At 73.2% G+C, this 111819-nt stretch carries 117 protein-coding genes and 2 tRNA genes (1 of these 119 only partly in view); 47 read left to right on the top strand and 72 right to left on the bottom strand.

Translation table 11 applies throughout. The features are described from left to right. The 5 genes from ACI79K_RS03785 to paaI all read left to right on the top strand — a co-directional run. Positions 1-206, top strand: the 3' end of a protein-coding gene (locus tag ACI79K_RS03785) for an ANTAR domain-containing protein (RefSeq protein WP_456587562.1). 595 nt of this gene lie to the left of the window's left edge; the window shows 206 of its 801 coding nt (coding positions 596-801); its start codon lies off the left edge, out of view; the stop codon is at positions 204-206. A gap of 302 nt (positions 207-508) precedes the next feature. Then, complete coding sequence (locus ACI79K_RS03780) at positions 509-1855, top strand: MFS transporter (protein ID WP_456587561.1); 1347 nt, start codon at positions 509-511, stop codon at positions 1853-1855. Between the two features lie 378 nt (positions 1856-2233). Then, on the top strand, positions 2234-2359 hold the full coding sequence (locus ACI79K_RS03775; protein WP_456599012.1) for a hypothetical protein: 126 nt from the start codon (positions 2234-2236) through the stop codon (positions 2357-2359). Then, positions 2356-3213 (top strand): 3-hydroxyacyl-CoA dehydrogenase family protein, encoded by an 858-nt coding sequence (locus tag ACI79K_RS03770; RefSeq protein WP_456599011.1) that lies wholly within the window; start codon positions 2356-2358, stop codon positions 3211-3213. Before ACI79K_RS03775 ends, ACI79K_RS03770 begins: the two co-directional genes overlap by 4 nt. Before the next feature lie 15 nt (positions 3214-3228). Further along, positions 3229-3669, top strand: coding sequence for a hydroxyphenylacetyl-CoA thioesterase PaaI (paaI, locus tag ACI79K_RS03765; RefSeq protein WP_456587559.1), 441 nt, complete (start codon positions 3229-3231; stop codon positions 3667-3669). 25 nt (positions 3670-3694) lie between these two features. On the opposite strand, the gene ACI79K_RS03760 is transcribed toward paaI, so the two are convergent. Together ACI79K_RS03760 and paaK are read right to left on the bottom strand one after the other, a co-directional pair. Further along, positions 3695-4324 (bottom strand): TetR/AcrR family transcriptional regulator, encoded by a 630-nt coding sequence (locus tag ACI79K_RS03760; RefSeq protein WP_456587558.1) that lies wholly within the window; start codon positions 4322-4324, stop codon positions 3695-3697. After that, entirely contained in the window at positions 4321-5661 is a 1341-nt protein-coding gene (gene paaK / locus ACI79K_RS03755; protein ID WP_456599010.1) for a phenylacetate--CoA ligase PaaK, read from the bottom strand. The genes ACI79K_RS03760 and paaK overlap by 4 nt, the downstream gene beginning before the upstream one ends. Positions 5662-5857: 196 nt before the next feature. Between paaK and paaA the strand changes: the two genes are divergently transcribed. From paaA to ACI79K_RS03725, 6 genes are all read left to right on the top strand, one after another. Next, on the top strand, positions 5858-6853 hold the full coding sequence (paaA, locus tag ACI79K_RS03750) for a 1,2-phenylacetyl-CoA epoxidase subunit PaaA (protein ID WP_456599009.1): 996 nt from the start codon (positions 5858-5860) through the stop codon (positions 6851-6853). Continuing rightward, positions 6850-7218 carry a 1,2-phenylacetyl-CoA epoxidase subunit PaaB gene (gene paaB / locus ACI79K_RS03745; RefSeq protein ID WP_456587555.1) on the top strand — a complete coding sequence of 123 codons (369 nt, stop codon included), beginning with the start codon at positions 6850-6852 and terminating at the stop codon, positions 7216-7218. The genes paaA and paaB overlap by 4 nt, the downstream gene beginning before the upstream one ends. Before the next feature lie 80 nt (positions 7219-7298). Further along, positions 7299-8207 carry a 1,2-phenylacetyl-CoA epoxidase subunit PaaC gene (gene paaC / locus ACI79K_RS03740; protein WP_456587554.1) on the top strand — a complete coding sequence of 303 codons (909 nt, stop codon included), beginning with the start codon at positions 7299-7301 and terminating at the stop codon, positions 8205-8207. Then, positions 8204-8707: a 1,2-phenylacetyl-CoA epoxidase subunit PaaD gene (paaD, locus tag ACI79K_RS03735; RefSeq protein WP_456587553.1), complete on the top strand. Its 504-nt coding sequence runs from the start codon at positions 8204-8206 to the stop codon at positions 8705-8707. Before paaC ends, paaD begins: the two co-directional genes overlap by 4 nt. Further along, on the top strand, positions 8707-9813 hold the full coding sequence (paaE, locus tag ACI79K_RS03730) for a 1,2-phenylacetyl-CoA epoxidase subunit PaaE (protein WP_456599008.1): 1107 nt from the start codon (positions 8707-8709) through the stop codon (positions 9811-9813). The genes paaD and paaE overlap by 1 nt, the downstream gene beginning before the upstream one ends. An 85-nt stretch (positions 9814-9898) precedes the next feature. Then, the gene (locus tag ACI79K_RS03725; RefSeq protein WP_456599007.1) at positions 9899-10330 is read left to right on the top strand and encodes a thioesterase family protein; all 432 of its coding nucleotides are present in this window, start codon (positions 9899-9901) and stop codon (positions 10328-10330) included. A 181-nt stretch (positions 10331-10511) separates the two neighbouring features. Here the strand turns inward: ACI79K_RS03725 and pgi are convergent, their stop codons facing one another. Continuing rightward, the gene (gene pgi, locus ACI79K_RS03720; protein ID WP_456599006.1) at positions 10512-12143 is read right to left on the bottom strand and encodes a glucose-6-phosphate isomerase; all 1632 of its coding nucleotides are present in this window, start codon (positions 12141-12143) and stop codon (positions 10512-10514) included. Between the two features lie 322 nt (positions 12144-12465). Here pgi and ACI79K_RS03715 point away from each other — a divergent pair, with 322 nt between their 5' ends. The 4 genes from ACI79K_RS03715 (at position 12466) to ACI79K_RS03700 (ending at position 17225) form a co-directional block, all read left to right on the top strand. Next, entirely contained in the window at positions 12466-13956 is a 1491-nt protein-coding gene (locus ACI79K_RS03715) for a SulP family inorganic anion transporter (protein WP_456587549.1), read from the top strand. Positions 13957-14003: 47 nt separating this feature from the next. After that, positions 14004-14402 carry a MerR family transcriptional regulator gene (locus ACI79K_RS03710; RefSeq protein WP_456587548.1) on the top strand — a complete coding sequence of 133 codons (399 nt, stop codon included), beginning with the start codon at positions 14004-14006 and terminating at the stop codon, positions 14400-14402. Between the two features lie 201 nt (positions 14403-14603). Next, complete coding sequence (locus ACI79K_RS03705; RefSeq protein WP_456587547.1) at positions 14604-15617, top strand: aldo/keto reductase family protein; 1014 nt, start codon at positions 14604-14606, stop codon at positions 15615-15617. Positions 15618-15737: 120 nt separating this feature from the next. Next, on the top strand, positions 15738-17225 hold the full coding sequence (locus ACI79K_RS03700) for a mannitol dehydrogenase family protein (RefSeq protein WP_456599005.1): 1488 nt from the start codon (positions 15738-15740) through the stop codon (positions 17223-17225). A gap of 66 nt (positions 17226-17291) precedes the next feature. On the opposite strand, the gene ACI79K_RS03695 is transcribed toward ACI79K_RS03700, so the two are convergent. Then, positions 17292-17447, bottom strand: a complete 156-nt coding sequence (locus ACI79K_RS03695) for a hypothetical protein (protein WP_236829151.1) — start codon at positions 17445-17447, stop codon at positions 17292-17294. A 222-nt stretch (positions 17448-17669) separates the two neighbouring features. Here ACI79K_RS03695 and ACI79K_RS03690 point away from each other — a divergent pair, with 222 nt between their 5' ends. The 3 genes from ACI79K_RS03690 to ACI79K_RS03680 all read left to right on the top strand — a co-directional run bounded on the left by ACI79K_RS03690 (position 17670) and on the right by ACI79K_RS03680 (position 20953). Then, positions 17670-18914, top strand: coding sequence for an AI-2E family transporter (locus ACI79K_RS03690; RefSeq protein ID WP_456587545.1), 1245 nt, complete (start codon positions 17670-17672; stop codon positions 18912-18914). A 93-nt stretch (positions 18915-19007) separates the two neighbouring features. Beyond that, on the top strand, positions 19008-19445 hold the full coding sequence (locus ACI79K_RS03685; protein ID WP_456587544.1) for a universal stress protein: 438 nt from the start codon (positions 19008-19010) through the stop codon (positions 19443-19445). Continuing rightward, positions 19445-20953, top strand: coding sequence for an alanine/glycine:cation symporter family protein (locus ACI79K_RS03680; protein WP_456587543.1), 1509 nt, complete (start codon positions 19445-19447; stop codon positions 20951-20953). The genes ACI79K_RS03685 and ACI79K_RS03680 overlap by 1 nt, the downstream gene beginning before the upstream one ends. A 63-nt stretch (positions 20954-21016) precedes the next feature. Here ACI79K_RS03680 and ACI79K_RS03675 read toward each other — a convergent pair whose 3' ends face one another. The 7 genes from ACI79K_RS03675 to ACI79K_RS03645 form a co-directional block, all read right to left on the bottom strand. Beyond that, positions 21017-21256 (bottom strand): hypothetical protein, encoded by a 240-nt coding sequence (locus ACI79K_RS03675; RefSeq protein ID WP_456599004.1) that lies wholly within the window; start codon positions 21254-21256, stop codon positions 21017-21019. Between the two features lie 204 nt (positions 21257-21460). Next, complete coding sequence (locus ACI79K_RS03670) at positions 21461-22777, bottom strand: methyl-accepting chemotaxis protein (protein ID WP_456599003.1); 1317 nt, start codon at positions 22775-22777, stop codon at positions 21461-21463. Positions 22778-22896: 119 nt separating this feature from the next. Next, positions 22897-23532 (bottom strand): trimeric intracellular cation channel family protein, encoded by a 636-nt coding sequence (locus tag ACI79K_RS03665; RefSeq protein ID WP_456598238.1) that lies wholly within the window; start codon positions 23530-23532, stop codon positions 22897-22899. Between the two features lie 86 nt (positions 23533-23618). After that, a complete protein-coding gene (locus ACI79K_RS03660) occupies positions 23619-24239 on the bottom strand; it encodes a TetR/AcrR family transcriptional regulator (protein WP_456598237.1) in 621 nt (206 codons plus the stop codon). 94 nt (positions 24240-24333) lie between these two features. Then, positions 24334-26484: a 3-hydroxyacyl-CoA dehydrogenase NAD-binding domain-containing protein gene (locus ACI79K_RS03655; RefSeq protein WP_456599002.1), complete on the bottom strand. Its 2151-nt coding sequence runs from the start codon at positions 26482-26484 to the stop codon at positions 24334-24336. 13 nt (positions 26485-26497) lie between these two features. Further along, on the bottom strand, positions 26498-27712 hold the full coding sequence (locus ACI79K_RS03650) for an acetyl-CoA C-acetyltransferase (protein ID WP_456587537.1): 1215 nt from the start codon (positions 27710-27712) through the stop codon (positions 26498-26500). Between the two features lie 53 nt (positions 27713-27765). Next, complete coding sequence (locus ACI79K_RS03645) at positions 27766-28908, bottom strand: acyl-CoA dehydrogenase family protein (protein WP_456599001.1); 1143 nt, start codon at positions 28906-28908, stop codon at positions 27766-27768. A 128-nt stretch (positions 28909-29036) separates the two neighbouring features. Between ACI79K_RS03645 and ACI79K_RS03640 the strand changes: the two genes are divergently transcribed. Both ACI79K_RS03640 and ACI79K_RS03635 read left to right on the top strand, forming a co-directional pair. Further along, a complete protein-coding gene (locus tag ACI79K_RS03640; protein WP_456599000.1) occupies positions 29037-30827 on the top strand; it encodes an AMP-dependent synthetase/ligase in 1791 nt (596 codons plus the stop codon). A 176-nt stretch (positions 30828-31003) separates the two neighbouring features. Next, a complete protein-coding gene (locus tag ACI79K_RS03635) occupies positions 31004-31246 on the top strand; it encodes a hypothetical protein (RefSeq protein WP_456587534.1) in 243 nt (80 codons plus the stop codon). A gap of 54 nt (positions 31247-31300) precedes the next feature. Here ACI79K_RS03635 and ACI79K_RS03630 read toward each other — a convergent pair whose 3' ends face one another. The 4 genes from ACI79K_RS03630 to ACI79K_RS03615 all read right to left on the bottom strand — a co-directional run bounded on the left by ACI79K_RS03630 (position 31301) and on the right by ACI79K_RS03615 (position 34392). Next, positions 31301-31597, bottom strand: a complete 297-nt coding sequence (locus ACI79K_RS03630) for a ubiquitin-like small modifier protein 1 (RefSeq protein ID WP_456598999.1) — start codon at positions 31595-31597, stop codon at positions 31301-31303. 11 nt (positions 31598-31608) lie between these two features. Then, the gene (locus ACI79K_RS03625; RefSeq protein ID WP_456598998.1) at positions 31609-32682 is read right to left on the bottom strand and encodes an exo-alpha-sialidase; all 1074 of its coding nucleotides are present in this window, start codon (positions 32680-32682) and stop codon (positions 31609-31611) included. A gap of 69 nt (positions 32683-32751) precedes the next feature. Next, positions 32752-33153: a hypothetical protein gene (locus tag ACI79K_RS03620; RefSeq protein ID WP_456587531.1), complete on the bottom strand. Its 402-nt coding sequence runs from the start codon at positions 33151-33153 to the stop codon at positions 32752-32754. 66 nt (positions 33154-33219) lie between these two features. Then, positions 33220-34392: a L,D-transpeptidase gene (locus tag ACI79K_RS03615; RefSeq protein WP_456598997.1), complete on the bottom strand. Its 1173-nt coding sequence runs from the start codon at positions 34390-34392 to the stop codon at positions 33220-33222. A gap of 184 nt (positions 34393-34576) precedes the next feature. Here ACI79K_RS03615 and ACI79K_RS03610 point away from each other — a divergent pair. Then, positions 34577-34649: transfer RNA gene (locus ACI79K_RS03610), tRNA-Lys, on the top strand. A 140-nt stretch (positions 34650-34789) separates the two neighbouring features. Here ACI79K_RS03610 and ACI79K_RS03605 read toward each other — a convergent pair. Then, the gene (locus ACI79K_RS03605; protein ID WP_456598996.1) at positions 34790-36940 is read right to left on the bottom strand and encodes an acyltransferase family protein; all 2151 of its coding nucleotides are present in this window, start codon (positions 36938-36940) and stop codon (positions 34790-34792) included. Between the two features lie 159 nt (positions 36941-37099). Here ACI79K_RS03605 and ACI79K_RS03600 point away from each other — a divergent pair, with 159 nt between their 5' ends. Further along, on the top strand, positions 37100-38257 hold the full coding sequence (locus tag ACI79K_RS03600; protein ID WP_456587528.1) for an MFS transporter: 1158 nt from the start codon (positions 37100-37102) through the stop codon (positions 38255-38257). Positions 38258-38311: 54 nt separating this feature from the next. Here the strand turns inward: ACI79K_RS03600 and ACI79K_RS03595 are convergent, their stop codons facing one another. The 6 genes from ACI79K_RS03595 to ACI79K_RS03570 all read right to left on the bottom strand — a co-directional run bounded on the left by ACI79K_RS03595 (position 38312) and on the right by ACI79K_RS03570 (position 44973). Beyond that, positions 38312-39559 carry an ABC transporter substrate-binding protein gene (locus ACI79K_RS03595; RefSeq protein ID WP_456587527.1) on the bottom strand — a complete coding sequence of 416 codons (1248 nt, stop codon included), beginning with the start codon at positions 39557-39559 and terminating at the stop codon, positions 38312-38314. Further along, on the bottom strand, positions 39556-40794 hold the full coding sequence (locus tag ACI79K_RS03590; RefSeq protein WP_456598995.1) for a branched-chain amino acid ABC transporter permease: 1239 nt from the start codon (positions 40792-40794) through the stop codon (positions 39556-39558). The genes ACI79K_RS03595 and ACI79K_RS03590 overlap by 4 nt, the downstream gene beginning before the upstream one ends. After that, positions 40787-41677 (bottom strand): branched-chain amino acid ABC transporter permease, encoded by an 891-nt coding sequence (locus tag ACI79K_RS03585; protein ID WP_456587525.1) that lies wholly within the window; start codon positions 41675-41677, stop codon positions 40787-40789. The genes ACI79K_RS03590 and ACI79K_RS03585 overlap by 8 nt, the downstream gene beginning before the upstream one ends. Next, positions 41674-42543, bottom strand: coding sequence for an ABC transporter ATP-binding protein (locus ACI79K_RS03580; RefSeq protein ID WP_456587566.1), 870 nt, complete (start codon positions 42541-42543; stop codon positions 41674-41676). The genes ACI79K_RS03585 and ACI79K_RS03580 overlap by 4 nt, the downstream gene beginning before the upstream one ends. Next, positions 42540-43334, bottom strand: coding sequence for an ABC transporter ATP-binding protein (locus tag ACI79K_RS03575; protein WP_456587524.1), 795 nt, complete (start codon positions 43332-43334; stop codon positions 42540-42542). Before ACI79K_RS03575 ends, ACI79K_RS03580 begins: the two co-directional genes overlap by 4 nt. A 334-nt stretch (positions 43335-43668) precedes the next feature. Continuing rightward, complete coding sequence (locus tag ACI79K_RS03570; protein ID WP_456598994.1) at positions 43669-44973, bottom strand: hypothetical protein; 1305 nt, start codon at positions 44971-44973, stop codon at positions 43669-43671. Between the two features lie 141 nt (positions 44974-45114). Here ACI79K_RS03570 and ACI79K_RS03565 point away from each other — a divergent pair, with 141 nt between their 5' ends. The 4 genes from ACI79K_RS03565 (at position 45115) to ACI79K_RS03550 (ending at position 48576) form a co-directional block, all read left to right on the top strand. After that, positions 45115-46224: an NAD(P)-binding domain-containing protein gene (locus ACI79K_RS03565; protein WP_456598993.1), complete on the top strand. Its 1110-nt coding sequence runs from the start codon at positions 45115-45117 to the stop codon at positions 46222-46224. A 111-nt stretch (positions 46225-46335) separates the two neighbouring features. After that, on the top strand, positions 46336-47262 hold the full coding sequence (locus tag ACI79K_RS03560; RefSeq protein ID WP_456587521.1) for an ABC transporter ATP-binding protein: 927 nt from the start codon (positions 46336-46338) through the stop codon (positions 47260-47262). Further along, positions 47259-48101 (top strand): ABC transporter permease, encoded by an 843-nt coding sequence (locus ACI79K_RS03555; protein ID WP_456598992.1) that lies wholly within the window; start codon positions 47259-47261, stop codon positions 48099-48101. The genes ACI79K_RS03560 and ACI79K_RS03555 overlap by 4 nt, the downstream gene beginning before the upstream one ends. Positions 48102-48234: 133 nt before the next feature. Beyond that, positions 48235-48576, top strand: a complete 342-nt coding sequence (locus ACI79K_RS03550) for a hypothetical protein (RefSeq protein ID WP_456598991.1) — start codon at positions 48235-48237, stop codon at positions 48574-48576. A 105-nt stretch (positions 48577-48681) separates the two neighbouring features. Here the strand turns inward: ACI79K_RS03550 and ACI79K_RS03545 are convergent, their stop codons facing one another. From ACI79K_RS03545 to ACI79K_RS03520, 6 genes are all read right to left on the bottom strand, one after another. Then, entirely contained in the window at positions 48682-49971 is a 1290-nt protein-coding gene (locus ACI79K_RS03545) for a TRAP transporter large permease (RefSeq protein WP_456598223.1), read from the bottom strand. Between the two features lie 31 nt (positions 49972-50002). Then, positions 50003-50590, bottom strand: a complete 588-nt coding sequence (locus ACI79K_RS03540; protein WP_456598990.1) for a TRAP transporter small permease — start codon at positions 50588-50590, stop codon at positions 50003-50005. Between the two features lie 2 nt (positions 50591-50592). Next, on the bottom strand, positions 50593-51651 hold the full coding sequence (locus ACI79K_RS03535) for a TRAP transporter substrate-binding protein (RefSeq protein WP_456598989.1): 1059 nt from the start codon (positions 51649-51651) through the stop codon (positions 50593-50595). A 266-nt stretch (positions 51652-51917) separates the two neighbouring features. Continuing rightward, on the bottom strand, positions 51918-52469 hold the full coding sequence (locus ACI79K_RS03530; RefSeq protein WP_456598988.1) for an amino acid synthesis family protein: 552 nt from the start codon (positions 52467-52469) through the stop codon (positions 51918-51920). Between the two features lie 68 nt (positions 52470-52537). Further along, positions 52538-54031: an NAD-dependent succinate-semialdehyde dehydrogenase gene (locus tag ACI79K_RS03525; RefSeq protein WP_456598987.1), complete on the bottom strand. Its 1494-nt coding sequence runs from the start codon at positions 54029-54031 to the stop codon at positions 52538-52540. Positions 54032-54232: 201 nt separating this feature from the next. Next, positions 54233-55396, bottom strand: coding sequence for an NAD(P)/FAD-dependent oxidoreductase (locus ACI79K_RS03520; protein WP_456598986.1), 1164 nt, complete (start codon positions 55394-55396; stop codon positions 54233-54235). Between the two features lie 317 nt (positions 55397-55713). Here ACI79K_RS03520 and ACI79K_RS03515 point away from each other — a divergent pair, with 317 nt between their 5' ends. After that, on the top strand, positions 55714-56775 hold the full coding sequence (locus ACI79K_RS03515; protein WP_456598985.1) for a LuxR C-terminal-related transcriptional regulator: 1062 nt from the start codon (positions 55714-55716) through the stop codon (positions 56773-56775). A gap of 6 nt (positions 56776-56781) precedes the next feature. Here the strand turns inward: ACI79K_RS03515 and ACI79K_RS03510 are convergent, their stop codons facing one another. From ACI79K_RS03510 to ACI79K_RS03445, 14 genes are all read right to left on the bottom strand, one after another. After that, on the bottom strand, positions 56782-57987 hold the full coding sequence (locus ACI79K_RS03510; protein ID WP_456598984.1) for an MFS transporter: 1206 nt from the start codon (positions 57985-57987) through the stop codon (positions 56782-56784). 110 nt (positions 57988-58097) lie between these two features. Next, entirely contained in the window at positions 58098-59726 is a 1629-nt protein-coding gene (locus tag ACI79K_RS03505) for a thiamine pyrophosphate-binding protein (RefSeq protein ID WP_456598983.1), read from the bottom strand. Positions 59727-59785: 59 nt separating this feature from the next. Next, complete coding sequence (locus tag ACI79K_RS03500; RefSeq protein ID WP_456598982.1) at positions 59786-60565, bottom strand: SDR family NAD(P)-dependent oxidoreductase; 780 nt, start codon at positions 60563-60565, stop codon at positions 59786-59788. Beyond that, positions 60562-60837: a hypothetical protein gene (locus ACI79K_RS03495; RefSeq protein ID WP_456596704.1), complete on the bottom strand. Its 276-nt coding sequence runs from the start codon at positions 60835-60837 to the stop codon at positions 60562-60564. Before ACI79K_RS03495 ends, ACI79K_RS03500 begins: the two co-directional genes overlap by 4 nt. Positions 60838-60865: 28 nt before the next feature. Next, complete coding sequence (locus ACI79K_RS03490) at positions 60866-61390, bottom strand: 3-phenylpropionate/cinnamic acid dioxygenase subunit beta (RefSeq protein WP_456596705.1); 525 nt, start codon at positions 61388-61390, stop codon at positions 60866-60868. Next, positions 61387-62709, bottom strand: coding sequence for an aromatic ring-hydroxylating oxygenase subunit alpha (locus ACI79K_RS03485; protein WP_456596706.1), 1323 nt, complete (start codon positions 62707-62709; stop codon positions 61387-61389). The genes ACI79K_RS03490 and ACI79K_RS03485 overlap by 4 nt, the downstream gene beginning before the upstream one ends. Positions 62710-62711: 2 nt before the next feature. Further along, a complete protein-coding gene (locus ACI79K_RS03480) occupies positions 62712-63749 on the bottom strand; it encodes a dihydrodipicolinate synthase family protein (protein WP_456596707.1) in 1038 nt (345 codons plus the stop codon). Between the two features lie 74 nt (positions 63750-63823). Then, positions 63824-64666: a DODA-type extradiol aromatic ring-opening family dioxygenase gene (locus ACI79K_RS03475; RefSeq protein WP_456598981.1), complete on the bottom strand. Its 843-nt coding sequence runs from the start codon at positions 64664-64666 to the stop codon at positions 63824-63826. A 1-nt stretch (position 64667) separates the two neighbouring features. Then, positions 64668-64919: a hypothetical protein gene (locus ACI79K_RS03470; RefSeq protein WP_456596709.1), complete on the bottom strand. Its 252-nt coding sequence runs from the start codon at positions 64917-64919 to the stop codon at positions 64668-64670. 199 nt (positions 64920-65118) lie between these two features. Beyond that, positions 65119-66264: an alpha/beta hydrolase family protein gene (locus tag ACI79K_RS03465; protein ID WP_456596710.1), complete on the bottom strand. Its 1146-nt coding sequence runs from the start codon at positions 66262-66264 to the stop codon at positions 65119-65121. Positions 66265-66267: 3 nt separating this feature from the next. After that, complete coding sequence (locus ACI79K_RS03460; protein ID WP_456598980.1) at positions 66268-67527, bottom strand: NAD(P)/FAD-dependent oxidoreductase; 1260 nt, start codon at positions 67525-67527, stop codon at positions 66268-66270. Then, on the bottom strand, positions 67524-67733 hold the full coding sequence (locus ACI79K_RS03455; protein ID WP_456596712.1) for a ferredoxin: 210 nt from the start codon (positions 67731-67733) through the stop codon (positions 67524-67526). The genes ACI79K_RS03460 and ACI79K_RS03455 overlap by 4 nt, the downstream gene beginning before the upstream one ends. A 42-nt stretch (positions 67734-67775) precedes the next feature. Continuing rightward, positions 67776-68978: an amidohydrolase family protein gene (locus ACI79K_RS03450; protein ID WP_456596713.1), complete on the bottom strand. Its 1203-nt coding sequence runs from the start codon at positions 68976-68978 to the stop codon at positions 67776-67778. Then, positions 68975-69562 carry an amino acid synthesis family protein gene (locus tag ACI79K_RS03445; protein WP_456598979.1) on the bottom strand — a complete coding sequence of 196 codons (588 nt, stop codon included), beginning with the start codon at positions 69560-69562 and terminating at the stop codon, positions 68975-68977. The genes ACI79K_RS03450 and ACI79K_RS03445 overlap by 4 nt, the downstream gene beginning before the upstream one ends. A 264-nt stretch (positions 69563-69826) precedes the next feature. Here ACI79K_RS03445 and ACI79K_RS03440 point away from each other — a divergent pair, with 264 nt between their 5' ends. Then, on the top strand, positions 69827-70423 hold the full coding sequence (locus ACI79K_RS03440; RefSeq protein WP_456598978.1) for an NADPH-dependent FMN reductase: 597 nt from the start codon (positions 69827-69829) through the stop codon (positions 70421-70423). Here the strand turns inward: ACI79K_RS03440 and ACI79K_RS03435 are convergent. Continuing rightward, a complete protein-coding gene (locus tag ACI79K_RS03435; RefSeq protein ID WP_456598977.1) occupies positions 70365-71549 on the bottom strand; it encodes an MFS transporter in 1185 nt (394 codons plus the stop codon). The genes ACI79K_RS03440 and ACI79K_RS03435 overlap by 59 nt on opposite strands. Before the next feature lie 103 nt (positions 71550-71652). On the opposite strand from ACI79K_RS03435, the gene ACI79K_RS03430 reads away from it, so the two are divergent. Together ACI79K_RS03430 and ACI79K_RS03425 are read left to right on the top strand one after the other, a co-directional pair. Beyond that, complete coding sequence (locus ACI79K_RS03430; protein WP_456598976.1) at positions 71653-72201, top strand: DUF488 domain-containing protein; 549 nt, start codon at positions 71653-71655, stop codon at positions 72199-72201. Positions 72202-72327: 126 nt separating this feature from the next. Further along, entirely contained in the window at positions 72328-73329 is a 1002-nt protein-coding gene (locus ACI79K_RS03425) for a hypothetical protein (RefSeq protein ID WP_456598975.1), read from the top strand. A gap of 95 nt (positions 73330-73424) precedes the next feature. Here the strand turns inward: ACI79K_RS03425 and pruA are convergent, their stop codons facing one another. Both pruA and ACI79K_RS03415 read right to left on the bottom strand, forming a co-directional pair. Beyond that, complete coding sequence (gene pruA / locus ACI79K_RS03420) at positions 73425-75050, bottom strand: L-glutamate gamma-semialdehyde dehydrogenase (RefSeq protein WP_456598974.1); 1626 nt, start codon at positions 75048-75050, stop codon at positions 73425-73427. A gap of 43 nt (positions 75051-75093) precedes the next feature. Then, positions 75094-76023: a proline dehydrogenase family protein gene (locus ACI79K_RS03415; protein ID WP_456598973.1), complete on the bottom strand. Its 930-nt coding sequence runs from the start codon at positions 76021-76023 to the stop codon at positions 75094-75096. A 131-nt stretch (positions 76024-76154) separates the two neighbouring features. Here ACI79K_RS03415 and ACI79K_RS03410 point away from each other — a divergent pair, with 131 nt between their 5' ends. From ACI79K_RS03410 to ACI79K_RS03400, 3 genes are read left to right on the top strand one after another with little or no spacing between them, the layout of a single operon-like run. After that, the gene (locus ACI79K_RS03410) at positions 76155-77285 is read left to right on the top strand and encodes a PucR family transcriptional regulator (protein ID WP_456598972.1); all 1131 of its coding nucleotides are present in this window, start codon (positions 76155-76157) and stop codon (positions 77283-77285) included. A gap of 28 nt (positions 77286-77313) precedes the next feature. Continuing rightward, positions 77314-77949 (top strand): biliverdin-producing heme oxygenase, encoded by a 636-nt coding sequence (locus ACI79K_RS03405; RefSeq protein WP_456587513.1) that lies wholly within the window; start codon positions 77314-77316, stop codon positions 77947-77949. Further along, positions 77946-80312: a SpoIIE family protein phosphatase gene (locus ACI79K_RS03400; protein ID WP_456598971.1), complete on the top strand. Its 2367-nt coding sequence runs from the start codon at positions 77946-77948 to the stop codon at positions 80310-80312. Before ACI79K_RS03405 ends, ACI79K_RS03400 begins: the two co-directional genes overlap by 4 nt. A 9-nt stretch (positions 80313-80321) precedes the next feature. On the opposite strand, the gene ACI79K_RS03395 is transcribed toward ACI79K_RS03400, so the two are convergent. From ACI79K_RS03395 to idi, 3 genes are all read right to left on the bottom strand, one after another. Continuing rightward, positions 80322-80585 (bottom strand): hypothetical protein, encoded by a 264-nt coding sequence (locus ACI79K_RS03395; RefSeq protein ID WP_456596723.1) that lies wholly within the window; start codon positions 80583-80585, stop codon positions 80322-80324. A gap of 21 nt (positions 80586-80606) precedes the next feature. Next, positions 80607-81380, bottom strand: a complete 774-nt coding sequence (locus ACI79K_RS03390) for an SDR family NAD(P)-dependent oxidoreductase (protein ID WP_456587510.1) — start codon at positions 81378-81380, stop codon at positions 80607-80609. Positions 81381-81493: 113 nt separating this feature from the next. Beyond that, positions 81494-82033, bottom strand: coding sequence for an isopentenyl-diphosphate Delta-isomerase (gene idi / locus ACI79K_RS03385; RefSeq protein ID WP_456598970.1), 540 nt, complete (start codon positions 82031-82033; stop codon positions 81494-81496). 84 nt (positions 82034-82117) lie between these two features. Here idi and ACI79K_RS03380 point away from each other — a divergent pair, with 84 nt between their 5' ends. The 4 genes from ACI79K_RS03380 (at position 82118) to ACI79K_RS03365 (ending at position 85934) form a co-directional block, all read left to right on the top strand. Continuing rightward, positions 82118-82945: an alpha/beta fold hydrolase gene (locus ACI79K_RS03380; RefSeq protein WP_456598969.1), complete on the top strand. Its 828-nt coding sequence runs from the start codon at positions 82118-82120 to the stop codon at positions 82943-82945. Positions 82946-83074: 129 nt separating this feature from the next. Then, entirely contained in the window at positions 83075-83311 is a 237-nt protein-coding gene (locus tag ACI79K_RS03375) for a hypothetical protein (RefSeq protein WP_456587507.1), read from the top strand. 91 nt (positions 83312-83402) lie between these two features. Further along, positions 83403-84767 carry an MFS transporter gene (locus tag ACI79K_RS03370; protein WP_456587506.1) on the top strand — a complete coding sequence of 455 codons (1365 nt, stop codon included), beginning with the start codon at positions 83403-83405 and terminating at the stop codon, positions 84765-84767. A 48-nt stretch (positions 84768-84815) separates the two neighbouring features. Continuing rightward, positions 84816-85934: an NAD-dependent epimerase/dehydratase family protein gene (locus ACI79K_RS03365; RefSeq protein WP_456598968.1), complete on the top strand. Its 1119-nt coding sequence runs from the start codon at positions 84816-84818 to the stop codon at positions 85932-85934. 1 nt (position 85935) lies between these two features. Here ACI79K_RS03365 and ACI79K_RS03360 read toward each other — a convergent pair whose 3' ends face one another. The 4 genes from ACI79K_RS03360 to ACI79K_RS03345 form a co-directional block, all read right to left on the bottom strand. Then, complete coding sequence (locus ACI79K_RS03360) at positions 85936-87411, bottom strand: AAA family ATPase (protein WP_456598967.1); 1476 nt, start codon at positions 87409-87411, stop codon at positions 85936-85938. A 65-nt stretch (positions 87412-87476) separates the two neighbouring features. Beyond that, positions 87477-88160 carry a PaaI family thioesterase gene (locus tag ACI79K_RS03355; RefSeq protein ID WP_456598966.1) on the bottom strand — a complete coding sequence of 228 codons (684 nt, stop codon included), beginning with the start codon at positions 88158-88160 and terminating at the stop codon, positions 87477-87479. Continuing rightward, entirely contained in the window at positions 88153-89316 is a 1164-nt protein-coding gene (locus ACI79K_RS03350) for an acyl-CoA dehydrogenase family protein (protein WP_456598965.1), read from the bottom strand. Before ACI79K_RS03350 ends, ACI79K_RS03355 begins: the two co-directional genes overlap by 8 nt. Positions 89317-89444: 128 nt before the next feature. Continuing rightward, on the bottom strand, positions 89445-90299 hold the full coding sequence (locus ACI79K_RS03345) for an aldo/keto reductase (RefSeq protein ID WP_456587501.1): 855 nt from the start codon (positions 90297-90299) through the stop codon (positions 89445-89447). Between the two features lie 61 nt (positions 90300-90360). On the opposite strand from ACI79K_RS03345, the gene ACI79K_RS03340 reads away from it, so the two are divergent. Continuing rightward, positions 90361-90966: a histidine phosphatase family protein gene (locus tag ACI79K_RS03340; RefSeq protein WP_456598964.1), complete on the top strand. Its 606-nt coding sequence runs from the start codon at positions 90361-90363 to the stop codon at positions 90964-90966. Positions 90967-90978: 12 nt separating this feature from the next. Here ACI79K_RS03340 and ACI79K_RS03335 read toward each other — a convergent pair whose 3' ends face one another. Beyond that, positions 90979-92088 (bottom strand): EAL domain-containing protein, encoded by a 1110-nt coding sequence (locus tag ACI79K_RS03335; RefSeq protein ID WP_456587499.1) that lies wholly within the window; start codon positions 92086-92088, stop codon positions 90979-90981. Positions 92089-92215: 127 nt separating this feature from the next. Here ACI79K_RS03335 and ACI79K_RS03330 point away from each other — a divergent pair, with 127 nt between their 5' ends. Then, positions 92216-92839 carry a TetR/AcrR family transcriptional regulator gene (locus ACI79K_RS03330; RefSeq protein ID WP_456587498.1) on the top strand — a complete coding sequence of 208 codons (624 nt, stop codon included), beginning with the start codon at positions 92216-92218 and terminating at the stop codon, positions 92837-92839. Between the two features lie 78 nt (positions 92840-92917). On the opposite strand, the gene ACI79K_RS03325 is transcribed toward ACI79K_RS03330, so the two are convergent. Then, a complete protein-coding gene (locus ACI79K_RS03325) occupies positions 92918-93211 on the bottom strand; it encodes a DUF3618 domain-containing protein (protein WP_456587497.1) in 294 nt (97 codons plus the stop codon). A gap of 88 nt (positions 93212-93299) precedes the next feature. Between ACI79K_RS03325 and ACI79K_RS03320 the strand changes: the two genes are divergently transcribed. Together ACI79K_RS03320 and ACI79K_RS03315 are read left to right on the top strand one after the other, a co-directional pair. Continuing rightward, positions 93300-93380: transfer RNA gene (locus ACI79K_RS03320), tRNA-Leu, on the top strand. A 99-nt stretch (positions 93381-93479) separates the two neighbouring features. After that, positions 93480-94019: a GIY-YIG nuclease family protein gene (locus ACI79K_RS03315; RefSeq protein ID WP_456598963.1), complete on the top strand. Its 540-nt coding sequence runs from the start codon at positions 93480-93482 to the stop codon at positions 94017-94019. A gap of 257 nt (positions 94020-94276) precedes the next feature. Here ACI79K_RS03315 and ACI79K_RS03310 read toward each other — a convergent pair whose 3' ends face one another. The 3 genes from ACI79K_RS03310 to ACI79K_RS03300 are packed head-to-tail and all read right to left on the bottom strand — an operon-like array spanning position 94277 to position 96183. Then, complete coding sequence (locus tag ACI79K_RS03310) at positions 94277-95197, bottom strand: DUF6910 family protein (protein WP_456598962.1); 921 nt, start codon at positions 95195-95197, stop codon at positions 94277-94279. 41 nt (positions 95198-95238) lie between these two features. Continuing rightward, a complete protein-coding gene (locus ACI79K_RS03305) occupies positions 95239-95754 on the bottom strand; it encodes a DinB family protein (protein ID WP_456598961.1) in 516 nt (171 codons plus the stop codon). Between the two features lie 54 nt (positions 95755-95808). Further along, the gene (locus tag ACI79K_RS03300) at positions 95809-96183 is read right to left on the bottom strand and encodes a hypothetical protein (protein WP_456587493.1); all 375 of its coding nucleotides are present in this window, start codon (positions 96181-96183) and stop codon (positions 95809-95811) included. A gap of 126 nt (positions 96184-96309) precedes the next feature. Between ACI79K_RS03300 and ACI79K_RS03295 the strand changes: the two genes are divergently transcribed. Next, a complete protein-coding gene (locus ACI79K_RS03295) occupies positions 96310-96540 on the top strand; it encodes a hypothetical protein (protein ID WP_456598960.1) in 231 nt (76 codons plus the stop codon). A 12-nt stretch (positions 96541-96552) separates the two neighbouring features. Here the strand turns inward: ACI79K_RS03295 and rdgB are convergent, their stop codons facing one another. Both rdgB and rph read right to left on the bottom strand, forming a co-directional pair. Further along, on the bottom strand, positions 96553-97164 hold the full coding sequence (gene rdgB / locus ACI79K_RS03290) for an RdgB/HAM1 family non-canonical purine NTP pyrophosphatase (protein ID WP_456598959.1): 612 nt from the start codon (positions 97162-97164) through the stop codon (positions 96553-96555). Beyond that, positions 97161-97898, bottom strand: a complete 738-nt coding sequence (rph, locus tag ACI79K_RS03285) for a ribonuclease PH (RefSeq protein ID WP_456587490.1) — start codon at positions 97896-97898, stop codon at positions 97161-97163. Before rph ends, rdgB begins: the two co-directional genes overlap by 4 nt. Positions 97899-97974: 76 nt before the next feature. On the opposite strand from rph, the gene ACI79K_RS03280 reads away from it, so the two are divergent. The 3 genes from ACI79K_RS03280 to bcp are packed head-to-tail and all read left to right on the top strand — an operon-like array spanning position 97975 to position 99738. Further along, complete coding sequence (locus ACI79K_RS03280; RefSeq protein WP_456598958.1) at positions 97975-98796, top strand: potassium channel family protein; 822 nt, start codon at positions 97975-97977, stop codon at positions 98794-98796. Beyond that, complete coding sequence (locus ACI79K_RS03275; protein ID WP_456587488.1) at positions 98793-99197, top strand: YjbQ family protein; 405 nt, start codon at positions 98793-98795, stop codon at positions 99195-99197. Before ACI79K_RS03280 ends, ACI79K_RS03275 begins: the two co-directional genes overlap by 4 nt. Positions 99198-99249: 52 nt before the next feature. Next, complete coding sequence (bcp, locus tag ACI79K_RS03270; RefSeq protein ID WP_456587487.1) at positions 99250-99738, top strand: thioredoxin-dependent thiol peroxidase; 489 nt, start codon at positions 99250-99252, stop codon at positions 99736-99738. Positions 99739-99808: 70 nt separating this feature from the next. Here the strand turns inward: bcp and ACI79K_RS03265 are convergent, their stop codons facing one another. From ACI79K_RS03265 to ACI79K_RS03215, 11 genes are all read right to left on the bottom strand, one after another. Beyond that, positions 99809-100291: a DUF4262 domain-containing protein gene (locus tag ACI79K_RS03265; RefSeq protein ID WP_456587486.1), complete on the bottom strand. Its 483-nt coding sequence runs from the start codon at positions 100289-100291 to the stop codon at positions 99809-99811. Between the two features lie 87 nt (positions 100292-100378). Next, positions 100379-100969, bottom strand: coding sequence for a QsdR family transcriptional regulator (locus tag ACI79K_RS03260; protein WP_456587485.1), 591 nt, complete (start codon positions 100967-100969; stop codon positions 100379-100381). A gap of 71 nt (positions 100970-101040) precedes the next feature. Continuing rightward, positions 101041-101916 (bottom strand): poly(ethylene terephthalate) hydrolase family protein, encoded by an 876-nt coding sequence (locus tag ACI79K_RS03255; RefSeq protein ID WP_456587484.1) that lies wholly within the window; start codon positions 101914-101916, stop codon positions 101041-101043. A 338-nt stretch (positions 101917-102254) separates the two neighbouring features. Then, positions 102255-103703, bottom strand: coding sequence for an alpha/beta hydrolase domain-containing protein (locus ACI79K_RS03250; RefSeq protein ID WP_456598957.1), 1449 nt, complete (start codon positions 103701-103703; stop codon positions 102255-102257). A 221-nt stretch (positions 103704-103924) separates the two neighbouring features. Continuing rightward, the gene (locus tag ACI79K_RS03245) at positions 103925-104866 is read right to left on the bottom strand and encodes a DNA polymerase domain-containing protein (RefSeq protein WP_456598956.1); all 942 of its coding nucleotides are present in this window, start codon (positions 104864-104866) and stop codon (positions 103925-103927) included. 96 nt (positions 104867-104962) lie between these two features. Further along, a complete protein-coding gene (locus ACI79K_RS03240; RefSeq protein WP_456587481.1) occupies positions 104963-105706 on the bottom strand; it encodes an MBL fold metallo-hydrolase in 744 nt (247 codons plus the stop codon). Next, positions 105703-106527, bottom strand: coding sequence for a glutamate racemase (gene murI, locus ACI79K_RS03235; protein ID WP_456587480.1), 825 nt, complete (start codon positions 106525-106527; stop codon positions 105703-105705). The genes ACI79K_RS03240 and murI overlap by 4 nt, the downstream gene beginning before the upstream one ends. Positions 106528-106540: 13 nt before the next feature. Continuing rightward, on the bottom strand, positions 106541-107281 hold the full coding sequence (locus tag ACI79K_RS03230; RefSeq protein ID WP_456596749.1) for a 3-keto-5-aminohexanoate cleavage protein: 741 nt from the start codon (positions 107279-107281) through the stop codon (positions 106541-106543). Between the two features lie 86 nt (positions 107282-107367). After that, positions 107368-108318, bottom strand: coding sequence for a PLP-dependent cysteine synthase family protein (locus ACI79K_RS03225; protein WP_456587478.1), 951 nt, complete (start codon positions 108316-108318; stop codon positions 107368-107370). Positions 108319-108364: 46 nt separating this feature from the next. Beyond that, a complete protein-coding gene (locus ACI79K_RS03220) occupies positions 108365-108643 on the bottom strand; it encodes a MoaD/ThiS family protein (RefSeq protein ID WP_456587477.1) in 279 nt (92 codons plus the stop codon). Positions 108644-108799: 156 nt separating this feature from the next. Continuing rightward, positions 108800-109285 carry a Mov34/MPN/PAD-1 family protein gene (locus tag ACI79K_RS03215; protein ID WP_456587476.1) on the bottom strand — a complete coding sequence of 162 codons (486 nt, stop codon included), beginning with the start codon at positions 109283-109285 and terminating at the stop codon, positions 108800-108802. 102 nt (positions 109286-109387) lie between these two features. On the opposite strand from ACI79K_RS03215, the gene ACI79K_RS03210 reads away from it, so the two are divergent. After that, on the top strand, positions 109388-109741 hold the full coding sequence (locus ACI79K_RS03210; protein WP_456587475.1) for a hypothetical protein: 354 nt from the start codon (positions 109388-109390) through the stop codon (positions 109739-109741). Here the strand turns inward: ACI79K_RS03210 and ACI79K_RS03205 are convergent. Both ACI79K_RS03205 and clpS read right to left on the bottom strand, forming a co-directional pair. Further along, positions 109680-110177, bottom strand: coding sequence for a DUF2017 family protein (locus ACI79K_RS03205; RefSeq protein ID WP_456587474.1), 498 nt, complete (start codon positions 110175-110177; stop codon positions 109680-109682). The genes ACI79K_RS03210 and ACI79K_RS03205 overlap by 62 nt on opposite strands. Then, positions 110174-110470, bottom strand: a complete 297-nt coding sequence (clpS, locus tag ACI79K_RS03200; protein ID WP_456587473.1) for an ATP-dependent Clp protease adapter ClpS — start codon at positions 110468-110470, stop codon at positions 110174-110176. The genes ACI79K_RS03205 and clpS overlap by 4 nt, the downstream gene beginning before the upstream one ends. 60 nt (positions 110471-110530) lie before the next feature. Between clpS and ACI79K_RS03195 the strand changes: the two genes are divergently transcribed. Continuing rightward, positions 110531-111814, top strand: a complete 1284-nt coding sequence (locus ACI79K_RS03195; protein ID WP_456598955.1) for a nicotinate phosphoribosyltransferase — start codon at positions 110531-110533, stop codon at positions 111812-111814. The last annotated feature ends 5 nt before the right edge of the window (positions 111815-111819 follow it).

Raw genomic sequence — 111819 nt, 5'->3', positions numbered from 1 at the left:
TGGAGCGGCACAAGCTCACCCCGGACCAGGCCTTCCGACTGCTGGCCGACGCCTCGATGCACACCAACCGCAAGGTCCGCGACCTGGCCGAGCAGCTCGTGCTCACCGGCGAGCTCACCCCTGATCCCACCCCAGCCGGCCGGCACGTCGCCCACCGCCTGCCGCACGCAGCCCCGACATCCACCGCCGGACGGGAACACCGATGACCGATCCCACCGCACCGGGGAACGTCACCGCTGACGGCATGGCGAGGACCGTGCCGAGCAGGTGCCCGGCCGTGGCCACCCACGACCGTCGGCGACTCGGCCGGTGGTCGCCTGGCCGCCGCGCAACCTCCCCCACCTGACCGAACGGTCGGGAACGAGGACGACCCCATTGTGGCCCAGAGCACATTGAGCTACCGTCCCGCACCGGACTGACCGTCCGGTCAGTAAATGCACACCCACCGAGCGACGGCGGAGCTGCCATGCCCCTCTCCACAGATGCCCCCTCTCGCGAGCGCCACCGGATGACCACCGAGGAGCGCAAGGTCCTCGCGGGCACCCTCGCCGGCACCACGATCGAGTGGTACGACTTCTTCATCTACGCCCAGGCGGCGAGCCTGGTGCTGGCCCCGCTCTTCCTCTCCCCGCTCAGCGAGGACTCCCCCGGGCTGGCCACCGTGCTGTCGCTGGCCACCATCGGCATCAGCTTCCTGTTCCGCCCGCTCGGGGCCATCGTGGCCGGGCGCTTCGGCGACCGGCTCGGCCGCAAGCGGATGCTGGTCTTCACCCTGCTGCTGATGGGGACGGCCACCGCACTCATCGGGCTGCTGCCGACGTACGAGCAGATCGGGTTCGCCGCGCCGGCCATCCTGATCCTGCTGCGAATCCTGCAGGGCTTCTCCGCAGGCGGCGAGTGGGGCGGCGCGGCGCTCATGTCGGTGGAGCACGCCCCGGTGGCGCGGCGCGGCCTGTTCGGCGCCTACCCGCAGGTGGGCGTGCCGGTCGGCATGATCCTCGCGACGGGCGTGCTGTGGCTGCTGTCGACGCTGACCACGCCCGAGCAGTTCCAGTCCTGGGGCTGGCGCATCCCCTTCCTGCTGTCGGTCGTGCTGATCGTCATCGGCTACCTGATCCGCCGCGCCGTGGAGGAGAGCCCGGTCTTCAAGGAGATGCAGCTGCGGAAGAAGGAGTCGTCCGCCCCGCTGCGCGACCTCTTCCGCCGCAACACCCGGCAGGTGGTGCTCAGCGCACTGATCTTCATCGCCAACAACGCCGCCGGTTACCTGCTCATCGCCTTCTTCATCGCCTACGCCAGCACCACCTTGGACATGCCGCGCGAATCCGTCCTGCTGGCCACCACCCTGGCGTCCTTCGGCTGGCTCGCCTTCACGATGTACGGCGGCATCCTGTCCGACCGGATCGGCCGGGTGCGCACGTTCCAGATCGGCTACGCCCTGGTCTTCCTCTGGATGATCCCGATGTTCCTGCTCATCGACACGGGGAACATCTGGCTCTACGGCGTCGCGCTGTTCCTGCTGACCATCGGGCTCGGGCTGTCGTACGGGCCGATGTCGGCGATGTACGCCGAGATGTTCCCGGTCGCGGTCCGCTACTCCGGTGTCTCGATCGGCTACGCCCTGGGAGCGATCCTCGGAGGCGCCTTCGCCCCGATGATCGCCGAGCTGCTCCTGCAGTCGACCGGGTGGTCGGGCTCGGTCGGCATCTACATCATGGTGCTCTGCGTCATCTCCTTCACCGCGGTGACGGTCGCCGGGGAGACGAAGGGCGCGAGCCTGCGGGTGGCCGAGGCCCACGAGGAGTACCTGCGCGCGCACCCCGAGGAGGCCGAGGCCCTCGGCTTCCGGCCCTGACCGGCGAGCGGGGGCACCTCCGGGCCTGACGGAGCGGGACCGGCGGCGCCGGGTGGGGGGCGCGGGCGCCGCGCGGCCGCCCCCCCCCCCCCGCCTCCCCCCGCCCCCCGCCCCAGCGGGCCCCCCCGCGCCCCCCCCCCCCCCCCCCCCCCCCCCCCCCCCCCCCCCCCCCCCCCCCCCCCCCCCCCCCACCCCGGCGGGGCCCCCGGCGCCGTGGTGGCCGCGGCCGTCGACCCTGGTCGCGACGGCGGCAGGCGTCGCCGGCGATTGCTTCCCGGAGACGCCGCCACCACAGTGGGGCCACCACCTCCGGACCGGACGGTCGGCCCTCCCCCACCCCCCGGGACCCGCCGGGTCCGGCGAATTCCAGGAGCGACGATGCAGGAGCACACCGAGATCCGCCAGGTCGGCCGACGGGTCGCACGCGGGCGCGGTCGCCCCGGCGACCCCGCCGCGCGGGTGCGCGTCGACCGGGACACCACGACGAACGCGGAGACGGCGTGAGCGCCCCGGTCCCCGCCCGCGTCGCCGTCATCGGCGGCGGGCGCATGGGCGCCGGCATCGCCCAGGCCTTCCTGACCGCCGGCGCCCGCGTCGAGGTCGTGGAGGCCGGCGCAGAGGCTGCCGACGCCGCCCACGGCCGGGTGGCCGAGGGGCTGGCGGAGGCCGCCCGCCGCGGAAAGCTCGACGGCGACGTCGCCGCCGCGCTGGACCGGCTGACCCTGGTGGACTCCCCCGCCGCGCTGGACCGGGAGAACGGGCTGGTCGTCGAGGCCGTCCCCGAGCGGGCCGACCTCAAGGCGGAGGTGCTGGGCGCCGCGGAGTCCGCCGTCGGCCCGGACGCGGTGCTCGCCACGAACACCAGCTCCCTCTCGGTCACCGAGCTCGCCGCGGCGCTGGAGCGCCCGGCCCGGTTCCTCGGCCTGCACTTCTTCAACCCCGTGCCGGCGTCCAAGCTCGTGGAGGTGGTGGTCGCCCGCGAGACCGCGGCCGAGCTCGTCGGGATCGCCTCCGGCTGGGTGCGCGCACTCGGCAAGACCGACGTCGTGGTGAAGGACTCCCCCGGCTTCGCCTCCTCCCGGCTCGGGGTGCTGCTGGGGCTGGAGGCGATCCGGATGCTCGAGGAGGGGGTCGCCGACGCCGAGGCCATCGACGCCGCCATGGAGCTGGGCTACCGGCACCCGATGGGGCCCCTGCGCTCCACCGACTTCGTGGGCCTCGACGTGCGGCTGGCGATCGCCGAGTACCTCCACCGGACCCTCGGCGAGCGGTTTGCCCCACCGCAACTGCTCCGCGACAAGGTCGCGGCGGGCGAGCTCGGCCGCACCACCGGTCGCGGATTCCACACCTACGACTGACCCGAGGCGGCCCCGATGACCAGCCCTGCCCCGCAGCGCCTCGCCGAGGAGACCGTCCGCCGCTACCTGGCGGAGGATTCCGCGGCGCGGGCACTCGGCGTCACCGTCAGCTCCGTGGCGCCGGGTTCGGTCACGGCGCACATGATCATCCGGCCCCAGATGCTCAACGGGCACGGCACCGCGCACGGCGCTGCACTGTTCGCCGTCGCCGACATCGCCTTCGCGATGGCCTGCAACTCGCACGGACAGCCGGCGGTGGGGCGGTCGTGCAGCATCGAGTACCTCGCGCCGGCCCGCGCCGGCGACACCGTCACCGCCACCGCGGTGGAACGATCGCTCGTGGGGCGGGGCGGGATCTACGACGTCGCGGTGACCCGCGACGCGGACGGGCTACTCCTCGCCGAGATGCGGGGACACAGCCGCCAGGTGCCCCCCGCCCCGCCCGGACGCGCCTGACGGTCCGAGGGCCGGCCGGCCCGGGTCAGGACGCCGGTGGCGCCGGGGCGCGGGTCCGCAGGCCCCGGAAGGTCGTGGTCACGAGGGCGTCGGCGAGGTCGTCCGCGGACAGGCCGCCGCCGGGCCGGTACCACTCGGTCAGCGAGTTGACGGTGCCGAAGAGCAGGCGGCTGGTGACGGCGGGATCGACGTCGGGGCGCACGTCGCCCTCGTCCTCGGCGGCGCGCACCAGGTCGGTGACGACCCGGTCGAACTCCCGTCGCCGCTGCAGCGCCGCCTGCTCGACCGGGGAGTTGCCCCGGACCCGGAGCAGGAGCGTCACGAAGGGCAGCTCGGCCGCGAGCACGCGGACCGACCCGCGGACGACGTGCTCCAGCCGGTCGATCGCCGGGCCGGTGGTGCCGCCGGGCTCATCGGTGACGGCGAACAACGCGTCCAGCGCACGGTCGAGCGCCAGCCGCAGCAGCTCCACCTTGCTGGGCACGTGGTGGTAGATCGCCGACTTGGTGACGCCGAGCCGGGTGGCCAGCTCCTCCATGCTGGTGGCGTCGTAGCCGCGCTCGTTGAAGACCTCGACGGCGACGTCGAGCAGCGAGTCCAGCGAGTGCCCCGGGCGGCCGCGTCGGGCCGGGGGCGCGTCGGCGGTCGACGTCATGCACGGTTCCGGTTGTCGGTCATGCGCTTGAGTTTGCCAACCGATCGGGGCAGCGTCTCGGGGTCCACCACGAGCACCTCGATGCTGGACCCGACGACGTCCTTGACGCCCGTGCGCACCGCGGCCGCCGCGGCAGATCTCGCCTCCGCCGGGCAGTCCGACCGCGCCTCGACGCGGCAGATCAGGTGGTCCATCCGCTCCCGGGTGACGAGCTCGAGGGCGAAGTGCGGGGAGAGCCCCGGCGTCCGCAGCACGATCTCCTCGATCTGGGTGGGGAACAGGTTCACCCCCCGCAGGATGATCATGTCGTCGGTGCGGCCGGTGATCTTCTGCATCCGCCGGAACGCCGGGCGCGCGGTGCCGGGCAGCAGCCGGGTGAGGTCGCGGGTCCGGTAGCGGACGACCGGCATCGCCTCCTTGGTCAGCGAGGTGAAGACGAGCTCCCCCTCCTCGCCGTCGGGCAGCACCTCACCGGTGAGCGGGTCGATGACCTCCGGGTAGAAGTGGTCCTCCCAGACGTGCAGCCCGTCCTTGGTCTCCACGCACTCCTGGGCGACGCCGGGGCCCATCACCTCGGACAGGCCGTAGATGTCCACGGCGTGGATGCCGGCCCGCTCCTCCATCTCGCGGCGCATCTGCTCGGTCCAGGGCTCGGCGCCGAAGATGCCGATCTCGAGGCTGCTCTCCCGCGGGTCCACGCCCTGCTTCTCGAACTCGTCGATGACGGTGAGCATGTAGGAGGGCGTGACCATGATGATCCGCGGCTCGAAGTCGCGGATCAGCTGCACCTGCCGCGGCGTCATGCCACCGGACACGGGGACGACGGTGCACCCCAGCTTCTCGGCTCCGTAGTGGGCGCCCAGGCCGCCGGTGAACAGGCCGTAGCCGTAGGCGTTGTGCAGCGTGTCCCCCGGCCGGCCCCCCGCGGCGCGGATGGAGCGGGCCATGACCGTCGCCCAGGTGTCGAGGTCGCGCTCGGTGTAGCCGACGACGGTCGGCTTGCCGGTGGTGCCGGAGGAGGCGTGCACGCGGCGCACCTGGTCCTTCGGGACCGCGAACATCCCGAAGGGGTAGTTCTCGCGCAGGTCGGCCTTGCTGGTCGTCGGGAACTTCGCGAGGTCGGCGAGCTCCCGGCAGTCGTCGGGGTGCACGCCGGCCGCGTCGAAGGCCCGGCGGTAGTGCGGCACGTTGTCGTAGGCGTGCCGCAGCGACCACTGGAGCCGCTCCAGCTGCTGCGCGCGCAGCTCATCGACGCCCAGGCGCTCGGCGGGGTCCAGCAGCGCCGGGTCGGGCGCCTCCCCCGGGCGCCCGTTCGTCTCCGTGGTCGCAACCGTCATGGCAGTGGCCTCCGATGTCCTGAGCGTCGTCACCGGGCGGTCGGCGCGCGAGCTCGGCTCCGAATTACCGACCGGGCGGTCAGGTAAGCATCCCCTCCTCTCGACCGCTGTCAAGACCCGCCCGGGGAGCGCCGCGGACAGGGTTGTGCGGCGGCCTCCGCTCGTGCACACTGATTACCGACCGTCCGGTCAGTAAATGACCCGAGACGCACCCGAGGGGAACGAGATGTCCGCACCCACCCTGGACCGGCCCGCGCCCGACGAGACCGCGCTGCAGGACCAGTTCGACGCCACCATCGCGGCCGGCCATCGCATCGAGCCGCGGGACTGGATGCCCGAGGGGTACCGGAAGACGCTCATCCGCCAGGTCGCGCAGCACGCGCACTCGGAGATCATCGGCATGCAGCCCGAGGGCGACTGGCTGCTCGCCGCGCCCAGCCTGCGGCGCAAGGCCGTCCTGCTGGCCAAGGTGCAGGACGAGGCCGGTCACGGCCTGTACCTGTACTCCGCGGCCGAGACGCTCGGCGCCGACCGCGCCGACCTCACCGACAAGCTGATCGAGGGCAGGCAGAAGTACAGCTCGATCTTCAACTACCCGACGCTCACCTACGCCGACGTCGGCGTCATCGGCTGGCTGGTCGACGGCGCGGCCATCTGCAACCAGGTGCCGCTGTGCCGCTCCTCCTACGGGCCCTACGCCCGGGCGATGATCCGGGTCTGCAAGGAGGAGTCGTTCCACCAGCGGCAGGGCTACGAGCTGCTGATGACGATGATGCGCGGCACCGACGAACAGCGCGCCATGGTGCAGGACGCCGTCGACCGCTGGTGGTGGCCCTCGCTCATGATGTTCGGCCCGCCCGACGACGACAGCCCCAACACCGCGCAGTCGATGGCCTGGGGCATCAAGCGGCACACCAACGACGAGCTGCGCCAGCGGTTCGTGGACATGTCCGTGCCGCAGGCCGAGGTCCTCGGTGTCACGCTCCCCGACCCCGACCTCTCCTACGACCCCGAGACCGGCCACTACCGGTTCGGCCGGATCGACTGGGACGAGTTCAAGCGGGTCATCTCCGGCGAGGGCCCGATGAACGCCGTGCGCGTCGCCCGCCGCCGCGCGGCCCGGGACGACAACGCCTGGGTCACCGAGGCGGCCACGGCCTACGCCCGCAAGCACGAGGGGGCGGCCGCGTGAGCGGCGAGGTCACCGCCGAGGGCGGGCACGGCGCGGTCCCGACCGGGCCGGAGGTGCCGGTGCAGGCCCAGCGGCCGGCCGTGCGCCGGGACTGGCCGCTGTACGAGGTCTTCGTCCGCGGCAAGCGCGGGCTCAACCACGTGCACGTCGGCTCGCTGCACGCACCCGACGACGAGATGGCCGTGCACGCCGCCCGCGACCTCTACACCCGGCGCAACGAGGGCGTGAGCATCTGGGTGGTCAAGGCCGCCGACATCACCGCGTCCAGCCCCGACGAGAAGGACCCGATGTTCGCCCCCAGCGGCGACAAGGTCTACCGCCACCCGACGTTCTACGAGATCCCCGAGAACGTCCCCCACATGTGAGGCGAGATCTGCACAGTGGCCCGCATCGGCTCCCCGACGGCGGCCACTGTGCAGATCTCGCCGGAGTCAGGAGCGAGGCCATGCACGAGGAGACGGTGTACGACGCGCTGGCCAATGCGCACGACGACGCGGGGCACTGGGCCTTCGGCACCGGCTTCGACGACCCGCTGGCCGGCGTCGACACCACGGTGCCCCACGGCGTCGACGCCGCCGACCTCGGCACCTACTGCCTGATGCTCGGCGACGACGCGCTCGTGCTCGCCCAGCGGCTCACCCAGTGGATGACCAACGCGCCGGAGCTCGAGGAGGAGGTGGCGCTGGGCAACATCGGCCTGGACCTCCTCGGCCAGGCCCGGCTCCTGCTCGCCCGCGCCGGGGCGGCCGGGGTGCTCGGCCGCTCGCGGGAGCTCGCCGCGGAGACCATCCCCGACGAGGACGCCCTGGCCTACTTCCGGGACGCCGACGAGTTCCGCTGCACCGGCCTGGTCGAGGCGGAGAACGGCGACTTCGCGCAGACGATGGTCCGCCTGCTCGTCGCCTCGACGGTGCGGCTGGCGGCCTTCGCCCGGCTGCGGGAGTCCCGCGACCCGGTGCTCGCCGCCATCGCCGCGAAGGGCGTGCACGAGCTCGCCTACCACCGCGACCACGCCGCCCGCTGGGTGCTGCGCCTGGGCGACGGCACCGAGGAGTCGCACCGGCGGGCCCAGGACGGCGTCGCCGCGGTATGGCCGCTGCTGGCCGACCTGTTCACCGCCACGGATGTCGAGGCCCGGCTGGTCGCCGCCGGGGTCGCCGTCGACCCGGCCGACGTCCGCGACGAGGTGCGCGACGTCCTCACCACCGTGCTGGAGCGCGCCACGCTGCCGGTGCCCGCCTGGCCGGCCGACGCCGCCCCGCGCGGCCGGATCGGGCAGCACGGCGCGGAGCTGACCGAGCTGCTGGCCACCCTGCAGGGCCTGGCCCGCCGGCACCCGGCGGCGACCTGGTGAGCGCCGTGCTGACCGACCCCCGCTCGGTGGCGGAGACGGTCACCGACCCGGAGCTGCCGATGCTGACCCTCGCGGATCTCGGCGTGCTCCGCGAGGTGCGTGTCGAGCAGGGCACCGTCGTCGTCGAGATCACGCCGACCTACTCCGGCTGCCCCGCGATGGGCGTCATGCGGGCGGACCTCGTGCATGCCCTGCACCGGGCGGGCTTCGCCGACGTCGACGTCCGCACCGTGCTCTCGCCCGCCTGGTCCTCCGACTGGATCAGCGAGGAGGGCCGGCGCAAGCTCGCCGCGGCCGGCATCGCCCCGCCCGGGACGGCACCGGTCCGGTCCCCCGGCCCCGTCCCGCTCCAGCTGGGGCCGACGCGGCGGACGGCCGGCTGCCCCCAGTGCGGGTCGGCCGACACCGTCGAGCAGAGCGAGTTCGGCGCCACGGCCTGCAAGGCCCTGCGCCGCTGCCGCAGCTGCGGCGAGCCGTTCGAGCACTTCAAGGAGATCTGATGACGGCGACCGTTCCCGCCGCCGGTTCCGCCCCCACCCGTCCGCGGCGGCGGCCGCAGTTCCACCCGCTCCGGGTGGCCGCGGTCGAGCGGCTCACCGACGACTCCGTCGCGGTCACCTTCGACGTCCCCGCCGAGCTCGCCGAGGAGTACCGCTTCCGGCCCGGCCAGGCCCTCACCCTCCGCCGGGTCGACGGCGACCGGGACGAGCGCCGCTCCTACTCCATCTGCGCACCGATGGGCGCCGCTCCGCGGGTCGGCGTCCGCGAGGTCCCCGGCGGGTTCTTCTCCAGCTACCTGGTGCACGAGGTGCGCCCGGGCGACGAGATCGAGGTGCTCCCGCCCTCGGGCACCTTCACCGCTGACCTGTCGCAGCCCGCCGACCACGTCTTCGTCGTCGCCGGCTCGGGCATCACCCCGGCACTGAGCCTGGCCGCCACCGTGCTGCGCGACGGCGAGTCGACGGTCACCGTCTTCTACGGCAACCGCCGCACCAACACGGTGATGTTCGCCGACGAGCTCGCCGACCTGAAGGACGCCTACGGCACCCGGCTGCAGCTGGTGCACGTCCTCTCCCGCGAGCCCCGCGACGCCGACCTGACCAGCGGTCGACTCGACGGCGAGCGGCTGCGCAGCCTCGTGCAGAACCTCGTCGAGGTCGAGCGCGTCGACCACTGGTGGCTGTGCGGTCCGCACGGGATGGTGACCGACGCCCGCGCCCTGCTCGCCGAGCTCGGCGTCCCCGCGGGGAAGGTCCACCAGGAGCTGTTCTTCGTCGACGACGTCCCGCCCCAGCCGGTGCGCGGCGACGAGCAGACCGTCACCGGGCCCAGCAGCCAGGTGACCGTCGTCCTCGACGGCCGCTCGACCACGCTGGCGCTGCCGAAGGACCAGAGCGTGCTGGACTCCGCGCAGCGCGTCCGCTCCGACCTGCCCTTCGCGTGCAAGGGCGGGGTGTGCGGCACCTGCCGGGCGCGGGTGACCGACGGCGAGGTGGCGATGCGGCGCAACTACGCGCTCGAGGCCCAGGAGGTCGAGGCCGGCTACGTGCTCACCTGCCAGTCGCTGCCCGTCTCCGACGCCGTCACCGTCGACTACGACGCCTGACCCCGGTGGGCGACGCGGTGCCACGGGCGGCGCACCCGCACGGCGCCTCCCGGTGCGCGGCACGGACCGCTCGCGGGGTGCGCGCATGAGGCCCGTGCCCGTCGGCGAGTCCGCCGTCCTCGACGTCGTGGTGACCCCGGAGATGACCGTCCGCTTCGACGAGCTCGGCCCGGTGCACCCGGTGTACGCCACCTACTCGATGGCCAAGCACTTCGAGGAGGCCGGCCGGAAGCTGCTGCTGCGCCACCTCGAGCCCGGCGAGGCCGGGATCGGCAGCGCCCTGTCGGTGGAGCACCTGGCCCCGGCCTGGGTCGGCGACGCCATCCGGGTGACGGCCCGGTGCGCCGAGGTGCGCGGCAACCGCCTGACCTGCGACTGCAGCGCCGTCGATGCCGAGGGGCGGCTGCTGGGCCGTGGGACGACCGTCCAGGCAGTGCTGAGCGAGGAGGCGGTGCAGGCCCGGGTCACCCGCCCGCGGCGGACACGTCCGGGGGGCGCGCCGCCGGACGCCGGCTGACCCGAGGGCTCCAGGTCACGCGGGTTGCGGGAGAACCGGCCGCAGCCGACGCTGGAACCACTGGCGGCCGCGCCTGGGGCGCCGCCCCCGACCGCGCCACCGAACTCCCGGGGCGGTCGCTGCGACGGCGCGCGGCCGCCCCGGGGTCCGCCTCCCGAGGCGTCACCCCGGGGAGCGCGCGTCAGGTCGCCCGGCCCCGCATCCGCCGGTACTCGGCCACCACCGCCGTCGTGGCGGCATCCTGGTCCAGCGCCACGGGCTCCGGGCTGGTGAGCGCCGGCGCCAGCTCGCGCGCCATCACCTTGCCCAGCTCGACACCCCACTGGTCGAACGAGTCGATCTGCCAGATCACGCCCTGGGTGAAGACGACGTGCTCGTAGAGCGCCACCAGCTGCCCGAGCGTCCCCGGCGTCAGCCGCGGCGCGAGGATCACCGTGCTCGGCCGGTTCCCGGGCATGACCTTGTGCGGCACGAGGGCCGGGGGTGTGCCGTCGGCCGCCACCTCCTCGGCGGTGCGGCCGAAGGCCAGGACGGCCGCCTGGGCGAACATGTTGGCCATCAGCAGGTCGTGCATCTCACCGATGTCGTGGCTCGGCTCGCCGAAGCCGATGAAGTCGGCTGGGACCAGCGAGGTCCCCTGGTGCAGCAGCTGGTGGAAGGCGTGCTGGCCGTTCGTGCCGGGCTCCCCCCAGAACACCTCGCCCGTCGCCGTGGTGACCGGCTGCCCGTCCGTGCGCACCGACTTGCCGTTGCTCTCCATCGTCAGCTGCTGCAGGTAGGCCGGCAGCCGGGAGAGGTACTGGCTGTAGGGCAGGACGGCGTGGGTCTGGGCGTCGAAGAAGTTGCGGTACCAGACACCCAGCAGGCCCAGCAGCACCGGGACGTTGCGCTCGAGCGGGGTGGTGCGGAGGTGCTCGTCGACGGCGTGGAAGCCGGCGAGCATCTCGTCGTAGGCGTCCGGGCCGATCGCCACCATCAGCGAGAGCCCGATGGCGGAGGTGAAGGAGTACCGGCCCCCGACCCAGTCCCAGAACTCGAACATGTTCTGCGGATCGATGCCGAACGCGCGCACGGCGTCGGTGTTGGTGGACACCGCGGCGAAGTGCTTCGCCACGGCGGACTCGTCGGCCCCCAGCCCGCGCAGCAGCCAGTCCCGGGCGACGCCGGCGTTGGTGAGCGTCTCCAGCGTGGTGAAGGTCTTGGAGCTGACGACGAAGAGCGTCTCGGCGGGGTCGAGGTCGCGGGTGGCCTCGGCGAAGTCGGTGGGGTCGATGTTGGAGACGAACCGCAGGGTGAGGTTCCGGTCGGCGTGGTGCCGCAGGGCGGTGTACGCCATCGCGGGGCCCAGGTCGGAGCCGCCGATGCCGATGTTGACCACCGCCCGGATCGGCTTCCCCGTGTGCCCGCGCCATTCCCCCGAGCGCACCTGCTCGGCGAAACGGCGCATCCGCCCCAGCACCTCGTGCACGTCGCGGACCACGTGCTGGCCGTCCACCACGAGCTCCTCGCCCGGCGGCATGCGCAGCGCGACGTGCAGGACGGCGCGGTCCTCGGTGGTGTTGATGTGCTCGCCGCGGAACATCGCCTGGATGCGGTCGGGCAGACCCGCACGCTCGGCGAGGGCGACCAGCAGCCGCAGCGTCTCGTCGGTCACGCGGTGCCGGGACCAGTCGACGTGCAGCTCACCGACCTGCCCGGTCAGCCGCTCCGCGCGCTCGGGATCGCCGTCGAAGAGGTCCCGCAGGTGCGTGTCCCCGAGGGTGCGGCGGTGCTCGTCGAGCGCGCGCCACTCCGTGGTGTCCGTGATGTCCATGCTGGCTCCGTCCAGGTGCGGTCCGACGTCTGGGTCGATCCTGGCGCTGCTGGTCCTCCCCCGCTCACGGGGGTCCGAACGTGACGAACGGCTCACCACCCAACACTGACGTGAAGGACGAGTTCCCGGCAGACTGTCGATGACACCGGCGACGCCGCCGATGCGCACCGATGCTCCCGGCTCGGCGACCCCGACCGACATCGTCGCCACGGAACACGAGCTCCGCCGCTCCGGGTGCACCGCCGCACCGCCCTCAGAGACCTGGCACCGCCTCCGGTGCTGCCGCCCGCGCCGACGCCTGCGCACCGAACGAGACGGAACCATGTCCTCAGCCCTGCCTGCACTGCCCAAGCCCAGACTGTCGCGCCCCGCCTGGCTCTCGCCGAAGGTCGCCCGCACCGAGGTGCTCGCCGGCCTCGTCGTCGCCCTGGCGCTGATCCCCGAGGCGATCAGCTTCTCCATCCTCGCCGGCGTCGACCCCCGCGTCGGGCTGTTCTCCTCGTTCGTGATGGCCGTGGTCATCGCCTTCACCGGCGGCCGGCCGGCGATGATCACCGCTGCCACCGGCGCCATCGCCCTCGTCGTGGCCCCGCTGACGCTCGAGTACGGCGTCCAGTACCTGTTCGCCGCGGTGATCCTCGGCGGCATCTTCCAGATCGTGCTGGCCGCCACGGGCTTCGCCCGGCTGATGCGGTTCATCCCGCGCAGCGTCATGGTGGGCTTCGTCAACGCGCTGGCGATCCTCATCTTCACCGCGCAGCTGCCGCAGCTGACCGACGTGCCGTGGCTGGTCTACCCGATGGTGGCCGCCGGGCTGGCGATCATCTTCCTGCTCCCCCGGCTGACGACGGCGATCCCCGCACCCCTGGTCGCGATCGTCGTGCTGACGGCCCTGGCGGTGACAGCCGGCTGGGAGATCCCCGACGTCGGCGGCGAGGGCGACCTGCCCGACAGCCTGCCGTTCTTCCTGCTGCCCGACGTGCCGTTCACCGTCGAGACGCTGACCATCATCGCCCCCTACGCCCTCGGCGTGGCCTTCGTCGGGCTGATGGAGTCGCTGATGACGGCGAAGCTGGTCGACGACATCACCGACACCCACTCCGACAAGACCCGCGAGTCCTGGGGTCAGGGCGTGGCGAACATGGCCTCCGGCTTCTTCGGCGGCATGGGCGGCTGCGCCATGATCGGCCAGACGATGATCAACGTGAAGGCGTCGGGAGCCCGTACGCGGCTGTCCACATTCCTGTCCGGGGTGTTCCTGCTGATCCTCGTGGTCGCCCTCGGCGACATCGTGGCGACCATCCCGATGGCCGCCCTGGTCGCGGTGATGATCTTCGTGTCGATCGCCACCTTCGACTGGCACAGCCTGCGCACCATCCACCGGATGCCCAAGAGCGAGACCGCCGTCATGCTCACGACCGTCGCCGGCACGCTCTTCACCCACAACCTCGCCGTCGGCGTCGGCGCCGGCGTCCTCGCGGCCTGCGTGCTCTTCGCCCGCCGGGTCGCCCACCTGGCCGAGGTCACCAGCGTCACGGACGACGAAGGCACCCGGATCTACTCGGTGACGGGGGCGCTGTTCTTCGCCTCCAGCAACGACCTCTACACCCAGTTCGACTACGCCGGCGACCCCGGGAACGTGGTGATCGACCTGACCGACGCCCACATCTGGGACGCCTCGACCGTGGCTGCCCTCGACGCGATCACCCACAAGTACGAGACCCGCGGCAAGAACGTCCAGATCGTCGGGCTGACCGGGCACTCCGCCGACCGCTTCGACCGGCACACCGGCCAGCTCACCGGAGCGCACTGATGCCCGCTGCGGCAGCGCGCGCCGGGCGCGTGGCCTATGAAGGGGGCGTGACCGGAACGCCCCGCGAGCAGCTCATGCAGATCGGTCAGGTCGCCGAGCGCACCGGTCTGAGCCTGCGCACGATCCGCTTCTACGAGGAGAACGGGCTGGTCATCCCCACCGCCCGCTCCGAGGGCGGGTTCCGGCTGTACAGCTCCGAGGACGTCGCCCGCCTCGAGGTCGTAAAGCGGATGAAGCCCCTGGGGTTCACCCTCGAGGAGATGCAGGAGCTGCTCACCCTGCTGGCCGACCTGGACTCCGGCAGCGGCGACCGGGCGCAGCTGGTGGATCGGCTGCGCATGTTCCACGAGGCGGCCACGGCTCGGGTCACCGCGCTGAAGGAGCAGCTCGCCGTCGCCGAAGGGTTCGCCGACACCCTCGCGGAGCGGCTGGAAACGAGCCGCTGACCTGCGGTCGACGGACTCGTCCAGGTCCTCGCCGGTGACCACGGCGATCCTGACCGACCCCGGTTCGAGCGGTGGTGGCGCGAGGTACCGCGCCACCACCGCGCCGTCGTCCGGCCTCGACAAGGCCCGGTGGGTGGCTGCGCGCCACTGCTCCACACCCCCGCCGGGCCACGGCGCACTCCCGGCACTACGGTCGTCGAGGTGGAATTCCGTCGACTGGGCCGGTCCGGCCTCAACGTCTCGCAGATCGCCTTCGGCAACTGGCTGACGCACGGCAGCCAGGTCGAGGAGGACGCCGCCGTGTCGTGCGTGCACGCCGCGCTCGACGTCGGGATCACCACGTTCGACACCGCTGACGTCTACGCCGGCACCGCCGCCGAGTCGGTGCTGGGCCGCGCCCTGGGCGGTCAGCGCCGCGAGGGCCTGGAGATCGCCACGAAGGTGTACTGGCCGACGGGTCCCGGGCCGAACGACCGCGGGCTCTCCCGCAAGCACGTCGTCGAGAGCTGCCACGCCTCCCTCCGGCGACTCGGCACCGACTACATCGACCTGTACCAGGCGCACCGCTACGACCCGACGGTGCCGCTGGAGGAGACCATGACCGCCTTCGCCGACCTGGTGCGGGCCGGCAAGGTGCTCTACCTGGGCGTCTCCGAGTGGCAGCCCGACCAGATCGCCGCGGCGGCGGCGCTCGCCCGCGAGCTGAACGTCCAGCTGGTCAGCAACCAGCCCCAGTACTCGATGCTCTGGCGGGTCATCGAGGGCGAGGTCGTGCCGACGTGCGAGCGGGAGGGCCTGTCGCAGATCGTCTGGTCCCCGCTGGCCCAGGGCGTGCTCACCGGCAAGTACCGGCCCGGCGAGCAGCCGCCGACCGGTAGCCGCGCGGGCCACTCGGCCGTCGGTTTCCAGATCGAGGGGTTCCTCGCCGACGAGGTGCTGGCCAAGGTGCAGGGGCTGCGCCCGGTCGCCGACGACCTCGGGCTGACGATGGCGCAGCTCGCGCTGGCCTGGGTGCTGCAGAACCCGAACGTGGCCGCCGCGATCATCGGCGCCAGCCGACCGGAGCAGGTCCGTGACAACGTCAAGGCGGTCGGCGTGCGGCTCGACGCCGACGTCATGGCCCGTGTCGACGAGGTGCTCGACGGTGTGGTCGAGCGTGATCCCGCCAAGGTCTTCCTGCCCGCGGACAAGGCGGCGAGGGGTACCGCCGCGTAGCGGACCGGCTCCGGCCGCCCGTCACTCCCCCGCGCGCCAGGGTCGGCACGACAGGGCTCTACCCTTACGTTAGGGTAGGGAGTGCTCACTCGCTCCGCCCCGCCCGGAACCGAACGAATCGTGCGCGTCCACGCCGGCGCCCTGCCCCCCCTCGCCGAGCGGGTGGAGGTGCCGCGCTACGACCGCCGGCGGATCCGCACCGGCATCGTGCACATCGGGGTCGGCGGCTTCCACCGTGCGCACCAGGCCATGTACCTCGACCGGCTCATGGACGGCGGGCTGGCTCCGGAGTGGGGGATCTGCGGAGTCGGCGTCCTCCCGTCCGACCACCGCATGCAGGAGGTCATGGCTGCCCAGGACGGCCTGTACACCCTCGTCGTCAAGCACCCGGACGGCGCCTTCGAGCCCCGGGTCGTCGGATCGATCGTCGACTACCTCCTCGCGCCCGACGACCCGGAGGCGGTGGTCGAGCGGATGGCGGACCCCGACACGCGGATCGTGTCGCTGACCATCACCGAGCGCGGGTACAACACCGACCCCGTGACCGGAGCCTTCGACGTCGACGCCCCGGGAATCCGGGACGACCTCCGGCCTGACGCCGCCCTGCGCACCACGTTCGGGCTCGTGACCGAGGCGCTGGCCCGCCGTCGCGAGCGGGGGCTGACACCGTTCACCGTGCTCTCCTGCGACAACCTGCAGAACAACGGCGACGTCGCGAGGCGCGCGTTCAGTGCGTTCGCGACGATGCGGGACGCCGATCTCGGGGACTGGGTCGGCCGCGAGGTGTCGTTCCCCAACAGCATGGTCGACCGGATCACCCCGCTGACCACCGCCGCGGACATCGCGGGTCTCCGTGAGCGCTTCGGGGTGGAGGACGCGTGGCCGGTCGTGTGCGAACCGTTCGCCCAGTGGGTGGTCGAGGATCGCTTCCCCGCCGGCCGCCCACCGTGGGAGGAGGCCGGTGTCCAGTTCGTGCAGGACGTCGCCCCCTACGAGGCGATGAAGCTGCGGTTGCTCAACGGCAGCCACCAGGCGCTGGCCCACTTCGCCCGGCTGGCGGGCTACGAGCACGTCCACGACGCCTGCCGGGACCCGCTTTGGACCGCCTTCCTGCGGGATTACATGGATCGCGAGGTGTCCCCCACGCTCGCGGACGTGCCCGGGATCGACCTGGACGACTACAAGCGGACACTCCTCGCCCGTTTCGCGAGCCCCTCCGTGGGCGACACCGTGGCCCGGCTCTGCGCGCAGACCTCGGCGCTGATCCCCAAGTACGTGCTGCCCGTCGTGCGCGACGGCCTGGCCAGGGGCGGAGACGTGCGCCGCGCAGCCGCTGTCGTCGCCAGCTGGGCCCGGTCCGCGGAGGGCCGGGACGACGCCGGGCGCCCCCTGCCGCTGGTCGACCGGCAGGCCGACCGGGTACGCGCCAACGCGAGCCGGCTCGACGAGGACCCGGTCGCCTTCATCGCGGACCGCAGCATCTTCGGGGACCTGGTGGGCGACGAGCGCTTCGTGGCGGCCTACCGCCGGGCCCTCTCTCTCTTGCGCGAGCGCGGCGCCCGCGCCACCTTGGCGGCGCTCGTCGACGCGCCGAACGCATCGGCTTGAGAACCGCCGGCGGGCGGTGACGCCGTCACCGCACACCGGCCGCACCGGGCCGGCCCGCAGGGAACGTCAGACCCGGGTGTTGCGCTTCGTCCAGCCCCAGGCTGCGGTGGCCAGGAAGAGCACCACACCGATGATCAGCAGCCAGAAGAGCCCCTCGACCACCGCGCCGACGACGGCGAGCACCAGCCAGACGACCAGCAGCAGTCCGATGAGTCCGAGCACGGGTTCCTCCTCTGTCCGCGCACGGGCGCTCCGGCCCGCGCGCACCTCGATGTGACCTTGATCGGAATCGCTACCCGATCGCCGGGTCGGTCACGCCTCGACGGGACGGTCGTGCGACCGTTCCACGCACACGGGTGACGGACACGCCAGGATGAGCGCGCGACGAGGAGTCCCGGGCCGGGCGGCAGCGGCCACCGGTGAACGCTGCGAGGGGAGGTGCGCATGACCGAGCCGACGTCGGCCCTCCCCCGGGACCGCCCCTCCCCCGGGCCCGGCCCCGCGCCGGCGACCGCGCCCGGCGCGCACGCCGCGACCCCGCCCCCGGCGGTCGGCCGCGCGTCGCTGCTGCAGCGCGAGGCGGTGATCGCCGGGCGGTTCCTGGTCATCGGGCTGGCCGTGCTGGGCGCCGTCTGGCTGGTGCTGCAGGTCCAGTTCGTCGCGGCCGCGGCGATGCTCGGGCTGGCGCAGGTCGCGATGCTCTGGCCCATCGCCCGGTGGCTGCGGGGGCAAGGGGTCCCGGCCGCGCTGGCCGCGATCCTCTGCGTCGTCGCCTACCTGGCCTTCTTCGTGAGCGTCCTGACCTTCCTCGTGCTCCAGATCATCGGCGCCTGGCCCGGCCTGATCGCCGCGGGCACCGATGCCGTGGAGGCGACCAGCACCTGGGTCCAGGACCGGACCGACGACCTGAACAACGCCGGGCTGAACCAGGTCATCGACCAGCTGGAGACCTCGGTCGGCTCCGCGATGAGCGGGTTGGGCAACGCGGCCGCGCAGGGGCTGAACGCGGCGGGCAACGTCGCCACCGTCCTGATCATCGCCCTGTTCTTCACCCTGTTCGCGCTGACCAGCGGCGACCGGCTGTGGCGGCAGTTCCTCGGGGTCCTGCCCGTGGTGGACCGAGCCCCGACCGACGCCGCCTTCCGCGCCGGGATGCGCACCGCCGGCGCGTGGTTCTACGCGGCCACCGCGACCGGGCTGATCGACGGCATCCTCATCGGTCTCGGGCTGTGGCTGCTCGACGTCCCGCTGGCCCTGCCCATCGGCGCGCTGACCTTCCTGCTCGGCTACGTGCCGCTGGTGGGCGCGACGATCGCGGGAGCGGTCGCGGTCGCGGTCGCCGGCGTCACCAACGGCTGGACCACCGCGCTGTGGGCACTCCTCGTCGTCATCGTGGTGCAGCAGATCGAGGGGAACGTCCTGGCCCCCCTGCTCCTGTCCCGCGCGATCAGCTTCCACCCCCTGGTCATCCTGCTGCTCACGACCGGGGCTGCCTCCGCCTTCGGCCTCCTGGGCCTGTTCGTGGCGGTGCCGGTCGCCGGTGTGCTCGCCGCCGCGGTCCAGGGCTGGCGGCGGGCGGTGCGCCGCTCCGTGGAGGGGCAGGCGGGCAGCCCCGCCACGGAAGACCCGGAGGACGCCGAGGACGACGGCCACGCACCGCGGGCGCACGCCGGCGCCCCTCCGGCCTGACCGGCGCTCCCCCGCCCCGCCACCGCTCGACCTGACGAGCGGTGTGATCCCGGTTACGGTTCGGCCCACGTCGTCTCCGCCGGAGGTGTGCCCGTGCCCGAGTCCATCGTCGTGGGTCTCGACGGGAGCGAGTCGAGCAACCGCGCCGCGGACGCAGCCGCCGACGCCGCCCGCCACCACGGTCTGCGCCTGGTCCTCGCCTGCGTCGTCCCCTGGTCGCCCTACTCCTTCACCACCGCGGAGGAGAACGAACGCCGCTCCGTGGAGAAGGCGCGGGAGGCCGCGGCCGCCCGCGAGCGCGTGCTGGACCCGGTCGTCGCGCGGCTCTCCGAGCCCGGGGACCTCGTGGTCGAGGGGGTCGTCCGGCACGGGCACCCCGCCGAGACGCTGGTGCGCCTGGCCCGCGAGCACGATGCCGCCTGGATCACCGTCGGCCGCATCGGGCAGAGCCGGGTGCGCACCCTGCTCTTCGGGTCGACGCCGAGCAGCCTCATCCAGCTCTCCCCCGTCCCCGTCCTGGTGGTGCCGTGATGCCCTCGCCGTCCGACTCCCTGCTGGCCGCCACGTTCGACGAACAGGTCGACGGCTTCTTCGCACCGGTCTCCGAGTGGATCACCACGGTCGTCTTCTTCGCCGTGCCCCTGGACTTCATCGACGAGGGCGTCGAGCTGCCGCTCATCGTCGTCTGGCTCGTCATCGCCGGCGTCTTCTTCACCATCTACCTGCGGGGGTTCCAGTTCCGGGCGTTCAAGCACGCCATCCAGCTGGCGCGCGGGGACTACAACGATCCGCGAGATGCCGGCGAGGTGACCCACTTCCAGGCGCTGGCGACCGCCGTGTCGGGCACGGTCGGACTCGGGAACATCGCCGGGGTCGCGGTGGCGATCTCGCTGGGCGGGCCGGGTGCCACGCTGTGGATGATCATCGCCGGGCTGGTCGGCATGTGCACCAAGGGCGTGGAGTGCACGCTCGGCGTGAAGTACCGCAACGTCTACGCCGACGGCCGGGTCTCGGGCGGCCCGATGTACTACCTGACCAAGGGGCTGAAGGAGAAGAGCCCGAGGCTGGGCACGCTCGGCAAGGTCCTCGCCGTCCTCTTCTGCATCTTCACGCTCGGTGGCGCCGTGGGTGGCGGCAACATGTTCCAGGCCAACCAGGCGTTCAGCCAGGCGCAGTCGGTCACCGGCGGGGCGGACGGGCCCCTCGGCGGCGGCGCCGCGGGCGCGATCTTCGGTCTCGTGCTCGCCCTGTTCGTCGGCGCGGTCATCATCGGCGGGATCCGCAGCATCGCCCGGGTCACCGACAAGCTCGTGCCGTTCATGGCCGTCTTCTACGTCATCGCCTGCCTCACCGTGCTGTTCGCCAACCTCACGGAGATCCCCGAGGCGATGTGGGCGATCGTGTCGCAGGCGTTCAGCCCCGAGGCCGGGTTCGGCGGCATCGTCGGCGTCCTCATCCAGGGCTTCCGGCGAGCGGCCTTCAGCAACGAGGCGGGGCTGGGCTCGGCGGCGATCGCGCACTCGGCGGTCAAGACGAACGAGCCGGCGACCGAGGGGCACGTCGCCGTCCTCGAGCCGTTCATCGACACCGTCGTCATCTGCACCATGACGGCGCTCGCCATCGTCATCACCGGCACCTACGCCGACGACGCCAGCGACGCCGGCGTGCAGACGACGTCGGCCGCCTTCGGGTCGGTGGTCGGCTGGTTCCCGATCGTGCTAGCGGTCGCGGTCGTCCTGTTCGCCTACTCGACGATGCTGGCCTGGAGCTACTACGGGCTGAAGGCGGCGACCTACCTCTTCGGCGAGTCGATGATCGTCGACCGCACCTGGAAGCTCATCTTCTGCATCTTCGTGGTCATCGGCGCCTCGTCGACGCTGGAGGCGGTCATCGGCTTCTCCGACAGCATGATCTTCCTGATGTCCCTGCCCAACATCATCGGGCTCTACGTCCTGTCCCGCGTGGTCAAGGGGGAGATCGAGGGTTACCGCACCCGCCTGGCCAGCGGCGAGATCCGCCCCGTCGCCGACCGCGGCTGAGCCGGCCCGCAGCGGGGCGGGCCGGCTGCGCGGGCGGTCCAGCGGCGCCGGGTCGCCCGGCGATCAGGTGCGGGGGGCCAGCTCGTAGGTGGGGCCGAGATCGGTGGCGCTGGTGTCGGGCACCTCGTGCACGAGCTTCGGGTCCGCCTGCTGCAGCCGGTGGACCGCGGCCCGGGTCCGCTCGAGGTCCAGCCCGGTCTGCCGCGCCAGGTCCTGCAGGTGCGGCGCGCCGTCGGTCCCCTCCCGCTCGGCCACCGCCCGGTACACCGCTGCGTCGTCCCCGGACAGATCCTCCACGCGCATGTGCTGTTCCTCCTCGAGGTCGGCACGGACATCGTCGGACGCGACCGGCCGGTGCAGGTCACCCGGTGGCCACGGCGTCCCCCTACCCGCTGGCGCACCGTCCACGCGAGCGGCGGGCGCACCTGTGGGACCACCGGGTACCCAGGGAGGCGGCTCCGGGGGCCGTCCGAGCAGCGCGGGGGGAGGAGCCACCCGGCCGGGCGGCTACATGCCGCTGACGATGCGCCGCAGGTCGTCGGCCACCCGCGTCGCCTCCCGGGAGGCGCCCGCGATGGCGTCCTGGGCCTGGGCCGTCGACGCGTTCTGCTCCTCGACCGCCGCGGCGATCGTGGTCTGCGCCTCCACGACGCCCCGGATGACCTCCTGGACGTTGCCGAGTGCGGCGCCCGCGGCTTCGACGTCACCGCGGACCGCCTCGACCACGCCCCGGATCCGCTCGGTGGCCCTCGCCGTCTCCGAGGCCAGGTCCTTGACCTCCCCGGCGACGACGGCGAACCCCTTGCCCGCCTCCCCGGCGCGGGCCGACTCGATGGTCGCGTTGAGCGCCAGCAGGTTGGTCTGGTCGGCGATGGCCGAGATGCTGCCGGCGATCTGGTCGATCTCGGCCATGGTCGCGGCCAGGCGCGCCACGGTCTCGGCGCTCTCCCGCGACCCGTCGCTGGCCTGGGTGGCCGTGGTGGTGGCGTGGCTGGCCGCCGCCGCGATCTCGGCGATGGCCGAGCGCAGCCCGGTCATGACGTCGGTCGCCGTGCCCACGTTCTCGTCCAGCCGCTGACCCGCCTGCACCAGCTCGGCGAGCTGCTCCTCCAGGCCGCTCGCCCGGAGCTCGCGCTGGGCCAGGGCAGCGGCCGCCTCCTCCGCGGCCCGCGCCCGCTCGGCGGCGAGCTCGGTCTGCGCCTGGGCCTGGGCGACCGCCTGGGCCTCGGCCCGGCGGGTCTCGGCCCGGCGACCGCGCTCGGCCTCCTCGGTGAACTTCCACGTGTAGGCGAGGAAGAACGCCTCGGCCAGCAGGAAGACCGCGTGCAGCAACGCGAACAGGAGCGGGTTCTCCTGCGCCTGCTCGGTCGAGTACACCGCCTCGGGCGCGACGAGGCTGGTCAGCGCGTGGTGGACCGCGACGAAGACGACGGCCAGCAGGAACGGCGTCCACAGCTGGTAGAGCGCGACCAGCGCCAGCAGGACGTAGAACCAGATGTGCAGGTCGGTGAGGCCGCCGCCGACGTGCACCAGCAGGTCGGCGCCGAACATCAGCCCGACGCTGGCCGCGCCGGCCCGCGCGAGCATGCCGCGCAGCACCAGGGCGGCGGCGAGCATGGTGACGAGCGCGGCCAGCTGCCCCCAGAGCGCCCAGCCGGTCACGTCGCGCACGAGCGCGATGGCCACCAGCGCGGGCGGGTGGAGGGCCAGGACCCAGCAGATGATGCGGTGCCGCCGGAGGAAGCCGGCCTCGTCCAGGCGCGCACCGCGCGGGATGGCTGCGCAGAGCCCGTTGCGGCGCGGGACATCGGTGAGGGTGGTCACGACGCGACTATCGGCAGGTGCAGCCACAATATCGAGCACAATAAGAACGGACCCTGCGGTTTTGGCGCCGAGCCGGCTCCACGCCCGGACGCCGGATCGACTGCCCCCGGCGGAGGCGGTCACTCCTCCGCGCTGCCGCGGGTACCCGGGGGGACGGGTGCGTTGACGTCGAAGAGGACACCGACCATGCGGATCGTGAAGCACACCGCGGCGGCGACGATCGAGGCGGCGGCGTTCCGGACGTCGAGCAGCTCGGCGACGACGACCGCGGTGGCGCCGACCAGCGCCGGTACGGCGTAGAGCCCGCTGCTGAGCACCGTGGGCACCTGCCGGACGAGGACGTCGCGAAGCGTGCCGCCCCCCACTCCGGTGAGCACGCCCACGATGACGGCTTGCGCGGGACCGAACCCGAGGTCGACCGCCTTGAGCGCCCCGGTGACGGCGAAGAGGCTCAGCCCGGCAGCGTCCAGGACGTTGATCGTCCCGTTGATCCGATCCAGGTGGGACCAGGAGAAGAAGGCGATCAGTCCGCCCCCGGCCGCCACGGCCAGGTAGCGCCAGTCGAGGAAGGTCGCCGGCGGCAGGGCGTCGAGGAAGACGTCGCGGATGGTGCCGCCACCCAGGGCGGTGATCATGCCGAGGGTCACCACGCCGACGATGTCCAACCGGGTCGCGCGCAGGGCGGTCAGGGCGCCGTTGAGCGCGAAGGCGAACGTGCCGACGAGGTCGAGCACGAGCAGCGCCGTGGTCGCCATGGGATGTCCTGCTCCTCACTGCGGGGCTCACCGACCGGCGTGACCGGGACGGCGGCTCCTGCCCGCCGTCCCGGCACCGTGCCGGGTCAGTCTCCCCGGCGGGTGAAGGCCTCGATGATCGACTGCCAGTGCTCGACGTGCGGGCCGGTGCGCGGCGCGTCGGGCTGCAGCGCGTAGGTGAGCGCCTGCCCGCGCATCGAGGTGAGCAGCACCTGGTAGACGGCCTCGGCCTGGGGGTGCCGCGCCACCCGTTCGCCGAACACCTCCATCGTCAGCGACCGCAGCTGCACGCCCAGCCGCCGCTCGTGCGGGAGCAGCGCGGCCCGCAGCTCGGCGTCCGTGCGGGCGGCGCCCCACAGCTCCATCGCGGCGACGAACAGCTCGCCGTGGAACCGCTCCCAGATCAGCTCCACGCCGAGCCGGGCGCGCGCGGTGGGGTCCGCCGGCAGGTCGGCGGCGGCCTGGCGGACGCTGGCGCTGAACTCCTCGTAGAGGTGGTCGACCGCGGCCAGCACGAGGTCGGCCTTGGCCGTGAACTGGTGGGTCAGGGCCCCTCGGGAGACCCCGGCCCGGCGCTGCACCTCCTGGGTGGTGGTCCGGGCGTAGCCGAGCTCGACCAGCGACTCCACGGTGGCCCGCACCAGCGCCGCGCGGGTGCTGGCCCGCCGTTCGGCCTGGGTGCGTCGCACGCTCGGGGCGGCGGTCACCTCGGCATGCTCGCTCCCCCGCGCCACGCGCTGATCCTAGGAAGGACGCCGGGGAACGGGGCGCCGCCTTGCGGCGACGCCCCGCTACCGGTGCTCAGGCCGCGGCGGCGGCCCGCAGGCTACCCGCCGGGACGGCCCGCTCCAGCAGGATCGCCGGTGGCCGGAACCGCTCGCCGTAGCGGTCGGCCAGCTCGTCGGCCCGGGCCACGAAGCCGGCCACCCCGCCGGCGTACTGGTCGACGTACTGCAGGACGCCGCCGTAGAGCGGCGGGAAGCCGATCCCCATGATCGACCCGATGTTGGCGTCCTCGACGGTGCGCAGCACCTGCTCCTCGAGGCAGCGCGCCGTCTCGACGGCCATGGCGAACAGCAGGCGCTCCTGGGCGTCGCGGAAGGACACCCCGTCGCTCGCCGGGAAGAGCTCGGCCAGCCCGGGCCACACCCGCTTCTCCGGCTGCCAGTCGAAGAACCCGGCGCCCGCGGCCTTGCCCGTGCGGCCGTGCTCGACCATCGTCCGCAGGACGGCCACGCCCGGGTGGTCGTCGGCGGCCCCGGCCTTCGCCGCCTCGTCGCGGATCTTCAGCGGCAGGGTCAGGGTGACCTCGTCGAGCAGGGTGAGCGGCCCGGCGGGGAAGCCGGCCTGCAGGGCGGCGCGCTCGACGCTCATCGGCGCCAGCCCCTCGGCCAGCAGCGCCGCGCCCTCCATGACCAGGGTGCCGAACACCCGGCTGGTGAAGAACCCCCGGCTGTCGGCGACGACGATCGGGGTCTTGCCGATCTGCCGGACGACGTCGTAGGCCCGCGCCAGCGCCTCGTCGGAGGTCCGCTCCCCCACGATCAGCTCGACCAGCGGCATCTTGTCCACCGGCGAGAAGAAGTGCATGCCGACCACGTCGGCCTGCCGCTGCACGCCCTCGGCCAGCCCGGTGATCGGCAGGGTCGAGGTGTTGGAGGCCAGCAGCGCACCCGGCGCGGCGTTCGCCTCCGCCTCGCTCAGCACCCGGTGCTTGAGCGCGGTGTCCTCGAAGACCGCCTCCACGATCACGTCACAGCCGGCCAGGTCCGCCGCGTCGCCGGTCGGGGTGATCCGGGCGAGGAACGCGTCGGCCTTCGCCTGGCTCATGCGCCCGCGCGACACCTGCTTCCCGACCAGCCCGGCGACGTGCGCCTTCCCCTTGTCGGCGGCCTCCGCGCTGACGTCCTTGAGGACGACGTCGACGCCCACCTTGGCGAACGCGTGCGCGATGCCGGCACCCATCATCCCGGCGCCCAGGACGCCGACCTTCGACGCCGAGAACGTCTGCTCGACCGACGGCCGCGAGCCCCCGCCGTTGATCCGGTTCAGGTCGAACCACAGCGCCTGGATCATGTTGGTCGAGATCTGGCCGACGACCAGGTCGACGAAGTACCGGCCCTCCACGGTGAACGCGGTGTCGACGTCCACCTGCAGGCTCTCCACCGCCGCCGACAGGATGGCGTAGGGCGCCGGGTAGGGCGCGCCCTTGAGCTGCTTGGTCAGGTTCGCCGGGAACGCCGGCAAGTTGGCGGCCAGCGACGGCGACGACGGGGTCCCGCCGGGCACCTTGTAGCCCTTGGTGTCCCACGGCTGCGCGGCACCGGGATTCGCCAGCACCCAGGCGCGGGCCTTGGCGAGCAGCTCGTCGCGGTCGGTAGCCGTCTCGTGGACCAGCCCCAGCTCCAGCGCCTTCTGGGGACGGACCTGCTGGCCCTGGAGCAGCAGCTCGAGCAGCGCCGTCGTCAGGCCGAGCAGGCGGACCGAGCGGACGATGCCGCCGCCGCCGGGCAGCAGGCCGAGCGTGACCTCGGGGAAGCCGAGCTTGACCTTCGGGTCGTCGAGGACGACGCGGTGGTGGGTGGCCAGGGCGATCTCCAGCCCGCCACCCAGCGCGGCGCCGTTGATCGCCGACGCGACCGGGATGCCGAGCGTCTCCAGCCGGCGCAGCTGGCCCTTCACCAGCGTCACCTGAGCCAGGACGGCGTCCTTGCTCTCGGGCGTGGCCTGGATCAGGCTGCCCAGGTTGCCGCCGGCGAAGAAGGTCTTCTTCGCGCTGGTCAGGACGACGCCCCGGATCGAGTCCTTCTCGGCCTCGAGCCGGTCGATCGTCTCGCCCATCGAGGCCACGTACGCGTCGTTCATGGTGTTCGCCGACGACGACGGGTCGTCGAGGGTGAGGACGACGACGCCGTCGGCGTCGGACTCCCAGCGGATGGTGCTCTCACTCATCGGGTGTCGCTCCTCAGACTCGCTCGACGACGGTGGCGATGCCCATCCCGCCGCCGACGCACAGGGTGGCCAGGCCGTAGCGCAGGTCGCGCCGCTCGAGCTCGTCGACGAGCGAGCCCAGGATCATCGCGCCGGTCGCGCCCAGCGGGTGCCCCATCGAGATGGCGCCACCGTTGACGTTGACCTGCTCGTGGGCGAAGCCGGTGTCGGCCATGAACCGCAGCACGACGGCGGCGAACGCCTCGTTCATCTCGACCAGATCGATGTCGTCGACGGTGAGACCCGCCTTGGCCAGCGCCTTGTGCGTGGCCGGCGCCGGACCGGTCAGCATGATCACCGGGTCGGCACCGGAGACGGCGGTGCTCACGATGCGGGCGCGCGGGGTCAGTCCGTTGCGGCTGCCCGCCTCCTCGGTGCCGACGACGACCAGCGCGGCGCCGTCGACGATGCCGCTGGAGTTGCCGGCGGTGTGCACGTGGTCGATCCGCTCGACCCAGTGGTACTTGTTCAGCGCGACGGCGTCGAAGCCGCCCAGGTCGCCGATGCCGGCGAACGCCGAGGGCAGCGCGGCCAGCGACTCGACGGTGGTGCCGGGTCGCACCAGCTCGTCGGCGTCGAGGACGACGGTGCCGTTCTTGTCCGTCACCGGGACGACGGACCGCTCGAAGTACCCGTTGGACCACGCCTTGGCCGCGCGGGCGTGGGACTCGGCGGCGTAGGCGTCGACGTCCTCCCGGCTCCAGCCGGCGAGGGTCGCGATCAGGTCGGCACCGATGCCCTGCGGCACGAAGCCGGTGCGCGCGGCGGTCTCGGGGTCCATGGGCCAGGCGCCGCCGTCGGAGCCCATGGGCACCCGCGACATCGACTCGACACCGCCGGCGAGCACCAGGTCCTCGAAGCCGGACCGGACCTTCTGCGCGGCCAGGTTGACCGCCTCCAGGCCGCTGGCGCAGAACCTGTTGATCTGGACGCCGGCCACGGTGTCGGGCAGCCCGGCCGCCAGCGCCGCCGTCCGGGCGATCACCGCACCCTGCTCCCCCACCGGGGAGACGACGCCGAGCACGATGTCGTCGACCAGCGCCGGGTCGAGCCCGGGGTTGCGGTCGCGGACCGCGTCGATGAGACCGGTGGTCAGGCTGATCGGCTTGACCGAGTGCAGCCCGCCGGTCTTCTTGCCCTTGCCGCGCGGGGTGCGCACGGCGTCGTAGATGAACGCCTCGGTGCTCATGCTCGTGCCTCGGTGGCCATGCGAGTCCTCTCGGGTGCGTACGGGGAACGGGTTCAGACGCCGAGGGAGCGGCCGACGATCTCCTTCATGATCTCGGTCGTCCCGCCGTAGATGGTCTGGATGCGGCTGTCGAGGTAGGCCTTCGCGACCGGGTACTCGAGCATGTAGCCGTAGCCGCCGTGCAGCTGCAGGCACCGGTCGATCACCCGCTTCTGCAGCTCGGTGGTCCACCACTTGGCCATGGCCGCGTCCTCGGCGGTGAACCGGCCGGCGTTGTGCTCGAGGACGGCCTTCTCGAGGTAGGTCTCGGCGACCGAGACCTCGGTGTGCATCTCGGCGAGCTCGAAGCGGGTGTTCTGGAACGCCCCGATCGGTCTGCCGAAGGCGGTGCGGTCCTTGCAGTACTGGACGGTCAGGTCGAGCACGATGCGGGCGGAGGCGACGGCGCCGGCGGCGATCGACAGGCGCTCCTGCGGCAGGTTCGCCATGAGGTGGAAGAAGCCGTGCCCCTCGGTGCCGAGCAGGTTGGCGGCCGGCACCCGCACGTCCTCGAAGAACAGCTCGGCCGTGTCCTGCGCCTTGAGGCCGACCTTGTCCAGGTTCCGCCCGCGCTCGAAGCCCGGCATGCCGCGCTCGACGACCAGCAGCGAGAACCCGCGGGCACCGGCCTCCGGGTCGGTGCGGGCGACCACGATGACCAGGTCGGCGTTGATGCCGTTGGTGATGAACGTCTTGCTCCCGTTGAGCACCCACTCGTCGCCGTCCCGGCGGGCCGTGGTCCGCAGGCCCTGCAGGTCGGAGCCGGCGCCCGGCTCGGTCATGGCGATCGCGGTGATGATCTCCCCGCTGACGACACCGGGCAGCCAGCGCCGCTTCTGCTCCTCGGTGGCGAGCCCGGTCAGGTACGGCGCGACGACGTCGTTCTGCAAGGTGAAGCCCAGGCCGCTGGCCCCCACCCGGCTGACCTCGGCGGAGAGGATGGCGTTGTAGCGGAAGTCCCGGACCCCGCCGCCGCCGTACTCCTCGGGCACGTCCATGCCGAGCAGGCCCTGCTCGCCGGCGCGGAGCCACACCGCGCGGTCGACGACGCCGGCCTTCTCCCACTCGTCGTGGTGGGGGACGACCTCCTTGGCCAGGAAGTCCCGCACCATCGCGCGGAACGACTCGTGCTCGGCCTCGTAGAGAGCGGACTGCACAGCAACCTCCGGGACGTTCGCCGACCACCGGCGATCACCGCGCCGGGAACCCGAACATACAGACCACCCGTTCTGTATCTTCGCGGTCCACGTCACAGCGTCGTGTCGTCGTCCCGAGGAGCCCACCCGTGCAGGAGTACGCCAGCCCCAGCACCTTCGAGATCCCCGCCACCGCCGCGCTGCCCGATGCGGTGGCCACCCACGCGCGCGAGGACCCGGACCGCATCGCGCTGAGCCGCAACGTGGGCGGCAGCTGGGTGCCGGTTACCAGCCGCGAGTTCGCCCAGCAGGTGTCTGCCCTGGCGCGCGGCATGATCGCGGCCGGGGTCGGGCCGGGCGACCGGGTCGGGATCCTGGGCCGGACCAGCTACGAGTGGACCCTGGCCGACTACGCCATCTGGACCGCCGGCGGCGTGGGCGTACCCATCTACGAGACCTCGTCGGCCGAGCAGGCGCAGTGGATCCTGGCGGACTCCGGCGCGGTCGCCGTCGTGGTGGAGACCGCCGCGCACCGGACCCTGGTCGAGTCGGTGCGCAGCGACCTGCACGAGCTCCGCGAGGTCTGGACTGTCGAGACCGGGGACCTGGACGCCGTGGCCGCGCGGGCCGGGGAGGTGCCGGAGGAGGAGCTGGCGGCGCGTCGGGCCGGCCTGACCACCGACTCGCTCGCCACGATCATCTACACCTCGGGGACCACCGGGCGCCCCAAGGGCTGCGAGCTGACGCACGGGAACCTGCTCTACGTCGCCGAACTCGCACCGGCGGTCATCCCGGCGATGGCGGCCGAGAACGCCAGCTCGTTGCTCTTCCTGCCGCTGGCGCACGTCTTCGCCCGGATCATCGAGGTCGGCTGCATCCAGCACGGCGCCCGGCTGGGCCACACTCCCGACCTCGCCTCGCTGCTGGCCGACCTCGGCACGTTCCAGCCGACGTTCCTCGTCGCGGTGCCCCGAGTGTTCGAGAAGGTCTACAACGGTGCGCGGCAGAAGGCCCACGCCGGCGGCAAGGGCGCGATCTTCGACCGCGCCGAGCGGGTCGCCGTCGCCTGGTCGAAGGGTCAGGACACCGGGGGCCCCGCCCTCGCGGTCAGGCTCCAGCACGCACTGTTCGACCGGCTGGTCTACGGCAAGCTGCGGGCGGCGATGGGCGGCCAGGTGGAGTACGCCCTCTCCGGCGGCGCCCCGCTGGGCGAACGCCTCGGCCACTTCTTCCGGGGCATCGGCGTCACCATCCTCGAGGGCTACGGCCTCACCGAGACCACCGGCCCGGCGACCGTCAGCGGCCCGGACACCCTCAAGGTCGGCACCGTCGGCCGGCCGGCCCCCGGCACGGCGGTGCGCATCGACGACCTCGGCGAGATCCTCGTCCGCGGGCCGCAGGTGTTCCGCGGCTACTGGCACAACCCGGAGGCGACGGCCGAGGCGATGCGCGACGGCTGGTTCCGCACCGGCGACATCGGGGTGCTCGACCCCGAGGGGTACGTGACGATCACCGGACGGATCAAGGAGCTGATCGTGACCTCGGCCGGGAAGAACGTCTCCCCCGCCGTCCTCGAGGACAAGATCCGCGCGCACCCGCTGGTCAGCCAGTGCATCGTCGTCGGCGACAACCGGCCGTTCATCGGCTGCCTGATCACGCTGGACGCCGAGGCGCTGCCCGGGTGGCTGGAGAGCAAGGGCCGCCCCGGCGGCACCCCGCTGGCCGAGCTGGTCGACGACCCGGAGGTCCGGGCGGAGCTCCAGGCCGCCGTGGACGCCGCCAACAGGCAGGTGTCGAAGGCCGAGTCGATCCGCTCGTTCGCCGTCCTCCCCGTGGAGTGGACGGTGGAGGGCGGCCAGCTGACCCCCTCGCTGAAGCTCAAGCGCTCGGTGGTCATGCAGGAGAACGCCGACGAGATCGAGAGGATCTACGCCTCCTGAGCCGGCCGCCCGCGTGCCCCCGGTCGGGCGGTCCGGGGGCACGCGCGCACCTCCGGCGGGCCGGCCGGACCGGCCGCGCCGCTGAATCCGGAACGGATGGGACCGGTGTGACGCGTGCGGCCGACACGTGCCCGGCGGTGGTGGCGCAACGGGCGGCGGGCTCGGACTCTGGGCGCATGACGAGCGTCTACGCGTACGGCACGGCACACGCGGTCGTCATGGTCGGCTCCTTCGGCGCCGAAGGGCTCACCCCGCGGCAGATCGGCCCGGCGCACGCGACCATCGGCCGGGTCAGCGGGCAGAGCCGCAAGGCCCTCTGCGGCGCCTACGTCTCCATCGACGAGCAGCTGCCCTGGCCACCCGAGGGGTACGAGGAAACGCAGCTCTGCCCGAACTGCGCCGCCCTCGCCGCCCTCTGAGGCCCCCTGCAGGGTCCCGCCACGAGCTTGCGAGTGGTGGGGGCAGGGGGTCCTTCAACAGCCGCCCGCGACCGACGGCAGCACCTGCACGACCGCGCCGTCGCCGACCGCCGCCGCCAGGCCGCCCTGCCAGCGCACGTCCTCGCCGTCGACGTAGACGTTGACGAACCGCCGCAGCGCCCCGGCCTCGTCCCGGATCCGCCGGCCGAGCACCGGGTGACGCGCCGCCAGCGCGTCGAGCACCGCCCGCAGCGTGGTGCCGTCCGCACCGCCACCCGGATCGACCGTCACGTGCCGCGTCCCCCCGGCGAGGTCGGCCAGCGACCCGGGCAGCACCACCTCCACGCGCACGCCGCCTCCCGTCACGGCAGCCGGGCCGCCCGCACGACGAGCACGTCGGGCAGGTGCTCGGCCACCAGGGAGAAGGTGTCCCCCTCGTCGCTGCTGGCGTACACGCAGCCGTCGCGCGTGCCCAGGTAGAGGCCGCCCGGGTCGTCGGTGCAGAAGGCGTCGCGCAGCACCGCGGTCCAGGCGCCCTCGGGGAGCCCGGCGCCGACCTCGGTCCAGCTCGCGCCGGCGTCCCGGGTGCGGTGCACCCGCAGCCGGCCGTCCGGCGGCACGCGCTGCACGTCGGCCACCAGCGGGACGACCCAGGCGGTGCCGGGCACGGTGGGCGAGGCGGCGATCGGGAAGCCGAAGTCGGCCGGCAGGCCCTCGGCGATGGAGGTCCACGACCCGCCGCCGTCGTCGGTGCGGAACACCCCGAAGTGGTTCTGCGCGTACATCCGCGCCGGGCTCCCGGCGTCGAGCGCCACCTTGTGCACGCACTGGCCGTACTCGGGTGGCTCGGGCAGGAAGACCGCGCTGATCCCCCAGTTGCGCGGCGTCCACCCGGTCGCGCCGTCGTCGCTGACGTACACCCCGCCGGTGCTCATGGCGACGGTCACCCGGTCGGTTCCCGGGTCCGGCAGGACCGTGTGCACCGCGCCGCCGCCCGCCCCGGGTTCCCAGGTGGGCCGGTGCGGGTGGTCCCACAGCCCGCGCACCAGCGAGAAGCTGCAGCCGCCGTCGTCGCTGCGCCACAACGAATGCGGCTCGCAGCCGGCCCAGACGACGTCGGGGCGGGCGGCGGAGTCGGGCCGCAGCTGCCACACCCGGCCGAGCGCGGCGCCGGCGTCGCCCGGGAACCGGATGGCCCCGTGCTCGGTCTCCTGCCAGCTGCCCCCCAGGTCGTCCGACCAGGTGACGGTGGGGCCCCAGTGGCCGTACTGGACCCCCGCCAGCAGCCGCGGCGCCGGGCGGCGGATGTCCACGGACACCGCCGCCACCTCCTGGGCCAGCAGGTGTGGCCCGTCCAGGCTCCACGTCCGCCGGTCGTCGTCACTGCGGGCCAGCCACAGCCCCTTGCGCGTTCCGATGGCCAGCAGGTCGGTCATGGCGCCCCTCCGGTTCGACGGTCCTCGGAGGATGGACCGCCGACGGGGCGGGAACTGAGCGGCCGGCGCTCAGCGGCGCGTGGCGCCGCCCTCGGGGTGTCGCTGCTGCCCGTCGGAGACGACGTCGGGCGAGAGGCGCTGCGCCTGCGCGCGCAGCTGCTCGGCGGCGGCCCGGTCCTCGTCGGCGCGGGCCGCCCGCTGCCGGGCCTCCTGCTCGGCGAGCGCGGCCCGCTCCTGCACCTCGGCGAGCTCCCGGCGGGCGCGGGCCGCCTGCTCCTCGGCCAGCGCCTGCTCCTTCTCGGCGCGGGCGCCGCGGATCTCGGCCTCCCGCAGGTGGTCGCGGGCCTCCTCGCGCTGCTCCGCCCGCTTGCGCGCCCCGGTGGTCCGCGACCGCCGGGTGAACGCGAACGCCACCAGCGCCAGCACCAGCAGCACGACGACGACCAGCACCACGATCTGCCACGGCTCCACGACGATCCCCTCCTCGGACGCGCCGTCCTCGTGCCCCCGGCGGGTGTGGGGGAAACGCGGTGGCCGCTACTTCAGCGCGCTACCGGCCCGCCACTCCTCCCAGGGGATGGCCCAGTCGTAGATGGCGCCGTCGGCGGCCGAGAGCGTGGGGCCGATCGAGTTCCTGATCTCCACGACGTCGCCGGGCTGGGAGAAGTGGAAGAACCACGCGGCGCGCTCGGTGGAGAGGTTGATGCACCCGTGCGAGACGTTCTCCCGCCCCTGCTGGGCCACCGACCAGGGCGCCGCGTGCACGAACTCCCCGTTGTCCGAGAGCCGGACCGCGTACTCCACGGGCGTCCGGTAGCCGTCCGGGCTGTCGACCGGCGTGCCGTACGTGCTGGAGTCCATGACCCGGTTCCGGTTGAGCTCGGTGACCACGTGCGGCCCGTTGCGGCTCGGGAAGCCCGGGCCCCCGGCGCTCATCGGGAAGGTCTGCACCAGCTGGTCGCCGTCGTAGACCTCCATCGTGTGCGTCGCGGCGTCGGCGACCGAGACGTGCCGCTCGCCGATGGAGAAGCTGATGCTGCGGTCCTTCTCCCCCCAGACGCCGTCGCCGAAGTCGACGCCGTACAGGTTCGCGTCGAGGGTGACCTCGATGTTCTCGGGCCAGTAGGTGGACGGGCGAAAGTGCACCTCGCTGTCACCGAACCAGCTCCACACGCCGTCGGTGGGCGTCGTGCTCGTGACCACCAGGTTGCGCTCGACGGCGGCCTTGTCGGTCACCGGCTCGGAGAAGTACACGCGGATCGGCATGCCGACGCCGACGGTCTGGCCGTCCAGCGGGCCGATCCCCGGCGTCACGACCGCCTGCGGGTCCACGGTGGTGAACGTCGACGTCGCCCGCGTCGGTTCCTCGTCGGCGTTGGTGGCCGTCGCGGTCAGCGTGTAGGCGGTGTCGTAGGCCAGCGGCGTCGCCGGCTCCCAGACGGCGGTGCCGTCCTCCTCCTCGGCGACGACGCCCGGCACGGGTGCCCCGGTCGCGTCGGTGACGGCGACCTCGGCGAGCTCGCCACCGCTCACCGAGATCTCGAGCGGGACCACGGGCGAGAGGTCCACGGCCCCGTCGGCGACCGCGAGCTCGACCGTCGCCGGCTCGGCCGCGGCGGTCGGCTCACCGGCAGCGCCGGCGTCCGACCCGCTGCACCCGGCCAGGGCGACCAGCGCCCCAGCGGCGATCATCGTGGCTGTCCGTCGCACCCGTCCCGGCTCCTCTCGCCCTCCCACCCGGTCCGGACGGGAGCAATCCCCTCCAGTGTCCACGGCGGGACGACAGCGGAGCGTGGTGTCGGACACGGGCGTGGCGAAGAGCACCTGCCCCCACCACCGGGCGACCGCCCGGCGCTGGTATCGTTCTCTCTCGTGCCCGCCGGCCGGGCGCACCGCGCCATTAGCTCAATTGGCAGAGCAGCTGACTCTTAATCAGCGGGTTCGGGGTTCGAGTCCCTGATGGCGCACCGCAACCCTCTCCGACCTGTGCCCGTGTCGGAGGGGGTTTCGTGCGTGGTGGCTGATCCACCACGCACTCACTCCGATGCGTCGGTCGGTCACCTGCCTGTCGATCTCGGGCTATCACTCCCGTCCGGCGGCCTCGCGATCACGACAGCACCTCGGACGGCACCTGCTCCCGCACGGCGGCGGCCAGCATGTCCGCGGCTGCCGCCGTCAGGTGGGTCTCGTCCGTGCGCAGCAGCACGTCGCCGGCGAAGGCGGGGCAGCGGCCGTCCGCGCAGAACATCTCCTGGGTGTCCACGTAGGTCACGTCCGCGCCGGCCGCCTGCTGCGCGTCGACCGCGGCCCGCTCGGCCTCGGTCTTGTCCAGGAAGCCGCGGCTGATCGGCCTGACGCAGTCCTCGGGACCGCTCAGGCGCCCCCCGCACTCGCGGGGATCGGCGCCCAGCGGCGGGTTGCCCAGGACCACGACGGAGCCGACGAACGGCGCCACCGCCTCGAGGGTCGACTCCAGGCCGCGCTGCCACTCGTCGATGGCGGCGCCGCTGTCGCCCTCGCTGCCGGCCCCGCTGACGAAGTTGCCGAAGTACCCCTGGCCGGCCGAGAGGACCAGCACGTCGGGTGCCGTCTCCTCGATGAACCGCAGCGTGCGCTCGCGCGCGGCCGCGCACTCCTCCGGGAAACCGGGTGGCTCGGCCGGCGGCGCCACGGCGACGTCGACGAACGGGCAGGAGGCGTAACCCAGCGCGAGCACCTGCCAGTCGTCGCCCTCGAAGACCCCGTTGACCGTGGGCCCCCAGCTCATCGCGACCGAATCGCCGACCAGGAGCGCCGTCCTGGGCGCATCCGCGGGCCCGTGCCGGCAGACCAGCGGGTCATCTCCGGCGGCCACCGTGTTGCGGCACCCCGGAGCGGTGGTGCCCATCTCCACCGGCTGGTGCTCGGGCCCGAGCCCGTCGAGGGAGGGCGTCAGGTCGGCCGGCCAGGACTCGGCGGACAGGGCGGCCTCCACCTGGTCCGCGAGCTCGGCCGCCGACGGCCGCTCGTCACCGGTGGATCGTGCCGCGCCCCCGCTGTCCGGGTCGGCGACCCCCCTCCACCCGGGCACCAGGAACTGGGCTGCGCCCACCACGAGCAGCACGGCGGCCACGGTGACGGGGAGCCCGACCCCCTCGCGGCGGCGTCGCTCCCAGCCGGAGACGTAGCGGGGACGGGGACGGATGGCCAGCACGGGTTGCTCGATCCACCGGTACGAGGCGGCCGACAGGAGCACCGTGAGGGCCACGAGGGCCAGCTGCACCGCGACGGAGCTCCCGAAGGCGCCGACCCCGAACACCACCACCGGGAAGTGCCACAGGTAGATCGAGTACGACCACTGCCCGAGCCGTCGCGCCACCGGGTTGGTCAGCACGGCGGTGGCCGCGGACGGGGGCGGGTCGGCCAGGAGCACCAGCGCCGCGCCGAGCACCGGCGCCAGCACCCACGGGAAGGGGAACGGCGACGACGGCGAGATGACCACGGCGGAGCCGAGGATGACTCCCAGCCCGCCCAGGCTCAGCGCCGCGCGGAACCGGTCGGCGAGAACCAGCCGACCGCCGACGACGGCGACGAGCGCTCCGGCCAGCAACTCGCACGCACGCGCGAGGGTGTCGAAGTAGGCGGCCGTGGGAGCGGTGCTCGTCCGGTAGGCCGCCCAGGCCAGGGAGAGGGCGATCCCCGCGGTGAGGAACCACACCAGCCGCCCCGGTCGGCGCCGGAGGTCGAACAGCGCGAAGCCACCGAGCAGGAGCAGCGGCCAGAGCGCGTAGAACTGCTCCTCGATCGACAGCGACCAGTAGTGCTGCACCGGCGACACCGGCCCCTGCGCCTGCAGGTAGTCGGCCCCGACGGCCACCAGGTGCCAGTTCTCGACGAAGAAGGCCGCGGCCAACGCGTCGAGCGCGGTCTGGTTCGCCCGCGGCAGGAACCAGACGATGTACCCGACGGCCACGGTCACCGCCAGCACGGCCATGGCCGCCGGCAGGATCCGCTTGGCGCGCCGGAGGTAGAAGGCCCGGAAGGAGACGGTGCCCGTCGAGGCGAGCTCGCGGAGGAGCAGCGCGGTGATCAGGTACCCGGAGATGACGAAGAAGACGTCGACGCCGACGAAGCCACCGTGGGGCCAGCCGAGGATGTGGTCGGCGACGACCAGCGCCACCGCCACGGCGCGCAGACCCTGGATGTCCGCACGGAAGCGCAGCGGACCGCCGGGCGGCCGCGGCGTGGTCCGGATTGCCGCCTGATCTCCCGCGGTCATGGGCACGAACGTACTGGCGCCGCCGGGTTCCTGGCGTCACCACGTTGCGCGACTCCCCCGGTTGGGCAGGGTCCCGGCGGCGTAGCGGCAGCAGACAGCGACCGGTACCCGAGCCGGACGTGGGACGGCGGGGCCTCGAGCGGGTCGTAGGGTCGCCCGGTGATCTGGAAGCGCGCCGTCTTCGCGCTCTTCGCCGTGGCCGCGGGCACGAACGTCCCCACCCCGCTGCTGCTGGTCTACCAGGAGCGGCTCGGCCTCTCGGCCGAGGTCCTCACCGCGCTGTTCGGCTGCTACGCGGCCGGGCTCGTTCCCGCCCTCCTGCTGGCCGGGCCGCTGTCGGACCGGCTGGGCCGCCGCCGGGTCGCGATCCCCGGCATCGTGCTCTCCGCGCTGGCGTCGCTCGCCTTCGCCGCGGCGGGCGACTCGCTGGCGCTGCTGTTCGGCGCCCGCTTCCTCCAGGGCGTCGTCAGCGGCATCGTCTTCAGCGTCGGCAGCGCGTGGGTGGGCGAGCTCTCGCTCGCCTCGGGTGAGGGAGCCGGCGGACGGCGGGCCGCCTTCGCCATGACCGCCGGGTTCTCGCTGGGCCCGCTGACCAGCGGGCTGCTCGGCCAGTACGCCCCGGCGCCGACAGTGCTGCCGTACCTCCTGCACACCGTGCTCGTCGCGGTGGGCCTGGCGTTCGCCCTCCGGCTGCCGGAGACGGTCGAGCTGCACGACGCTCGCCCCACCGGATCCGGCTCGGCGCCGGCCGCGCCGCTGATCCGGCCGGGAGACGGCGCCCTGGTGGCGACCGTGCTGGCCCCGGTAGCGGTCTGCGTCTACGCGTTCCCCTCCACGGTCATCAACGCCGTCCCGCTGCTGGTGGAGCTGCCCTACGGCGGCGTCGCGGTCACCGGCGTGCTGGCGGGCGTGACGCTGGGCGCCGGCACGGTCGTCGCCGGGCTGCAACGCCGGCTGGGGCGGTGGACGGCCGTCGTCGGCACGGCGCTCGGCACGCTCGGGTTCGGCTGCGCCGCGTCGTTCGCCGGGACGGGCGCGCTGCCCTGGCTGGTCGCCGCCGCCCCGCTGCTGGGCGCGGGTGGTGGGCTGTGCCTCGCCGCCGGTCTGACACTGACCGCGCGGCTGGCCCCACCGGCCCGCCTCGGCGCCTTGACGTCGCTGTTCCTGGCCTGCGCCTACGTCGGGTTCGCCGCGCCGTTCGTCATGGCCGTGGCCGCGCGGGCGACGTCGGCGGTGCTGCCGCTGACCGTGGCGGCCGCGATCACCGCGCTGCTCGCCCTCCGCCTCCTCCCGGTGGCCCGAGCGCGACGGCTGTGAGCGCGCGACGGCGCCCCCTCCGCGAGGGAGGGGGCGCCGCCGGGAGTGCGAGGGTCAGCCGGCGATACCCGCCGCGAACTCGCCCTCGAAGGCCTCCTCCAGGACGGTGGCGCCACCCGGCACGTCGGCCGGCTGCAGGATGAAGCTCTGCAGGCTCGGGGACTGGCCGACCTCGAAGCCGCGGATCGGGACGACGAGGCCGCCGGTGTCGACCTCCTCCAGCTCGTTGAACGCGTTGAGCACGCCCTCACGGGTGAGGTCGCCGTCCTCGCAGGCCTGGTCGAGCACCTGCTTCATGATCTCGCTCATGCCGAAGCCGACGACCACACCGAGGCTCGGCACGGCGTCGGGGTAGGCCTCCTGGTACTGCTGGAGCAGCTCCGGGTGGGCGTCGAAGGAGGACACCGGCGAGGCCACGTAGAGGTGGGTCTTCAGCCACTCGGCGGCCGGGCCCTGGAGCAGTCCCGGCGCGAAGACGGGGTTGCTGCCCAGGATCGGGACGTCCAGCCCCTGCGCCGCGGCGACCGTCGCGACCGAGGCCGTCTGCCCCGGGGCCACGGTGAGCGCGATCAGGTCGACCCCGGCGGACCGGAACTGGGTGATCTGTGCGCTCATGTCCTGGTCGGTCGCCTTGATCTGCGCCTCGATCACCTCCAGGCCCTTCTCCTCGGCGACGGCCCGGGTGCCCTCGAGCCCGTTGGCGCCGTACTCGCCCTCGAAGTAGATGTGGCCGACCGTGTCGCCCTCGTTCAGCAGGCCCTCGCGGAACAGGTAGTCGTAGCCGTTGGCGAGCTCGACGTCGTAGGTGGCGCCCACCACGCCGGTGCCCGGGATCTCGGTCAGCGTCTTCGACCAGGCCGAGGGGAAGTTCACGATCTGGTCCGACTCGTACTCCGGTGCCAGCGCGGTGTTGATCGGCGACCCGATCGTCTGCTGCATCGCCAGGATGTTGTCCTGCATCCCGCTGTAGAGCGCGACGCCCTGCTGCGGGACGTACCCGGTGTCCTGGATGTCGAGCTGGACGTCGTAGGTGTCGCAGACCTGGTTGTTCTCCCAGAACAGGGAGTTGGCGTTGGTGATGTCGTTGCCCAGCGCGGCGAAGACACCGGTCAGGTCGGTGAGCACACCGAGGTTGATCGTCTCGCCCTCGATCCCGACGTCGGTGGCGACGTCGCCGGCGGCCGCTCCTCCCCCGCCGCCGCCACCCGAGGCCTCCGGCGCCTTGGTGCTGCAGCCGGTGGCGGCCAGGACGACGGTGGCGGCCAGCATCGTGGCGCCGGTCGAACGCTTGCTGAGTCTCACGTGGTGCTCCCTTGGGCTGGTGGGTCGGAGGGGGTGGGCTCGCTGGAACGGGTGGGCGTGTCGGGTGGGTGCTGGGTGATCCGTCCGCCCGGTCTGCGGCGGGCCCGGCCGGAGATGCGGCGGGCGATACCGGCGAGGCCGGCGGGCTCGAAGAGGATCACCAGGACGATGGCCGCGCCGAACAGGAACCGGGCCGCCTCACCGGCAGCCAGCCCCTCGTCCCGGCCCACGAAGGGGATCAGGTCGGCGTACCGCTGGAAGACCAGCGGCAGCGCGCTCACGAAGATCGCCCCGAGCACGGCTCCGTTCACCGAGCCGAGCCCGCCCAGCACGATCATGGCGAGGTAGAGGATGGACAGCTCCAGGCCGAAGGACTCCGGCGCGATGCTGCCGATGGAGAGCGCGTACATCACCCCAGCGAGGCCGGCGTACATCGAGCTGACCAGGAAGATCCGCGCCTTGTAGCCCTGCACGTTGACGCCCATCACCGACGCGGCGACCTCGCTGTCCCGCAGGGTCTGCAGGGCCCGGCCCGGCCGGCTGCGCAGCAGGTTGCGGGCGAAGAGGTAGGCCCCGAGGGCCAGGACGAGCCCCAGGTACCACAGCCGCTCGGACTCCCGGAACGGCACGCCGAGCACGTACAGCTCCGGGTCCCGGTTGGCGAAGGTGAAGCCGAACAGCGAGAAGTCCGGTGCCGCCCGGCCGTTGAAGCCGCCGGTGACCTCGGTCCAGCTGTTGAGCACGTGGACGCCGATGAACACCAGCGCCAGCGACGCGACCCCGAGGTAGATCCCGCGCAGCCGGGCCGCGAGCGGGCTGAAGATCAGCCCGGCGAGCCCCGCGAGGAGCACGCCCACGATCATCCCGACGATCGGGGGGAGCCCGAGCCCGCCGAGCTCGGCCACCCCGAGCCCGCCCGACTCCCCCGAGACGTAGACGTAGCTGACCGCCCCCACCGCCAGGAAGAAGGCGTGGGCGAGGGAGAGCTGGCCGCTGTTGCCGACGAGCAGGTTCAGGCCGATCGCGCCCACGATCGCGCCGAAGGCGGCGAACCCGGTGCGCAGCCAGAACTCCTCGACGTACAGCGGCAGCGCCAACATCACCAGCAGGAAGGCGACCAGGAGCAGAGGGCGCAGCCAGGACCGCAGTCCGGACCGGCCGGAACCGGCCCGCTCCGCCGGGCCGGCCCCCGACGGGTGGGCCCCCGTCGCCGCCGTCATCGTCGCCTCAGACACGGGTCAGCTCCTTCGTCCCGAACAGGCCGGACGGACGGAACATGAGGACCGCGATCATCACGATGAAGGGGACGACGGCGCTGAACCCGCGGCCGAGGAAGAGCAGCTGGTCCTGGTAGCCCGCGGCCATCGCCTCGGCGATGCCGATCAGCAGGCCCCCGACGAGGGCGCCGCCGGTCGAGTCCAGGCCGCCGAGGATCGCCGCCGGGAAGGCCCGCAGCGCGACGGCGTAGGCCGTCGGGGTGACGCCCGGCGTCGGTGATCCGACCAGGAACAGCGCCGCGACGGCGGCGAGCACCCCGGCGACCACCCAGGCGAGCGCGGAGACCCGACCCTGCCGGATGCCCATCAGGGCCGCCGTCTCGCCGTCCTCCGCCGAGGCCCGCATCGCGATGCCCCAGTTCGAGTACTTGAACGCAACGAAGAAGAGCGCGATGAGGACGGCGGCCACGAGGAACGCGATCAGCCGGTTCTGCGCGAGCCCGACGTCGCCGATCCGGAACGACTGCCCGCCCCACGGGTGCGGCACGTTGAGGATGTCGGAGCCGAGCCGGCGGATGAGCTCGGTGAGCAGGATGATGTCGACGCCGATCGTCACGATGGCCAGGCTGATCACCGCGGCGCCGCGCAACCGGTTGATGATCAGGCGCTCGATGACGAACGCCGCCGCGGCCGTGATCAGGATTCCCACGAGCACGGCCGGCAGGAAGCCGATCGTGTCCGACAGCCGCGCGATGGAGTAGGCGCCCAGCAGCAGCAGGGACCCGTGGGTGAAGCTCACGACCTCGCTCGCCTTGAAGATGATCACGAAGCCGAGGGCGATGAGGGCGTACAGGGCGCCCAGGGAGATCCCGTTGAGGAGCAGGGAGAGGAACTGGGTCACGAGGTCGCCCCAGGGTTGTCGGAGGAGTGGTGGTGGGCGGCGGCTTCCGAGGGGCTCTCCTCGTCGCCGGAGCCGAGATAGGCACGGATGACCTCGGGGTCGGTCTGCACCTGCGCCGGTGTGCCGTCGGCGATGCGCCGGCCGAAGTCGAGCACGGTGACGCGGTCGGCCAGGGACATGACCATCCCCATGTCGTGCTCGACCAGGACGACGGAGATGCCCAGCGCCGACCGGATCTCGAGGATCGCCTCCGCCATGCGGTCGGTCTCCTCGGCGTTCATGCCGGCGACCGGCTCGTCCAGGAGCAGCAGCCGCGGCTCGGTGCACAGGGCCCGGGCCACCTCCACCCGCTTCTGGTCGCCGTAGGAGAGCACCCCGACGGGCGTGTGCAGCTTCTCGCCGAGATCCATGAACTCGGCGATCTCGGCGACGCGCGCGCCGTGCACCTTGCCCTCCCGCGTGGCCCGCGGGAGCCGCAGGCCGGCCGAGAGGAAGCCGGCCTTGGTCAGGTGGTGGCGGCCCAGCATGAGGTTCTCCGCCACCGACTGGGTGCCCGACAGCGCGATGTTCTGGAACGCGCGGGCCACCCCGATGCCGGCGATCTTGTACGGCCGCATCTGGTCCAGCCGGTGCTCACCGAACCGGACCTGGCCCTCGTTGGCCCGGTAGACGCCGGACAGGACGTTGAACATCGTCGACTTGCCCGCACCGTTGGGCCCGATGATCGCGTGGATCGTGCCGGGAGCGACCGTGAACGAGACGTCCGACAGGGCGTTGATCGCCCCGAAGCGGACGCTGACGCCGTCGACCTCGACCGTCGGGATGTCCGACCGCGTCCCCGACCCGACGTCGGGCGCCGCGGTCATGCCGTCCACCGGGAGAGCTTCTTGCCCGAGCTCACGCGCCGGGTCGGGGCCGCGCCGTCGCCGCCCCCGTCGTGGCCGAGGTACAGCCGCTGCACCTCGTCGGTCTGGGCGAGCTGCCGCGCGTCACCGGAGAGCGAGACCTCACCGACGTCGAGCACGTAGGCGAGATCGGCGACCCCGAGCGCCATCGTGGCGTTCTGCTCGACCAGCAGCACGGAGGTCCCCTGGCGGTTGATCTCGCCGATGACCTCGCCGATCTGGCCGATGATGCGCGGCGCCAGCCCGAGCGACGGCTCGTCGAGCAGGAGCAGCTTCGGGCTGGCCATCAACGCGCGCCCGATGGCCAGCATCTGCTGCTCGCCGCCGGAGAGCAGCGCGCCCCGCTGGGAGCTGCGCTCCTTGAGCACCGGGAACAGGTCGTAGACGCGGTCCTGGGCCTGGGCCTTGGCCGCCTTGTCCCGGTTCCCCATGCCGCCGGCACGCAGGTTCTCCTCGACCGTCAGCCGGCCGAAGATGCGCCGCCCCTCGGGCACCTGCACGAGCCCGAGCCGGACGGCCTGGGCCGGGTCCTTCGACACGAGGTCGGTCCCGTCGAAGGTCACCGACCCGGAGTCGACCCGGCCGCGGTGCAGCCGCAGCGTGCCCGAGATGGTCCGCAGCAACGTCGTCTTCCCGGCGCCGTTGCTGCCCAGGACGGCGACGACCCTGCCGTCGGGGACCTCCATGGAGACCCCCCGCACGGCCTGGACGGCTCCGCCGTAGGTGACGTGCAGGGCGTCGATGCTCAGCACGGGCGGCTCCCTGCCGTGGCCCGGCCGGGCGGGATCGGGCGGGGGCGGCCGAGCGGCGGGCGGGTGGCCGTCACCGGGCCGCCTGTTCGGGAGCGCGACCGCAGGAGGTCAGGCGCGGAGAAGTGATCTGGCACACAGGCCGGGACTCTAGGCAGGCAATGGTCTGTGACGGGCGCCACAAAGGTCACGGATTGATCACGTGTTGCCGGGCTCCACCCAGGCATCCGTGCCCCTGATCCACAGCACGCTCCGTACGGCGCCGTCCGGAAAGCCGGAGCCCGCCGCCGGAGCCCGCCGACCGGCCGGGCGGGGGCGGTCGATGCGGAGGGCCCGGCTAGACCGGCTGCAGCTCCTCGATCTCCACGCGGATCGCGTCCAGCGCGGCCGCCGCCCGGCGGCGGGACTGCTCGGGGGTGTCCCCGACGGTCACGACGTGGCCGAGGTGCGCCTGGCCGCAGGTCGCGGGCTCCGCCGCGCCACCCACGTCGGCGAACACCTCCGCGACGACGAGCCCCGGGATGCAGCCGACGTCCCGCAGGCCGGACACCGCCCGCACCCGCCCGGTGGCGTGCGAGCCGAGGAAGAACTGGGTGCTGGCCGCGACCGCCCGCCGGCGCCCCGGCCCGGGCCGGCCGAGCAGGCCGGCGACCACGAGGTCCGCGGCGTCGATCCCGCTCACCTGGTCCACGCAGGCGTGGGCCCCCGCGTCGGCGAGCCGCGGGACCAGGCCGGCCAGCCGCGGCCCCGCCGGGCCCAGCACGAACTCCAGGTGGAAGGGGCCGAGGTCGTAACCGGCCGCGGCGAGCACGGCGCCGACGAAGCCGGCGGCCTCCGCCGTCGGCGGCTGCGCGGTCGCGGTGAGCAGCAGGCCGGCGGAGTGCGGCGGGGGCGTGGTGAGCACCTCGCTCCACGCGTGCACGGTCGGGACGCCGCGGTCCACGTGCCCGTCGGCGGCGTACCGGTCCCCCGCCACGTGCTCACCGATCACCAGCCGGGGCGCCGACCGCCCACCGCGCCGGCAGCAGGCGCGAGCGGCGAGCACCCGCAGCTCGCCGTCGTCCTGCACCGGACCGAGCCGCGCACCGGCGCCGTCCACCGGCTCCACCGTGCACGGGTATCCCACCGGTGACGTGAGCTCCGGGTCGCCGGTGCGGACCTCCGCCCACCGCCCGTCGGCGACGCCCGCCGCGGCGAGGGCCGCGCGCAGGGCCACCGCGTCACCGGTCACCACGGGCGACGCGGGGTCCGGACCCCGCAGCCCCAGCGCACGGGCGGCGACGGCCGCCGGCAGGACGGCGCCGGGCGCCGAGCCGGTGACGACGGCGGCCTCTCCGGGCAGCGAGCGCACCGCGGCCGCGACCGCAACTGCGTCACCGGTGTCGCAGTCGATCCAGCGGTCCACCAGCCAGTCGAGCTCCTCCCCGTAGGAGCACCGGTCCGCCGTCAGCACCGCCGTCCGCAGGCCCCGGAACCGCGCCCGCTCGAGCAGGGCCACGCCCGCCGCGTCCAACCGCTCCCCGGCCGCGAACTCCGGCCGGGCGGCCGACGGCCGCACCTGGACCTCGACGGAGACGAACCACGGCTCCGGATCACCGGCCGGTGCACCGGAGGAACGGTCGCCTGCCACGGGCGTGGGCATGTGCACTCTCCCGTCGTGGGTGGGTGTGAGCAGGCGCACCATACCGGCCGGTCGGTTTACGCGGAACGGATACCGGCGGGTGCCGTTGGCCGGTGTGCCGGGGGCGGGAAGCAGCAGCGAGGGCGGCCGGTTGCCATGCGTGTGACCACTGCCCACCTCCGGGGCGACGTCGACGTCGTCGTGATCGGCGCGGGGCAGGCCGGGCTCTCCACCGCCTGGGCGCTGGCCCGCCAGGGCTTCGAGCGGCGCACCGGGTTCGTGGTGCTCGACGGCGAGCCGGGCCCCGGCGGCGCCTGGCGGCACCGCTGGCCGTCGCTCACCCTGGGCACGACGCACCGGGTGCACGACCTGCCCGGTCTGCCGTTCCGCCCGGTGGACGAGCGCACTCCCGCCGTCGAGTCGGTGCCCGCCTACTTCGCGGAGTACGAGCGCCGGTTCGACCTGCCCGTGGTGCGGCCGGTGCGCGTGACCGCCGTCCGCCGGCGCGACGACGGCCGTTTCTCCGTGGAGACCGACCGGGGCACCTGGACCGCGCGCGCCGTCGTCAACGCCACCGGCACCTGGACCCGGCCGTTCGTCCCCCGTTACCCGGGGCAGGAGACCTTCCGAGGGCGTCAGCTGCACACCGTCGACTACCGCAGCCCCGAGGAGTTCCGCGGGCAGCACGTCGTGGTGGTCGGCGGCGGCGCCTCGGCCACCCAGCTGCTGGTCGAGATCTCCCGGGTCACCTCCACGACCTGGGTCACCCGCCGCCCGCCCGTGTGGCGCGAGGGGCCGTTCGACGAGGACCTGGGCCGCGAAGTGGTCGCGAAGGTCGAGGAGGCGGTGCGCGAGGGACGCCGCCCCGGGAGCGTGGTCGGCCTCACCGGGCTGGTGACCTCCACCCCCTACATCCGCGACGGGCTGGAGCGGGGCGTGCTCGACCGGCTGCCGGTGTTCGACCGGATCACCCCCGAAGGGGTGGCCTGGGACCCGGTCGACGGGCGACCGGGCCGGCTGGTCCGCGCCGACGTCATCCTGTGGGCCACCGGTTTCCGCGCGGCCGTCGGGCACCTGGCGCCCCTGCAGCTCCGTGGCCCCGGAGAGGGCTTCCGGCTGGACGGCACCCAGGTCGTCGGCGAGCCGCGGGTGCACCTGGTCGGCTACGGCCCCTCGGCGAGCACGATCGGCGCGAACCGCGCGGGCCAGGCCGCCGCCCGGGCCCTGCGCCGCGAGCTGCGCCCCGGGAGCACCCTGTCCCGCTCGGCCTGACCAGCTCGGGGACCGTTCAGGGTCGGATCAGGGCGCTCCCCGATGTTCCCGGGACGGCCCCGCCGACAAGCTCCAGGGCATGACTTCCCGATCGCTCCCCGGAGGCCCGCGATGATCGAGGCGCGGGGTCTGACCAAGAAGTACGGCGACCGCACCGCCGTCGACGGCATCTCCTTCACCGTGCACCCGGGCCGGGTCACCGGCTTCCTGGGCCCCAACGGTGCCGGCAAGTCCACGACCATGCGCATGCTGCTGGGCCTGGACCGGCCCACCGCCGGCAGCATCACCGTGCACGGCCGCAGTTACGCCGACTTCCCCGCGCCCCTGCGCCAGGTCGGCGCGCTGCTGGAGGCTCGCGCGCTGCACCCGGGGCGCTCCGCGCGCGACCACCTGCGCTGGATGGCGGCGAGCAACGGGCTGCCGGTGCGTCGCGTGGACGAGGTGCTCGACCTCGTCGGGCTCGCCGACGTCGCCGGGCAGCGGGTCGGCCGCTTCTCCCTCGGCATGGGCCAGCGCCTCGGCATCGCCGTCGCCCTGCTGGGCGACCCGCCGGTGGTGGTGCTCGACGAGCCGGTCAACGGCCTGGACCCCGAGGGCATCCGCTGGGTGCGCACGCTGACCCGGCAGCTGGCCGCCGAGGGCCGCACCGTCTTCCTCTCCAGCCACCTGATGAGCGAGATGGCGCTGACCGCCGACCACCTCGTGGTCATCGGGCGCGGCCGGGTGCTGGCCGACTGCTCGATGCCCGACTTCATCGCCGAGCACGCGGCCTCCTACGTGCGGGTGCGCACCCCCCAGCGGGCCGAGGTGGCCGAGCTGCTGCGCCGCGACGGCCTGGACGTCGACGTCGTCGACGACGAGCTGCGGGTGCAAGGGCGCGACGCCGCCGCCATCGGGGAGCTGGTCGGCCGGCAGGGGCTCTTCCTGCACGAGCTCACCCTGGTCCGCTCCTCGCTGGAGGACGCGTTCATGACCCTCACCGCCTCGAGCGTGGAGTACTCCGCGCGGGAGCAGACCCCGGCCGGAGCCCCCCGATGACCCAGACCGCGAGTGCCCCGATGACCGACACCGTCGTCCTCGACCCCAACCGGCACGTCCCCGGGGTGCGCCGGCCCGGCTTGGCAGACACCCTGCGGGCGGAGTGGATCAAGTTCTGGTCGGTGCGCTCGACACCGTGGTCGATCGCCGCGCTGGTCACCCTCGGCGCCGGGCTGACCGTCCTGGTCTGTGCCGTCAGCGCCGCAGACCTCGCCGACGGGACGGCGGGCGAGTCCGCCGGTGCGTTCATCACCTGGGGCATGACCGTCGCCCAGATCACCGCCATCGTGCTCGGCGCGCTGGTGGTGACGAGCGAGTACGGCACCGGGATGATCCGCGCGACGCTGACCGCGACGCCGCGCCGCGGCCGGGTGCTGGCGGCCAAGGCGGTCGTGCTCACCACGACGCTGTTCGTCGTCGGCACCGTCACCGCCGCCCTCGGCTACCTCGGCGGCAACTGGTTCCTCGAGCGCGAGGGCGTCGGCCTGGCGCTCAGCGACGACGGCGTGCTCCGCTCGCTGCTGGGCAGCGGCCTCTACATGGCCGGCATCGGGCTGTTCGCCGCCGCGGTCGGGCTGCTCGTGCGGCACACCGCCGCGGCGCTGTCGATCGTGCTGGCCCTGCTGCTGGTCGTCGGCAACATGGTGGTGCTCCTCCCGGGCGCCTGGGGCGAGTGGGCGACCAAGCTGATGCCGGGCAACGCCGGCTCCGTCGTCGCCACGCCGGTGTCGTTCAACCCGAACCTGCTCGAGCCCTGGACCGGGTTCGCCGTGTTCTGCGCCGAGGTGGCCGCCGTGCTGCTGGCCGGCTACCTGGTGCTGCGCCGCCGCGACGCCTGAGAAAGGACCCCCTTCCCCCCACCCCTCGCAGGCTCGGGGCGGTACCCGGAAGGGGGCCCCAGGCATCCGGACACGGGGCAGTCGTCCACGCCCCGCTGTGCCCCGGCCCGCCCGGCCGGGGCACAGTGGTGCCGTGACCACGCCCGACCCGGCCGCCGAGGGCCGCCGCCGCGCCGACGAACTGCTGACCGCTCTGACCGCGGGCGACGACGCCGCCGCCGAGCGGCTGCTCGCCGAGCTGACCGAGGTCCGCGACCTGGTCTTCGTGGGGGCGGGGCTCACCGCGGTCGCCCGCGCCGAGGGTCGCGCGCTGCCCACGGCGCAGCGCGCGCAGGCCAGCACCCGCCAGGTGCGGCTCGGCCAGATCCGCGACGCGAACCGCGACGACCCCGATGGTCTGCGCACCTGGCTGCGGCGCTCGGCCGAGGAGATCCTCTTCATCCGCTCGCTGCACGCCGCCGCCCGGCAGCGCTGACCCTCGCAACACGTCACGCCGGGAGCGCCCCACGCAGAGGGCGCCCCGCGCAGATGACTGCGCGGGGCGCCCACGGCGCGGACCAGTGCGAGGCGACGACCCCGCTCAGCCCCCGGTGACGATGATCCCGGGGAACACGATGAACAGCGCGATCGACAACGCGTAGGGCACGTAGTAGACCATCGTGCCCTTGAACGTCTGGACGACGTCGAGGGCGCGGTCCAGGGCGCTCACGATGTACACGTTGACGCCGACGGGAGGTGTCACGGCACCCAGCGTGGTCACGAGCGTGATGATGATCGTGAACCAGACCGGGTCGTACCCGAGAGCCAGGATCAGCGGGAAGAAGATCGGGATGCTGATGACCAGGAACCCGAGCGCGTCCATGAGCGCACCGCCCACGAGGTAGACGAACAGGATCAGCAGCAGGATCACGGTGGTCGGCACCGCCAGTCCGCTGATCGCGTCGGCCAGGTCGAACGGCAGCCGCGTCAGGCTCAGGAAGCGCCCGAACACCACCGCACCGGCGACCAGGAGCACGACCATCGCCGAGATGCGAAGGCTCTCGAGGACGGCCGTCCACAGGCTCGGGAGGGTCAACTGCCTCCGGAGCAACGCGATCACGATGGCACCGAACGCGCCCACCGCGCCCGCCTCGGTCGGCGAGAACCAGCCGACGTACATGCCGCCGATCACGAGCGCGAACAGGACGATCGCCTCGGACACGCCTCCCAGGGCCCGGAACTTCTCCCCCCACGGCACCTTCGGCCCAGGAGGCCCGAGGTCCGGCCGGAGCCGACAGAGGATCAGCACGGTCGCGAGCAGCAGCCCGCCCACGACGAGACCCGGGACGAGCGCCGCGACGAACAGCCGGGTGATCGACTGCTCCGACTGGATCGCGATGATGATCAGCGCGGTCGAGGGCGGGATGAGCACACCGAGCGTGCCGCCGATGGCGACGCTGCCGCCGGAGAGCGCCGGGTTGTACCCGTACTTCCGCATCTCCGGGAGCGCGACCGCACCCATCGTCGCCGTCGTCGCCGAGTTGGACCCCGACACGGTGGAGAAGCCGATGCTGGCCAGGATGGTCGTCGCCGCCACCCCGCCCGGCAGGGAGCCGATCCACTTGTAGGACGCCGCGTACAGCCGTTCGCTGATCCCCGCCCTGAATGCGACCTGCCCCATGAGGACGAACAGTGGGATCACCGACAGGCCGTACGAGGTGAACTGGCGGAACAGGTCCGCCGACAACAGCTGGAGCGCGGCCGACGGGGTCAGCATGTACGCGGCGCCCACGAAGCCGGTCAGCATCAGGGCGAACGCCACGGGCATGCGCAGCAGCAGGAGGACGAGCATCGCTGCGATCGCGACCAGCGCGACGGCTACCGGGCTCACGTCCTCGTCCTTCCGACGATCCCGACGGCGCTCACCAGATGCTCTCCGGGACGCTCGACCGGAGGTTCCGGCCTACTTGGACGACATCGCTGACGAGAGCCAGCACCAGTCCCCCGACCCCGACCGCGAGGACGAGCGAGAAGGGCCAGAACGGCAGCCGGAGCGAATCGGTCAGGGCACCCTGGTTCCGCAGGTTCATCCCGTAGGCGACGAGCTGCTGGGCCAGCAGCACGAAGAGGGCGATCGAGACGACGGTGATCAGCCCGCCCACGATCAGCTGCACCCGCACCGGCGTCTTGTTCATGAACAGGTCGATCGCGATGTGCGAGCGGCCCCGCTGCGCATCGGCGAGCGCCAGGCCGTTCACGATCACGGCGAGCAGCGAGACGAGCTCGAACGTGCCGTACCAGGGGGTGGCCACCAGCCGCAGGCCGATGTTGCCCACCGTCAGGATCATCATCACGAGGAGGACCGCCGCAGCGATGACGGCGAGCCCCCTGGAGACCCCGTCCAGCGCCTTCGTGGTCTTGTTGCCGGAAGTCTTCCCGCTGTCGGGCCCCTCGTCCACGGGCACCCCGTCGCCGGGCACCCCGTCGACGGGCTTCTGGGAGCTCGCCACGATCAGCCCTCCGCGCTGTACTGCTCGCGAAGCTCCTGCATCCGGTCGAAGACCTCCTGCGGGTCGAAGTCGCCTCGGGTGTCGGAGATCCACGAGTCGACGAGCTGGGACAGCGTCCGGTCCCACTCCTCCCGCTCCGCCGGCGCGAGCTCGACGGTCTCGAGACCGTGCTCGGCCGCCGCCCACTCCAGCGCGGCCTGGACGTTCTCCTGGTCGTGGTACTGAGAGGCGAACTCGGCCATCTCCGGCCGGAGGTCGCGGATGCACTCCTGCACGTTCTCCGGGAGCTCGGCGAAACGGTCGCTGTCCATCACCGCGACGAAGCTGTTCGAGACGCCGAAGGCGTAGTCGGTCACGTAGCCCACCTGCTCGGCCAGGCCGAAGTCCTGGAGCACCTCGCGCGAGGACATGTAGCCGCTGATGACCCCCGTCTGCAGCCCCTCCGCGACGTTGGGCATCGGCATGCCGACCGGGGAGGCCCCGAGACTCTGCAGCGCCGGGACGCCCGCGCCCGCGGCCCGCAGCTCCCGACCGGAGAGGTCGGACTTGCTGGCGACCGGCTGCTGGGTCTGGAGGTGGGCCGGCTCCGTGGTGAAGGCCGTGACGATCTCGTAGCCGTCGTACTCGGCCGGCTCGTACTCCGTGATGAGGTCCAGGAACGTCTTGCTGGGGGCCTCGGCGTTGGCGAAGCCGACCGGCAGCGCGATCACCGAGCTCAGGGGGAAGCGGCCCACGTCGTAGGCCGGGGAGTCCATGCCGATGTCCACCACGCCCTGGGAGACGCCGTCGAAGATGTCCCCGGAGCCGAGCAGCGTCCCGCCGGGGTAGAAGTCCACCGCGACCTGGCCGTCGGTGCACTCGTCCATGCGCGAGGCCCACTCCTCCATCTGGACCCCGGGGAAGGAAGCCTGGGGAGCGAAGAACGCGTAGCTCAGCGTGATCTGCTCGCCGCCCTCACCGCCCCCGGCGCTGCTACCGGCAGCGCCCCCGCACGCGGCCAGCGCGGTCACCGCCGCGAGAGCACAGCCGGCCTTGAGCCCGTTCCTTGGACGCTGTCCCATGTCCCGTACCTCCGTCGATGCAGTGGTGAGCCGAGCAGTGGTCCCAGACGCTACGAATCACCGGGGGGCCCCGCTGTCACCCAACCGGGGTCAAACACGCATCCCGGGATCACGGTTCGACCACGGGCTCCGACGCACGCAGCGCCGCGCCTGCCGTAGCCGTGATCGACCCCCCTCGGCCGGTCGACCGCGCTGATCGGCGCACGCCCCTGGGACGGGTGGCGGGCACGTCCGCCCACCGCGGCCACCTGCCGGGCGACCGGACTTCAGCGCTCGGTCGACAGCGGCGCCAACCGCTGCTGGGGACGGCCCTGGGCGGCCGCAGCGAGGGCGATGACCAGTTCGTCGGGATGCGGCGCGTCGGGGAGGCGTACCTCGACGGTCTGGTGGTGGGACCGGATCGTGGCGTCCCTGAGGTGCTTCAGCGGGATGTCGAACGCGACGCCGGCCGGGCCACGCTTCTCCACCGCGGGCAGCAGCGTCGTCCCGCCCACTGCCGAGCGCAGGTGCTCGCCGAAACGAAGCGTGTGGATCAGTGCCGACCCGTGCTCGATCTCGCCGTCCAGGCCGACGATCGCGGCTTTGCCGTAGGCCTCCACCGGCGCGCCCAGAGCAGCCACGACCCGAGGAGCCAGGAGCGCGCCGAGCCGGGACGCATGAGCCTCGATGCCCGGTCCGAGGTCGTCGACGAACTCCTGTCCCGCCCAGGGGTTCGCCACCACGGCGGCGACCACCGCCGTGCGCGCGGCCGGCGCCACCTCACGGCCCCCTTCCGACAGCACCTCCTCGATCACTGTCACGATCCTGCGCACGGACACGGCTCCTCCTCGGCTCACCTGCTGTCGTCGCCGCCCCGCCGACGGGGACCGCACCCCGCTGCCGGCCGTCACGGCCAGCCGACGCTGAAGTACTGCGTCTCCTGGAACTCGCGCAGCCCTTCGCGCGCACCTTCCCGGCCCAGCCCGCTCTGCTTGACACCGCCGAAGGGCGCGGAGGGATCGGAGACGACCCCGCGGTTCACGCCGACCATGCCTGCGTCGAGGACCTCGCTGAACCGCAGGGCCCGCTCGAGGTCGGTGGAGTAGACGTACGCGGCGAGGCCGTACTCGGACTCGTTGAGGCGGTCGAGCAGCAGCCGCTCGTCCGACCACGCGACGATGGTGACCACCGGGCCGAAGATCTCCGTTGCGAGGATGTCCGCTCCGTCGGGCACGTCGGTCAGCACGGTCGGGGGGAAGAAGTAGCCGCCCGGTGATGGGTCGAGCTCCTGCTGGAACGCCACCCGGGCGCCGGCCTGCACCGCGGAGTCGACGAGCGCACGCACGTCGGCGACGGCCCGGGGCGTGATCAGCGGGCCGATCCGGTTCCCCTCGTCCGCCGGCCCGACAGTCAGACCGGCCACCTCGTGCGCGAAGCGGGCGGTGAACTCCTCGACCACCGACGTGTGCACGTAGAAGCGATTCGCCGCCGTGCACGCCTGACCCCCGTTGCGGAATTTCGCCGTCATCGCGCCCTCCACCGCCGCAGGGAGGTGGGCGTCGTCCATGACGACGAAGGGCGCGTTCCCACCGAGTTCCATGGAGGTGTTGAGGACCCGGTCCGCTGCCTGCCGCAGGAGGAGCCTCCCCACCCCCGTCGATCCCGTGAACGACAGCTTCCGCACCCGCGGGTCCTCGAGCCAGGTGGAGACGACGGCCGCAGGGTCCGACGTGGGGACGACGTTGACCACCCCGTCCGGGACGCCGGCGCGGGTGAGGAGGCGGGCGACGGCCAGCGCGGTCAGCGGCGTCTCGGCCGCCGGCTTCAGCACGACCGTGCATCCGGCGGCGAGAGCCGGGGCGATCTTCCGCGTCGCCATGGCGGCCGGGAAGTTCCACGGCGTCACCAGGGCGGCGACGCCCACCGGCCGGTGCGTGACGATGGTCCGGGCGCCGCCCGCCGGGGACGTCCCGTACGCACCCTCGGTGCGCACCGCCTCCTCGGCGAACCACCGGAAGAAGTCGGCGGCGTAGGCCACCTCGCCCTGCGCGTCGGCGGTCGACTTGCCGTTCTCGAGGGAGACCAGGCGAGCGAGTTCGTCGCGCTCCTCCATGATCATCTCGAACGCGCGGCGCAGGATCTCGGACCGCTCGCGCGGCGCGGTGGCCGCCCACCCGGGAAGGGCCGCCGCCGCCGCGTCCACGGCCGACGTCGCCTGGGCGGCACGGGCATCGGCGACGCGGGCCACCACCCGGTCCCTGGCCGGGTCCCGGACCTCGGTGCAGGCACCGTCCGCCGCGGCCCGCCCGGCACCGGCGATCCAGATGCCCTCCCGCGGACGGAGCGCCTCGACGTAGGCGTCGACGTCGGCGCCGGGGGTGCTCGCGGCGGTTTCCTGCATGGTGGTCGGACTCCTCTGGTCGGGACGGCCGGCCCGCCGGAGCCCGCGCCGAGGCCGGCCTCCCGGGCCCGCACCACACCACGAGGCGGTGGTCCGGGCGCCGCCGACCGCCTCAGCGCCTGTCCTCCTCAACCGGATCGGCTCGATCCTCGCCGGATCAGGAGGAGCGGACAGTCCCCGAAGGGGTGGATCCCGGCACCCTCAGTGCGCGACCGCTTCGGAGTACGCGCGGCGCCGCGCGATGGCCGCCCGGTGGTCCGGCAGCCGGGCCGGGGCGTTGATGCACAGCGCGCCCACCTGGACGCCGTGGCGGCCGAATACCGCGACCAGGGAGTCCTCCGAGAGCGACTCCACGTGTACCTGCTCCGCCCCGTTCGTGCGGCCGACGAACCTCATCTTCGCGTCGAACTGGTCGGACCAGAAGTACGGAACGGGTGCGTAGGCGTCGTCCCCCCCGAGCAGCACGCCGGCGGCGTGCCGGCCCTGCTCGACGGCGTTGGTCCACTGCTCCACCCGCATGTCCTCGTCGAACAGTGGGTTGTACCAGCGGGCGACGTCACCGGCGGCCACCACGCCAGGGGCCGACGTGCGCAGGCTGCGGTCGCAGAGCACGCCGTCGGAGAGGGCGATACCGCTGGTGCGCAGCCAGTCGACGTCGGGCGCCGCGCCCAGCGCACCGATCACCAGATCCGCCTGGACTGCCTCGTCTCCCCCGAGATCCACGAGGTAGCCGGACGGCGCCCGTTCGACCGACAGCGCGTACGCGCCGCACCGGATGGAGACGCCCCGGCGGGCGTGGAGCTCCCGGAACCAGGCCCCCATCTCGTCGCCCAGCACCCGGGCCAGCGGCACGGGGGCCACTTCCACGACCGTGACGCGGCGGCCGAGCTCGGCGATCGTCGCGGCCACCTCGAGACCGATGAAGCCCGCGCCGATGATGGCGACGTGCTCGGCGTCGCGGAGCCGTTCGTGCAACGCCACGGCGTCGTCGATGGACCGGAGGAAGGAGACGTGCTCGTTGCCCGCGGGCAACGAGCGGACGCGGGAACCCGTGGCGACGACCAGGCCGTCGTAGGGGATCTCGGCGCCACCGTCGAGGACCACCGAGCAGAGGTCGGCGCGGAGTTCGACGGCACGTCGGCCGAGGAGCAGGGTCACGCCCTGGTCCTCGTACCACCTGGGCTCGCGGAGCAGCGCCGGCTCCGGCCGGTACCGCAGCGCCTCCTTCGACAGGGGCGGCCGGTCGTAGGGCAGACGCGGCTCGGCGCCGACGAGCGCGATCTCGCCCTGGAACCCGTCATCGCGCAGCCGCTCGATGGCGTGCACCGCGGCCAGCGAGGCACCCACCAGGACGACCCTGTTCATGCGCACACCTCTCGGACCGACCCACCTAGGCCACTCGGGACGACCCTAGGACAACGCCACTACCCGGGTTCGGAACGGGGTGGTGTCGCTGGCGCGGCGGCACGAGGAGGCGCGGGAGGGGTTACATCGCATCGACGTCGACGACACAGTTCGGAAACCGAAAGGGATGAAGATCACCCCCGTGATCCGGATCCGGTGGCGGGCGACGTTACAGTGCGGTGCATCACATCGCTCGTCGTCCGCCAGCTCTGCCGTGCACTCGGTCTGCAGACGCGGCGACGAGCGGACGGGCTTGAGGACCTGAGGGGTGCGCGAGGGTGTCCAGGGCACGGGTAGAGCAGGAACGTCACCGATTCGCCGGCGCGCTGCAGGCCGCGCTGACGAAGGAGGACGTCGCCGAGGCGTACCTCGGGTCCGTCGGCCGGGTGATCGAGGCCCAAGGCCTGGGGCTGTACGAGCTCGATCCCGAGCGCGGAGCCGTCGTGGACGTCCGCGCCACCGTGGACGGCGAAGTCCTCGAGCACTACGAGGAGTTCGGCCGCGCGGACGACCCGGTACTGCGCTTCGTCGCCCTGCAGCGCCGGCCCATCGATTCCTCCCGGGTCACGAGCCGGAAGGAGTGGGACGGCTGCGGGGCTCGGCATGCGCTGGGGCTCGGAGGCTTCGGGCACTCCCTCGAGGCCCCGGTCATGGTCTCCGGTGTCATGCTCGGCACGATCAACTTCGCCCGCCCAGTGCACCAGCCTGCCTTCAGCGACACGGACCTGGTTTCTGCCCGCCTGGTCAGCGAGCAGCTCGGGCTCGCGACCGAGCGCGCGCTGCGGTTCGAGCTGGCCGGGCACCGGACGAACGCGCTGGAGCACGCGCTCGACCGGCTGCCGCAGGCGGTGGTCGTCACCGACCTCGACGCGAACGTGATCTACCAGAACCGGACGGCGCGCAACGACCTCGGGCTCTGGGACGCCCCCGTCCCTGTGTCCGACCCCGTCCGGTCGTGCATCGAGCAGGCCATGACCGAGTTCCGGGCCGAGGGGAAGCGGGTGTCCACCAGGAGCATCCGCGAGGCCGCGACGGGCAAGCAGTCGATCGTCAAGTCCTACCGGCTGTCCGAGCGCGAGCGGACGGCCGTCACGGTCGTCTTCCCGTGCCCCGACGAGAAGACGGCGAAGCAGCTGCCGGCGTGGGACGTGCTCACCAAGCGTGAGCAGGAGATCGCCCAGCTGGTCAGCGAGGGGCTCACGACGAAGCAGATCGCGGCCAAGGCGTTCATCAGCGAGAACACCGTCAAGCAGCACCTCAAGCGAGTTTTCGCCAAGACCGACGTCAGCAACCGGGCCGAGCTCGTCCAGCTGATCTGGACGGCGAGCAACGCCTCCTGAGGGGGCTCAGGCAGGAATCTGGCCGGGCCGCCCGACCCGGGTGCCCAGCACCAGCTGACCCACAGCCAGCAGCAGCACGTACACCAGCAGGTGCTGTCCGGGGCCGAACAGCTCCCGGATCCCTCCGGCCACGAGCAGACCGAGCGCCACGCCCCCGTAGGCGGAAGCCTGCGCCATGGAGGACAGCCGGCTCGCGGTCCGGTCACCCCCGGCACGGAGGCTGATCAGCGACAACGCGACCACCATGGAGGCGCCGAGGGCGAGCCCGCTCAGGGCTACCCAGACGACGACCAGCCCCGGCGCCAGCAGCATCCCGGCCATCGCGACGACGATCCCGACCGGGACCAGGGCAGCGGTGATCCGCTGGTCGCCCCGGATCGTGAGCACGCGTGGCACCGCCAGGTTGCTGATGATCCCCACCACGAGGAAGACCGAGAGGTGGAATCCCGCGGCACCCGGGCGGACACCCATGTCCTGTTCGACCGTGGGCAGCCAGCTGAGCAGGACGTAGAACGCCGTCGACTGCAGGCCGAAGTAGCCGGCCACCTGCCAGGCCAGGGGCGACCGCCACATCGAGACGGCGCCCAGGGCGGGGGCAGGGAGGTCCCTCTGCTGCGGGGGAGGCGGCCCGGCGGTGCGGACCCGCGGCAGCCAGACGAGGAGGCCGACGACGATCGAGCCGCCCCAGACCGCGAGCGCCGTCCGCCAGGACCCGGTGGCCTCGGCCACCGGCACCGCGAGCCCCGACGCCGCCCCGGCCACCATGCTCTGCACCGCGATGTAGTAGCCGGTGATCCTCGGGACCAGTGCGGGGAAGTCACGCCGCGTGACCACCGGGAGCAGCACGTTGCCCACCGCGACGGCTGCGCCGATGACCACCGTGCCGAGCAGCAGCGTCCATGCGGGCGCAGGCTCGGGGAGCGAGCGGATCACGGTCCCCGCGCCGAGCACGAGCATCGATCCGAAGAGGGTCCGGTCGACGCCGAAGCGCGATGCCAGCGCGTGCACCAGCGGTGACACCACCGCGAACGCCGCGACCGGGGCGGCCGCCAGGACGCCGAGCTGCACCGGCGACATCCCGGTGTCCTCACCGATGAACGGCAGGACCGGTCCGACCGCCGAGATGAGGGCCCGGAGATTGATGGCCACCGCGAGGACACCGACCAGCAGCAGCGCGTAGGACGGGATTGCCGCCCGCTGCCCGTGGCTCACCTCGCGTCCGATCCCAGGAAGCGCGTCACGGGCCAGGCCTCACTCTCGTCGGCGACGTGGTGGCCCCGGGTGGCCGAGCGATGCCGGGGAGGTGACCGGACGCGCGGTCGTCAGTGCAAGCCCGGGTCCGGGATCGTGGCGGCATCGAGGATCACCTCGGCGAGGACGGGGCCACACCCCGGGCGAACCAGCTCCTCGAGCCGCCGGAAGTCCGACCACCCCTCGATCCGCACGGCGGTTCCCCCGAGCGAGGAGGCCACCGTGGTGAAGGCCGGCCAGTCGAACGTGGTGAGCTCGGGATCGAGCTGCTGATCGACGAATCGGTAGTACTCGGCACCGTAGGCGCTGTCGTTCAGCAGGATCACGACGACGTCCAGACCGTTGCGCACGGCGGTGTTGAACTCGGCGAGGCCACCCAGCATGAAACCGCCGTCCCCGGCGACGACCAGCGCCGGGACCTCGGGCCGGCCGACAGCTGCACCGATGCCGTAGCCGACGCTCATGCCGATGTGCCCGACGTTGAGGCAGTGCGCGTAGTCCCACGGATGGTCGACGTCGAGGATCCGCAGCGCCTCGTGGGAGAAGCGCCCGCCGTCGATGGTGAGGGTGCGGCGTCGCGGCAGGATCTCGTTGACCCGGTGCAGAACGCCGGTGAGCGTGAGCGGGCCGTCGGCCTGCACCGCACCGCGGTCCTCCTCGTGCCAGGCGGCGATGCGCCGGGCGAGGTCGTCACTGCGGAAGCCTGCGGCCGGCGCCTCTGCCTCCTCGACGAGGGCGAGCAGGCCGCGCGCGGTCGTCGAGACGTCGCCGGCGATCGCCACGTCGACCGGGAAGTAGCGCCCCAGGGCCGCGGGGTCGGTGTCGACCTGGACGACGCGCTTGCCGTCGAGCAGTTCACCCTTCAGCGTCGTGAGGGCGCTGAGGGCGGCACCGAAGACCACGAGGCAGTCGGCCCGGGCGATCACCTCGGAGGCCACGGGGTGGGAGAGCGTCCCGACGACGCCGATGTTGCACGGATCGTCGGCGAACAGGCCCTTGCCGCGGAGCGTGGTGGCCACCGGCGCTCCGATGCGCACCGCGAGCTCGCGGAGGGCGTCCGCGGCTCCGAGGCCGCCGGCGCCGCGGCCGCCGATGACGAGCGGACGACTGGAGCCGATGATCACGCCGGCCGCGTCCTCGAGATCCTCGGGCGCCGGCGTCAGCACCCCCGTCGTCAGCCGACCCCGACGAGCGGCGCGGGGCTCGGCCGGCGCCTGCTGGAAGTCGGCCGGCACTTCGAGGACGACCGGACGACGCTCGAACACGGCCTGGCTCACCGCGGCCGCCAGGTCCTCGGCCGCGGTGTGCACCGAGCGGACCTGCCGGTAGCCGGCCCCCGTGGGGACGACCACCTCCCGCTGCGGGATGTTCTGCAGGTGGAAGGCCTCGCTGCGCGTCGTGTCGCCGGCCACGACGACCAGCGGATAGTGCCCGCGGGCCGCATCGAACAGTGCACTCACGCAGTTGGCGATCGCGCCGTGGGTGACGGTGGCGACGCCGACGCGACCGGTGACGGCGGCGTACCCGGCCGCCATGAGGACCGCACCGCCCTCGTTCGCCGCCGCGACGAACCTGCCCCCCTCGTTGCGGTGGAACGAGTCGACGACGTACATGTTCGCGTCGCCCATCACGCCGAACATGACCTCGACGTCCAGGCCGGCCAGTGCCTGGGCGAGGACGTCGTTGAAGCGCTTGACCATCTCTCAGCCTCCGCTGTCGCGTGGGTCGGACCTGTGAGCGCGACCGGAGGACCGGCAGGTCATGGCCGCCGTCCTCCGTCCGTGTTGAGAACGGCCGCGGTCACGATGCCCGCCGCAGCCCGGTCCGCGAGGTAGAGGTACGCACCGGCGTGGTCCTCGGGACGCGGAGCGACCCCGAGCAGGGTCCCTGCGGCGATGCGCTCGTCACGGCCCTCGACGCGGTCGGCCGTCTGGGTCTGACCCAGCGCGGACAGTCCGCCGAAGCGCGTGCCGGTCGTTCCTCCGGGCGCCACCCCGTTGACCCGCACCTCGGGCGCGAGATCGGCCGCGAGGTGCGCGACGACCCCGCGCAGCGCCCACTTGGAACTCCCGTAGAGCACTCCCCCGCCGACCGGGTGGAAGGCCGACTCCGACAGGGTCAAGGTGACCGAGCCGCGCGCACGCTGCAGCGAAGGCAGGGCGGCGTGGACCGCCGACAGCGTGCCCAGGACGTTGACGCGGAACACCTCGTCGGCGGCGGCGAGCAGCTCCGCCGCCGACAGGGTGCGGAGGCTCGCGTAGTAGTCGAACACCCCCACGCAGCTGGTGAGGTTGTCCAGCCCCTCGGCGGCGGACGCCCGCTCCACGGCTTCGGCGAGGCGATCGGGATCGGTCGCGTCGCCCACCATCACGTCGAGCGCCGGTCCGCCGAGCTCGGCCAGCTCCCGGGCGCGGCCGGCGGAGCGTTCCAGGACAGTGACCGACGCTCCCTCGGCCGCATAGCGCAGCGCCACGGCACGGCCGATGCCCGACCCGCCACCGGTCAGGAGGATCCGCTGCCCGTCGAGGCGCCCGGTCACTGCCCGGGGTTTCGCGCGATCAGCTGGCTGATGAGCTCCGGCTCCTGGTAGCTGAGGCAGTCCAGCGCCACCGCGTCGAGCAGGACCCTGCTGCCCCGCCGGGGGGACCAGATGTCCAGTCGCATGCCGTTGCGGGTCTCCACCTTGCGGATCACCACGTCCGCGAACTCGTTGGCGATGACGATCGGGCCGTCATTGCCCCCGTCGACGGGGTACTCGGAAACCTCGCCGATCTCCGGACGCTCCACGCCAGGGTCGTTCTGCTCCGCCACGATGTCGCCTTCCTGTCGGGATAGCTGCTCAGATGAAGATGGACATGTTGTGCGCGTTGATCAGCGACTGGTCCAGGGCCGCCCACCGGCGCGCGAGCTCCCACCAGTCCGCCGTGCGCCGGACCGTGTCCTTGCGGAAGAGCGAGTAGAGGCTCGGGTTCGGGTCGTCGCCGCGGCTGCGGTAGATGAAGACGTTGGACGACACGAGGAACTCGTCGGCCTTCTCCGTCCGGTCCACCACCACGTTGGTCACGAAGTGACGCGTGCGGGACGGCGGCTGCTCGGCCCACGCGAAGTCGGTCTCGAGGCGTCGCACCCGCACCTCGAGGGTGCCCTTCGTGTCGTCGAAGATCCGGGACGTCGGCGCCAGCTCCCAGTCCGCGAGCCCCTCACGGGTCACGCGGACCGGCACCTCGTAACGGATGTCGTCGGCCAGGAACTCCAGCCAGTCGCGGAAACGCCGCTCGTCGAGTGCGAGCGCCTCCCGGTAGAGGAACTCGGTGATGTCGAGGACCGTCTCGCGATCCACCCGCGGCTGCTGCGTCGCCGTCACGACCCGACCTCCCCCACCAGGTAGTCGCCCCACCGGCTCCAGAGGTTCCTGAAGTTGGTGTCGTTGACGTAGGGCTTGACCACGTGGCCGGGGCCGGGGAACTCCGGGTCCCGCTCGCTGTCCATGCCCATGATGTAGGGGAAGTCGACGTCCTTGACCAGCGTCGACTTCGCCGACCGCGTGACCTTCGTCCAGTTCTCGAAGTCGTCCTGCTCGAAGGTGCCGGCCTGGCCGAAGGCCAGGGTGTACGCCTTGTACGCCTCGTCCTTGTAGGCCTGGGATGCGCCCTTGGGGACGAGACACCACGAGTACATCTCCATCCGCCCCGGCCCGATCGGGTGGTATAGCCGCATGGTCACGAACCGGACACCCGGCTCACCGGGCACCAGGCTGAAGGGCTGCATCAGGAAGGAGAGGTTCGGGAAGACCGTCCCCACCGCGGTCCGGACCTTCGAGAAGACCTCGATCTGCGCCGGGGACAGCGTCCGCCTCATCTCCGCGGCCAGTTCCTCGGGGAACCCGCCGAACGGGGGGAAGGTGGGGCTGTGGCCGAGCCCGATGCCGTGCCCGCGGCCCGGGATGCTGGCCGCCCACCCCTGGCTGTGCGTCGACCCCGATGACGGGAAGTACCCGAGGTTGAAGCCGAACTGGTGGGCGACCGGGGTGTGGTAACCGTCTCCGGCGAAGTTCTCGGCGCAGATCTTCCAGTCGGTGTCGGCGACCCAGTGGTCCGGCGGGCCGTGCACCTCGCTGCCCGCCTCGCCTTGCTTGAGGTACAGATCGAGGTAGAACTGGAACCCGTCCAGGTACTCCTCCAGGCTCGGCGCGCCCGGATCGAGGCAGCCGAAGACCAACCCGGCGTAGGTGTCGACGCGGACCCGCACCAATGGCCAGTCCTTGCGCTTGAGCCGACCCTGGTAGCCCTCCTTCATGTAGGGCACGCCGACCAGTTCCCCGGAGTTCTTGTAGGTCCACCCGTGGTAGGAGCAACGGAAGTGGGAGGCGTTGCCCATCTCCGACTTGCACATGACGTTGCCGCGGTGGCGGCACATGTTCAGGTTGGCGTGGATCTGCCCGTGCTCGTCCCGCGCGACGATGATGTTGTTGTTCCCGATGTACCGCGTGACGTAGTCACCAGGTGCCGGGATCTCCGACTCGTGCGCGAGGAAGCACCACGCACGTGAGAACAGGCGCTGCTGCTCGAGGTCGTAGATCTGCTGGTCGTTGAAGGCCCTCGCCGGGAACCGGCCCTCGCCGATCCCCTTGCGGATGTCCTGCAGCGATGCCTCGATGTCGCCGTTGACCGCCCAAGCCGTCACGACTACACCTGCTCGGTCTTCTTGCGCGGGCCGAACTTCTTCTCGATCTCCGCGGAGATCTGCTTGTACCGGTCGACGTGCTCGATCGTCGACGTCACGTGCTGCTCCGGCACGAGGTCCTCGGTGTACGGCGGACGGCACTTGCCGACGTTGATGTAGCCGGCCTCGTTGATGCGGATCTTCTCCAGCGGGATGTTGTACTTCGCGAACTCCATGAAGTCCTGCCCGACGAGGAACGGCTCGTGCGCCCAGCGAAGACGCTCGGTCAGCCAGCGGGCGTCCTCGGTGCGGCCCTGCTGCAGCGCGTCCCGCAACTCCAGGACCGGGCCCGGGCCCATGGCCGTGGTGGAGGACCACGCCATCCCGACGAGCTCCTCGCCGTACATCTCCCACGCAGGGAACCAGTCGGTCTCGATCGGCATCAGCGGGAAGCTCGTCCCGGTGTGCGCCATGTCGTTGTGGTACCGGAAGCCCACCGAGGCACCGCCGGCGTACTTCACCGCGACCACCTGCGGCAGCTCGATCAGCGTCTTGTAGACCGAGCGCGGGATGATGCCGCGGAAGGCGGCGGTGTTGTCGTAGACGACGATGGCCATCTCCGGGACGGCGGTCGCGACGTCGCGGTAGAAGCGCTCCATGACCGGCGCCACCATCTCCCCCCACATCGGCCGGCCCAGCAGCGTGCCGGTGATGCCGAGGTCGGCGAGGAACTGCATCCGGCTGACGGTGTCGCGGGTGTTGAGCGTCGTGGTGCCGATGAACACGGGGAAGTCCGGGTTCACGTCGCGGACCGTCTCGGCCACGCAGCCGGCGAAGGCCTTCCACTCCTCGAAGGTGAGGGTCGCCATCTCACCGAGGGTGCCGTTCAGCGCGATGGCGTCGACGCCGTCGGCGATGAGCGCACGGATCATCCGCTCGGTCTCCTGCAGGTCGACGGTGTCCACCGCGTCGACCCGCTCGGCGCCCGGAAGCGCCGGGGTGGGCGGGTAGGCCATCACGCCACGCATGTCACGGCCGGTCACCTTGGGCAGCTTGCTCATCTGGTCTCCTCTGACTGGCGCAGCCGACGCTGCGCAGACGGTGTGCGGTGGTGCTCGTCTGGTGGATGGATGGGTCAGAGCCGCGCGGCCGCGACCGCGGTGCCGGTCAGCCACTCGGGCACCGGCTCGTAGGCGAGGACCTCGAACGGCGTGCCGGCGGCCCCTGCGGCCACCAGCCATGTGCGGATCTCGTGGGCTCCGTTGCCGGCCCTGTCGATCTCGTCCTGGGAGTAGTCGGTGAGCCGCTCGCGGTCACCGGACTCCAGGCGGGCGAGGAAGTCCCGGTCGAACTCGGTGTTGATGTCCCCGGACTCGGGAAGGCCGACCCAGTGGGAGAGACCGCCGGTGCCGATGACCACGACCCGCTGCGCGGCGGTCTGGGCCTCGACCGCCCGCCGGATCATGACGCCGAAGTCGTAGCACCGCTTGGGCGTGGGCCACGGCGGGTTGACACCGTTGACGATGACGGGGACGAGGGGGTACTTCGACTCCGGGTCCAGGAGCTTGAGCGGGACGCAGAAGTTCTCGTCGAAGTCCAGGCCTCCCTCCACCAGCGACGGGTCGAACTCCGACGCGAGCGCGAAGTCGTAGAGATGACGGCCCAGCTCGGCGTCGCCGGGGTACTGGTGCTGCTCCACCCGGAGGAAGGCGCCCATCTCGGCGGTCACCGGCCCCAGGTAGGAGTCGCCGGTCGCGATGGCGAACGCCGGCAGGTTGCCGAGGTGGAAGTTGGTGAAGTGCTCCACCGAGACGGCGACCACCGCGTCCGGCTGCAGGGCGTCGAGCCGGCGGCGCGCCTCCGCGTACGCCTGCTCCACGACCTCGCGCTGGCCGGGCTGGGCCCTTTCCGGCCAGCCGGTGATCCCCGGCGAGTGGGAAGCCATGAAGGCGCCGACCACCGTGCCCGTCTTCGACATCTCAGCTCACCTCTCCTCGGATGCGCGCGTAGTACTCGGCGCGGTCGACCTGCAGCTGGATGGCGCAGAAGTAGAGGAGGTAGGGGTTGATGCCCCGCTCGTACAACGCCTTGAAGTCCAGCGCCTTCATGGACTGCCGCCACTCGCCCTCGATGCCGTACTCGTCCAGCACCACATCGGGGTCCGCGAGGTACCGCTCCTTCAGCGCTCCGTCGCGGCGGATGTCCCACAACAGCTTGTGCAGGCTGTACACGCCCTCACCTCTCCGTGTGCTGTCGGTGCGTCGTCGGTCGCCGCTCTGACCTGGCGGCACCGGAATCTCCCGACCGGATGACTCGACCCTAGGGACGGTGGGGAGCCGCTCGTACTACCCGTCCGGGTCCATTCGGCGGTGGGGTGACCCCCTGTTCTCGCGGGGGTTCCGGCGGGAGCCACCCCACCGCCGGCGGGTCTCAGATCTTGTGCGCGAACCAGTCCGAGAGCCGCGACGTGGCGACGGTGAAGTAGTCGTAGCTGCAGTGCAGCGACCCGGCCCCGTCGTAGATGTCCACCGTGACGTCATCGGTCGTGAGCGCCTCGACGAAGCGGTGAGCACCCTTGATGTCCATGATGATGTCGCGGGTGCCGTGCATGACGTAGACGGGGATCCGGAGCTTGTCCGCGACGCCGTCGAGCGTGAACTCGGCCAGCTTCTTCCGGGCCTCCGCGTCGTCCTTCGAGCCGCTGAGCCACTGCAGCTGCTCCTGGAGCGGCGGGTAGAACTCGTAGAAGTCGGTGAGGATGCTCCACGTCCCGCACCACGCGGCTACAGCCTTCACCCGGGGCTCGAACGCGGCCGCACGCGGCGCGTAGTAGCCGCCGAAGCTCACGCCAGCGAGGCCGAACCGGTCGGCGTCCACGTCGGAGCGCTGCTCGAGGAAGTCGAAGATGGCCTTGACCGGCACCTCGTAGTCGGGCCGGCTGTACATCTCCTTGAACCGCAGGCTGCTCCCCCGGCCGGGCGTGTCGACCATGACCACGTTCATGCCGCGGGCCGGGAACTCGGTGCCGCCCAGGAAGTAGAGCTCCTCGGCCCAGGAGTCGGCGCCACCGAGGAAGAGCACGGTCGGGCGGGCCTGGCCGGAGTTGTCCGGCCGGACGATGTAGCCCTCCATGGTCTTGCCCTCGAAGGGCACCTCGATCTGCTCGATGAGACCGTCGCTCAGCGACGCCGCCTGCCGGAAGTTGCCCCGGCCGTTGTTGTAGGCCTCGGCCCGGCGCGGGTCGTGCGAGCGCAGGAAGAACTCCGAGTGGCGGTAGTAGCTGCACGAGCGGAAGAGCGCGCGCCGCGCCGTGGTGATGTCGCCCCGCTCGAGGGCGGCGCGGCCCTGCGCGGCGACCTCCTCGGCCGTCCGGTTCCACTCGCGGTACCAGACCTCGCCGTCGGTGGTCGTGTCCCCGATGCGGGCCGCGGTGCGGGCGCACTCGAACAGGTCCGCACCCCCGACCGCGACCTGCGCGAGGAGCCGCATGGTCTGCAGCGACCAGTCCTCGTCCTGGGGGAAGAGCTCGATGATCGACAGCGCGTCTTCGTTCGACACGGACGTCGTCTCGGTCATGGACTACACCTCCTGTACGCCTGGCTGGATTCCAGGACTTCTCGTGGCTGGGCTTCTCGTGGGCCTGGTGGCGGTGCCGCCGGTGATCCGGTCGGCGACCTCCGCCCACGGAGTGCGGTTGCGGATCGCTTCGCGGTACTCCGCGAGGCGCCGTGGCGTGGCCACGCAGACGGCCCCCCGGAGGACGCCGCCTCTCCCGTAGAGCGCGACCAGGGCGTTGGGCTTGGGTTCCTCGAGGACGATGTCGTCACCGGCGTCGGCCCGGCCGACGAAGCGGATCTTGGCCTCGTGCTGGTCGCTCCAGAAGTACGGCACCGCCCGGTAGTCCTCCCGCTCGCCGAGCAGGGTCCCCGCGGCGTGGCGTCCCTGCTCCACGGCGTTGGTCCAGTGCTCGACGCGCATGTCCTCGCCGAACAGGGAGTTGTGCCACTGCGCGACGTCGCCGGCTGCGACGACCCGGGGCATCCCCGTGCTCAGGTCCGGCGCGCACCGGACGCCGTTCGCCAGCGCGAGGCCGCTGTCGGCCAGCCAGTCGGTCTGCGGAACGGCCCCGACCCCGGCCAGGACGACGTCGGCGGAGAGCGTCGGCCCCTCGGCGAACTCCACGGTGAAACCGCCGTGGGCCGGGGTGATCTGCCGGAGGGCGACGGCGCACCGCACATCGACCCCGTTGCGTTCGTGCAGCCGGCGGATCCACTCACCGACCTGAGGCCCGAATGCGCGGTTCAGCGGCGTCGCCGCGGTCTCGACCACGGTGACGTCGACGCCGAGCTGCCGAGCGGTCGCCGCGACCTCCAGTCCGATGAACCCGGCGCCGACGACGACGAGGTGCCGACCCGGCACGAGGTCCGCCCGGAGCCGCCGGCTGTCCTCCCAGGTCCGGAGGCGGTGGATGCGGGACGGCTCACCGCACGGGACGGGGAGCTCGCGCGCCGCGGATCCGGTCGCGATGACCAGCCCGTCGAACCCGAGCTCGCTGCCACCGTCGAGCTGGAGCGACCGGCTCGACCCGTCCATCGACAGGACGCGGCGCCCCAGTCGCAGACCGATGCCCCGTTCGTCGTACCAGGACTCCGGGTGCAGCGGCAGCTCGCCGTCGGCGCTCGAGTCGAGCAGGGCCTTCTTCGACAGGGGTGGCTTGTCGTACGGGAGCCCCGCCTCCCCGTCGACCACGGTGATGTCCCCGTCGAACCCCCGGTCGCGCAGCCCCTCGGCCGCACTCACGCCGGCGAGCGAGGCGCCGACGATCGCGATACGTCTCACTCGGGGACGCTCTCGACGGTGATCGCGTGGGCCGGGCAGCCCCGCGCCGAGGCGTCCGCCTTCGCGCGGAGCTCGTCACCCGGCATCTCCTGGCGGAGAACGGCGATGTCCTCGTCCTCGTCGAAGTCCCAGATCTCCGGCGCTTCGATGAGGCAGTTGGCGTATCCCTGGCACTTGGTGCGGTCGAAGACCATCCGATAGCCCATGGGTGGGTCCTCCGAACTCGAGAGGTGGCGTGGACGGGCGGCTCAGTGGCCGGCGGCGCTCAGGTGCGGCATGTCGGGGGTCACCGACGCCAGACGTGCCGCGCGGGGGGTGTTCCGGCTGGTCAGGTTGCGCAGCTCGCCTCCGGTGACCACCGCGGTGATGCCCGGGATGTCACCCACCGCGAGGGCCCCGAGCGCGTCGTCGCGGGTGGAGCCCCACGGGGCGTCGAGGACGACCAGGTCGGCAGCCCGCCCGACCTCGATGAACCCGGCCGGCAGGTCCCACACCCGCGCGTTGTTCCCCGTGGCGGCGGCCCAGATCATCGCCGGGTCCAGGCCCGAGAACGAGGACAGCTCCGCGACCGTCTTGATGACCCCGAGGGGCATCACGCCGGTACCGGTCGGCGTGTCCGAACCGATCACCACCCGCGCGAACTGCCCGTCATCGACGGCCTTGCGCAGGATCCGCAGGGACGACTGGAGGTTGCCCGCCTGCACCAGCTGGAGCGCCATCGAGGTCTCCTCGATGATGCGGTCCACGCCCGCGGCGGGCAGAGAGGTGGGCCCACCGTTGATGTGCCCGCAGACGTCGGGCGCCAGGTGCAGCAGGTGGTCGGGCGTGATCGGCTTGCTGCCGGGGATGCTGGCACCGCCCGAGTGGCACATGACCGTGATGCCGTGCGCCTGCGCGCCGCGCACCTGGTCGTAACCGTCGGCCGGGTCCTCGTAGAGGCCGAAACCGAACTTGGCGAGGCGGACACCGGCCGCCTGGAGCTCGGCGAAGTCGCTGTCCCGCAGCGTCGGCTCGAGCACCACGGCGCCCGCATGGACCGTCATCCCGCCCGGGTGGAAGTTCTCGAAGCAGGTCCTGGCCGCGATCGCGAGCGCCTTGACCCCCGCCGCGCTGTGCGGGCGACCCTGCGCGTGGATCTCCCCGGGGGAGACCACGCTGGTGATCCCTCCGTGCACGTAGCTGGCGAGGAAGTCCACCGTCTTCTGGCGCGGGGTGTAGTCGCCGAGCACGACGTGGCAGTGGGAGTCGATGAGTCCTGGCGCGATGGTCGCGCCGTTCGCGTCGACGACGACGTCGGACGACGCCACCTCGCTCGCCAGGTCCTGGCGCCGACCGATGTGGGCGATCTTCCCGCCGCGGCTGATGACCGTGTCGACGCCGTCGAGCACCGGGGCCTGGAAGTCGCCGGAGACGACGGTGCCGGCCCCGACGACGGCGATGTCGCCGTTCACTGGGCGGCCCCGTGCCGGGCCTCGTCGACGGTCATCCCGCCGACCCGCGCGTTGATCCGGCCCCGGTTGGCGACGGCCGCGATCACGACGATCTCGTCCGGGTGCGGAGCGTCCGGGATGCGCACCTCGAGGGCGTCGTAGTGGCTGCGCACCCAGATCTCGTCCTTGTAGGCCAGGGGGACGTCGATGACCGCACCGGCGGTGGCCGCCTTGGTGACCGAGGTGATCCAGGCCTTGCCCCCGCCGATGGCGCTTCGGAAGGCGTCCCCGAACACCGACGTCACCGCCGCGTTGACGTGCTCCTGCTCGCCGTCGGTGCCGACCAGCCCTGCCTTCCCGTAGCTCTCGACGGGGTCGCCCAGCAGCCGGGCAGCCTCCTCGCCCAGCATGGTCCCGATGAACCCGGAGGACTCGACCAGCTCGCTGAGGTCCTCGACGTAGCCCTTGCCGGCGAAGGGGTTCTCCATCACGGCGCAAACGGCTACCCGGCGCAGCGGACCACGTTCGTCGGCTCGACCAGCAGCCGAGTGCACGACCTCCACCTGCGAGAAGACCTTGCGGATGGCGGGTTGAGTACTGGCCACGGTCTCTCCTTCGCTAGCGAACAAACGGCCACGTCAAGGGCCGACCAGGACACTAGGTTTGGCGAGAGCCCGGCTTGTCCCCCGGTTGGGTCAAATCGTGCGCTCGGCCGAGAGGCTCCGGATGTGCGATCTAGGTTGGTAGTGCAAGACCGCTATGCCCTCTGCCCCGCACGGTTCTCCACACACCGGCCGCGGCAGGAACTTCCTCTTTCGGCGATCGCGGTTCGGCACGTCGGCGCCATCGCCGACCAGGACCATCATTCCGTGGACGACGCACATCTACTGGAGCAGGACGTGAAGCTGAAGGTCGGCTATTTCGTCGGAAGCCTTTCGAGCCAGTCGATCAACCGAAGACTGGCCACGGCGTTGATCCGGCTCGCACCGAGCGATCTGTTGCTGGTGGAGGTCCCGATCGGGCGCTTACCCCTGTACAACCGAGACCTCGATCGGGACTTCCCACCGGAGGCTCGTGAGCTGAAGCGAGCCGTGGAGTCCGTCGATGGACTGCTCTTCGTCACCCCTGAATACAACCGATCCATCCCGGGGGCGTTGAAGAACGCCATCGACTGGGGCAGCAGGCCGTGGGGGGACAACTCTTTCGCGCGCAAGCCCTCGGCAATGATCGGCGCTTCGCCCGGGGCGATCGGAACCGCCGTGGCCCAGCAATCGCTCAAGAGCATCCTCAGCTACTGCAATTCGCCACAATTCAACGCGACCGAGGCGTACATCCAGTTCCGACCGGAGCTCTTCAGCGACGACGGCGAAGTCCTGGACGACAGCACCCGAGTCTTCCTATCGACATTCATGGCCGAGTTCCGCGACTTCGTCGTCCGCGTGCGGACGGTCCTTCCCCAGGAGTGACCCGGTCGTAGCGCTCGGCTCGCGGCCGCGCCGCGACGACCGCCAGGGGCCAGAGCACGGCCAGGACCAGGCCCACGGCCGCGTAGGTCCAGTCCAGTCCGATGCCGGCGGCCACCAGTCCGATGACGAGCGCCCCGCTCGCAGTCCCACCGTCGAACGACGCGTTCCACATGGCGCTGGCGGCCGTCGTCCCGCCCTCGCCGGCGCGCCGGAACGCGGCCAGCAGAGTGAGGTTCTGCACGGCGCCGAAGCCGGCGCCGCAGATGCCTGCCCCCATCAGGACCCACGCCGGGCCACTGCCCAGGCCGAGTGCGGTGACCAGCATCCCGGCTGCCGCAGTCCCCAACGACAGCGGCAGCAGCATCCGGCTGTGCATCCGATCGGCCAGCAGGCCCGCTCCCCAGCGCGTGACCGCTGCGGTGAGCCCGAAGACGAGCAACGCGACGGTCGCCAGCACCCCGTCCGGGAGTTCGATGGGCAGGAAGGTGACCAGACCACCCCCGGCCATGGTGACCACGAACAGCACGACCGACGGCGCCAAGGCCGCCCGGGCTGCCGCGAAACCCGTTCCTGCCGGTCCCGGTGGTGCTTCCGGCCCGATCGACCGGACGAGCATCGGTACGAACAGCACCCCCAACACCGGTGCCGCCGACAACCACGCCAACCACCCGATGTGCCCGTTCAGGACCAGCGCCACCCCGGCCGGGATGGCGACGAGGTTCGGGATCGCGATCGCCAGGCCGTAGACACCCACGGACTCCCCGCGCCGCTCCGGCGGGGCCACGCGCGTCGCGGACGTCGCCCCGAGCACGGTCAGGACGGCGAACCCGGCGCCCCGCACGGCGGAGATCGCGGAGATCCAGAGCACGCTGTCGTCGAACACGTACAGGGGCGCGGGGAGCCCCATCGCCAGCAGACCGGCGACCAGCACCGGCCCGGTGCCGAACCTCGCCGTCAGGGCCGGGACGACCGTCTGCGTGAGGATGGTGACCAGCAGGAAGACCGCGGTGACCACACCGGCGGAACCCTCCGTGGCGCCACCGGCGACCGCGTAGCTCGGGAGGGACGCCAGGGTGAGGCAGTAGCTGACGAAGCCCAGCAGCGTGACACCTATCAGGCCCTGCATCCCCCGTCCGCGCCACAAGGCCGTCCGCGCCCCCGCGAGTCCATGCACCGCTCGAGCATGACCTGGGAGACGCGGCCGCCCGCGCCCGGGTAGGCAGGAGGTCATGCCGCTGCTGACCGTGGGCCACGGATCCGACGACCGCACCGCGCTGGCGGCCCGGCTCGGCGGCGCGGGCGTGGAGCTGCTCGTCGACGTGCGCCGGTTCCCCGGCAGCCGCACCAACCCCGACGTGCGGCAGGAGGCCCTGGCGGAGTGGCTGCCCGCGGCGGGGATCGGCTACCGCTGGGAGGAGCGCCTCGGCGGACGTCGCCGGCTGCCGCCCGGCGAGCCGGTCGCCGACGACTGGTGGACGGTCGCGCAGTTCGCCGCCTACGCGGCCCACACCCGCACGCCGGACTTCGCCGCCGCGATGGACGAGGTCCTGGCCGCAGCCGCCGACCGCACGGTGGCGGTCATGTGCAGCGAGTTCGTGTGGTGGCGCTGCCACCGGCGGCTGGTCGCCGACGTCGCCGTCCTCGCCCGGTCGACGCCGGTGCATCACCTCATGCCCGACGGCCGGCAGAGTCCGCACCGCCCCTCCGACGGCGCGGTCCTCGGCGACGACGGCCGCGTCCACTGGCCCGCCGCCCGCGATGTTGATCAGGTGACCTGATCGTTAGGGGTCCTGGCTCAGCGTCGACCGTGAGCCAGGACCCCACGAGGTGAGCCAGGACGGCGACTGTCCACAGGCTGCCCCGTTCCCGGCCCAGCGACCTCGCGGAATGGTGAGACTCCCCCGGTGCACCCGCTGCTGCAGTGCCGCGCGGACCGGCGTCTCGGAGTCTTCACGAGCCAGGAGGCGTTGGCGGCCGGCTACTCAGTCGATGACATCAAGACGGAGCTGCGCACCCGCCGGTGGACGCGGCTGCGCAAGGGCGTCTACGTCGAGTCCGCACGCCGGGGATCGGCGGACGCTGACGACCGCCATCTCATGGCAGGCATCGCCGTCCTGATGAGCCTCGCGCCCGGCCCGGTGCTCAGTCACGCGTCGGCCGCTCGCCGTCACGGGCTGCTCGTGCCTGCGTCCGCGGGTGGAGACGTGCGGGTCACCGCGGTCGACCAGTGGCGCGCCGGCCGGGGGTACCGCGTCGCCCGGGCCAGGCTCCCCGAGGCGGACGTCGTCCCCTGGATCGAGCCGTTCGCGACCACCTCCGTCCCCCGGACGCTGGTCGACTGCGGTCGGGAGTGGTCCCTGGTGGACACGGTGATCGCTCTGGACGCCGCTCTGCACAAGGGCCGCGTCCTCCGTTCGGAGTTGCAGCTCGCCGTGCACTCCGCCCGGCACCGGACCGGGGCTTCCCAGGCGGCCCGGGCGGTCGGTCTCAGCGACGGACGGGCGGAGTCGCCCCTGGAGAGCGAAGGCCGGCTCGCGCTGCTGGCCGCCGGGCTCCCCCGACCCGAACTGCAGGTCGATCTGCACGACGAGCGCGGGTTCATCGCCCGCATCGACGCCTGGTACGAGGAGGCGGCCGTGGCGATCGAGTTCGACGGCCAGGTGAAGTACAGCGATCCGTACGGGGGCCGATCACCGCACGACGTCCTCTGGGAGGAGAAACGCCGGGAGGACCGCGTCCGCCGCCTCGACGTCCGCGTGGTGCGCATCGCCAAGGCCGACCTGGGCGCTCCTTGGCCGCGGGTGACCGCCGACCTGCGGCGGATACTGGCGACGCCGCCCGCGAGGCCGCGGCGCTTCACCGTCATCCGTCGTCCGGAGCCGGGGTCGGAGCTCGACGTCGCCTGAGCCCGCTGTCCTGGCTCACCGTATGGGGTCCTGGCTCACGGTCGACGCTGAGCCAGGACCCCTGACGATCAGGTCACCTGATCAACATGCACGGGTCAGCCCATGTACGGGTAGCGGTGGTCGGTCGGGGGCGCGAACGTCTCCTTGATCGACCGGCTGCTGGTCCAGCGCATGAGGTTCTGCTTGGCACCCGCCTTGTCGTTGGTGCCCGACGCCCGCCCCCCGCCGAAGGGCTGCTGCCCGACGACGGCGCCGGTGGGCTTGTCGTTGACGTAGAAGTTGCCCGCCGCGTGCCGCAGGAACTTCTGCGCGTGCGCGATCGCCACCCGGTCCTGCGCGATGACCGCACCGGTGAGCGCGTAGGGCGCGACCGACTCCATCTGGGTCAGCACGGCGTCGTAGTCGGCGTCGTCGTAGACGTGCACCGCCAGCACCGGCCCGAAGTACTCGGTGGTGAACACCTCGTGGCCCGGGTCGGTGCCCTCGATGATCGTCGGCCGGACGAAGAAGCCCTCGGCGTCGTCGGCGGTGCCCCCGGCCACGATCGACAGCGCCGGGTCGTCGTCCACCCGGTCCAGCACGCCGGAGAGCTTCGAGAACGACTTCCGGTCGATGACCGCGCCCATGAAGTTCGAGAAGTCGGTGACGTCGCCCATCGGCAGCGACTCGGTGGTGGCCACGAGGTCGTCCTTCAGCCGCGCCCACACCGAGCGGGGCACGTAGGCCCGGGACGCCGCCGAGCACTTCTGCCCCTGGTACTCGAACGCGCCGCGGACCAGTGCGGTGCGCAGCACGTCGACGTCGGCCGACGGGTGGGCGACGACGAAGTCCTTGCCCCCGGTCTCCCCCACGATCCGCGGGTAGCCGCGGTAGCCCGCGATGTTCTCCCCGACCGTGCGCCACAGGTGCTGGAACACCGGCGTCGACCCGGTGAAGTGGATGCCGGCGAGGTCGCGGTCGGCCAGGGCGACCTCGGAGACGGCGACCCCGTCGCCGGGCAGCATGTTGATCACACCCGGCGGGAGGCCGGCCTCCTCCAGCAAACGCATGAGGAAGTGCGCGGCGAACTGCTGCGTGGGCGCGGGCTTCCACACCACGGTGCTGCCCATGAGCGCGGGCGCCGTCGGCAGGTTCCCGGCGATCGCGGTGAAGTTGAACGGCGTGATCGCGTAGACGAAGCCCTCGAGCGGGCGGTGGTCGGTGCGGTTCCAGACGCCGGGTGAGGACTTCGGCTGCTCGGCGAGGATCTCGCGGGCGAAGTGCACGTTGAAGCGCCAGAAGTCGATGAGCTCGCACGCGCTGTCGATCTCGGCCTGCTGCGCCGTCTTGCTCTGACCCAGCATCGTGGCGGCGTTCAGCGTCTGCCGCCACGGCCCGGCCAGCAGGTCGGCGGCGCGCAGGAAGACCGCCGCGCGGTCGTCGAAGGAGAGGTCCTGCCAGGTCGGCGCGGCCTCCTTGGCGCAGCGGATCGCGTCCTGCGCGTCGGCGTGCGTGCTGTGCGCGGACGTGCCCAGCACGGCGGCGTGCCGGTGCGGCTGCACGACGTCGAACCGGTTGCCGCCCGCCATGCGTTGCCGGCCGCCGATGGTGCCGGTCAGCTCCACCGGGGCGCTCGCCAGCTCGGCGAGGCGCCGCTGCAGCTCGTCGCGCTCGGGCGTGCCGGGGGCGTAGGTGAGCACTGGCTCGTTGTGCGGAGGGGGGACCTGGGTGACGGCGTCCATGGGGACCTCTCGGGGTTCTGGATCGGGTGGCCGGCGAACGGGTTCAGGAGCGGGTGGCCAGCGAACGGAGGAAGAAGGCCACGTTGGCGGGGCGCTCGGCCAGCCGGCGCATGAAGTAGCCGTACCAGTCGGCGCCGTAGGGGACGTAGGCGCGGACGCGGGTGCCGGCGGCGGCCAGCCGGCGCTGCTCGTCGGGGCGGATGCCGTAGAGCATCTGCACCTCCCAGGAGTCCGCCGACCGCGAGTGCTGCGCGGCCAGCTCGTGCGCCAGCGCGACCATGGCGGGGTCGTGCGACCCGACCATCGGGTACCCCGGGCCGGCCATGAGGATCTCCAGGCAGCGCGCGTAGGCGGCGTCGACGTCCTTCTTCTTCTGGTGCGCGACGGCGGGCGGCTCGTCGTAGGCGCCCTTGACCAGGCGCACCCGCGAGCCGGTGACGGCCAGCGCCTTGGCGTCGTCCTCGGTGCGGAAGAGCATCGCCTGCAGCGCGACGCCCGTGCCCGGGTGCTCCTTGCGCAGCTCGGCGAGGACGGCGAGCGTCGAGTCGACGGTCCGGGAGTCCTCCATGTCGAGGGTCACGGTCGTGCCGATCGCGGTGGCCGCCGCCACCACGGGCCGCACCAGGTCCACGGCGGTCTCGTGCCCGTCGGGCAGCGCCTGGCCGAACGCCGAGAGCTTCACCGTCACCTCGGCCCCGTCGCCCAGGCCCAGGCCGGCCAGCCCGTCGAGGGCGGCCAGGTAGGCGTCGCGGGAGCGCTCGGCCTCGGCGCGGGTGGTGACGTCCTCGCCGAGGTGGTCGAGGGTGACCGCGATCCCGTCGGCGGTCAGCGCGCGGACGGCGGCGAGGGCGTCGTCCAGCGACTCCCCGGCGACGAAGCGGTCGACCACCCGGCGGGTGGCCGGCGTGCCGGTGACCGCCCGCCGCAGGGCGGGCCGTCGGGAGGCGGCCAGCAGGGCCTTGGAGAGCAGCACGGGACCTCCCGGGAGCGGACGACGCCAGCACCCCGAACGCTAGGCACGCGGCCTCCTCAGGACCAGGGACAGATGTCCGGACTTCCCCGGTCTGCTCTCATACAGCTGTACGACGACGAGGAGGGACGGCGGTGCGGGACGAGCTGCAGGAGCTGGTCGACGACGTGTCCCGGGTGCTCGGCGCCCCCGCCACCCTGGAGGACGCCGCCTTCACGCTGCTGGCCTTCTGCGCGCACGACGACAGCGGTGCCGAGCCCATGGACGCCGTCCGTACCCGGTCGATCCTCACCCGCGGCTCCGCGCCCGAGACCCGGCGCTGGTTCGAGGACTTCGGCATCGCGTCGGCGACCCGCCCGATGCGGACGCCGGCCGATCCCGCCGCCGGCGTCCTCACCCGGCTGGTGATCCCCGTTCGCCACGAGGGCCGTACCCGGGGGTACCTCTGGCTCCTGGACGACGGCCGGATCGACCCCGGGGATCTCGCCGATCCGGCGCTGCGCCGGGCCCTGGACCTGGCCGCGGCGGCGGGGCGCGTGCTCGCCGGCCGCCCGGCCGACGACCTGGGGCCGGAGCTCGCCGACGCGCTGACCGGCCGCCCGGCGGCCCGGGCGCAGGCCGCCCGGCGGCTCGGCGACCGGCTGACCGGCGAGGGCGCCCAGGTGCTGGTCGCCCTCACCTCCGCCGACGGCGGCCCGTTGCCGGAGCGGCGGTTGCCGGCGGCCGGTGCGGTGGCGACGGTCCTCGACGACGGCGTCGCCGTCCTGGTGCCCACGCCCACGCCCACGGACCTCCGGCCGGCCGGCGCGCTCGCCGCCGCGACACTGGCCACCCTGCCGGTGGGCAGCACGGCGGGCGTCTCGTCGGCCCGCCGCGGCGCCGACGACCTGCCCGGCCAGTGGGGTGAGGCCCGCGCCGCGGCACGGGTCGCCGCCGTCGTCGACCGGTTCTTCCCGGTCGCCCACTGGGGCGAGCTCGGCGGGTGGCGGCCGGTCACTGCACTACCGGGCCCCGATCCGCTGCTGGCGCCGCTGCTCGCCGACCCGGTGCTGACCACGACGGCCGAGACCTTCCTGGACTGCGCCGGCAGCGCCTCCCGGACGGCGGAGTCGCTGCACATCCACCGGCAGACGCTGTACTACCGGCTGGGCCGGATCGGGGCGCTGACCGGTCTCGACCTCGCCGACGGCGATGCCCGGCTGCTGCTGCACGCCGGGCTGCGCGCGGCCCGGCTGTCCGGCGGCCCGCGGCCGGCCCGCTCGTGACGGCCGCCGGTCGCCTAGGCTCGGGGCGATGGCTGCGGGAGAGATGGTTGCGCCGGTGGACCCCCGCGGCGGGCACGACGACGTGCTACGCGCGCTGCGCACCGGCACGGCGGAGGAGCACCAGCTCCTCGAGGACACCCTGGAGCTGCTGGACCCGGAGCTCGACCGGGAGCGGCTGGCGCACGTCCTCGGCCTGATGCACGGCTTCTGGGCGGCGGCCGAGCGGGGCCTCGACACCTGGGCCACCCAGCACCCCGCGGACGCCGCGACCGTGGACTGGACCCGCCGCCGCCGGGCCGATCTCTTCGCCGCGGACCTCGCGGCGCTGAGCACGCCCGTCCCCGCCGGGACGCCGGAGCTGCCGGCCGTTGCCAGCACCGACGAGGCCCTGGGCCGGCTCTACGTGCTCGAGGGGTCGACCCTCGGCGGCACGTTCATCGACCGCCACCTCGCGGCGCTCCCCCACCTGGCCGGCGTCCGCATCCGCGCCTTCTCGCCCTACGGCCAGGAGACGGGGGCGATGTGGGCCGCCTACCGCCGGGTCACGCGGGCGCACGTGGCCGCGGGCGGCGACGCCGACCGGGTCGTCGCCGCAGCGCGCGAGACGTTCCGCGTGCTCGCCGCGTGGTGCCGCCCCGCTGCCCGACAGCAGGCCCGGGGGTGACCGACGTCGAGCGCGGGGCCGGGTTGCTGGCCCCGGGCGACCCCGTCGACCTCACCAACTGCGAGCGCGAGCCGATCCACATCCCGGGCAGCATCCAGCCGCGTGGGGTGCTGATCGCCGTGCGCGACCCCGACTGGATCGTGCAGCAGGTGTCGGAGAACCTGGCCGACCTCACGGGCGTGGACTGGCGGCGCGCGCTGGGCCGGCCGCTGGCCGAGGTCATCGGCGCGGCACCGGCCGCCGCGGTGATCCGCTCCGCGAGCGCCTTCGGCGACCTGCGCGAGCGCAACCCGGTCGAGGTCACCCTCGACGTCGGCGGCGAGCCGCTGCCCGTGGACGCCCTCCTGCACCGGACGGAGATCGACCCCGGGCCCGTCCGCGCCGTGGACGCCGGGCCCGACCCCACCCCCGGGGAGTCGGCGCCGGTCACCACCCTCGTCGTCGAGCTGGAGCCGGCCCGCGGACCGCGACCGTTCTCCTTCCCGAACACCTACCAGGCCGTGCGCGGCACCGTCGGCGAGCTCAACCGCGCCGCGACGCTGCAGGAGCTCTACGACATCACCGCCCGGGCGGTGCGGGCGCTGACCGGCTTCGACCGGGTGATGGTCTACCGGTACGACGCCGACTACAACGGCGAGGTGGTGGCCGAGGCCAAGACCCTCGAGCTCAACTCCTTCCTCGGGCTGCACTACCCGGCCAGCGACATCCCCGCCCAGGCGCGGGCGCTGTACGAGAAGAACTGGATCCGGCTGATCTCCGACGTCGGGTACGCCCCCGTCCCCCTCCGTCCGACCGTCCACCCGGTCACCGGCCGGCCGCTGGACCTCACGTTCTCCACCCTGCGCAGCGTCTCGCCGATCCACGTCGAGTACCTGGGCAACATGGGCGTCCACGCCTCGATGTCCATCTCCCTGCTGCGCGGCGACCGGCTGTGGGGGCTCATCGCCTGCCACCACTACAGCGGACCGCACGCCCCGCCCTACGCCACCCGCGCCGCCGCGGAGTTCCTCGGCTCCACCCTCTCGCTGCGGCTGACCGACCGGGCGCAGGAGGACGAGTTCGACCGCGCCCTGCGGGTCCGCTCCACCCTGGCCTGGCTGACCGCCGCCGCCATGGACGAGGAGCGCCCGCTCACCGAGACGGTGCTGGGCTCCCCCAGCCTGCTGGACCTGCTGGCCGCCGACGGGGTCGTGGTGAACCTGCAGGGCGCCCGGGGCACCGCCGGCGCCGGGCTGCGGCCCGGGCTGGCCGACGCCATCGCCGGGTGGGCCGCCACCCGCGGCGAGGACGTCGTCGCCACCGACGCGCTGGCCGCCGCCGCGCCGGGCCTCGGCCCGGTCGGCCCGGCCTGCGGCGTGCTCGTGATCCCGCTACCGGAGGGCCAGTACGTGCTCTGGTTCCGCGGCGAGGCGGTACGGCACATCGACTGGGGCGGCGATCCCCGCAACAAGGCGATCGCCGAACGCGAGGGCGCGGAGGTCCGGCTCAGCCCGCGCAAGTCCTTCGAGCGCTGGCGGGAGACCGTCCGCGGCCGCTCCGAGTCGTGGACGCCGCAGGAGCAGGACGAGGCCGCCGAACTGCGCACCCACCTGCTGGAGGCGCTGTACGCGCGGTCGCGCCGCATCGTGCGCGCCGCGGAGACGCTGCAGCGCAGCCTGCTCTCCGACCCGCCCGAGCCCGACCACCTGGCGGTGGCCGTGCGGTACGTGCCGGCCGCGCGGGAGGCACAGGTCGGCGGCGACTGGTACGACGTCTTCCAGCAGCCCGACGGCTCGACGGTGCTCGTCATCGGCGACGTCGTGGGCCACGACACCGAGGCCGCGGCGACGATGTCCCAGCTGCGCGGCCTGCTGCGTGGCATCGCCTACGACAGCGCGGCCGGTCCCGCCGAGGTGCTGTCCCGGCTGGACGCGGCGATCGAGGGGCTGGACCTGGGCGCCCTGGCCACGGTGCTCGTGGGGCGGCTCGACCGGCCGGCGGGCTCGGCCGAGGACCGCACCCGGTTGCGCTGGGCCAGCGCCGGGCACCTCCCGCCGCTGCTGGTCGCACCCGACGGCACGCAGCAGCTGCTGGTGCCCGACCGACCCGGCCTGCTCCTCGGCGTGGACCCCTCCGCCGTCCGCGCGGAGCACCAGACGGTGGTCCCCCCCGGCGCCACGCTGCTGCTCTACACCGACGGGCTGGTCGAGCGCCGCGACCAGGTCTTCGACGACGGCGTCGAGCTGCTCGGCCGCGCGCTCGCCGAGTTGCGCCACCTACCGGTGACCGAGATGTGCGACGCGCTCATCGACCGGCTGCTGCCCGAGGGCGGGGAGGACGACGTCGCGCTCGTCGCCGCCCGGCTCCGGCCCCCGCCGGGCTGAGCCGGCCGCTCAGCTCCCGCCCGGGGCGGTGAAGCGGGGCGTCAGCCCGTCGTCGGGTGGGCCGCCGTCCGACGGCAGCGGGCGCTCGTCCTCGGCCGCGCGGACGACGGCGACGGGGTCCTCGGGGGCGGCGGTGCGGCTCTGCTCCAGCGCGGCCAGCAGGCGCTCCTCGTCGGGTGCCAGGTCACCGGGGCCCAGCCGCCCGCCGGGGCTGCCCGCGTCGGAGCCCGACGCCATCGCGGTGTCCGGCGTGGGGTCGTCCGGGGCGTTCATGCGGCAGTTCCTCATGGTCGGTCAGCGCGGGAAGTTCGGTTCGAGCCGGGGCACGATCTGCATCTCGGGGACGAACGCCGCCGGGTGCAGGAGCAGCAGGGTGCGGATGGCCTCGGCGACCGCCGACGGCGGCATCATCAGGTGCCCGGGGATCCCCCACTGCTCCATCATCGGGGTGTCCATCGCGGCGGGGATGACGCTCTGCACCCGGCACGGGAACGGCCGCTCGGTGCCGTCGTCCAGCCGCACGGCCTTCTCCCGCAGCTCCCGCTGGATGCAGCGGGTCGCGTTGAGGAACCCCGCCTTGGAGCCGTTGTAGGCGATCGCCCCGCTGCCCGAGGTGATCGCCGAGAGCGACACCACGTGCACGACGTCGGCGGTGCGCCCCTCCGGCAGGTGCTGCACCCGCTTCGTGAACTCGCTGGTCAGGAAGATCGGGCCCTCGCAGTTGACCGCCTGCACCCGCTGGTAGTCGGCGAGGTCGATGTCGGTGATGTAGCCCGGCCGGTCGATGCCGGCCACGTTGACCAGGACGTCGAACGCGTCGCCGTGCCGGTCGAACAGGTCGGCCACGACGGTCCGCCGGCTCTCGTCCTGGGTGACGTCCAGGGGGACGACCTCCGCCGAGCCGCCCGCGGCGACCACCCGCGACCGCGTCTCCTCGCTGCCCGACGCGTCGATGTCGGCGACCACCACGTGCGCGCCGCTCTCGGCCAGCGCCAGCGCCGTGGCCCGGCCGAGCCCGCTGGCCCCGCCGGTCACCAGTGCGACCCGGCCCTTCAACGACGCCTCCACGGCAGCTCCTCGGTCGTCGGTGCGCGTCCGTCGCCGACAGCCTCGCCGACAACCGCCGGCAGCGCAGGTCGGGGCCGGCAGGGGCGACCGACCGCGCCTTTCCGGGGCCGCGGTCAGATGCGGTGGAGGCCCGCTTCCTCGATGAGCCTCGCCTGCTCACGGCACCACGGGGACCACGCGTCGCCCTCGGTCTCCTGCCGCCGGCGGAACGCAGCCCAGTCCAGCAGCTCCCACTCGGCCACCTCGCTGGGCTCCGGCGCCGGCGACCCGGTGAAGCGCCCGACGTAGACCGGGCAGATCTCGTTCTCGACGACGCCGCGGAACTCCGCCCGGTACCGGTAGCCCGGGAGGGCGGGGCGGATGTCGGCGACGGAGAGGCCCAGCTCGAAGCCGGCGCGTCGGGCGATCGCAGCCCCGTCGTCCTCACCGGGCCCCGGGTGACCGCAGACGGTGTTGGTCCACATGCCCGGGAACGTCGCCTTGTCCTCGGCCCGGCGGGTAATCAGCAGCCGGCCGTCGTCGGCGAAGAGGTAGGCGGAGAACGCGCGGTGCAGCGGCGTCTCGCCGTGGTGCACCTGTGGCTTGGGCATCGTGCCGATCGCCAGACCCTCCTCGTCCACCAGCACGATCATCTCGACAGGAGTGGCGGTCACCGGCCCATGGTCCCCGATCGACCGGGGGCGCGCCCGCTCCACTCCCCCGGTGCGCGAGGGCGGGCTTCGGGGCACAGTCGGGGTGTGGACAGCTTCGACCGGAACGGCCTGACCTTCGACGTCCGGGACGCCGGACCGACCGACGGCGACCCCGTCGTCCTCCTGCACGGCTTCCCGCAGGACTCCACCGCCTGGGACCGGGTGGCACCGGCGCTGCACCAGCACGGCCTGCGCACCCTGGCGCCCGACCAGCGCGGGTACTCGCCCCGGGCGCGGCCGCGCGGGCGGGCGGACTACCGGCTGCGCGAGACGGCAGGGGACGTCCTCGCCCTGCTCGATGCCGCCGGCCTGGAGTCTGCGCACGTGGTGGGCCACGACTGGGGCGGCATCGTCGGCTGGGCCCTGGGTGCCTGGCACCCCGACCGGGTGCGCACGCTGACCGCGCTCTCCGTACCGCACCCGGCCGCGATGGCCCGCGCCGTGGTGACCAGCGACCAGGCGCTGCGCTCCTACTACGTGGGGGTGTTCCAGCTGCCCGTGCTGCCCGAGCGGCTGCTGCTCGCCGGCGACGGCGCCGCGCTGCGGAGAATGCTGCGGCACGGCGGCCTCCCCGAGGACGCCGTCGACCGGTACGCGCAGCGGATGCGCGAACCGGGTGCGCTGACCGCGGCCCTGAACTGGTACCGGGCCCTGCCGTGGAGCGGGCGCGACCCGGTCGGGAAGGTGCGGGTGCCGACGCTGCACGTGTGGAGCACCGGGGACGCGTTCCTCGGCCGCGCCGCGACCGAGGACACCGCTCGCTTCGTCGAGGCGCCGTACCGGCTCGAGGTCCTCGACGACGTGACGCACTGGATCCCGGAGCTCGCCGCGGAGCGGACCGCCGAGCTGGTCACCGCCCACGTGCGCGGCTGAGCGCTGCGCCGCCCCCGCGCCACCGTCCGGATCGGCGGCCCGAAAGTCGGCATGGGGCTGTTCGGCGCCCCGGCTGCGGGGTAGCCCCGGAGCGTCCGGTAACCGACACCGAGGGAAGGGGACGACCTGATGACCACGTCGACCACGGAAACCGGTCGCGTCACGGGCACCGCCGACAAGGACTACAACCTGATCTGGTTCACCGAGGCCAGCCTCAGCAACGCGCTGCGCCTCGAGGCCTACATCCAGGACGCCGAGCGCGCCGGGGACCAGGAGCTCGCGGAGTTCTTCCGCAAGGCGCAGAACGAGAGCCGCAAGGGTGGCGAGCAGGGGAAGGCCCTGCTCAAGGCACGCCTGAGCAGCTGAGCGATCCGACGACCGTCCTGATCCGGGGCGGGGCCCGCACCCGCGGCGCCCCGCCCCGGTTCGCGTGCACGCCGGGGTAGTTTCCTCCGCGATGACCGCCGAACCGAGGACCACCGCCACCCGGGCCGAGCGCCTCGACCGGCTGCCCGTCACCCGTGAGCACGGCCGGCTGGTGGTCGGCTCGGGCATCGGGTGGGCGCTGGACGCCATGGACGTCGGCCTGATCTCGTTCGTGATGACCGCGCTCGTCGCGCAGTGGGGGTTGTCGAACAGCGAGGTCTCGTGGATCGGGTCGATCGGCTTCGTGGGCATGGCGCTGGGCGCCACGCTCGGCGGTCTGCTGGCCGACCGGTTCGGCCGCCGCCAGGTGTTCGCCCTGACCCTGCTCGTCTTCGGGGTGGCCACGGGCGCCGCGGCGCTGTCGTGGTCGGTCGGTGCGCTACTGGTCTTCCGGTTCCTCATCGGCCTGGGGCTGGGCGCGGAGCTGCCGGTCGCCTCCACCCTGGTCAGCGAGTTCGCCCCGGCGCGGGTGCGCGGCCGGGTGGTCGTGCTGCTGGAGGCGTTCTGGGCGGTGGGCTGGACGCTGGCCGCGCTCATCGGCTACTTCGTCGTCCCCGTCGGCGACGACGGCTGGCGCTGGGCGCTCGCGATCGGGGCCGTGCCCGCCCTCTACGCCGTCGTCGTCCGCCGCGGGCTGCCCGAGTCGGTGCGCTTCCTCGAGCTGCGCGGTCGCACCGACGAGGCGGAGGCGACGGTGCGCCGGTTCGAGCGCGCCGCGGACGTCGCGCCGGTCGCGTCGCCGCCCCCCGCACCGCCGGCCACCCCGCCGGGTGTCGGTGCCCTCTGGGCGGCCGGCACCGCCCGCCGGACGGCCGCGCTCTGGATCGTCTGGTTCGGCATCAACTTCGCCTACTACGGCGCCTTCATCTGGCTGCCGACGCTGCTGTTCAACGAGGGCTTCTCCCTGGTGAGGTCCTTCCAGTACACGCTGATCATCACGATCGCCCAGTTGCCCGGGTACGCCCTGGCGGCCTACCTGATCGAGAAGTGGGGGCGCCGCCCGACGCTGGCCACCTTCCTGCTGGGCTCCGCGCTGGGCGCCGGGCTGTTCGCGGCCGCTGACGGCGACACCGCGGTGCTCGTGACCGGGATGGTGCTGTCGTTCTTCAACCTCGGCGCCTGGGGTGCCCTCTACGCGGTGACACCGGAGATCTACCCGACCGCGCTGCGGGCGACCGGCGCCGGCGCCGCCGCGGGCTTCGGCCGGCTCGCCTCCATCGCCGCGCCCCTGTGCGTGCCGCTGCTGGTCGACGCCGGGGGCACGGGGCTGGTGTTCGCCACCTTCGCCGTCTTCTTCGTGGTGGCCGCGATCGCGGCGTGGGCACTGCCCGAGCTACGGGGCCGGTCACTCGACGACGACGCCACCTCGCCCGACCCCGCACGCTCGACCGGCTGATCGCGGGGCGCGCCGGTTGGCGCGGGGGCGGACGGGTAGCCGCAGGACATGCCGAACCTCTCCCCCGGCCAGCTCTCCGGCCGCACCATCGCCGTCACCGGAGCCAGCGGCAACGTCGGCACCGCCCTCCTGCGTCGGCTCACCGACCCGAGGGCCGGCGTGGCCGAGGTCCGCGGGCTGGCCCGGCGCCGGCCGCCGGCGACGGCCCCGTACGACGGCGTCCGCTGGCACTCCGCCGACCTGGGGGAGGCCGCGAGCGAGGCGGAGATCGCCGAGTTCGTCGAGGGAGCCGACGCGGTGGTGCACCTGGCCTGGGCGCTGCAGCCGGGCCGGCAGCCCGATCGCCTGCGCGAGGTGAACGTGGCGGGCACCCGGCGGGTGGCCCGCGCGGCGGCGGCCGCCGGGGTCGGCCAGTTCGTGCACATGAGCTCGATCGGCGCCTACGCCGCCGGCGCGCGCGGGCAGCGGGTGACGGAGGACTGGCCGACGACCGGCATCCCGAGCGCGCAGTACAGCCGCGACAAGTCCGAGGCCGAGCGGGTGGTCCGCGAGGTGTTCACCCGACACCCGGACACCACCCTGACCGTCGTCCGCCCCACCCTCGTCCTGCAGCCGGAGGCCAGCAGCGAGATCGGCCGCTACTTCCTGGGGCCGCTGCTGTTCGGGGCCGCGCGCATGCTGCCCGGCGCGGTCGCCCGGCTGCTCCCGCTCCCCCTGCCCGCGCTGGCCCTCTCGTTCGTGCACGCCGACGACGTCGCCGACGCCCTCGAGCGGATGCTCGACCGCCGTGCCCCCGGCCCGTTCAACCTGGCGACCGAGCCGCTGATGGACGCCGACGCGCTGGCCCGCGCCCTCGGCTCGGTGCGGATCCCCACCCCGGCGTTCGCGGTGCGCGCCGGGCTGCACGCGGCGTTCACCGCGCACGTGGTGCCCACCGAGCCCGGCTGGGTGGACATCGGCACGCAGGCGCCCGCGCTGAACACCGCCCGGGCGCGCAAGCTGCTCGACTGGGCCCCGTTCCACGCCGGCGACGACGTGCTGCGGCAGTTCGTGGCGGCGCTCGGCACCGGCACCGGTGCGCCCGGGCCGTTGCTGCGCCCGGCGGGCGGCCCGGAGCTGGACCCGGCCGGTGACCGGGCCAACGCGCCCGGGCCGCGGGCCAACTGACTCAGCCGGGCAGGCTGCCCAGCAGGGTGCGGGTCATCGCGTTGCGGGTGTCGAGCAGCTCGTCCAGCGCCGCGGTCAGATCACCCGCCGACACCGTGAGCCCGCCGCCGTCCGGGGTCCGCGCCGCCGCCACCAGCGCGGCCCGGCGGAGCAGCTCCTTGAGGAAGGACGCCGTCACGCCCTCGGTCCGGGCCATCACGTCGTCCAGGCCGCTGGTGTCCACCTCCAGCGCCCCGCGGTAGAGGTCGAACAGCGCCCGGCGCGCCGCCGCGTCGGGCAGCTCCAGCGCCACCGCCTGGTCCACCCGGCCCGGGCGTGCGGCCAGCGCAGGCTCCAGCAGGTCGGCGCGGTTCGTGGTGAGCACGAAGACGACGTCGGCGTCCTCGGCCAGCCCGTCCATCTCGTTGAGCAGCTGGAACAGCAGCGGATGCTGGCCCGGGTGCATGCCGCGGTCCTCGGCGATCAGGTCGACGTCCTCCACGACGAGCATGGCCGGCGCCAGCGCCCGTGCCACCGAGCACGCCTCGGCGATCAGGTGCAGCGCGTTGCCGGTGAGCTGGATGACCGTGGTGTCGCGCAGGTTGCTCACCAGGTACCGGACGGTGTGGGTCTTGCCGACGCCGGGCGGGCCGTAGAGCAGCACCCCGCGCTTGAGGTGCTGGCCGGCCGCGAGCAGGCGCTCCTTGTGCCGGGCGACGTCCACCACCTGCCGCCGGATCTCGGCGAGAGTGGCCGGCGCCAGGATCAGCTGGTCGGCCCGCAGCTCCGGCCGGCGGTGGAACTGCAGCAACGTCTGCCCGTGCCCGAACACCTCCTGACCGAAGGAGAGAACCTGGCCGCGGAACACGTTGTGCTCGATGCTCGCGGCGCGGATCTCGGCGGCGGCATGGGCCACCGCGGCCGGGTCGGTGCCCACCAGCTGCACCGACACCTGCGGCACGCCGTACTCCGGTGCCGCACCCCGCAGCAGCAGCGCCGCGCGGCTGCCGTCGGGCTCGGTGACCAGGTAGATCGCGCACCGCTGGCAGGCCCGGACCTCGCCGTCGGGGCCGCAGGCGAGGTTGACCGTGGCCGGGTTGCCCGGCCGGGGTCCGTGCGGGTGCTCGCCGTCGGGGCCGAGGAGGTCCCCGAGGCCGAAGTGGGTGTGCTGGAACCCGGCCACGCCGACCAGCTCGTGGCTCCGCCCGGGCCCGGTCAGCCAGGCGTCGACCCCGGCCTGGACGTTGACGTGGTCGTAGCCGGGCCAGGTCTCCTCCACCACGTCCAGCCCCTCGGCCGCGTCGCCCAGGTGCGCCGCCAGCACCCGGGACAGCCGCGGCCGCTCCCCCGCGCGGGCGGCGCCGACCAGCGCCCGCACGCCGCGCCGGGCGAGCCGGCCGACGTCGGCCAGCTCCGGCCGCAGCTCGTCGGGAGCCGCGACGGCCGCCGCGGTGAGCGGCTGGTAGGAGCCGCTGTAGCTGACGTAGGTGCGCCGCACGTGCCCTCCTGGTGCATCGGTGGAGGGCGCACGCTACCGGGTACCGGACGGTTCCCGAACCGGTTTCAGCCGCGGGTGGTCCAGGCGGCGACGGGCCGCCCGGTCTTCGCGAAGACCTCCGAGGCCCGCTCCGCACGCAGGGCGACCAGCAGCGCCTCCCCCTCGGCCAGCGTGGTCGCCGGGTCGTCCTCGGCCACCAGCCGGGCGGTCGCGGTGGCGCGTCGGCCGTCGACCGACACGACCTGACCGGTCACCACGAGGGGCACGCCCAGGTGCACCGGCCGGCGGTAGGTGACGGTCAGGGTCGCCGTCAGTCCGCCGTGACCGGCGCTGCGCGCGGAGCGCGCCAGCACGTGGTCCAGGAGCGTGGCCACCACCCCGCCGTGCACGAGCCCGGGCGGGCCCTCGAGCTTCTTGCCGATCGTGACCCGGCCGACGCAGCGGCCCTCGTCCGGGAGGTCCTCGACGACCATCGGCGGCGCGACCGGGCTGCCCGGCCCGTACACCGGGCTGTACCACCGCTGGCCGGTCTCCGGGTCGTCCACCGAAGCGATCTCGTGCACCTCGCGCAGGTCCTCCGACAGCAGCGCGGTCAGCTCGCGCGCGGCCCGGGTCGCCTCGCTCAGCCGGTCGACCGGCACCTCGGTGCGGACGGCGGCGTCGACCAGCTCGCGCAGGGCCTCACCGAGCTCCGCCGCCGCTTCGCGACGGACCCCGCGCTCGTCGTCGGTGAGCTCGGGCCTAGCCACGTGCCATGCCGGCCTCACGCAGCAGCGCGCCGCCGATGATGACCCGCTGCACCTCGCTGGTGCCCTCGTAGAGCCGGAACAGCCGGGCGTCGCGGTAGAAGCGCTCCACCGGCGTCGTCCGCAGGTAGCCCATGCCGCCATGCACCTGCACGGCCTTGTCGACAGCGCGGCCCACCATCTCGGTGCAGAAGAGCTTGGCCGACGACGGGCCGACGGAGGTGTCCTCGCCGGAGTCGTAGCGGGCGGCGACGTCGCGCACCATGCTGCGGCCGGCGAGCAGCTCGGCGTGCATGTCGGCGAGCATCGCCTGGACCAGCTGGAAGCGGCCGATCGGCGCCCCGCCCTGCTTGGCGGTGGCGGCGTAGACGACCGACTCGTCGAGCACCCGCTGCGCCATGCCGACGCAGAGCGCGGCGATGTGCAGCCGGCCGCGGGAGAGCACGGTGAGGGCCTTCGCGTAGCCGCGGCCCTCCTCGCCGATCAGCGCGTCGGCGGGCACCCGCACGTCGTCGAAGAACACCTCGCTGGTCCAGGCGCCGGCCTGGCCCATCTTCGCGTCCTTGGGGCCGACGGTGACGCCCGGCGTCGTCGTCTCGACGACGAAGCTGGAGATGCCCCGGCCGCCCTTCTGCTCCGGGTCGGTGCGGGCGAAGACGACGAACAGGTCGGCGATCGGCGCATTGGTGATGTAGCGCTTGCTGCCGTTGATGACCCACTCGTCGCCGTCCCGGCGGGCGCTGGTGCGCAGTGCCGAGGGGTCGGAGCCGGCCTCGGCCTCGGTGAGCGCGAAGGAGCCGATGAGCTCACCGGCCGACAGGCGCGGCAGGTACTTCTTCTTCTGCTCCTCGCTGCCGAACTTCGCGATCACCTGGCCGGAGATGCCGTTGTTCGTGCCGAAGAGGGAGCGGAAGGCGGGCGTCGTGTAGCCGAACTCCATCGCGAGCTCGACGTCCTCGCTCATCGTGACGCCGAGCCCGCCGTAGTCCTCGGGCAGCGCGTACCCGAACAGACCCATCTCCGCGGCCTGCGCCCGCAGGTCGTCGGGGATGCGGTCCTCGTCCTCGATCTGCTCCTCGCGGGGCAGCACCGATTCGCGGATCAGCTGTCGAACGGCGTCCTTGACCTGGCGGAAGTCCTCGGCGTCCACGCAGGCCATGGTGACGCGTGCCTCAGCCCTCCGGCGCGCCGGGGGTCCCGCCGCGCCGGTGAGGCATAGGAAGCTCTACCTGCATCCGGGGGTGGCTGAACGCGGGTAGAGCTTCCTATGCCCGGGCGGGCGGCGGCTCAGGCCAGCGCGTCCAGGCGGGCCATGTCCTCGTCGGACAGGGTCAGCCGAGCCGCACCGAGGTTCTCGGTGAGGTGGTCGACCGACTTGGTGCCCGGGATCGGCAGGATGACCGGCGACTTCTGCAGCAGCCAGGCCAGCGCCACCTGCGAGGGAGTGGCGTCGAGCTCGCGGGCGATGTCCGCCACCGGGCTGTCCGGGGCGGCCAGGTCACCCGTGGCGATCGGGAACCACGGGATGAAGGCGATGCCCTCGGCGGTGGCGTAGTCCAGGACGTCCTGGCTCTGGCGGGTGGTCAGGTTGTACAGGTTCTGCACGCTGACGATCTCGGTGATCCCGCGCGCCGCCTCCAGCTCATCCACCGACACCTCGGAGACGCCGATGTGCCGGACCTTGCCCTGCTCCTTGAGCTCTGCGAAGGCGCCGAGCTGGTCGGCCAGCGGCACCTCGGCGTCGATGCGGTGCAGCTGGATGAGGTCGATGCGGTCGACCTTCAGGTGCCGCAGGGAGAGCTCGACCTGCTGCTTGAGGTAGGCGGGCCGGCCGACCGGCGTCCAGATGCCCGGGCCCTGGCGGGTCAGCCCGGCCTTCGTCGCGATGACCAGGCCCTCGGGGTAGGGGTGCAGCGCCTCGGCGATGATCTGCTCGCTGACCTCGGGGCCGTAGGAGTCGGCGGTGTCGATGAAGTCCACGCCCTGCTCGACGGCGGCCTGCACGACGCGGACGGCGGCGGCCCGGTCGGCCGGCTCGCCCCACACGCCGGGGCCGGGCAGCTGCATGGCGCCGTAGCCGAGCCGGTGGACGGGGAGGTCTCCGCCGATGCTGAACGTGTCGCTGAGCTGTGCGGTGGTCATGCCGGGAGCCAGCGCGGCAGCCACCGCGCGTGTTCCCGGACGGGCGTGTTCGATGGACGACGTGGGCGAGATCGTCGATGGACGGCTGGGAGAGCTCGTGGTGCTGCGGCACGGGCAGACCGAGTGGAGCCGCAGCGGCCAGCACACCGGGGCCACCGACCTGCCGCTGCTGCCCGAGGGCGAGGAGCAGGCCCGCTCCCTGCGCGCGGCGCTGGGCCGACGCAGCTTCGCCGAGGTGCGGGTCAGCCCGCTCCAGCGGGCCCGGCGGACCGCCGAGCTGGCCGGCCTGACCGCCACAGCGGTGGACGGCGACCTCGTCGAGCTCGACTACGGCGGCTACGAGGGCCGCACCACTGCCGAGATCAGCGAGGAGCTGGGCCGGGAGTGGTCGATCTGGCGGGACGGCACGGCCGACGCCGACGTCCCCGGCGAGACGCTGGCCGACGTCGGCGCCCGGGTCGACCGAGTCCTCGACCGGGTCCGTGACCGCCTTCCCGACGGCGACGTCGCGCTCGTCGCCCACGGCCACGTGCTGCGGGTGCTGACGGCCCGCTGGCTCGGGCTGGCGCCCGAGGCCGGGGCGCTGTTCGCGCTGCCCGCCGGCCGGTACGGCGTCCTGGGGCACGAGCACGGCCGGCCGGTGCTCACCGGCTGGGCCCTGGGCTGACCGGCGACGGCGTCAGCGGGTCCGCGCCACCGGCTGCCAGCGACCCTCGGGCTCCTCGGCGGGCGGCTCGGGGCGTACCGGCCGGCCGAACAGCCAGCCCTGGCCCATGTCGGCCCCCAGCGCGGTCACCTCCTCGGCCAGCCGCTCGGTCTCGATCCCCTCGGCCACGACCACCGCCCCCAGCTGGTGGGCCAGGTCGGTCACCGCCTTCAGCACCGTGCGGGCACCGTCGTCGGGCAGCTCCTGCACCAGCCCCTTGTCCAGCTTCACCACGTCGGGCCGGACCGCGGCGAGGAGCGACAGGCTGTTCCAGCCGGCGCCGACGTCGTCGAGCGCGACGCGCCACCCCAGCGAGCGGTAGTGCTCCAGCACCGAGACCAGGTGCCCGCGGTCGGCGATGGCGTGCGACTCGACCACCTCGAAGACCAGCTGGGTCGGTGCGATGCCGGCGTCGTGCGCGACCTGCTCGGTGCTGGCCAGGCAGACCTGCGGCCGGTAGATCGAGGCGGGGTTGAAGTTGATGAACAGGTCGTCCTCGCCCAGCCACGGCACTGCGCCGGCGATGGCGGACTCCCGGCCGATGCGGTCCAGCCGGTGCAGCCAGCCGGCGGACTCGGCCACGAAGAACAGGTCCCCGCCGCCGACCTCACGGCCGTCGACCAGCCCGCGCAGCAGCGCCTCGTGCGCGACGACGGAGCGGTCGGCCAGCGAGACGATCGGCTGGTACACCGACCAGAACTCGGCCTCGGCCAGGACGCCGACCTCGACCGTGACGCCGCGGCGCGCCAGCTCCACGGCCAGCGTGGGCGCGGTCAGCAGCCGGGCGGTCAGCGCGGCGCCGTCGTCCGGCGGGTCGGTGGCGACCCGCACCGCCTCGGTCTCGGCGGCGGTCAGCTCCCGCGCCAGCTTCTGGAACAGCCGCTCCAGACCCCGTCCACCCCGGTCGTCGACGACGTCGACCAGCTGGGGCGCGGAGTAGACGGTGAGGCCCAGCGCCTTGGCGGTGCGGGCCACGTGCGGCAGCACGTGCCCGATCGACGTCGCCAGCAGCGCACGACCCGCCCGCCCGGGCACCTCCCAGTTCTGGCGGCACCCGCAGACGCCGCCGCAGATGGTTCCCACGGAGGACAGGGTGACTCACGCGCACGGGCACACGGGATAGGCGCGCGGCGGTATCGGAACGCTCTTCCGGGGGTACTCGCAGGGGACTCCCAGCTAGTTCACAACTTGAATGTCTAAGGTTTCGCCCATGGCCGCTCTCCCCACCGCAGAAGCCGCTCGTCCGAGTCGTGGCGGCCGGCCGCGCGATCCCAGCCGGGACGGCGTGATCCGCGCGGCGATCCTCCGCCTGCTCGCCGACGTGGGTTACGGCGCGCTGACCATGGATGCGGTCGCCGCGGAGGCCGGCGTGGGCAAGGCGACGATCTACCGACGGTGGCGCACCAAGCAGGACCTGGTCGTCGACACGATCTCCGACCTCAACCGCGCCGAGGCGCACAGCCCCGACACCGGCTCCCTCGAGGGCGACCTGCGCGAGATCATGCACTCCCTCGTCGGCGTCGTGAACGGCCCGACGGGCGCGGCCACCCTCTCCCTGCTGTCGACCGTGCCGCGTCACCCGGCGCTGGCCGAGGCGTTCGAGAAGGGTCCGCTGGCCGTGTGGCAGCAGTCCTTCGAGCAGGTGTGGCAGAACGCCGAGGCGCGCGGCGAGCTCGACCCGTCGTTCCGCACCTCGGTCGCCGCCGAGACCGTCAGCGCGCTCCTCGTGCAGCGCTGGCTGCTCACCCACCGCCCGGTCGACGAGGCCTTCGTCGACGAGGTGCTGGAGACCGTCGTCCTGCCCCTGGTGCGCCACCGGGCGACCAGCGCCTGACCCGGCCGAGCACCCGAGAACCACGAGACCGGCCCGTCCCCCTGGGGGACGGGCCGGTCTCGTCGTGTCGGACGGCGATCAGCGCGTGCGGTACTGGACCTTCTTCTCCACGACGGGCCGACGGTTCCGCTTGGCCGGCGCCGCGGCCTTGCGGTGCCGGACCTTCTGCACCACCACCAGCGTGACCAGGAGCCCGACGGCGCCCATCGTGGCCTGACCGGCGGGCGTCTGCAGGAAGCGCTGCACGGCGTCCTTGCCCTGGGCCTTCAGGCGCGTGGGGCTGCTGCGGTAGGCGATCTGGTCCAGGGTGGCGGCCAGCGACTCGCGGGCCGCATCGATCTCGAGCTGGATCTGTCGTGGGTCGCGGGGCACGGCGACAGCCTGCCAGACGCGGCGCAGGTCAGCGCGGTGACGGTCCTCCCGGGGTGCCCGCACGGGTGCTCCTAGACTCCGGAAGCACGCGGGAGTGGTGTAACGGCAGCCACGCCAGACTTAGGATCTGGTGCCTTCGGGCGTAGGGGTTCGACTCCCCTCTCCCGCACTGGAGCAACCCCGCAGGCCGGGGTCCCACGCCGGACGACGCCCGGGTCTCCCCCGCACGACGCCACGTCCCGCCGGAGAGCGGTGGGAGGCTGCGGGAGTGACCGATGCACTCGCCGTCGCGAACGAGTTGTGCGGGCCACCGGCCGATGCGGAGCGAGCGGGCGGACAGATCCCGCGTCGCTCCGGTCTCTACGCCTGGTGGGCTCGGGCGGCGACGCTGCCCGGGGTGTCCGGCCCGGCTCATCCGGGCGTCGAAGGGCTGGAGCTGCTATACATCGGCTTGGCTCGGGACCTGCGTGCCAGAGTGGTCGGCAACCACTTCCGAGGCCCGACCGGTTCCTCCACCCTGCGCCGTGTCCTGGTCGCGCTGCTGATGCCGTCCGAGGGTTACACCACCCGGTGGACGACGGACCGCGTCGTCCCGGTCGACGCTGACGAGGCGCGGCTGTCCGAGTGGATGCGCACACACCTGCAGGTGACGTGGGCGGTGCACCCGGAACCGAAGGCGGTGGAGGCGGCCGTCATCGCCGAGTCGGCCCCGCCGCTCAACCAGCGGGACAACAAGGCCCACCCGTCGTACGAGATGATCAGAGCGGCGCGGGCGGCCTACCGCGCCTCCGCCGGCCCTCACCCGTAGCCCACCCGCTGGACGGCGTCGGGACTCCGCCCGCAGCGACCGTTCAGGGCGACGGTGGTGGCACCTCTTTCACCTCGCGACCGGACATCACGAACCGTCGTCGACAGTGCGGGCAGGTCAGGAGAGGTCCGTCAGGGTGGCCGCGGCGCCGCTCCACGACCTTCAGGTGGGCGGCGTCGTGCGGGCAGACGACGAAGTCCATGGGATGACGCCAACCGCCCGGCCCGCCCGCTCACCGCCCGTAGCAGCCGGTCGGCTCAGCCCAGGTCGACGCGCAGGTCCAGCTCGGCCGACGGGGTGTCCGGGTCGTCGTCGTCCACGACGGCCAGCAGACGCACCACGCCGTCCTCGATGCCGCGCAGCGCCAGGCCCTCGACCTTCTGCACATGGCCGTCCACCTCGGGGATGGGCACGACCTCCCGCACCGTGTCACCGTCCAGCAGCGCGATCGCGGTGGCGACCACCGGCCCGTCGTCGACCGCGCTCGGGGTGTCCTCGGCGGCGGCGCTCAGCAGCACCCGGCCGTCGGGCAGCGCGACCGCGTCGGTGACCGCCAGGCCCACGCCCTCGACCTCGCCCAGCTCGTACTCGCGGGGCCGGTCCACCGGGACGGCGGCGGGCTCGGCCCGGCCCAGGACGGCGGCGACCAGGTCGTGCAGCGGCACGTCGACGCTCGCCGAGCGGACGCCGGCGGAGAGGTTGCCCCGGTTGAACCACCGGACCACGTCCCCGTGCCAGCTCGCGCCTTCGAGGTTCACGTGGTCCATCGGCAGCCCCAGGCGCTCGGCCACGCGCTGGTACACCGGGGTCAGCTCGGCGGAGCGCACCACCGGCTGCCGGTCCTCGAGCCGCACGAGGACCGCGTGCATCCGCCGGGGCGTGGACCCCGAGCCCAGCAGGAGCACGGCGGGCTCCCCGTCCAACTCCGCGGGGCAGGCGACCTCCAGGTCGGGCTTGAGGTGCTTGGTGCCGTCGGACTCGCGGAAGGTGTGCAGCCCCTCGACGGGTGGGAGCACCGGCACCGCCAGCACCTCGCCGGGACGGCGCCAGGCGGCGATCGTCGAGTCGTCCGGCACCACGAGCCAGCCGTCCCCGAGCGGGGCCACGCCCGAGGCCGCGGTCACCGGGGTGCCGTCGGCGAAGCTCAGCGTCCGGGCGGCGTCCACGAAGACCTGCATCGCTGGGGTGTGCCCCGGGTGACGGCGGGTCACGCGCCCGCTCAGTAGTAGCCGGTCCGCCCGTCGAGCATCTCCCGGAGCAGGTCGAGGTGCCCCACGTGCCGGGCCACCTCCTCGACCATGTGCCCGAGGATCCAGCGCAGGGACAGCGCGTCGGCTCCGTACTGCCCGTTCCGGCCGCGGTCATCCAGCGACGCCGCCGCCACGATCCCGTTCGACACCGCGCACTGGCGGGCGTACTCGTCCAGCAGCCGCGCCAGCGGCACCCCCTCGACGCGGAAGTCGGCGTCCCCTTCCTGGCCGAACTGGGGGTTGGGTGCGGCGGGCCGATCGAGGAACAGCACCTCGAACCAGCAGTGTTCGACCCAGCGCAGGTGGGAGACCAGGCCGGCCACCGTCATCAGCGGCGAGGTCGGCAGGAGGGCGCGGTGGGCGTCGTCCTCGCCCAGGCCCTCGCACTTGTGGTGCACCAGCGAACGCTGCAGGTCCAGCCAGCCCCCGAGCTGAGCCCGCTCGTCCGCGGCCCCGGGCGGTCGGACACGCGGAGGCGGGTGCACGGGGCCGGACGCTAGCGCCCCGCCCCCGGAGCTGTCAGCCGGGTTCCGCTCCGGTCAGGTCCAGAGGACGGCGATGAAGACGTTCAGGATCGCCAGCGCCCCGGTGGAGTGGAAGAACGGCAGCGGCGACTTCGGAGCGGCCCGGCCGGCGTCGGCGGCCTGCTGCTTGCGCGCGGCCAGGAACACCGTGACCACGGCCAGCACCGTGACGACGAGCTTGACACCGATCTTGGCGTGGTCGACGGGGAGGTCGTCGGCCTCGCGGATGCCGACCAGCGCCAGGCCGCTCACCAGCTGGGTGAGCGCACCGATCGTCATCAGCGTCGTGTCGAACCCGGCCTTGCGGCTCACCTGGAACAGGAACGGCCCGATGATCAGGGAGAGGCCGAGGATGTGGACGACGACGAGGAGAAGACGAACGAGCTCCATGCCCCGGAGGCTACTGAGGCGGCGGGAGTGCACCCCGTCACAGAACCTGGTCGGGCCGTTCACCCAGCCGGGTGGCGTCGCCCCGGTGCCCCTCTCGCCCGGCGGGGCACCGGCCGATGGGAGGGCATGACCTCCGGCGCCACCCCGACCACGACCTGGCTGCCGGCCGCCATGGTGCGCGCCGCCGTCGTCCACTCCCCCGCCGCCGCACCTGCCCGTGGCCGGCACCGCGCCTCGGAGTTCGAGGCCCCGGCGCGGGTGCCCGACGAGGAGCAGCTGCTCCGCCCGGGCCGGCACGCCGAGCCCGAGGAGGAGGACTCACTCGCCTGGCTCGGCTTCGCGCTGCGCCGGGACTGACCCGACGGGGGCTCAGCGCCCGGCGAGCACCTCGGTCAGCACGGGCACGAGCGCCACGAACGCCTGCCCCCGGTGGCTGCGGGCGTCCTTCTCGGCGGGCTCCAGCTCGGCGGAGGTGAGCTCCAGGCGTTCCGGGACGAACACCGGGTCGTAGCCGAAGCCGTTGCTCCCCCGCTTCTCGCGGATCACCCGCCCGCGCCACTCCCGCTCCAGCACCCGCTCGGCGCCGTCGGGGGTGACCAGCGCCGCCGCGCAGACGAACGCCGCTCCTCGCCGCTCGTCCGGCACGTCGGCGAGCTGCCCGAGCAGCAGCGCAGTGTTGGCGTCGTCGTCACCGTGCTGGCCCGACCAGCGCGCCGACAGCACGCCGGGCATGCCGTTCAGCGCGTCCACCGCGAGCCCGGAGTCGTCGGCCACCGCCGGCAGACCGGTGTAGCGGACCGCCTCGCGCGCCTTGAGCAGGGCGTTCTCGGCGAAGGTCGCCCCGGTCTCGGGTGCTTCGGGGTACTCCTGGACGTCGCGCAGCCCGACCACCTCGACGCCGGGCACCGCGCTCGCGAGCAGCCGCTGCAGCTCGGCGAGCTTGCCGGCGTTGCGGGTGGCCAGCAGCAGCCGGGTGCTCATCGGACCACCGGCTCCAGTGACAGCGCCGTGGCCTGCAGGCGGGTGAGCTCGGCGCAGCCGGCGACCGCCAGGTCGAGCAGCGCGTCCAGCGCCGCACGGTCGAAGACCGCGCCCTCCGCCGTCCCCTGCACCTCGACGAACCCGCCGTCGCCGGTGCAGACCACGTTCATGTCGGTACCGGCCCGCACGTCCTCCTCGTAGGCGAGGTCCAGCCGGGGCTCGCCGTCGATGATCCCGACGCTGACCGCGGCGACCGACTGGACGATCGCCGTCGGCCGGGCCAGCCGCTTCCGCGCGCCGAGCCAGGAGACGGCGTCGGCCAGCGCGACGTAGGCGCCGGTGATGGCCGCGGTGCGGGTGCCGCCGTCGGCCTGCAGGACGTCGCAGTCGATGGCGATGCTGTTCTCCCCCAGCGCGCCGAGGTCGACGGCGGCGCGCAGCGAACGGCCGATCAGCCGGCTGATCTCGTGGGTGCGACCACCGATCTTCCCCTTCACCGACTCGCGGTCGCTGCGGGTGTGCGTGGCGCGCGGCAGCATCGAGTACTCGGCGGTCACCCACCCCAGTCCCGAGCCCTTGCGCCACCGCGGAACGCCCTCGGTGACGCTGGCCGCGCAGAGGACGCGGGTGCGGCCGAACTCGACGAGGACAGAGCCCTCGGCGTGATCCAGCCAGTTGCGGGTGATCGTCACCGGGCGGAGCTGCTCGGCCGTACGGCCGTCGGGGCGGGTCACGGCCACCGACAGTAGTGCCCCGTGCAGGACCACCACGGCGCATGCCCGGAGCGGTGTCCCGTTAGCGTCGGCGGGCATGGCGGCGACCTCCCTGACCGATCCGCGGCGGGAGCGCTGGGAGCGCTCCACCGACTGGATCCTCACCGCGGCCGCGCTGCTGTTCCTGGCCGCCTACGCCTGGCCGGTCCTCGAACCCGACCTCGCGCCGCCGTGGCCCACCGTCTGCCGCTGGGTCACCTGGCTGAGCTGGCTGTGGTTCGCCGTCGACTACGGGATCCGCCTCGCCCTGTCGGAGCACCGCCGGCGGTTCGTCCGGACCCACCTGTTCGACCTCGCCGTCATCGTCCTCCCGCTGCTGCGGCCGCTGCGGTTGCTCCGCCTGGTCACCCTGCTCCACGCGCTGAACCGGCACGCCGGGCACTCGCTGCGCGGCCGCGTCGCGGTGTTCGTCGTGGGCGCCACGGCCCTGCTCATGTTCGTCGCCGCCCTGGCCGTGCTCGACGCCGAGCGGAACCACCCGGAGGCGAACATCGACGGCTTCGGCGAGGCGCTGTGGTGGGCCTTCGCGACCGTGACCACGGTCGGGTACGGCGACCGCTACCCCGTGACCGCCGAGGGGCGGGTGGTCGCCGCCGGTCTCATGCTCACCGGTATCGCCCTGCTCGGGGTGATCACCGCGACGTTCGCGTCCTGGCTGGTCGAGCGCGTGCAGCAGGTGGGCGAGGAGTCCGAAGCGGTGACGCGACGCGACCTGCAGGCGCTCACCGAGGAGGTCGCCCGGCTGCGGTCGCTCCTGTCGGCGGATCCCCGCGGCGACGGATCCGACGCCGCCCCGGGGACCCGCGGTACCCGTCCACCGCACACCGGGCCGGCGGACCGGGCAGGATCGTCGCCATGAGATCGGAGTTGCGTGCCGTCCGGACCGGGGGCGCCCCCGTCGTCGTCGACCTCACCGACGACTGCGCCGACTTCGTGCGGTCCGAGGACGACGGCCTGCTGCACGTCTTCGTCCCGCACGCCACCGCCGGCCTGGCGATCCTGGAGACCGGCTCGGGCAGTGACGACGACCTGCTGGCCCAGCTGGAGGAGCTGCTCCCCCGCGACGACCGCTGGCGCCACCGGCACGGCAGCCCGGGGCACGGGCGCGACCACGTGCTGCCGGCGTTCGTCCCGCCGCACGCCAGCGTGCCGGTCCTCGAGGGGCGGTTGATGCTGGGCACCTGGCAGCGGATCTGCCTGGTGGACACCAACACCGACAACCCCCAGCGGCAGGTGCGCTTCTCCTTCCTGCCCGGGTGAGCCCCGCCGCCCCCTTGCAGGGCCGCCCCCGGGACACGGCAGGATGCGCGGCATGAGCGAGACCGACGCCGCCCCCGTCCGCCTCACCCCCGGCGACCCGGCGCCGGACTTCACGTTGCCCGACGCCGACGGGAACCCGGTGTCGCTCTCCTCCTACCGCGGCCGGCGCGTGATCGTGTACTGCTACCCGGCGGCGCTGACCCCCGGCTGCACCACCCAGGCCGTCGACTTCACCGCCGCCGCCGGCGACCTCGCCGAGGCCGGGCTCGAGATCATCGGGATCTCGCCCGACCCGGTGGAGAAGCTCGCCCGCTTCCGCGAGAAGGAGGACCTGGACATCACGCTGGTGTCCGACCCGGACAAGCAGGTGATGCAGGCCTACGGCGCCTACGGCACCAAGAAGCTGTACGGCAAGGAGGTCGTCGGCGTGATCCGCTCGACGTTCGTGATCGACGCCGAGGGCCGGATCGAGCGCGCGTCCTACAACGTCAAGGCCACCGGGCACGTCGCCAAGCTGCGCCGCGACCTCGGCCTCGACTGAACGACGACCAACCCGCCACTCGCAGGCCGGCGGCGGGGCCCTGCGGGGCGGCCGTGCCCGGGACGTCGCTCTACGCGCGCCACGTCCCCGGCCGGGGCTGGCACTCGGGCGGGCAGGGATAGCCGGGATCCCAGGGGAAGACGCCCCCCTCGTGGGCCCAGGTGAGCTGGTGGGCGGGCACCGAGAACTCGTCCGGCCGCTGGTAGAAGCGATTGGCCGAGAACAGCACGTCGGCCGGGTTGGGCAGCGTCTCGACGGCGAGCCGGCGCTCCCGGTCGAGGACGAGGAGCTCGCCCGGCACCAGGTCCCGCCCGGCGAGGACCAGGCCGGCCACGGTGTTCAGCATGGCGCAGGCGGTCCCGTGGCCCACCCCCACGACGACGAGTTCGGGATGGCCCACCCCGAACAGGCCGACGGTGTAGCCGAACGGCGGTTCGTCGGACTCCTCGCCGCGCATGACGTACTGCACGGCGACGCGGTGGGCCCGGATCGTCTGCGCCATCCGGCTGTCCTCCTGGTCGAGCCAGGCCAGCGTCTGCGGATCGGTCGTCATGCGACAGAGAGTGCGGCTCACCACCGACAACCAGGGCGCGGCCGGCTCGGGCTGTGGACGGGCGGCGCGCCTGGGGACGACCGCCGCTCAGCGGTCGTCGAGGCCGAAGACGCTCGTGATCAGCGCGTCGAGCACCGTCGTCGCCGCCTTGAGGTCGGGCGCGCGCGCCGCCAGCACGTCGGAGTAGAGGAAGGACTCCCCGAGCCGGACCACGGCGAGCGCGAGCAGCGGAACGGCGATCTGCGGCTCGAGCCCGTGCTCGTCGACGTCGTGCTGGAACAGTTCGGTGTAGGCCTCGACCACCCGCGGCTGGACCCGGCCCTGCGGATCGGTGAGCACCCGGATCGCCGTCGCCGGCTCCTCGTCGAGGAGGCGGCGGATCGGGAGGGCGGTGCTGAGGGCGTAGCGGAAGTCCTCGCTGACGGCCAGCGAGCGCAGCCGGGTGGGCGCCCCGGAGGGAGCCGGGCGGGCGTCGTGCTCGCGCTCGATCGCCCGCAGGGTCCGCAGGCCGAGGAAGGCCAGGGCCTCACCGAGGATCGCGTCCCGGTTGCCGGCCCGGCGGAACAGCGTCGCGCGGGAGATGCCCAGCTCCACGGCGAGGGCGCCGGTGTCCAGCCGGCGGCCGCTCATCAGCGTCCGCGCCGCGTGGCGGACGATCTCCTCGGGGACGCCGCTCACAGCAGTGAGCCTAGGCCAGGAGGGGCGGGCCCCGACGTCGTCGGAACCCGCCCCGCCGGCCTAGGGGGTGCTCACATCGGGCAGGTGGACCGGTAGTCCGAGATGCTGCCGAAGATCGACACCGTCGGGCCGGGGCACAGGAACTGGGTGTACCGGGTGTCGGCGTCGACGTACCGCTTCAGCCAGGCGATCGAGCTGGACGCGATGTCGGCGTTGGGGCTGTTCGGCGCGAAGTGGCTCGCGTTGTTCAGCTCCAGGTAGGCCCGCTCGGAGGCGTTGGTCAGGCTGTTGTAGAACGGGATCGAGTGGTTGCTGACGGGCGCGACGCTGTCGTTCTCCGCGCCGATGACCAGGGTGGGCGTGCGGACCTCGGGCCAGGTCTTGTCGACGTTCCAGCCGGTCAGCGGGATCGCCGCGCGCAGCGCGGGCCGGTCCTTGGCCGCCTCGAGCGAGCCGCCACCACCCATGGAGTGCCCCATCACCGCCAGCCGGGAGGCGTCGACCCGCGACCGGACGGCGCTGGAACCGGTGAGGTAGTCCAGCGCGGCCAGCAACTGGTCACCGCGGGAGGCCGGCTGGTCGTAGCGGGAGTTGGTGTTGAACGTGATGACGACGAAGCCCTGCGAGGCGATCCGCGGGCCCAGCCAGGCGATCGTCGACTCCGACGCGGTGTACCCGGGCGAGATCGCCACCCCGCCGAACGTGCCCGCCGACGTCGTCGTCGGGTAGTAGATGGTCGCCGAGCCGAAGCCCGGGGTCGACCAGTCCGACACCGACGTCGTCGAGACGGCGAACGGACCGCGCTCGGCGGTGATGCTGGCCTGGGTGGGGGCGGGGCCCCGCCACCAGGCGGGGTCGGCGGAGGCGGGGACCGACGTGGCGACGACCGTCGCCAGCGTGAGGGCGAGCGCCGCGGAGGCGCGCGCCAACAGGCGTGGAATGGGCACGGTGGACCTTTCGGAAGGAGTGTCGCGACCGACGGTCGCGACGACCGAGGAGGACGTACGCCGGCGCACCGGGCCCGGTTGTGATGCACATCACCGCCGACGTGGCGTCAAGGTAGCGTCACGCTCTGCAGGTGCGCAACACTTTCGGCAAGTGTTTCAGAACTGCCTGGTCCAGGGCCCGTCGGCCGCCTCCGTGGGGGCCGCCCACGCCTCCCTCCGGCAGGCGTCCGGGGCCGGGACCGGCCGATCCGCCCCCTCCCGGACCTCCGGCCTGCCCTCGACCCGGACACGCGAACGGCCGGCCCCCGGAGGGGCCGGCCGTCCGACGTGCCAGGTGCTCAGCCGCGGTCGTCCCGCAGCTGCTGCCGCAGTTGGCGCTCGACGACCAGCGCCTCCTGGTAGTTCTCCTTCGCGTCGGCCTTCTCGATGTAGCCGGCCCGCAGGTTGGCGTGGTCGACCGCCAGCACGCCGTTGATGTACTCACCCTTGCGCGGGTACAGCGCCGTGAGCTGCTCGAGCGTGAACGGCTGGTGGGTGCCGAACAGGCGGCAGAAGCTCGCGCCGTTGTTGTAGCCCGCGTTCAGCGCGGTGGGCACCGCCACCTGGGAGAGCTGGATGCCGCCCTGCGCCAGCCCCAGCTCGTTGCGCACCTTGTTGCCCTCGTCGTCGAACTCCAGGTACGGCGCCGACGGAGGTGCGATCCCCTTCTCGGCCCAGCGCGCGAGGTGCGCGTAGGCGGCCGCCGTCACGTGGTGCATCGGCACCCGGCTGAACGGCGGGAGGTCGCAGTCGTACTGCGGTGCGCCACCGAGGTCGCGCTCGGAGAGCGGGGCGCGGTACTCCTGCCCCTGCCAGCCCGAGTGGGCCGCGCCCGCGACTTCCCAGCGCCGGAACACCTCGTCGTCGGGACGCCGGGCCGCCGCCGCGGCGGCCGTCACGTCGGTCTCGGACTGCACCTGGAACACCGGCTCGTCCCCGGCCCGGCTCGGTGCCGTCCCGACGATGATCGCGTAACCGTCGAACACCGGCTCGACCTTCGGCAGGACGTGGTCGTAGTAGGCGCTCTGGTACCGGGTGGACTGCGATGCACCGATGGAGAGCAGCGTCTCGATGTCCAGGCCACCCATCGGGTCGACACCGGTCGGGGCGACGAGCGCCTTGGCCGCCTGCGCGTAGATGTCCATCGCCAGCTGGTCGAGGGCGTACTCACCCCCCGCCGTGACGTCCAGCGAGCCGTACCGGGTCGGGCTCCACTCCCGCAGCTGGTCGACGCCGACCTGCTGGGCGGAGACCCCGATCCAGGCGTCACCGTCGCGGGTCACGTCCTCGAAGTTCCACAGCGCATCGAGGTCGTAGCCCGCCGTGACGTTCTGCCACTCGACCAGGGCGGTGCCGCTGAAGTGCCGGGGGTTCACCGGCCGGCGGACGACGATCCGCGTGGTGTAGGGGACGTCCTCCTCCAGCAGCGTGCCCGGGGCGATGTCCGGGGTGCGGGGGCTGGCGTAGGCATCGGCGAGGCCGGAGACGAGGAACTCCTCCTCGACGTACCCGACGCCGGCGAGATCCTGGTACGTCGCGAAGAACGGGTAGGTCTCCGCCAGGTCGTCGGAGAGCGGGCTGCCACCGAGATCGCTGGGCAGCGGCCCGGTGACCTCGGCGTCGCGGATCGGCACGCGGACGTCGTCCGCAGCTCCGGCCGGGAGGGCCGGGGCCAGCAGTGCCAGGGCCACACCCAGGGCGACGGTGGTGCCGCCGGCCCGGGCGCTCAGGGGCGTGGGAACGGGCAAGGGAACTCCTTCTGCTGCCCCTGGGCACCCCGACGGGCACCCTCGAGGAGCAGCGGTCAGATGGGGAGCGAACGAGTTCCAGGCCCAGAACCATGACGCCGATCACATGGCGTCCCCTGCAAGCTAGCCCGACGGAAGACCGCTCGACAACGGTTGCTGCAACAAATCCTCGCCTTGTTGCGGAGCCTGCCGCCGCACGGGCCGGAGCCGCCCGGCGCCCGTCACCCGTCGTCCCCGGCTTCCCGCCGGAGGCGGGCCCGTCGCTTGCCCTCGTGCATCGCCTGCACACGGGCGACCGGGATGGTGTGCCCCTCGGCGACCAGGTCGGCCGGCAGCCGCTGGGGATCGGGCAGCAGGGCCGCCCAGTCGGGGAGCCCCGCCGCCCCGGAGGCGACGGTGGGCTCCCCCGGGCGGATGGACCCCAGGTCGTTCCAGTCGACCGGGGCGGACACCGGCAGACCCCGCCGCACCCGCGGGCTGTAGGCGGCGGCGACCGTGCCCGTGCCCGAGCGGGTGGAGTCCACGAAGACCCGCCCCTGCCGCTCATCCTTGAGGAACGCCGTCGTGGCGATCCCCGGGTCCAGCTGCGCCGTGCGCTGCGCGAGCGCCCGGGTCGCCGCGGCGACGTCCTCGACCGGAGCGCCGCGCACGGGCACCACGACGTGCAGGCCGGTGGCGCCGCTGGTCTTCACCGCGCCGGCCAGGCCGGCCTCCTCGAGCGCCCGCCGGGCCAGCCGGGCGACCGCCACGACGGTGGAGAACTCCACCCCGTCGGGCGGGTCCAGGTCCAGCACGAGGCCGGTGGGCTCGCGCGACCCGGCCCGCAGGAACGGGACGTGGAACTCGACCGCGCGCTGGTTGGCCAGCCACATCAGGGTGCGCCGGTCCTCGCAGAGCACCTGGTGCACCTCGCGGTGCGCCGACTCGGCCCAGACGGGCACGGTGCGCACCCACGCGGGGGCGCCCTTGCTCACGTTCCGCTGCATGAACGGCGCCTGGCCCGGCCGCACCCGCACCACCGAGAGGGGCCGGCCGGCCAGTAGCGGGACCAGCCGGTCGGCGACGGCGTCGAGGTGGTCGACCAGCGCGCGCTTCGAGACCCCCAGCCCGTCACCGAGCGGCGAGTCGAGGCTGCTCAGCGGCACGCCGTCCCGCTCGTCCATGGGGTCACCGTTCCGCGATCGCGGCCATCCGGCAACCGGCCCTCGTGCGGGGGCCCGCCGCGAGCCTGCGAGCGGTGGGGGCAGGAGGGCGGTTCCTCAGATCTCGTAGGTGGCGCCGGGGCTGACCAGCTCGGTCTCGGAGAACACCGAGCTGGCCGCGAACAGCTGGCCGATGTGGTCGACCCAGGCGGGCACGTGGGTGAGCAGCAGCCGGCCCACCCCCGCGGCCGCCGCGTGCTGGGCTGCCTGCCGCCCGGTGAGGTGCAGACCGGGCGGCTGGTCGGGGGCGTTGTCCGGATGCGCCGCCTCGGCGAGCAGGACGTCGGCCCCGCGGGCGAGCTCCACCAGCCGGTCGCTGGGGCCGGTGTCGCCGGTGTAGACCATCGACCGGCCACCCGCGGTCAGCCGGATGGCGTAGGTCTCGACCGGGTGGGCCGTGCGGGCCAGCTCCACCTCGAAGGGCCCGATGCGGAGGGCGCCCGGGCCCACGGGGACGAAGTCGAAGACGTCGGTCAACCCGTCGCCGTCGCCGTCGTAGGCCAGCGCCAGCCGGCGCTCGGCACCCACCGGCGCGTACAGCGGCACGAGCGCTCCCCGGGACCGGCCGGAGTAGCGGTGCCAGACGACGAACGGGGCGACGTCCAGGCAGTGGTCGGCGTGCAGGTGCGACAGGAAGACCGCGTCCACGGCGCCCGGGTCCACGACCCGTTGCAGCGCACCGAACGCGCCGTTGCCGAGATCGAGCACGAGCTGGAAGCCGTCGTGCTCCACGAGGTAGCAGGACGCGGGCGAGTCGGGACCGGGGCCGCTGCCGCAGCACCCCACGACGGTCAGCTTCACGCGACCCCCGCCCGTCCGGCGCCGAGCACGGCCCCGATCTCCGGCCCGAGGAAGCGGCGGCCGAGCCGGGCGAACGGCTCGGGGTCGCCCGTGGCCAGGAAGGCGTGCTCCGGCGCGGGCGCGTCGGGGTCGCGCAGCAGATCGGTTCGGGTGAGCACCCGGTAGACGTCCTTGGCGGTCTCCTCGGCACTGGAGACCAGCGTGACCCCGTCGCCGAGCACGACCGAGAGCACGCCGGTGAGCAGCGGGTAGTGGGTGCACCCGAGGACGACGGTGTCCACGCCGGCCGCCATGAGCGGATCCAGGTAGGACTGCGCGAGCCCGAGCAGCTGCCGGCCGCTGGTGATCCCGCGCTCGACGAAGTCGACGAAGCTGGGGCAGGCCGCAGAGGTGACCGACACGTGCGGGGCCGCGGCGAACGCGTCGTCGTAGGCGCCGCTGGTGACGGTGGCCTGGGTGCCGATGACGCCGATGCGGCCGTTGCGGGTGGCCGCGATCGCCCGGCGGACCGCGGGGAGGACCACCTCGACCACCGGGACGTCGTAGCGCTCCCGGGCGTCCCGCAGCGACGCGGCGCTGGCGGAGTTGCAGGCGACGACGAGCATCTTGACGCCGCTGTCGACGAGTTCGTCCATGACCGCCAGGGAGTGCCGGCGCACCTCGGCGATCGGGAGCGGGCCGTAGGGCCCGTTCGCGGTGTCCCCGATGTAGCGGACCGCCTCGTTCGGCAGCTGGTCGAGCACCGCCCGGGCGACGGTGAGCCCACCGACCCCCGAGTCGAAGATGCCGATCGGCGCGTCGGCTGCTGGCTGCGTCCCCATGTCGCCGGTCAGGCTAGCCGCCCGCCTCGCCGCTCGCCCCGACGGCGGCGGTGACGGTGGTCGCAGCGCGGATCAGCTCGGCGTTGCCCGGGGCCGGCGAGCCGTCGGGCAGCTCGAGCACGTCTTCCAGACCGATGCGGGTGTCCAGCCCGCGGCGGGCCGCCAGCCGCAGCGCCGGCCAGGCGCTGCTCCCCTCCCCGTGCAGCAGCACCGGCGCCCGGTCGCCGACGGCCGTCAGCAGGCGCCCGGCCGCCGTCCCGGTGCCCGCCTCGTCCAGCCCGTCAGGCAGCTCCAACAGCACGCGCAGGCAGCGGTCGCGGTGCGGCGAGGCGGCCCACGCGGCCGCACCGGCGAGGTGCCAGAGCCCGGCCTCCACCCCGATGCCACGGTCGAGCAGCGCCGCCGCGACGCCGTCCGCGCCGTCCTCGTGCCAATTCAGGGAAGCGAAGTCCGGCACCACCGCCCAGCCGCGGATCGCCGCGATCCGGTCGGCGGGGTCGGGCGCCGCCCAGGCCCCCGTGGTGACCCCCACGGGGATGCCCGGGGCGGCCGCCCGCACCGCGTCGACGACGGCGGCCACGTCGCCCGGTCGGAGCGAGTCCGCGCCGGCGTCGTCCTTGGGGTGGACGTGGACGGCGCCGGCGCCGGACGCCACGACGAGCGCGGCGTCCCGGGCCACGGCCGCCGGTGTCACCGGCAGCGCAGGGTGCTCCCCGGGCCGGCGGGACCCGTTGAGGCAGGCCTGGAGGAGCACGCGCCGCACCCTGCCAGACACCACCGACCGAGGTCACGCGCGGGAACGGCCACCCGTCAGCGACCAGCGGGCCGAGCGGGACCGCCTCAGGCCCAGAGCTGGCCCTCCAGCGCGGAGGCCGCCTCCTCGAGCGTGCCGGCGTAGGCGCCGGTGGAGAGGTACTTCCAGCCGCCGTCGCAGACGACGAACACGATGTCGGCCCGGCGGCCCGCCGCGACCTCCTTGTCGGCGATGCCCAGCGCCGCGTGCAGGATCGCGCCGGTCGAGATCCCGGCGAAGATGCCCTCGCGCTCCACCAGCTGGCGGGTGCGGTGGATCGCGTCGTCGGGGCCCACGGAGAACCGTGAGTCCAGCAGCGAGGCGTCGTAGAGCTCGGGGATGAAGCCCTCGTCGATGTTGCGCAGGCCGTAGACCAGCTCGCCGTAGCGGGGCTCGGCGGCGATCACCTGCACCCCGGGCTTGTGCTCGCGGAAGTACCGGGAGCAGCCCATGAGCGTGCCGGTCGTCCCCAGGCCGGCGACGAAGTGGGTGATCGACGGCAGGTCGGCCAGGATCTCCGGGGCGGTGCCCTCGTAGTGCGCGTGTGCGTTCGCGGGGTTGCCGTACTGGTAAAGCATCACCCAGTCGTCGTGCTGGGCGGCCAGCTCCTTGGCGACGGCGACGGCCTGGTTCGAGCCACCGGCCGCGGGCGAGGAGATGATCTGCGCCCCGTACATCTCCAGCAGCTGCCGGCGCTCCACCGAGGTGTTCTCCGGCATCACGCAGATCAGCTTGTAGCCGCGCTGCCGGGCCACCATGGCCAGCGAGATCCCGGTGTTGCCGCTCGTGGGCTCCAGGATGGTCGAACCGGGCTTCAGCAGCCCGTCCTTCTCGGCCGCCTCGATCATCTTGATCGCCGCGCGGTCCTTGATGGAGCCCGTGGGGTTGTGGTCCTCGAGCTTGGCCCACAACCGGACGTCGGGCGTCGGCGAGAGGTTCGGCAGCCCCACCAGCGGGGTGCCGCCGAGGGAGTCGACGAGGGAGGCGAAGCGGGCCATAGGGATGCTCTTCCGGGGAGACGGGCGGGGGCGGAGCGGGGACCGCTCAGCAGCCGCCCGCGACCGCCGGGAGGATCGTCACCGAGTCGCCGTCCTTCACCTGGGTGTCCAGGGCGCCGGTGAAGCGCACGTCCTCGTCGTTGACGTAGACGTTGACGAAACGGTGCAGCTTGCCCTCCTCGGTGACGAGGCGGTTCTTCAGGCCCGAGTGCTTGCTGTCGAGGTCGTCGATCAGCGCGCCGAGGGTGTCCCCGCTGCCCTCGACGGTCTTGTTGCCGCCGGTGTGGGTGCGCAGGATGGTCGGGATACGGACCTCGATGGCCATGGCGTGCTTCTCCTCGGGGACGTCGATGCGTGGGGGCGCTGCACAGGGCAGCGGTCGTGCGTCTGGCGGGTCAACGCCCGGCCGCCGCGCGGGATTCCGGCCCCGTTCAGGGACCCGCGCCGAGCCTGCGAGGCGCGGGGGGAACGGGGTGTTTCTTCAGTCGTAGACGACGGTCGTCGGCGAGTGCCCGAACAGGTAGGACTCGACGATCTCGACCTCCTCCTCCGACACCTCCCCGTCGACGATGCGGTAGCTGCGGAACTCGACCTCGTCACCGGCCAGGCCGGTCTGCGGGCCGTGGTGGCGCGTGGACACCAGCACGTAGTGGGTGCGCGGATCGGCGGCGGGACCGGAGGCGTACCCGATGTCGGTGCGCGAGGGGTAGGCCTCGGTGGCGGTGTGCGAGTGGTAGACGACGACCGGCCACTCGTCGCGGTCGTCCAGGTCGCGGTACAGCGCGAGCAGGTCGGCGCTGTCGAACTCGTAGAACGTCGGCGACCGTGCGGCGTTGAGCATGGGCACGAAGCGCTCGGGGCGCTCGGTCCCCTCCGGACCGGCGACGACACCGCAGGCCTCGTCCGGATGGTCCTTCCGGGCGTGGGCCACGATGGCGTCGTAGGTCGCGCGGTCGATGCGCAGCACGGGGCCAGTCTAGGCGGGCCCGCCGCGCCGCTCCCCCATCGCCCCCGGTCGCACGGACGGGCGGCCGTCGGGAGACGCTCCCGGACCGATACGGTCGGCGTCGTGTGGGTCCCGTCGCTCCTGACCGCCGGCGTCGTGCTGCTGGCCCTTCCGGCGCTCCTCCTGGGGCTACGGGGGCTGTTCCGGCACCGTGGCTACAGCGCGGTCCATCCGGGCGACCGGGCTCCCGTGGTGGTGATCGTCGTCGTGCGCGCCGTGCTCCTGCTGCTGCTGCTCGCCGCCTCGGCCCTGGTACTGGTGTCCACGATCGGCGCGATGCTCGCCGACGTCGAGCTGCACCGCATGGTCTACGTGCTCTTCGTGCTCGACCTGCTGCTCGCCGCCCTGGTGCTGCTCACCTTCGGCCGGCGCGATCGGCGACGAGCGCGTCCACGAGCGACCCCTGCAGCGCGGTGAGCCAGTAGTAGACGGCGAGCTGGTGGTCGGCCTCGTCCACGATCTCGTCCGGCGGCTCGGTGTCCTCACCGACGTCGATCCGGGTGCCGAGCGCCAGCCGGAGGTCGTTGCTCGTGCGCAGCCAGGCACCGGCCTGGTCGGCGTCCAGGCGCACCTCTCCCCCGTCGGCCGGCAGGGTGGCGCGCACGGTGGCCAGGTCGTCGGCCTTGCCGCCGCGCAGCGCCTGCTCGGTGAGCCCCCGGTAGTCCTCGGCCAGCGCGGGGTCGGTGCGGTGCCCGGCGGGGAACAGCCGGGCCATCACCGGATCGCCGCTGCTGTCGGCCCGATCGGCGGCCAGGAGCTGCTCGAGCTGGTCGAGCAGCAGCCCGACGATGCCGGCCTCGGCCCGGTCGAGCCGGGCGACCAGCCACCCGCCCCGGGCACGGAACGGCTTCACGAGTCCCTCTGGTAGCTGGCCCACAGCCCGTAGGCGTGCAGCCGGCTGGTGTCGTGCTCCATCCGCTCGCGCGGGCCGGAGCTGACGATCGCCTTCCCCTCGTGGTGCACCTGCAGCATCAGCGAGGTCGCCGTCGGCTCGTCGTAGCCGAAGAGCTCCTGCAGCACGAAGGTCACGTAGGTCATCAGGTTCACCGGGTCGTTCCAGACGATGGTGACCCACGGCCGGTCGAGGTCGCCGCGTTCCTCGTCGGTCGTCTCGGGCGTCCGAGTCGGGGCGAGCGGTGCGGCCACGCATCCAGCTTAGGACGTCGCCCGGCCCCGCGGACCCGGCGCCGCCTACGCTGCGGAGCCATGCCGACGGCCCCCGCGCTGCTCACCGACCGCTACGAGCTGACGATGCTGGCCGCGGCGCTCGCCGACGGCACCGCCGAGCGGGACTGCGTGTTCGAGGTGTTCGCCCGCCGGCTGCCCCACGGCCGTCGCTACGGGGTGCTCGCGGGCACCGGCCGGCTGCTCGAGGCGCTGCCCGGTTTCTGGTTCGGCGACGAGGAGCTCGCGACCCTGCGTGCCCAGGGGCTGACCGACCAGCGGCTGCTGGACTGGCTGGCCGACTTCCGGTTCCGCGGGGACATCGACGGCTACGCGGAGGGAGAGCTGTTCTTCCCCGGGTCGCCGGTGCTCACCGTGCGCGCACCGTTCGGCGAAGGCGTCCTGCTGGAGACCCTGGCGCTGTCCATCCTCAACCACGACTCGGCGATCGCCTCGGCGGCCGCCCGCATGGTGGCAGCGGCGTGCGAGCGACCCTGCATCGAGATGGGCTCCCGCCGTACCCACGAGCGAGCCGCGGTGGCCGCGGCGCGCGCGGCCCACCTGGTCGGCTTCGCGTCCAGCTCGAACCTGGAGGCCGGCCGGAGCTACGGCGTCCCCACCACCGGCACCAGCGCCCACGCGTTCACGCTGCTGCACGACGACGAGCGGGCGGCCTTCCGTGCCCAGGTGGAGACGCTGGGGGTGGGCACGACGCTGCTCGTCGACACCTACGACGTCGAGCAGGGCATCCGGACGGCGATCGAGGTGGCCGGCCCGGAGCTGGGCGCCATCCGGCTGGACTCCGGCGACCTGCCCACGCTCGCCACCCGCGCCCGCCAGCTGCTCGACGAGCTCGGCGCGACCCGCACCCGGGTGATCGTCACCAGCGATCTCGACGAGTACGCGATCGCGGGGCTGATGGCCGCACCCGTCGACGGCTACGGGGTCGGGACCTCGCTGGTGACCGGCTCGGGGGCGCCGACGGCCGGCATGGTCTACAAGCTCGTCGAGCGCGACGGCGTCCCGGTCGCGAAGCGGTCGGAGGGCAAGAACTCGATCGGCGGGCGCAAGCACGCCGTCCGGCGGCACGACGCCGACGGCACCGCGGTCGCCGAGGTGGTCAGCAGCGCACCGGTCGGGCCGCGCGACGGCGACCGCGACCTCGTGGTCCCGCTGGTGCGCGGCGGCGCGCTCTGCGCCGACGTCTCCCCCGCCGAGGCGCTGCGGCTCGCCCGCGAGCACCACGCGCGCGTGCGGGAGGCGCTGCCCGCCGAGGCATGGGCGCTCTCACGCGGGGAACCGGTCCTGGAGACGGTTCCCGCTTGACCCGG

The sequence above is a fragment of the Blastococcus sp. SYSU DS0616 genome, assembly GCF_054051015.1.
Note: the sequence above shows the minus strand (reverse complement) of the source record. Positions and strands in the feature narration are given on the sequence as shown.

Bases quoted from the DNA above. Each gene is read 5' to 3' on its own strand.
- ACI79K_RS03780 (WP_456587561.1), top strand. From the start codon at position 509: ATGACCACCGAGGAGCGCAAGGTCCTCGCGGGCACCCTCGCCGGCACC.
- ACI79K_RS03775 (WP_456599012.1), top strand. From the start codon at position 2,234: ATGCAGGAGCACACCGAGATCCGCCAGGTCGGCCGACGGGTCGCACGC.
- paaI (WP_456587559.1), top strand. From the start codon at position 3,229: ATGACCAGCCCTGCCCCGCAGCGCCTCGCCGAGGAGACCGTCCGCCGC.
- ACI79K_RS03760 (WP_456587558.1), bottom strand. From the start codon at position 4,324: ATGACGTCGACCGCCGACGCGCCCCCGGCCCGACGCGGCCGCCCGGGG.
- paaK (WP_456599010.1), bottom strand. From the start codon at position 5,661: ATGACGGTTGCGACCACGGAGACGAACGGGCGCCCGGGGGAGGCGCCC.
- paaA (WP_456599009.1), top strand. From the start codon at position 5,858: ATGACCCGAGACGCACCCGAGGGGAACGAGATGTCCGCACCCACCCTG.
- paaC (WP_456587554.1), top strand. From the start codon at position 7,299: ATGCACGAGGAGACGGTGTACGACGCGCTGGCCAATGCGCACGACGAC.
- paaE (WP_456599008.1), top strand. From the start codon at position 8,707: ATGACGGCGACCGTTCCCGCCGCCGGTTCCGCCCCCACCCGTCCGCGG.
- ACI79K_RS03725 (WP_456599007.1), top strand. From the start codon at position 9,899: ATGAGGCCCGTGCCCGTCGGCGAGTCCGCCGTCCTCGACGTCGTGGTG.
- pgi (WP_456599006.1), bottom strand. From the start codon at position 12,143: ATGGACATCACGGACACCACGGAGTGGCGCGCGCTCGACGAGCACCGC.
- ACI79K_RS03715 (WP_456587549.1), top strand. From the start codon at position 12,466: ATGTCCTCAGCCCTGCCTGCACTGCCCAAGCCCAGACTGTCGCGCCCC.
- ACI79K_RS03690 (WP_456587545.1), top strand. From the start codon at position 17,670: ATGACCGAGCCGACGTCGGCCCTCCCCCGGGACCGCCCCTCCCCCGGG.
- ACI79K_RS03680 (WP_456587543.1), top strand. From the start codon at position 19,445: ATGCCCTCGCCGTCCGACTCCCTGCTGGCCGCCACGTTCGACGAACAG.
- ACI79K_RS03675 (WP_456599004.1), bottom strand. From the start codon at position 21,256: ATGCGCGTGGAGGATCTGTCCGGGGACGACGCAGCGGTGTACCGGGCG.
- ACI79K_RS03665 (WP_456598238.1), bottom strand. From the start codon at position 23,532: ATGGCGACCACGGCGCTGCTCGTGCTCGACCTCGTCGGCACGTTCGCC.
- ACI79K_RS03655 (WP_456599002.1), bottom strand. From the start codon at position 26,484: ATGAGTGAGAGCACCATCCGCTGGGAGTCCGACGCCGACGGCGTCGTC.
- ACI79K_RS03650 (WP_456587537.1), bottom strand. From the start codon at position 27,712: ATGAGCACCGAGGCGTTCATCTACGACGCCGTGCGCACCCCGCGCGGC.
- ACI79K_RS03635 (WP_456587534.1), top strand. From the start codon at position 31,004: ATGACGAGCGTCTACGCGTACGGCACGGCACACGCGGTCGTCATGGTC.
- ACI79K_RS03625 (WP_456598998.1), bottom strand. From the start codon at position 32,682: ATGACCGACCTGCTGGCCATCGGAACGCGCAAGGGGCTGTGGCTGGCC.
- ACI79K_RS03605 (WP_456598996.1), bottom strand. From the start codon at position 36,940: ATGACCGCGGGAGATCAGGCGGCAATCCGGACCACGCCGCGGCCGCCC.
- ACI79K_RS03580 (WP_456587566.1), bottom strand. From the start codon at position 42,543: ATGACCGCGGCGCCCGACGTCGGGTCGGGGACGCGGTCGGACATCCCG.
- ACI79K_RS03570 (WP_456598994.1), bottom strand. From the start codon at position 44,973: ATGCCCACGCCCGTGGCAGGCGACCGTTCCTCCGGTGCACCGGCCGGT.
- ACI79K_RS03560 (WP_456587521.1), top strand. From the start codon at position 46,336: ATGATCGAGGCGCGGGGTCTGACCAAGAAGTACGGCGACCGCACCGCC.
- ACI79K_RS03555 (WP_456598992.1), top strand. From the start codon at position 47,259: ATGACCCAGACCGCGAGTGCCCCGATGACCGACACCGTCGTCCTCGAC.
- ACI79K_RS03535 (WP_456598989.1), bottom strand. From the start codon at position 51,651: ATGGGACAGCGTCCAAGGAACGGGCTCAAGGCCGGCTGTGCTCTCGCG.
- ACI79K_RS03525 (WP_456598987.1), bottom strand. From the start codon at position 54,031: ATGCAGGAAACCGCCGCGAGCACCCCCGGCGCCGACGTCGACGCCTAC.
- ACI79K_RS03520 (WP_456598986.1), bottom strand. From the start codon at position 55,396: ATGAACAGGGTCGTCCTGGTGGGTGCCTCGCTGGCCGCGGTGCACGCC.
- ACI79K_RS03505 (WP_456598983.1), bottom strand. From the start codon at position 59,726: ATGGTCAAGCGCTTCAACGACGTCCTCGCCCAGGCACTGGCCGGCCTG.
- ACI79K_RS03480 (WP_456596707.1), bottom strand. From the start codon at position 63,749: ATGAGCAAGCTGCCCAAGGTGACCGGCCGTGACATGCGTGGCGTGATG.
- ACI79K_RS03475 (WP_456598981.1), bottom strand. From the start codon at position 64,666: ATGTCGAAGACGGGCACGGTGGTCGGCGCCTTCATGGCTTCCCACTCG.
- ACI79K_RS03465 (WP_456596710.1), bottom strand. From the start codon at position 66,264: ATGACCGAGACGACGTCCGTGTCGAACGAAGACGCGCTGTCGATCATC.
- ACI79K_RS03455 (WP_456596712.1), bottom strand. From the start codon at position 67,733: ATGGGCTATCGGATGGTCTTCGACCGCACCAAGTGCCAGGGATACGCC.
- ACI79K_RS03435 (WP_456598977.1), bottom strand. From the start codon at position 71,549: ATGCAGGGCCTGATAGGTGTCACGCTGCTGGGCTTCGTCAGCTACTGC.
- ACI79K_RS03430 (WP_456598976.1), top strand. From the start codon at position 71,653: ATGCCGCTGCTGACCGTGGGCCACGGATCCGACGACCGCACCGCGCTG.
- pruA (WP_456598974.1), bottom strand. From the start codon at position 75,050: ATGGACGCCGTCACCCAGGTCCCCCCTCCGCACAACGAGCCAGTGCTC.
- ACI79K_RS03405 (WP_456587513.1), top strand. From the start codon at position 77,314: ATGGCTGCGGGAGAGATGGTTGCGCCGGTGGACCCCCGCGGCGGGCAC.
- ACI79K_RS03395 (WP_456596723.1), bottom strand. From the start codon at position 80,585: ATGAACGCCCCGGACGACCCCACGCCGGACACCGCGATGGCGTCGGGC.
- ACI79K_RS03375 (WP_456587507.1), top strand. From the start codon at position 83,075: ATGACCACGTCGACCACGGAAACCGGTCGCGTCACGGGCACCGCCGAC.
- ACI79K_RS03370 (WP_456587506.1), top strand. From the start codon at position 83,403: ATGACCGCCGAACCGAGGACCACCGCCACCCGGGCCGAGCGCCTCGAC.
- ACI79K_RS03365 (WP_456598968.1), top strand. From the start codon at position 84,816: ATGCCGAACCTCTCCCCCGGCCAGCTCTCCGGCCGCACCATCGCCGTC.
- ACI79K_RS03350 (WP_456598965.1), bottom strand. From the start codon at position 89,316: ATGGCCTGCGTGGACGCCGAGGACTTCCGCCAGGTCAAGGACGCCGTT.
- ACI79K_RS03345 (WP_456587501.1), bottom strand. From the start codon at position 90,299: ATGACCACCGCACAGCTCAGCGACACGTTCAGCATCGGCGGAGACCTC.
- ACI79K_RS03330 (WP_456587498.1), top strand. From the start codon at position 92,216: ATGGCCGCTCTCCCCACCGCAGAAGCCGCTCGTCCGAGTCGTGGCGGC.
- ACI79K_RS03310 (WP_456598962.1), bottom strand. From the start codon at position 95,197: ATGCAGGTCTTCGTGGACGCCGCCCGGACGCTGAGCTTCGCCGACGGC.
- ACI79K_RS03300 (WP_456587493.1), bottom strand. From the start codon at position 96,183: ATGGAGCTCGTTCGTCTTCTCCTCGTCGTCGTCCACATCCTCGGCCTC.
- ACI79K_RS03295 (WP_456598960.1), top strand. From the start codon at position 96,310: ATGACCTCCGGCGCCACCCCGACCACGACCTGGCTGCCGGCCGCCATG.
- rdgB (WP_456598959.1), bottom strand. From the start codon at position 97,164: ATGAGCACCCGGCTGCTGCTGGCCACCCGCAACGCCGGCAAGCTCGCC.
- ACI79K_RS03280 (WP_456598958.1), top strand. From the start codon at position 97,975: ATGGCGGCGACCTCCCTGACCGATCCGCGGCGGGAGCGCTGGGAGCGC.
- ACI79K_RS03275 (WP_456587488.1), top strand. From the start codon at position 98,793: ATGAGATCGGAGTTGCGTGCCGTCCGGACCGGGGGCGCCCCCGTCGTC.
- bcp (WP_456587487.1), top strand. From the start codon at position 99,250: ATGAGCGAGACCGACGCCGCCCCCGTCCGCCTCACCCCCGGCGACCCG.
- ACI79K_RS03265 (WP_456587486.1), bottom strand. From the start codon at position 100,291: ATGACGACCGATCCGCAGACGCTGGCCTGGCTCGACCAGGAGGACAGC.
- ACI79K_RS03245 (WP_456598956.1), bottom strand. From the start codon at position 104,866: ATGGACGAGCGGGACGGCGTGCCGCTGAGCAGCCTCGACTCGCCGCTC.
- murI (WP_456587480.1), bottom strand. From the start codon at position 106,527: ATGGGGACGCAGCCAGCAGCCGACGCGCCGATCGGCATCTTCGACTCG.
- ACI79K_RS03225 (WP_456587478.1), bottom strand. From the start codon at position 108,318: ATGGCCCGCTTCGCCTCCCTCGTCGACTCCCTCGGCGGCACCCCGCTG.
- ACI79K_RS03220 (WP_456587477.1), bottom strand. From the start codon at position 108,643: ATGGCCATCGAGGTCCGTATCCCGACCATCCTGCGCACCCACACCGGC.
- ACI79K_RS03195 (WP_456598955.1), top strand. From the start codon at position 110,531: ATGCCGACGGCCCCCGCGCTGCTCACCGACCGCTACGAGCTGACGATG.